This is a genomic window from Pseudomonas sp. HC1(2025) (genome assembly GCF_058742075.1).
The window spans coordinates 5,465,486-5,576,408 of the sequence record NZ_CP196017.1 but is presented as its reverse complement, the minus strand read 5'-3'; the positions used below and the strand labels follow the sequence as shown (position 1 = coordinate 5,576,408).

The following is a 110,923-nucleotide window of genomic DNA, read 5'->3' as shown; positions in this document are numbered from 1 at the left end:
ATCGCATGTTCGAGGTTGTTGACCTCGTAGGCCGCCTGGGCGGTATTCACCACCTGGAAGAAGCACACCGCGTCGATCTGCACCGTGGCGTTATCGGCCGTGATCACCTCCTGGGGCGGAATATCCAGCACGCTTTCCATCACGTTGATCTTGCGCCCGATGCGGTCCATCACCGGAATGATGATATTCAGGCCAGGCTTGAGCGTGTTGGTGTAGCGGCCGAAGCGCTCCACCGTCCATTGGTAGCCCTGGGGCACGACTTTGAAGCCCATGAACAGGATGGCAATGGCCAAGCCTACGAAGAGGAGAAGCACTGTTCCGATCTGCATAACGATTCCTTGTCTGGTGGTGGCGGTACGCGAAGTCTGTCGATTGTAACGGGCTTGTCGCAGATAAGAACGGTTTACTCGTTGGAGGGGGTGACCCGTAAGACTTCTTCCAGGGTGGTCAGCCCCGCCGCAACCTTGTGGGCGCCCGACAATCGCAGGCTGTGCATGCCGTCCTTGAGCGCCTGGCGGCGCAATGCCTGCAGGTCAGTTTCGGCGCAGACCAGGTTCCTGGCAGCGTCATTCATCAGCATGATCTCGTAAACCCCGATGCGTCCGCGATAGCCACTGTCCCGGCATTCTGCACAGCCATTGGCCCGGTAGACGCTGGCGGGGGGCGGCGTGCAGGACTGGGTGGCGCTGCGCCAATCGTCCTGGTTCAGTGCCTCCGGGCTTTTACAGTGCGGGCACAACCGCCGCACCAGACGCTGGGCCATGACCCCAATTAATGTGGCCTTGATCAAGTAGTGGGGGATGCCCAGTTCCAGCAGGCGACTGATCGCGCTGGGGGCATCGTTGGTATGTAGGGTCGAGAGCACCAGGTGGCCGGTCAAGGCCGCCTGAATCGCCATTTCAGCGGTTTCCAGGTCGCGGATCTCGCCGATCATGATGATGTCCGGGTCCTGGCGCATCAGCGCGCGGATGCCGCTGGCGAAGGTCAGGTCGATATTGTGCTGGACCTGCATCTGGTTGAAGGCCGGTTCCACCATCTCGATTGGATCTTCCACCGTGCACAGGTTGACCGTGCGGGTCGCCAGCTGTCGCAGGGTGCTGTAGAGGGTGCTGGTCTTGCCTGACCCGGTGGGGCCGGTGACCAGGATGATGCCGTTGGCCTGACCGGTCATTTGCCGCCAGCGCAGCAAGTCATCGGCCGAAAGCCCCAGTTGCTGGAAGTCCTGGAGCAGCACCTGTGGATCAAAAATCCGCATCACCAGCTTCTCGCCGAAGGCCGTGGGCAGGGTCGAAAGGCGCAGTTCCACTTCGATCCCCGCGGGCGTCTTGGTCTTGATCCGGCCATCCTGGGGTTTGCGCTTTTCGGCGACATTCATCCGCCCAAGGCTTTTCAGGCGGCTGACCACGGCGGTGGTGACCTGGGACGGAAACTGATAGGCATCGTGCAGCAGTCCATCGATACGCAAACGCACGCGGCCCTGGTCGGCGCCCGGTTCGATGTGGATATCGCTGGCGCGCTGGCCAAAGGCAAATTGCAGCAGCCAGTCGACAATATTGACGATGTGCGCGTCGTTGGCGTCTGGTTCCTGCTCACCGGCACCGAGCCTGAGCAGTTGCTCGGCAGCGGTCGCCATGGGGTTGGTCTGGTCGGCCCCGTTGACCGACCTGGCCAGGCGGAAGAACTCCTGGGTGCAACTGCGGATCGCCTCGGGGTTGGCTACCACGCGCTTGATCGGGCGCTTCAACACATGGGCCAGGCCTGTTTCCCACTCACGCAGGTACGGTTCGGCACTGGCTACCGTCACGCTGTCGCGGTCAACGGCGACGGCAAGGATATGGTGGCGTTGGGCGAAGGCGTGGGACATCAGCGGCACCACGCTCGCGACATCGATTTTCAGCGGGTCGATGCGTAGGTAGGGCTGCCCCACCTGACGGGCGAGCCACTCCGTCAGCCGTTCCAGGCACAGCAATAGGCCGGGCCTGGCGGGATCAGGCAGTGACTGGCCGGCGAGAAACTCCAGCGGATGCAAGCCATTGGCCGATGTGCGCCGCAAGCGCTCGGCCAGGGCGGTGTCGAGCAAACCGTGGGTGGTAAGGGCGGGCAGCAGATCGTCGAGGCAAAGCCTGCGATCCTGGTGTTCTGGCACAGCGGACATGGCGGTTTCCTGGGCGGTTTGAAGCAGCAGCGCCAAGGCTAGTCCGATCCTGGTCGCTGTCGCCCAGCGGGTTATTGCCGGTTTTTACTGAGCCACCGCCTGCACGGTTTGTAGCCTTGTGGATTCAACGGGTTGTAGTTCCAGCGAGCACACGCTGATCAGGTTACGAAGTTTTTCGCCGATCACCTGGGCGCGGTGCCAGCTCAGGCCATCCATCACTACGTCGATGTTCAGCAGGTCATCGTCGCGCATCACGGTCACCTGCTGCGGCACCAAAAACTGCAAGGCGAAGAAATTGAGGATCCGGCACAGCACATCGGGCTCGGCTTCGGCGAGGATCTGGTAGCGCGCCTGGCAATGGCTGTTGCTGACGGCCCAGGCATCGACGCGGGTGGTGGGGCTGGATGGAATTGAATGCATGGCCGTTCTCCAAATTTGACTGGAGAAATTTTTACATGGGGTGTGGGGTATTTCTTATCTATGTTGGAGTGATATGCCGTATATATGAATAAGGTAATTCGCAGAAACTAGATTAATAGGTATTTTTATGCACAGTGAGTTGGACGTCTACGACCGCCGGATCCTGGCACTGCTCCAGGAAGACGCGTCGCTCTCCAGCGCGCAGATTGCCGAACAGGTCGGCCTGTCGCAGTCGCCCTGCTGGCGGCGGATTCAGCGGCTCAAGGAGGAGGGGGTGATTCGCGCCCAGGTAACGCTGCTCGACCGCAAGAAAATCGGCCTTAATACGCAGATCTTTGCCGAGGTCAAACTCAACGCCCACGGGCGCTCCAACTTCACGGAATTCACCGAGGCGATCCGCGGGTTCCCGCAAGTGCTGGAGTGTTATGTGCTGATGGGGTCGGTGGATTTTCTACTGCGCATTGTCACCTCGGATATCGAGGCATATGAGCGTTTCTTCTTCGAGAAACTGTCGATGGTGCCGGGGATTCAGGAGGTCAATTCGATTGTGGCGCTGTCGGAGATCAAGTCCACCACCAGCCTGCCAGTGTTGCGGTGATAGAGCGGGCTGCTCCCATATTCAAACCGGTCTTCTCTGGAGAACTCGGTCAAATGTGGGAGCGGGCTTGCCCGCGATAGCAATCTTACATGCGCAACAAAGTCTTCCAGGCACGGTTCTGATACACCGCAATCACCTGATGCATCCGCGCATCCAGCGACTCATCGGTGATCGGCTGGTTGGCCAGGGCCGCCAACTTGTTCAACTCGCCGTACAAACGATCCAGCTCCGGGATCTCCAGCAGGTGGCGGGCGTGATGCAGCCAGGCCTGCAGACGCTCGATGCGCGGCAGTTGCTCGGCCAGGTCTTCGGGCTGTTGCTGGTAGCGCGGCAGGCGCAGGGCGACGGCTTCGTCGGCCAGCAGGCGCGGCAGCCAGTTGGCGACCTGGGCGGCACCCTGGCGGTTGCCACGCACATTGCGGTCCAGGGTCCAGGAGCGGGCCAGCAGCCAGCGCGAAGTGTTCAGTGAGAACAGGCCCCAGCGCACGTCGGTCAATTCTTCGAGGAACTGTTCCGGCGCGGCCTTGCGCACGTCTTCATCGTCTTCACCGGCCTGGACCAGCGGGCGCCAGTCTTCCAAAAGGGCGTCGAGGGCGCTGCGCAGTTCGCTGGTGGATTGGCGCGGCGCGGCCTGGCCAAGGCTGCCGATCAGGGCGCGCATTTCGGCGAGGTTGTCTACCCAGTCCTGCAACAGGCGCCAGTGACCGTTGAAACGGTACTGCTCGGCCAGGCGCTGGCTGCTGCCCAGCAAATGCCAGGTCAGCGCGGCGAAGGCGTCGTCCAGGGGCATTTGTGGTTGCAGTTGCGGGGCCGGCAGGCTCAGGGAGTAGCTGTTGGCGTCGAACAGGCGATAGCCGCGCTCGGCCTTGCTGATATCACACGGCATCAGCGCCAGGGTTTGCGCCAGTTCGGCTGCCAGTTCCAGGAGGGCGGCGGGCTCGCCTTCGCGCAGTTCCAGTTCCAGCTCGCAGATTTCTTCCTTCTGCTTGCCGACAATCACCTGGCCCAGGTCCAGGGCGGCTTCGATCACCACCTTGGCCTTGCCACGGCCCCAGGCGATCTCGGCACGTTCGCGTACGAAGTCGGTGGTGAAGATCGGCTTGAGGGTCTTTTTGTCCAACTCGGCCAGTTGCTCGGGCCAGCATTCGCCGTCGAGTTTCTTCACATCGAGCTTGGCCTTGGCCAGTTTCCAGTCGTATTCATTGCGCTCCGACAAGCCGGCAACGCTGTGGCCACGGGTCTTGAGGGTCTGGATCACTTCGTCGCCATCCTTGCGCAGGCGCAGGGCAACCTTGGCCTGGGCCAGGTCGCGCTCGGGGGTGTCGAAGTACTGGTTCATCAACTCACGGCGTTCCCAGCCACTTTTGTTGCGTTTTTTCAGGAGCGGGTGCTCACGCAGCGCGGCGAGGGTCTCGCGGCTGACGCGGAGCTTGATTTCGGTTTCTTTTTGCATGGCCGGAACATCCAGGATCGGGAGTGCAGCCGGGAGAATAGGTGGCTGCCAAGGCCGTGCAGTGTACAGGACTGAGCCGGGCAACGTGCCGTAACGGGTTTATTGTGCAGCGCGGATGGTTCTATGATGGGTTTCATCTGTGGAAGTTGAGAGACAGCGCATGCCTTTACCGTCCATGAAAGAACAATTTGCCGCACTGATTGCCGCGCCCTCTGTCAGTTGTACCCAAGCGTCTCTCGACCAGACCAACCGCCCGGTGATCGATTTGCTCGCCACCTGGCTCGGCGATTTGGGTTTTGCCTGCGATATCCAGCAGGTCAGCCCCGGCAAGTTCAACCTGTTGGCCAGCTTCGGCAGCGGCCCCGGTGGCCTGGTGCTGGCGGGGCATAGCGATACTGTGCCGTACGATGAAGCGCTGTGGCAGACCGATCCTTTGAAGTTGACGGAAGTGGACGGGCGCTGGGTAGGATTGGGTAGCTGCGACATGAAGGGTTTTTTCGCGCTGGCCATCGAAGCCGTCTTGCCGCTGCTCGACCAACCGTTCAAGCAGCCGCTGCTGATCCTCGCCACCTGCGATGAAGAAAGCTCCATGGCCGGCGCCCGCGCCCTGGCTGCGGCCGGTCGCCCGCTGGGGCGTGCCGCGGTGATTGGCGAGCCCACGGGCCTCAAGCCGATCCGCCTGCACAAAGGCGTGATGATGGAGCGCATCGATATTCTCGGACGCAGTGGCCATTCGTCGGACCCAAGCCTGGGCCACAGCGCCCTCGAAGCCATGCATGACGCCATGGGCGAGCTGCGCGGCCTGCGCCTGGCCTGGCAGCGGGAGTACCGCAACCCCCAGTTCAGCGTGCCCCAGCCGACCTTGAATTTTGGCTGCATCCACGGCGGCGATAACCCCAACCGCATTTGCGGCCAGTGCTCCCTGGAGTTCGACCTGCGGCCCTTGCCCGGCATGGATCCCCAGGTGTTGCGCGACGCCATCCGCCAGAAGCTGACGCCCATCGCCGAGCGCCATCAGGTGCAGATCGACTACGCGCCACTGTTCCCCGAAGTGCCGCCCTTCGAGCAGCCGGAAGATGCGGAGCTGGTGCGGGTCGCGGAACGTTTGACCGGTCATCGTGCCGAAGCAGTAGCGTTCGGCACTGAAGCGCCTTATCTTCAGCGCCTTGGTTGTGAAACCCTGGTGCTCGGCCCTGGGGATATCGCCTGCGCCCACCAGCCGGGCGAGTACCTTGAAATGTCACGCTTGACGCCTACAGTGCGTCTATTGCGGGAATTGATTGAACACTACTGCCTCAAACCTGCATAAATTAACTCCATTGCACACCGTACATAGAAGGAGAGCGAGCGTGTCGCCAAGCCTGTTCCGACGATAACCATCAGCCCGCTGTGCGTTTAGCGATTCATCCTTTTTTGGCTGCTTTTTATTACAGGCCCAGGTTTTATGCCCGAATACGTCAATTGGCTTCGTCACGCTTCGCCCTACATCAATGCCCACCGTGACTGCACCTTTGTGGTCATGCTGCCGGGCGACGGTGTGGATCACCCCAACTTCGGCAATATCGTCCACGACCTGGTGCTGCTGCACAGCCTCGGCGTGCGCCTGGTGCTGGTGCATGGTTCGCGCCCGCAAATCGAAACCCGCCTTGCCGCTCGCGGCCTGACCCCGCATTACCACGACGGCATGCGCATCACCGATGCGGCAACCCTTGAGTGCGTGATCGACGCGGTCGGCCACCTGCGCATTGCCATTGAAGCGCGGCTGTCCATGGACATGGCGTCTTCGCCGATGCAGGGCTCGCGCTTGCGGGTGGCCAGTGGCAACCTGGTGACCGCGCGGCCGATCGGTGTGCTGGACGGCATCGACTACCACCACACTGGCGAAGTGCGCCGGGTCGACCGCAAGGGCATCAATCGCCTGTTGGACGAGCGCTCCATCGTCGTGCTGTCGCCGTTGGGCTATTCGCCGACCGGGGAGATTTTCAACCTCGCTTGTGAAGACGTCGCCACCCGCGCCGCCATCGACCTGGGCGCCGACAAGCTGCTGCTGTTCGGCGCAGACCTGGGCCTGATCGACGAAAATGGCCGGCTGGTGCGCGAACTGCGCCCGCAACAAGTGCCGGCGCACCTGCAACGCCTGGGCAACAATTACCAGGCCGAACTGCTGGATGCGGCGGCCGAGGCCTGTCGTGGGGGCGTGGGGCGCAGCCATATCGTCAGTTATGTCGAGGACGGTGCGCTGTTGACCGAACTTTTCACCCGCGACGGCGGCGGTACCCTGGTGGCTCAGGAGCAGTTCGAGCTGGTGCGTGAGGCGGCGATTGAAGACGTCGGCGGCTTGCTGGACTTGATCAGCCCGCTGGAAGAGCAGGGGATCCTGGTGCGCCGCTCGCGGGAAGTGCTGGAGCGGGAAATCGAGCAGTTCAGCGTGGTGGAACGCGAAGGCATGATCATCGCCTGCGCCGCGCTATACCCGATTGCCGACTCGGATGCTGGCGAACTGGCGTGCCTGGCGGTCAATCCGGAGTATCGCCATGGCGGCCGTGGCGATGAGCTATTGGAGCGCATCGAAACCCGCGCCCGCACCCAAGGCTTGAAGACCTTGTTCGTGCTGACGACCCGCACCGCCCACTGGTTCCGCGAGCGCGGATTCGTGCCGAGCAGTGTCGATCGCCTGCCATCGGCGCGGGCTTCGCTGTACAACTTCCAGCGTAATTCGAAGATCTTCGAAAAGACCTTATAAGCGCCACCCATCCAATGTAGGAGCGGGCTTGCCCGCGATGGCGGTGTATCAGTCGACATCTTTGTTAACTGGCCCACCGCCATCGCCACCGCCATCGCCGGCAAGCCGGCTCCTACAGGGGGAGGGTTTATTCTTTGATGAATTTTCCGGTGACGTAGGCCGAATAATCCGGTAACACGGTCTCTACTTTCCCTTGTTCCTTAAGAAATTTCGCCGTCTCCCCAATGGCCTTGGCTGTCCCACCATTGAGCAAGGCGTCGGTTCGCTGCGCCTGTGCATCGGGGAAGGTGCTGCCTTCCAGCAGTTCGGGGATGTCTGCGGCGTTTGCGCCGGTCAACCGGGCGATCTTCTGCACGGGTACTGAATCCGCCGTCCACTCGGATTTGTGCGCTGCGTACTCGGCAAACGAATCCAGGGTGACCTTGGCAAACTTGGCCACGACCTCCGGATGTTTCTCGGCAAAGTCCTTGCGCGCCACCCACACCTCGAACGTCGGCGCGCCCCATTGGCCCACCTCGGCGGCGTCGGTCAACGTCTTGCCGGTCTTGCGGATTTCCCCCAGGGCGGGCGACCAGACAAAGGCACCATCGATATCCCCGCGTTTCCAGGCTGCGGCAATTTCGCCTGGTTGCAGGTTCACCACTTTCACCTGGGTGGTGTCCAGGCCCCAGTGTTTCAAGGCCCCGAGCAGGCTGTAGTGAGATGTGGAGACAAAAGGTGTGGCAATGGTTTTGCCGATCAGGTCCTTGGGTGCGTCAATTTGGCTGCCGTTACGCACTACCAAAGCTTCAGAACTATTGATCTGAGCCGATACGATGAAGGCTACGATGGGTAGATTGCGGGATGCGGCGGCGGCCAACGGGCTGGAGCCGAGGTTGCCGATCTGCACATCGCCGGAGGCAATCGCGGTGACCACTTCTGGGCCGCTGTTGAAGCGGCGCCAGTCGATTTTCTCGCCGATGGCCTGCTCATAAACACCGTCGGCCTGGGGCACTTTGCTCGGATCGATGCCGGTCTGATAACCGATGGTTAGGTTGGCGGCCTGCACCCCAAAAGAAAGTGTAAGCGATAGTAAAACTGTAACAAATTGACTAGAGGATGCGCGTTTGGCCATGATGGCGTCGCCTTTTTGATCGTGAGTGACGTGTGCGAGATTCTGCTCACACTAAACGATCTAAAAAATGGCCAATAAATACCCTTTAGGAATTAGCTTATGGAGCGATACCCCGCTGCGGGATTGTCGCGCCATGGAAAGTGTTATTCCTGAATAGTATGAAAAAGGATGAAATAATTCTTTTTGGGTGTATGAAAAACTCATTACCCTGCAGGGACCAAATCAACTGCGATTAGACGAAGGTAGTAGACACACAAGGTTACGATTGACTTGTCAGTCACGATCTGGCGCTAATCGCGCATCTGTGGATCGAGGGCGTCAGACCCGAGACCAAAGAACTACAAAAATTAGAAACGAGAGGAGCGGTACATGAAGAAGTCCACATTGGCGTTCGCCGTCGCAGCTGGGGTTTTGGCCCAGCAAGCTGGCGCCGCTGGTTTTGTTGAAGACAGCAAGGCAAGCGTTACTGCACGTAATTTCTACATCAATACCGACAACCGTGATGGCACGGCCAAGCCTTCCAAGCAGGAAGAGTGGGGCCAGGGCTTCATTTTCAACTTTGCTTCGGGCTACACCCAAGGCACCGTTGGTTTTGGTGTTGATGCAATCGGCCTGTACGGCGTCAAGCTGGACTCCGGTAAAGGCACTGCCTACAACGGCAACAACTCCAAGGGCGGCACCGTGTTCCCTAGCGACCACGACGGTCGTGCGGTAGACGACTTCGCCAGCCTGGGCCTGACCGGTAAGGTCAAGATCTCCAAGACCGAACTGAAGCTGGGTACCTTGCTGCCGAAACTGCCGGTAGTGACGTCCAACGACGGTCGTATGCTGCCGCAGACCTTTGAAGGCGGTCAGATCACCTCCAACGACATCGACAACCTGACTCTGGTTGGCGGTAAGCTGGAACACGCCAAAGGCCGTAACTCCACCAACAACGACTCGCTGACCATCGCTGGCTCCAACGGTGCAACCCGCACCGCTACCGCCAACGCCCGCAGCAACGAGTTCTACTTTGCTGGTGGTGACTACAAGATCACCAAGGACCTGACTGCCCAGTACTACTACGGCAACCTGTCTGACTTCTATAAGCAGCACTTCCTGGGCCTGACCCACAACTGGGCGCTGCCAGTCGGTAGCATCAAGTCCGACCTGCGTTACTTCAACAGCGACTCCGACGGCAAGAACTCGAGCCAGGAAGGTCGTATTGCCGGCTACCGTGCTTCGGGCTACCAGAATGGCGGCGAAGTCGACAACCGCACCTGGAGCGCCAAGTTCACGTACAGCCTGCAAGGCCACGCCATCAGCGCCGGCTACCAGCGTGTCAATGGCACCAGCGACTTCCCGTTCCTCAACCAGGGTGATGGCGCTTCGGCTTACATCATCACCGACATGCAGATCGGCAAGTTCCAACGCGCCGGCGAGCGTACCTGGTTGGCCCAGTACGCCTATGACTTCGCAACCATCGGCTTGCCAGGCCTGACCACTTCTGTGGTCTACCTCAAGGGCGACAACATTGCCGCCGTGAATGGTGACAAAAGCGAGTGGGAACGTGACTTCAACCTCGGCTACGTAATCCCTGAAGGCACCTTCAAGGGCCTGGGCCTGGCCTGGAAAAACGCCTCGCTGCGTTCCCAGGTTACTACCCAGCGTGACCAGGACGAAAACCGTCTGATCGTCAGCTACACCCTGCCGATCCTGTAAGACCAGCAGTAAAACCTTGCCCGGCGCAATGCCGGGCAAGGTGCTGTTGCTTTCAAGTCGGGCTCAACCCCCGCAAGCCCTTCCTGAACCCCTCTTTCTACAGCGTCTCAAGGCCTTCTCGAACCTTGGGTGCATGTTGGCCTGCACCTTGGTTGCGGTCCAGTGAACAGATTTTAATATTCCTTTATCGTCTAAATAAATCGATATTTATTCTTTTTAAAATATCATCGGCACAGGCACAGTGGGTTCCATAAGCACTCATCAGGAGCCACACCATGAGCCTCAGACTGGGCGATATCGCCCCCGACTTTGAACAGGATTCCAGCGCCGGCAAGATTCGCTTCCACGAGTGGCTGGGCGATAGCTGGGGCGTGTTGTTTTCCCACCCGGCTGACTTCACCCCGGTGTGCACCACCGAGCTGGGTTTCACCGCCAAGCTCAAGGATGAGTTCGCCAAGCGCGGGGTCAAGGCCATTGCCCTGTCGGTAGACCCGGTGGACTCCCACCACAAGTGGATCGAAGACATCAACGAAACCCAGAACACCATCGTCAACTTCCCGATCCTGGCCGATGCCGACCGCAAGGTCTCGGACCTGTACGACCTGATCCACCCCAATGCCAACGATACCCTTACCGTGCGTTCGCTGTTCGTGATCGACCCGAACAAAAAGATTCGCCTGACCATCACCTACCCGGCCAGCACCGGGCGCAACTTCCACGAAATCCTGCGGGTCATCGACTCGTTGCAGCTGACCGACAACTACAAAGTCGCCACCCCGGCCAACTGGCAGGACGGTGACGAAGTGGTGATCGTGCCTTCGCTCAAGGATGAGGAAGAGATCAAGAAGCGCTTTCCCAAGGGCTATCGGGCGGTGAAGCCGTATCTGCGGCTGACCCCACAGCCCAACCGCTAACCCGAATCCAATGTGGGAGCGGGCTTGCTCGCGAATGCGGTGGTTCAGCAAGAAATGTGCTGACTGATACGCCGCAATCGCGAGCAAGCCCGCTCCCACAAGTTAATCGCATTTCAGTACTCACATAGCAGGGGTTTTCAGGCCGTTTCGACGGCCTTTTTTTTCGCCTGGCGAATGATCTTTCTTATATGCAATTTAAGAATAAACAAATGAAAAAATAAGATTTATAGATATATAAATCTGCTGATAAGGTCTGTCCCATCTTGGCGCCATCGCCGCACCGCGAACCGCCGACACTTGCTCAAGGAAACTCCAGATGCTGGTCGTAACACTTGGTGGCAGTCCCAGTCAGCGTTCCCGCTCCGGGGTCTTGCTGGATCATTCCCGGCGCTGGTTGCAGCAGCAAGGCGTGGAAGTGGTGAGTTATCAGGTACGGGACTTCCCGGCCGAAGATTTGTTGTATGCCCGCTTCGACAGCCCGAAGGTCCTCGACCTGCTGGCCCAGGTGGCCAATGCCGATGGTTTGCTGATTGCCACGCCGGTGTACAAGGCTTCGTTTTCCGGTGCATTGAAAACCGTCCTCGACCTGCTGCCGGAACGCGCCCTGGCCCACAAAGTGGTGTTGCCCATGGCCACCGGCGGCAGCATTGCCCACATGCTGGCGGTGGACTACGCCCTGAAACCCGTGCTGTCGGCGCTGAAAGCCCAGGAGCTGCTGCACGGGATTTTCGCCGAAGACAGCCAGATCGCCTACGGCGAAGGCAGTGCCCAGGCGCAGTTGGTGCCGATCCTTGAACAACGCTTGAGCGAAGCCCTGGAGCAGTTCTACAGCGCCATGGCCCGCCGCCCGCAACCGCTGGACCCCCATGTGTTGAATGAACGTTTGTTGAGCGCTCGCTGGAGCATTTAAGCCGAACCCTAATGTAAGAAACCCTCACCTTACTCAGCCGCCAACGGCCAAGCAGGTGCAGCCACAACCCTCATCGTCAATTTGGAGAGCGCCATGCGCACTGTCATCTTGCGTCGGGGCCTGGTCGCACTGTTTGCTGCGGCTGTGTCCTTCGGCGCCATTGTTCAAGCCCAAGCCGCAGAAACCCTGCGGATCGGTTATCAGAAGTACGGCACCCTGGTGCTGCTCAAGGCCAAGGGCTCCCTGGAAAAACGCCTGGCGGACCAGGGTGTGAACGTGCAGTGGACCGAATTTCCCGGCGGCCCGCAGTTGCTTGAAGGGCTGAATGTCGGCTCCATCGACTTTGGCGTCACCGGCGAGACCCCTCCAGTGTTCGCCCAGGCCGCAGGCGCCGACCTGCTCTACGTCGCCTACGAACCGCCAGCGCCGACCAGCGAAGCCATCCTGGTACCCAAGGACTCGCCGATCAAATCGGTGGCCGAGCTCAAGGGCAAGAAAGTCGTGCTCAACAAAGGCTCCAACGTGCATTACCTGCTGGTGCGCGCCCTGGAAGACGCGGGCCTGAAATACACCGACGTACAGACCGTGTTCCTGCCGCCCGCCGACGCCCGTGCCGCCTTCGAGCGTGGCAGTGTCGATGCGTGGGTCATCTGGGACCCGTACCAGGCGGCTGCCGAGAAGCAACTGCAAGCCCGCACCCTGCGTGACGCCACCGGCATTGCCGATAACCACCAGTTCTACCTGGCCACCAAGCCTTACACCGAAAAACACCCGGACGTGATCAAGGCGTTGGTGGAAGAAGTGCGCGCCGTGGGCGAATGGTCCAAGGCCAACCCCCAGCAAGTCACCGAACAAGTCGCACCATTGCTCGGCCTGCCGGCTGACATCACCCTGACCTCGGTGAAACGCCAAGGCTACGGCGCGCTGTTCCTGACCCCGGAAGTGGTCGCCGCCCAGCAGAAAATCGCCGACACCTTCTACCAGCTCAAATTGATTCCCAAGCCCTTGAGCATCAAGGACGTGATCTGGACGCCACCTGCGACCGTTGCCAAAGCGCCGTAATCCGACTTCTTCAGGAGACAACTCCATGAGCCTCAATATTTTCTGGTTCCTGCCTACCCACGGCGACGGCCATTACCTTGGCACCGCCGAAGGCGCTCGCGCCGTGGATCACGGTTATTTGCAGCAGGTCGCCCAGGCCGCTGATCGCCTGGGCTTTGGCGGGGTGCTGATCCCTACCGGGCGCTCCTGCGAGGACTCGTGGCTGGTGGCCGCCTCGCTGATCCCGGTGACCCAGCGTCTGAAGTTCCTGGTTGCGCTGCGCCCCGGGATCATTTCCCCGACGGTGGCGGCGCGCCAGGCAGCGACCCTGGACCGGCTGTCCGGTGGCCGCGCACTGTTCAACCTGGTGACCGGTGGCGATCCAGAAGAGCTGGCCGGTGACGGCCTGTTCCTCAGCCATGAAGAGCGCTACCAGGCCTCGGTGGAGTTCACCCGCATCTGGCGGCGCGTGCTGGAAGGCGAAACCGTGGACTACGACGGCCAGCACATCAGCGTCAAAGGCGCCAAGCTGCTGTACCCCCCGATCCAGCAACCTCGGCCGCCGTTGTATTTCGGCGGTTCTTCCGAAGCGGCCCAGGACCTGGCAGCCGAACAAGTGGAAATGGTCCTGACCTGGGGCGAACCACCTTCGGCGGTGGCGGAAAAAATCGAGCAGGTGCGGGCCAAAGCGGCGAAGCTCGGGCGCACCGTGCGCTTCGGTATTCGCTTGCATGTGATCGTGCGTGAAACCAATGACGAGGCGTGGAAAGCCGCCGACAAACTGATCTCCCATCTGGACGACGACACCATCGCGCGCGCCCAGGCGTCGCTGTCGCGCTTTGATTCGGTGGGCCAGCAACGCATGGCCGCCCTGCATGGCGGCAGCCGCGACAACCTCGAAGTCAGCCCTAACCTGTGGGCCGGCGTCGGCCTGGTACGCGGTGGTGCCGGCACGGCACTGGTGGGTGACGGGCCGACCGTGGCGGCGCGGGTCAAGGAGTACGCGGACCTGGGCATCGACACCTTTATCTTCTCCGGTTATCCACACTTGGAAGAGTCGTACCGGGTCGCGGAATTATTGTTCCCGCACCTGGATATCGAACGTCCCGAGCTGCCGAAAAGCGCCGGTTACGTCAGCCCGTTTGGCGAGATGGTGGCCAACGACATTCTTCCCAAAGCCGCGTCGCAGAGCTGAGGCGCCGTCATGAATAGTCAACGGATTCTGCATCGGCTGGCGCCGTGGGCGCTGCCGGTCCTGTTGCTGGCGGTGTGGCAGTTGTCGGTGTCGGCGGGCTGGTTGTCGACGCGTATTCTGCCGGCCCCCAGCGCAGTGATTGCGGCTGGGGTACATCTGGTCAGCAGCGGTGAAATCTGGACCCACCTGGCCATCAGTGGCTGGCGCGCGGGCCTGGGTTTTGTGATCGGCGGCGGCATCGGCCTGGCCCTGGGCTTTATCACCGGCCTGTCGAAATGGGGCGAACGCCTGCTGGACAGCTCGGTGCAGATGATTCGCAACGTGCCGCACCTGGCGTTGATCCCGCTGGTGATCCTGTGGTTTGGCATCGATGAGACGGCGAAGATTTTCCTGGTGGCCCTTGGCACGCTGTTCCCGATCTACCTCAACACCTATCACGGCATCCGCAACGTCGACCCGGCGCTGGTGGAGATGGCTCGCAGTTACGGTTTGTCGGGTTTGAGCCTGTTTCGCCAGGTGATCCTGCCCGGCGCCTTGCCCTCGATCCTGGTGGGGGTGCGCTTTGCCCTGGGCTTTATGTGGCTGACGCTGATCGTTGCGGAAACCATTTCGGCCAGTTCCGGCATTGGCTACCTGGCTATGAATGCCCGCGAGTTCCTGCAAACCGACGTTGTAGTGCTGGCGATCGTGCTGTACGCGGTGCTCGGCAAGCTGGCGGACCTGGCGGCGCGGGGCCTGGAGCGGGTCTGGCTGCGCTGGCATCCGGCCTATCAAGTACATAAAGGAGGTGCGGCATGACCGCTCAACAACCTCCACGCCTGCTGCGGGGTATCCCGTTGGCGGTGCGCAAGCTACGCAAGGCCTTTGGCGCGCGGGAAGTCCTGCGCGAGATCGATCTGCACATCCCGGCGGGCCAGTTCGTCGCCGTGGTCGGGCGCAGTGGCTGCGGCAAAAGTACCTTGCTGCGCTTGCTGGCCGGCCTTGATAGCGCCACCAGTGGCGAGTTGCTTGCAGGCTCCGCACCGTTGAGCGAAGCGCTCGAAGACACGCGGCTGATGTTTCAGGAAGCGCGCCTGCTGCCCTGGAAAAAGATCATCGATAACGTCGGCCTGGGCCTTAAAGGCAACTGGCGGCCCCAGGCCCTTGAAGCGCTGGAAGCGGTCGGCCTGGCCGAGCGTGCCGATGAGTGGCCGGCAGCGTTGTCTGGTGGCCAGAAACAACGGGTGGCCCTGGCCCGCGCCCTGATTCACCAGCCGCGCCTGTTGCTGCTGGACGAACCTTTGGGGGCGCTGGATGCCCTGACCCGCATCGAGATGCAGCAACTGATCGAAAACCTGTGGCGCAAGCATGGTTTTACCGTGTTGCTGGTGACCCATGACGTCAGCGAAGCCGTGGCCATTGCCGACCGCGTGATCCTGATCGAGGACGGCGAAATCGGCCTCGACCTGCATGTGGAACTGCCACGCCCGCGGGTCCGCGGCTCCCATCGCCTGGCGGCCCTGGAAACCGAAGTGCTCAACCGTGTGCTGTCACTGCCCGGCACGCCGCCTGAGCCGGAACCTGTTTCACCGTTGCCTACGCAATTGCGTTGGGCGCAATAACTCACTTGTCCCTTAAGGAATAACACCATGACTATCAAAGCGATCAACGTGCGTAACCAGTTCAAAGGCACCATCAAGGAAATCGTCGAAGGCGACGTACTGTCGGAAATCGACGTGCAGACGGCGTCCGGCATCGTCACGTCAGTGATCACCACCCGCTCGGTCAAAGAGCTGGAGCTGGTGATTGGCAGTGAAGTGATTGCGTTTGTGAAGTCCACCGAGGTGTCGATCGCCAAGCTGTGATCGGCTTCAGGCCGCTATCGCAGGCAAGCCTGCTGCCACATTCGAACATGGGAATGCGGTCGAATGTGGGAGCGGGCTTGCTCGCGAAGAGGCCGGCCCAGTCACCGTAAAACTTATCGCTTAGGCAAAAACACCGGCAAATAAAGCCCCACATACGCATCGAATACCCGCATCCCTTCCTCCGCCATGCGCGGGGTGATCTGCCCATGCTGATGCACCGAGCGCGCATACACGCGGTCGCTCAGTTCCAGTGCCAGGGCAAACACGTCCACATCCGCCGGCAGCGTCGGCACCTCAAAGTGGCGGTTGAACACTTGCAGCATCAAGTCCCCCAACTCCAGGTCGTGCTGGCGGTCGGCCTGGGTTACTTCGGTGAGGCCGTGCTGGGCGAGGATCAATTGGCGGGCGGCGGCGTCCTTGCTGTAGATCGCCAGCATGCGCAGCTCGACCAGGCGCGACAGGTCGCGCCAAGTGTGCAGTTGGTCGTGGTCGATGGGTGCTTGCAGCGCTGCGCGGAAGGCGGCGTGCACGTCTGCCGTCAGGGCTTCGAGCAAGGCCGGTACGCTGGCGAAAAAGTGATACACCGAGGACGGCGGAATCTGCGCCCGTTCGGCCACGCTGTAGATCGACAGGCTGGCCACACCTTCGGCGGCCAGCAAGGTGCGGGCGGCGTCGAGGATCGCGTCGATCCGGGCCTGGCTGCGGGCGCGGGGTTTGCGAGGGGCGGCGGGGCGGGTCATGGATGTCTCCTACAGGGCAGCGGGCATTGTATGAGCAGGAAGGTGTGTTGTCTGCCAAACCGCTATCGCTGTAGGCGCGGGCTTGCCAGCGATCCGCCGCAGGCGGCCATAAAAAAACGCCACAGGCCATAAGCCTGCAGCGTTCATTTATTGCAGCCACCGCTTACACGGTATGCAGATACCAGTTGTATTCAAGGTCGGAGATGGAGTGTTCGAACTCCTCCAGCTCACTTTCCTTACAGGCGACGAAGATATCGATGTATTTCGGATCGATGTACTTGGCCATCACCTCGCTGTCGTCCAACTCGCGCAGGGCGTCGCGCAGGTTGTTCGGCAGGCTTTGCTCGTTCTGCTCGTAACTGTTGCCTTCCACCGGTGCGCCAGGCTCGATCTTGTTGGTCAGGCCGTGGTGTACGCCTGCCAGGACCGAAGCCATCAGCAGGTAAGGGTTGGCATCGGCGCCGGCCACACGGTGTTCGATACGTACGGCGTCGGACGAGCCGGTCGGTACGCGAATCGCCACGGTGCGGTTGTCCAGGCCCCAGCACGGCGAGTTCGGCACGTAGAACTGTGCGCCGAAACGACGGTAGGAGTTGACGTTGGGGCACAGGAAAGCCATTTGTGCAGGCAGGGTCTCCAGCACACCGCCGATCGCGTGACGCAATGCGGCGTTCTGCTCGGGATCCTCGCTGGCAAAGATGTTCTTGCCGTCTTTGTCCAGGATCGAAATATGCACGTGCAACCCATTGCCGGCCTGGCCTGGGTAAGGCTTGGCCATGAAGGTGGTATCCATCTCATGGTCGTAGGCAATGTTCTTGATCAAACGCTTGAGCAGTACCGCGTAGTCGCATGCCTTGATCGGATCGGCGACGTGGTGCAGGTTCACTTCGAACTGCGCCGGGGCACTTTCCTTGACGATGGCGTCAGCTGGGATGCCTTGCTCTTTGGCACCTTCCAGAATGTCCTGGAGGCAGTCGACGTATTCGTCGAGGTCGTCGATCAGGTAGACCTGTGTCGAGTGCGGGCGTTTGCCGGAAATCGGCGAGCGGGGAGGTTGTGGCCGGCCGTTCACGTTCTCCTGGTCGATCAGGTAGAACTCAAGCTCGAAGGCGGCGCAGATGGTCAGGCCCATATCGTCAAACTTGGTTACAACTTGGCGGAGCACTTCGCGCGGATCGGCGAAGAAAGGTTCACCTTCAAGTTCGTGCATGGTCATCAGCAGTTGCGCGGTAGGGCGCTTTTGCCAGGGTTCATTGCACAGGGTGTCGGGGATTGGATAACAGATTCGGTCAGCATCACCGATGTCCAGACCCAGGCCGGTGCTTTCCACCGTCGAGCCATTGATATCCAGGGCAAATAAAGAGGCCGGCAAGTTGATGCCTTTCTCGTAAACCTTGTGGAGGCTGGTGCGTTCGATGCGCTTACCGCGCACCACACCATTCATATCCGCAATTAGAAGGTCTACGTACAGAACCTCAGGATGATCCTTAAGGAACGCGTTCGCTTCGTTAAGCTGAACGGCACGCGGGGGTACCGACATGATGCAACACCTTTGTTGTTAAAAATATCAATCATTGATCTTTTCTGGTTTCAGTCAACCCGAACGGCTTGCCGAAGTCAAGCGAGGCCTTTTTTGCCCTAAAAAAGCGCCCAGGGGGCTTTTTTGCGGCTTTTTTGGGCAGTTTTGCCAGTTTGACCGGCTTGGGACTAGCAGGCTTGAGCGGGCCGTGTTGTATTTTTTACGGGGGTGTTGTGTAAAAAAATGAACAAGGCTAAGCTCGATTCAAACCCATAACAGCAATAATACCGGGGTGCTTCATGTCTGGCCTGCCGTTAATCGGCGTCACCGCCTGCTCCAAACAGGTTGGTCTGCATGCTTATCACATCAGTGGCGACAAATACGTCCGCGCCGTGGCAGTCGCTGCCAAGGGCCTGCCATTGATTATTCCGTCCTTGGCGGAGCTGTTCGAACCGGCCAATATTCTTGACGGTCTGGATGGCATTCTCTTTACCGGCTCACCTTCCAATATCGAACCCTTCCATTACGACGGTCCGGCCAGTGCGCCCGGGACTGCCCATGATCCTGCACGGGACCAGAGCACCCTGCCGCTGATTCGCGCCGCGATTGCCGCAGGGGTGCCGGTGCTGGGGATTTGCCGGGGCTTCCAGGAAATGAACGTGGCCCTGGGCGGCAGCCTGCACCAGAAGGTTCATGAGTTGCCGGGTATGCTCGATCACCGCGAAGACGATACCCAGCCGCTGGAAGTCCAGTACGGCCCGGCGCACGCCGTGGCGATTGCCCCGGGCGGGGTGTTGGCGGGCCTGGGCTTGCCGGACACGATCCAGGTCAACTCGATCCACAGCCAGGGCGTCGACCGCCTGGCGCCGGGCCTGCAGGTCGAGGCGACCGCGCCGGACGGCCTGGTCGAGGCTTTTTCGCTCAAACAGGGCAAGGCTTTTGCAGACGCTTTTGCATTAGGAGTGCAATGGCACCCTGAATGGCAGGTAAGCTCCAACCCGTACTACCTCGCGATCTTCCAGGCATTTGGCGATGCCTGCCGAACGCGGGCGAAACAAAGAGACGCGCACGCGTCAAACAACGCCTGACCTTTAATGGATGTCAGGAAACCCAGCCCAGAGGCATTTATGAGTAACAACCTCGACCAGCTCACCGATTGGTTGAAAGACCACAAGATCACAGAAGTCGAATGCATGATTGGCGACCTCACGGGGATCACCCGGGGCAAGATCTCGCCGACCAACAAGTTCATTGCCGAAAAAGGCATGCGCCTGCCCGAGAGCGTTCTGTTGCAGACCGTGACCGGCGACTATGTCGAAGACGACATCTATTACGAATTGCTCGACCCGGCCGACATCGACATGATCTGCCGCCCGGACCAAAACGCTGTGTTCCTGGTGCCCTGGGCCATCGAGCCCACCGCCCAGGTGATCCACGACACCTACGACAAGCAAGGCAACCCCATCGAGCTGTCGCCGCGCAACGTGCTCAAGAAAGTCCTCAAGCTCTATGCCGACAAAGGCTGGCAGCCCATCGTGGCGCCGGAGATGGAGTTCTACCTGACCAAGCGCTGCGAAGACCCGGACTTCCCGCTGCAACCGCCGATTGGCCGCTCTGGCCGTCCGGAAACCGGTCGCCAGTCCTTCTCTATAGAAGCGGCCAACGAATTCGACCCACTGTTCGAAGATGTCTACGACTGGTGCGAGCTGCAGGAGCTGGACCTCGACACCCTGATCCACGAGGACGGCACGGCGCAGATGGAAATCAATTTCCGTCACGGCGATGCCCTGTCCCTGGCCGACCAGATCCTGGTGTTCAAGCGCACCATGCGTGAAGCCGCGCTCAAGCACGACGTGGCCGCCACCTTCATGGCCAAGCCGATGACCGGCGAGCCCGGCAGTGCCATGCACCTGCACCAGAGCATCATTGATATCGCCACCGGCAAGAACGTGTTCTCCAATGAGGACGGCTCCAAGAGCGAGCTGTTCCTGCACCACATCGGTGGCCTGCAGAAGTTCATCCCCGAGCTGTTGCCGCTGTTTGCGCCTAACGTCAACTCGTTCCGCCGCTTCCTGCCCGACACCTCGGCGCCGGTGAACGTGGAGTGGGGCGAAGAGAACCGCACCGTGGGCCTGCGCGTGCCGGATGCCGGCCCGCAGAACCGCCGCGTGGAAAACCGCCTGCCGGGCGCCGATGCCAACCCGTACCTGGCCATCGCCGCCAGCCTGCTGTGCGGCTATATCGGCATGGTCGAAGGCATCAGCCCGAGCGCCCCGGTGGTCGGTCGTGGTTACGAGCGACGCAACCTGCGCCTGCCGTTGACTATCGAAGATGCGCTGGAGCGCATGGAAAACAGCAAGACCATCGAGAAATACCTGGGTCAAAAATTCATCACTGGCTACGTCGCGGTCAAGCGGGCCGAGCATGAAAACTTCAAGCGCGTGATCAGTTCGTGGGAGCGGGAATTCCTGCTCTTCGCCGTCTGATGCGCCGGGTGCGGCCAGGATGGGTCGCACCTTCACCTACTTTTTGGAGATTGGTATGTCCAGCAACAACCCGCAAACCCGTGAATGGCAAGCCCTGAGCAACGATCATCACCTGGCGCCGTTCAGCGACTTCAAGCAGTTGAAAGAGAAAGGCCCGCGCATTATCACCAACGCCAAGGGCGTTTATCTGTGGGACAGCGAAGGCAACAAGATCCTCGACGGCATGGCCGGCCTGTGGTGCGTGGCCATCGGTTATGGCCGCGATGAGCTGGCTGACGCCGCCGCCAAGCAGATGAAACAACTGCCTTACTACAACCTGTTCTTCCAGACCGCCCACCCGCCAGTGCTGGAACTGGCCAAGGCGATCGCCGATATCGCCCCGGCCGGCATGAACCACGTGTTCTTCACCGGCTCCGGCTCCGAAGGCAACGACACCATGTTGCGCATGGTCCGCCACTATTGGGCGATCAAGGGCCAGCCGAACAAGAAAACCATCATCAGCCGCAAGAATGGCTACCACGGTTCCACCGTGGCCGGCGCCAGCCTGGGCGGCATGACTTATATGCACGAGCAGGGCGACTTGCCGATCCCGGGCATCGTGCACATCGCCCAGCCGTACTGGTTTGGCGAAGGCGGCGACATGAGTCCTGAAGAGTTCGGGGTGTGGGCCGCCAATCAACTGGAAGAGAAGATTCTGGAAGTCGGCGTGGACAACGTCGGTGCCTTTATCGCCGAGCCGATCCAGGGCGCCGGCGGTGTGATCGTGCCGCCAGAGACCTACTGGCCGCGCATCAAGGAAATCCTCGCCAAGTACGACATCCTGTTTGTCGCCGACGAAGTGATCTGTGGCTTTGGCCGCACCGGTGAGTGGTTCGGTAGCGATTTCTATGGTCTCAAGCCGGACATGATGACCATCGCCAAGGGCCTGACCTCGGGCTACATCCCCATGGGCGGCCTGATCGTGCGCGACGAAGTGGTGGCAGTGCTCAACGAAGGCGGCGATTTCAACCACGGCTTCACCTATTCCGGGCACCCGGTGGCTGCTGCGGTGGCCCTGGAAAACATCCGCATCATGCGCGATGAAAAAATTGTCAGCCGCGTCCATGACGAAACGGCACCGTATTTGCAAAAGCGTCTACGCGAGCTCGCGGATCATCCGCTGGTGGGCGAAGTACGTGGTGTCGGCATGTTGGGTGCGATCGAGCTGGTACAGGACAAGGCCACGCGCAAGCGTTATGAAGGCAAGGGCGTGGGCATGATCTGCCGCACCTTCTGTTTCGAAAATGGCCTGATCATGCGCGCCGTGGGCGACACAATGATCATTTCGCCGCCGCTGGTGATCAGCAAGGCCGAGATTGACGAGCTGGTCACCAAGGCTCGCCAGTGCCTGGACCTGACTTTGGCGGCATTGCAGGGCTAAGTGCTAGGCTCAGAATGCAGCGGCTAGCGGCTGTTGCATTCGGGCAATGATAAATGCGGGGCTTTGGTTGAAAGCCGGCCCCTGAACTTGCCAGACTGTCGCCCTGTTTTGTTGCCCTTCGACGGGCCATGAAACGTAGAAAAATGTGGCCCAAAAAAGAAAAATTGGAGCATGACCGAATGAAGGCATTAGGTTTGAAGAACGCTGGCAAGACCCTCCTGGCCTTGTCCCTGATGGGCGTGATGGCGGGCGCGGCCCAGGCAGACAGTAAAGTACTGCATGTCTACAACTGGTCCGACTATATTGCACCGGACACCATCGCCAACTTCGAGAAAGAGTCTGGCATCAAAGTGGTGTACGACGTTTTCGACAGCAACGAAACCCTCGAGGCCAAGCTGCTGGCGGGCAAGTCCGGCTACGATGTGGTTGTGCCGTCGAACAACTTCCTGGCCAAGCAGATCAAGGCCGGTGTGTACCAGGAGCTGGACAAGTCCAAGCTGCCTAACTGGAAGAACCTCGATACCGACCTGCTCAAGGCCGTCGGTGACGCCAGCGACAAAGGCAACCTGCACGCATTCCCGTACATGTGGGGCACCATCGGCATCGGCTACAACCCCGACAAGGTCAAGGCTGCGCTGGGCGTGGACAAGATCGACTCGTGGGATGTGCTGTTCAAGCCCGAGAACATCGAAAAACTCAAAAGCTGTGGCGTGAGCTTCCTCGATTCGCCAACCGAAATGATCCCGGTGGCCCTGCACTACCTGGGCTACCCGACCGACAGCCAGGACAAGAAGCAACTGGCTGAAGCCGAGGCACTGTTCCTCAAGATCCGTCCTTCGATAGGCTACTTCCATTCCTCCAAGTACATCTCGGACCTGGCCAACGGCAACATCTGCGTGGCCGTGGGTTACTCGGGCGACCTGGAACAATCCAAGTCCCGCGCGGCTGAAGCCGGTGGCAAGGTCAAGGTTTCCTACGCCATTCCCAAGGAAGGCGCAGGCAGCTTCTACGACATGGTCGCCATCCCTAAAGATGCCGAGAACCTGGACGCCGCCTACCAGTTCATGAACTACCTGCTCAAGCCTGAAGTCATGGCTGCCATCACCAACAGCGTACGTTTCCCGAACGGTAACAAGGCCGCTACGCCGCTGGTGAACAAGGATATTTCGGGTGACCCGAGCATCTATCCCTCGGATGCAGTGAAAGCCAAGCTGTATGCAATCAGCGACCTGCCGGCCGCTACCCAGCGCCTGCTGACACGCAGCTGGACCAAGATCAAGTCGGGTAAATAAGCCTTGATAAGTGTGGGAGAGGGTTTGGGTGGGAGCGGGCTTGCTCGCGAAAGCGGCGTGTCAGTAGAGACATATGCAGGCTGACACGCCGCCTTCGCGAGCAAGCCCGCTCCCACACAAGCCCGCTCTCACAAATTAAATGACAGAAAGTTTTGCCGGATCGGTTTATCGAGGGTAAGTTGCGCGCCGGTTTTGTTGTCGGGCAACAACTTTGGGCCCAACTATTTAAGAGGACCTCCACTTGCCAATTTCTTTATTTCGCAAAGCCTTGCTGGTAGGGGCGGGTCTCACGTTGGCAGTCAGCGTGCAGGCGGCTTCGACTGTGCATGTTTATAACTGGTCGGACTACATCGGCCCCGACACCCTGGCCAACTTTGAAAAGGCCACCGGCATCAAGCCGGTCTATGACGTGTTCGATTCCAACGAAACCCTGGAAGGCAAGTTGCTGGCCGGGCGCACCGGGTATGACGTGGTGGTGCCGTCCAACCACTTCCTGGGCAAGCAGATCAAGGCGGGCGCGTTCCAGAAAATCGACAAGGCGCAGTTGAGCAACTACGCCAACCTCGACCCGGCGCTGCTCAAGCGCCTGGAAAAGAACGACCCGGGTAACCAATACGCGGTGCCTTACCTGTGGGGCACCAACGGCATTGGCTACAACGTCGACAAAGTGAAGGAAGTGCTGGGTGTCGACAAGATCGACTCCTGGGCCGTGCTGTTCGAGCCGGAAAACATGAAGAAGCTGGCCAGTTGCGGCGTGTCCTTCATGGACTCGGCCGATGAAATGCTACCGGCGGTGCTCAACTACATGGGCCTGGACCCTAATAGCACCAACCCGGCCGACTATAAAAAGGCCGAGGAAAAACTCCTGAAAGTACGTCCCTACGTGACCTACTTCCACTCATCCAAATACATCTCGGACCTGGCCAACGGCAATATCTGCGTGGCTGCCGGCTTCTCCGGCGATGTGTTCCAGGCCAAGGCCCGGGCGGCCGAGGCAGGCAAGGGCGTGAACATCGCCTACGCGATTCCGAAAGAAGGCGGCAACCTGTGGTTTGACGTGCTGGCGATCCCCAAGGACGCGACCAACGTCAAGGAAGCCCACGCCTTCATCAACTATTTACTGCAACCTGAAGTGATCGCTCAGGTCAGTGATTACGTCGGCTACGCCAACCCTAACCCAGGGGCGGACACGCTGATGGAGCAATCGATACGCACCGACGAAGCGGTTTATCCACCGCAGGCGGTTCTCGACCGGACGTTTGTCAACTTCGAGCTACCCCCGAAAGTGCAACGCTTGATGACCCGTAGTTGGACCAAGGTCAAGACGGGCAAGTAAGGCTCACACTATCTAAGGTTCGTCCGTATTGGACGTTCTGCACTCTTTTTTTCTGGGAGTTTCGTAAATGGCAGTTGCCTCCGGCGCCTATAAGAAAGCCCTCGAGGGCGACCAGACACCGAAAAAGGTGTTGGTCAAAATCGACCGGGTCACGAAGAAGTTCGACGAGACGATTGCCGTGGACGATGTGTCCCTGGAAATCAAGAAAGGCGAGATCTTCGCCTTGCTCGGCGGTTCTGGTTCGGGCAAGTCCACCTTGCTGCGCATGCTCGCAGGTTTCGAGCGACCGACCGAAGGGCGGATTTTCCTCGACGGTGTGGATATCACCGACATGCCGCCCTACGAGCGGCCGATCAACATGATGTTCCAGTCCTACGCCTTGTTCCCACACATGACCGTGGCGCAGAACATCGCCTTCGGCCTGCAACAGGACAAGATCCCCAAGGCCGAAGTCGAGGCCCGCGTGGCCGAGATGCTCAAGCTGGTACAGATGAGCCAGTACGCCAAGCGCAAGCCGCACCAGTTGTCTGGCGGCCAGCGTCAGCGGGTGGCCCTGGCCCGGTCCCTGGCCAAGCGCCCGAAACTGCTGCTGCTCGATGAGCCAATGGGCGCGCTGGACAAGAAGCTGCGCTCGCAGATGCAGCTTGAACTCGTCGAAATCATCGAGCGCGTCGGCGTGACCTGCGTGATGGTGACCCACGACCAGGAAGAGGCCATGACCATGGCCGAGCGCATCGCGATCATGCACCTGGGCTGGATCGCGCAGATCGGCAGCCCGATCGATATCTACGAAACCCCCACCAGCCGCCTGGTGTGCGAGTTCATCGGCAACGTCAACATCTTCGACACCGTGGTGGTGGATGATGCCGAAGGCCACGCGGTACTCAAGTGCGCCGACCTGGACCGCGATATCTACGTGGGTTATGGCATCGCCACGTCGGTGGAAGACAAGTCGGTGACCTACGCCATCCGCCCGGAAAAGCTGCTGGTCACCACCGAAATGCCGACCTGCGAGCACAACTGGTCCAGCGGCAAGGTGCATGACATTGCCTACCTGGGCGGCCACTCGGTGTTCTACGTCGAGCTGCCGAGCGGCAAGCTGGTGCAGTCCTTCGTCGCCAACGCCGAACGCCGTGGCGCGCGGCCGACCTGGGGTGACCAGGTCTACGTATGGTGGGAAGACGACAGCGGCGTGGTACTTCGCTCATGAACATGAAGAAATTCAAACGGCGATTACACCGAATAATTCCCAGCGGCAAGCAGGTGGTCATCGGGATTCCATTCCTGTGGCTGTTCCTGTTCTTCATGCTGCCGTTCTTCATCGTCCTGAAGATCAGCTTTGCCGAAGCCGACGTGGCGATCCCGCCCTACACCGAGATCTACACCTACATCGAGCAGAAGCTGGAGGTGGTGCTCAACCTGGCCAACTACAGCCTGCTGGCCGGCGACGAACTGTACATTGCCGCCTACCTCGGCTCGCTGAAGATGGCGTTTTTCAGCACGGCCTTGTGCCTGCTGATCGGCTACCCGATGGCCTACGCCATCGCCAGTGCGCGCAAAGAGATGCAGACCGTGCTGGTGCTGCTGATCATGATGCCGACCTGGACCGCGATCCTGATCCGCGTGTATGCGTGGATGGGCATCCTTAGCAACAACGGCTTGCTCAATGGCTTCCTGATGTCCATGGGCCTGATCAACGAACCGTTGCAGATCCTCAACACCAATATCGCGGTGTATATCGGCGTGGTCTATTCGTACCTGCCGTTCATGATCCTGCCGCTGTATGCCAACCTGGTCAAACATGACCAGAGCCTGCTGGAAGCCGCGTCGGACCTGGGTTCGAGCACCTTCAACAGCTTCTGGAAAATCACCGTGCCGCTGTCCAAGAACGGCATCATTGCCGGCTGCATGCTGGTATTCATCCCGGTGGTGGGCGAGTTCGTGATCCCGGAACTGCTGGGCGGCCCGGAAACCCTGATGATCGGTAAAGTGTTGTGGCAAGAATTCTTCAACAACCGCGACTGGCCGGTGGCCTCTGCGCTGGCGGTGGTGATGCTGGCGATCCTGATCGTGCCGATCATTCTGTTTAACCGCAGCCAAGCCAAAGAGATGGAGGGCAAGGTATGAAGCGCTTCAGTTTCTCCAGCTTCATGCTGGTCGTAGGGCTGCTGTTCATCTACCTGCCGATGCTGATCCTGGTGATCTATTCGTTCAACGAATCGAAACTGGTGACGGTGTGGGGCGGCTGGTCGATCAAGTGGTACGTGGGCCTGTTGGACAACACCCAGTTGATGGGCTCGGTGGCGCGCTCCCTGGAAATCGCCTGCTACACGGCGGTGGCCGCGGTGGCGCTGGGTACGTTGGCAGCGTTCGTGCTGACCCGTATCAGCCAGTTCAAGGGCCGCACGCTGTTTGGCGGCCTGGTGACCGCGCCGCTGGTGATGCCGGAAGTGATCACCGGTCTGTCGCTGTTGCTGCTGTTCGTGGCCATGGCGCAGATGATCGGCTGGCCCCAGGAGCGTGGCATCGTCACCATCTGGATCGCCCACACCACGTTCTGTGCGGCGTATGTGGCGGTGGTGGTGTCGGCACGCTTGCGTGAGCTGGACCTGTCGATCGAAGAGGCGGCCATGGACCTGGGGGCGCGGCCGTGGAAGGTGTTCTTCCTGATCACCATCCCGATGATCGCACCCTCGCTGGCGGCGGGCGGCATGATGTCGTTCGCGTTGTCCCTGGATGACCTGGTACTGGCCAGCTTCGTGTCGGGCCCGGGTTCGACCACCTTGCCGATGGAAGTGTTCTCGGCGGTGCGCCTTGGGGTCAAGCCCGAGATCAACGCCGTGGCCAGCCTGATTCTGTTGGCGGTGTCGCTGGTGACCTTTTTGGTGTGGTTCTTCAGCCGCCGTGCCGAAGAGCGTCGCAAGAAGGCGATCCAGCAAGCGATCGAAGAAGCCGCGGCGGATGGCTGGAAACAGCCGGATGTACGGCGCGCGCCCGCACCGGTCTAACGGCCGGAACAGGCTCAAAATGTGGGAGCTGGCTTGCCTGCGATAGCAGAGTGTCAGTCACAGAAGATGTGACTGAACCACCGCTATCGCAGGCAAGCCAGCTCTCACATTTGATTGCATTTCAAGTTGATTAAGCCGTCCACGGCGACTGGCGAATCACCTCGACAAAGTTCATCGGCTTGAACCCCGGCTCCTGATCCACCAGCACATCGGTCTTCACGTTGCCAAACGTGGTCTGCGGGCGATGGCGCAACCCGTCGGCAAACGCGCAGATGATGCACTCCTTGAACCCTTCACCCCGTGGATGCGCATGCACCACCGCCTCGCGCTGCACGTGGGTAAACGCGGCGTAGTCCATGCCCAGCACATCCATCTCCACGCCAGCGGTCACCAGGGCGACGGTAGGGCGCAGGTGCTTGGGCACGCCCGGCGTGGTGTGCAGGGCGATGGACAGCCACACCTGCTCGATATCGTCGTCGCTCAAGCCATAAGGCTTCAGAAAGGCGGCAGCAGCGTTGGCGCCGTCCACTTCAAAACGCTCATCATCGCTGCGGTGGCCGGCCACCAGGCCCAAGTCATGGAACATTGCGCCGACGTACAGCAGCTCCGGGTTGTAGGCCAATTGCTGGCGCTCGCCGCTCAAGGCGCCAAACAGAAACACCCGGCGGGAGTGGTGGTAGAGCAGGTCGGATTCAATGTCGCGGATGTATTCGGTGGTAGCCTTGGCCAGGGCACTGTCGGGGATTTTGATGCCGGCGATGGTGGTGCTCATGGTCATGATCCTCAAGAAAGCGCCGGTTGGCGCTGATCAGTCCAGTCTGGTCGCCCAGCTGCCAGGCAACCACCGCCGCAGGGGCGCGATCCCGGCCAATGTGCCTTCATATCGCGCCATGGTTGTACACGATGCAATGTGGGAGCTGGCTTGCCTGCGATAGCATCGCCTCGGTACATCAGGTATACCCAGGTGATGCCATCGCAGCGATGCGGCGATCCGACAAGCCAGCTCCCACAGGGTTTTGCGACAGTCCAGAGGAAGGTTTACCCATGCACAAGACCGTCGCGATCCTGATCTTCCCCGGCGTCCAGTCACTGGACGTGACCGGCCCCATGGATGTGTTCTGCGAGGCCAATCGCTTCCTGGCGCCTGCGGATCATTACCGGCTCGAAGTCATCGGCCAGGTCCAGGGCCAGATCGCCTGTTCCAACGGTCTGTCCTTGCAGGCTCATATCCATTACAGCAATGCGCTACAAGCCTATGACCTGTTGTTGGTCGCCGGCGGCCCGCAGTTGCCCTTCGAAGATTTCGGCGCGCCGTTCCATCAATGGCTGCGTGACGCGAGCGCCAGGGCCCGGCGCTTCGGTTCGATCTGTAATGGCGCCTTCATGCTGGCCCGGGCCGGATTGCTGGATGGCAAAACCGTCACCACCCACTGGAGCGACGCGGCTGATCTGGCGCGCCTGTGCCCCTCGACCCAGGTCGACGCCGACCGCCTCTACGTGCAAGACGCCAACCTCTACACCTCGGCCGGGGTCACGGCGGGCATCGACCTGTCGCTGTACCTGTTGGCCCAGGACCACGGGCCGGAAGTGGCCTTGAGCGTGGCCAAGCGCCTGGTGGTGTTTACCCAGCGCAGCGGCGGGCAATCGCAGTTCAGCCCGTTTCTCACGCCCCACGCCGAAGCCACCTCGGCGGTGGCGCAAGTGCAGTTGTACGTGCTGGCGAACCTGACGGGTGACCTGGGCATCGCCGACCTGGCCCGCGCGGCCAATATGAGTGCGCGCAACTTTTCGCGGGTGTTTGCCCGCGAAGCGCGGATCACCCCGGCAGAGTTTGTCGAGCGCGCGCGGGTGGATGCGGCGCGGGTGATGCTCGAAAGCAGCACCGCACCGCTGAAGACCGTGGCCTACCAATGCGGGTTTCGCGACGCCCAGCACCTGCGCAGCGTGTTCAATCGCCGGCTGGGGGTGACGCCGCAGCAGTTCCGGCTGAACTTTGCGGCGCTGGTTTGAGTGTGTCGTAGGCTTCCAGTGCGCGCAGCGAGTAGATGTAGGCGGCGCCGGCATTCAGCGAGATCGCGGTGGCAAGCGTCGCGGCGATTTCTTCGCGGGTGGCGCCGGCCTTGATCGCGGCGTCGGCATGTACGCCGATGCAGCCGTCGCAGCGGGTGGTGATGGCCACGGCAATCGCGATCAGTTCGCGGGTCTTGGCATCCAGGACGTTGTTTTCCTCGGCAGCCTCGCCCAGCGCCATGTAGGCTTTGACCATCTTCGGGTTGCTCTTGCCCAGTGCGCCAAAGGCGTTCTTCACGGTGGGCAGCAAGTCGGGCCAGTTATTGAACATTGCGTTGACTCCTGAACGGGTTGGGTGTGAAGCCAGTGTGTGCCGTTCGGATTTGGCGGTATTGTTCGATCCGCTCATCTTTTTGACCGATATTCGCAAATGAACGCTATCGACACGCTGATCACATTGGCCAACCTGCGCGGCCGCCTTGACGTGCGCTGCCAGTTCCAGGGCGACTGGGCCCTGGACCATGCGCCCGAATCGCTGGGGGTGGCGCCGTATCATATTGTCGTGCGGGGGACCTGCCACGCCGAGCTTTCGGGTGGGCAGCAGGTGACGCTGGCAGAAGGCGATATCCTGTTGATGCCCGGTGGTGCGACCCATCTGCTGCGCAGCCAGGGCGCGCAGACCCCGCCGAGGCTGCCCACGGTGATCGACAGCGGGGTACTGAAGGTGCATCGCTTGGGCGGTGATCAGCCGGAGGTTGAGATGCTCTGTGGCGCCTTTCACTACAACCGCCAGTCGTTGCTGTTTGCGGCCTTGCCCGAGTACCTGGTGGTGTCCAGCCGACAATGGCCGGCCGATGGGCAACTGGCGGCACTGATTGCGCTGATGCGCAGTGAGGCTGACGGTGAGCGGCTGGGCGCGCGGTCGTTTATTGATGCCCTGTCGGTGGCGCTGTTCACCTTGCTGGTGCGCACCTGGTTGGCGCAACAGGCGCCGCTGGCCGGCACCTTTGCCTTGCTCACCGACAAACGCCTGGGCCGCGCCTGGCAGGCGATGCTGGCCGAGCCCGGGCATGACTGGACCATCGACAGCCTGGCGGGGGCTGCATCGATGTCCCGGGCCACGTTCATGCGCGCATTTGTCAAAGTGGCCGGCGTGTCGCCGTGGGTGCTGCTGACCCAGTTGCGCATGGAGCTGGCGTTCAATCTGCTGCAGCAGTCACGGCTGAGCCTGACGGATATTGCGGCCCGGGTGGGTTACCAGTCCCAGGCGGCGTTCAGCAAGAAATTCAAGGAGGCATATGGCCAAGCGCCCGGTCGAATGCGCAACGCAGATTAAAACTGTGGGAGCGGGCTTGCCCGCGATGGCGGTGTATCAGTCAACTAATGTATCGACTGACACTCAGCCATCGCGAGCAAGCCCGCTCCCACCGTTTTGAGGGTGTTTCTTCAGGGCTGTTGTGGGCGGGCCGGCAACAACTTGAGGGTGCCGCGAGTATTGGCCTGGACCTCTTCTTCATCAAAATGCGCCTGCTCGTACCCGCCCTCGATATAGGTCTCGGCCTGGTCGGCATAGTGCTTGTCGAACGGCACACCGCTTTGGCCCACCGGGTTGATGGTCAGCGCGTGAGCGGCGTCGGCAAAGTCCACCAGGCGTCGGGTGGACGGGCCGTACGTCACCGGCCATGGCGCAGGGCCGATGATTGCCGACAGGTTGTTCGGCACTTCGTGGCTGCCCGGTGAGGCGAACGGCCCGACATTGACGATCTGGTCCAGTGGCTTCTTGATGCCCAGCGGATGGCCGTGGGTCAGGGTATGGGCCTTGCCCCACTGCCATTGTGCCGGGTCGTCACCGAAGGTGGTTCTCAGGTGCGCCAGGCTGTTGTCCCAGGCGTGCTTGACGGTCGCGGCACGCTGGCCGTTCCACCACGGCGAATCGGCAGCAGCGGCCAGGCGTGGCAAGGCGGCGTCGATCACACGGGTGGTGATCAGGGTCTTGAACATCTCGTCACCCAGTTTGGGGCGAAAGGCCGCGTCGGTCAGGTCGTACAGCAGTTGGTTGAACAGCGTGGCCGGGATCGACTCCACCGGGTAGTCACCTTTCCACGCGGCCAGTTGCTCCAGCAGCTTGAGTTCGGCCGGGTCCTTGACCACCTCGCGCAGCACCGGCAACAGCGGCGCCAGCAGGCGTGGCCCGTAGGCGGTGGTGGTGCCCAGTTGCAAGGCCTGGCTGTTGTCCAGGTCCCATTTGACCTGGTTGTCGCTCAATTGCGCGTTCAACTGTTGGCCACGGTCCGCCAGGTTGTAATAGCCGGGGATCTGCATGCCAGTAGGTGACACCGGCTGGGCATTGGCCGAGACCACGTAGCCACGGGCCGGGTTTTCTTCCTGGGGGTTGGCGCTGGACGGGTAGAAGCCCAGCTTGTCGGCCTGGGCTGTGCTGCCATCGAGGATAAACCCGGCGTTGACCCCGGCCGGGCGGATCGGCAACTGCGCTGCGGCCCACCAGCCAATATCGCCCTTGGCATTGGCCCACACGATATTCAGCCCCGGTGCATGCACCTTGGCCACCGCCTGGCGGGCCTTGGCCAGGGTGTCGGCGCGGTTGAGTTGGTAGAAGCCATCGAGGATCGGGTTTTCGGTATCGAGGAAGGCCCACCACATGGCAATCGGCGTGGTGCCGGCATTGGCGCCGAGCACGTCGTTGATGATCGGGCCGTGGGGCGACTGGCGCAGGGTCAGCGTCACCGGGGCCTGGCCCTTGACCGCGATCTGTTGCTCGCTGCTGGTCATGTCGACCCACTGGTCGTGGTAGCGCACCTGGTTGGGGTTGTCCGGGTTGACCTGCTCGGCGATCAGGTCGAGGTCGTCGTTCTGGAACATCGTCAGGCTCCAGCCAAACGCTTTGTTATGGCCCAGGAACGCCACCGGCACCAGGGCGTTGTGATAACCGTAGAGTTCAAAGCCGGGCGCCGACAGGTGCGCCTCGTACCATACAGACGGCACCGAAAAGCGGATATGCGGGTCGCCCGCCAGCAACGGCTTGCCGCTCTTGGTGCGGTTGCCGCTGATGGCCCAGGCGTTGCTGCCTTCGAACTGCGGCAGGCCATTGTCGGCCAGGGCCTGCTCGCTGAGGCGGGCGATGGCGCTCAGGCCTTGCCAGTCGGCGGCGGCCAGGCCGAGGTCGCCCTTGGGTTTCCAGTCGAGGTCGAACACCTTCAGGTAATCGCTGCCCAGTTGGTCGCGCACGTAAGTCAGCAAGGGCTCTGTACGAAAGGCTGCGGCAAAGCTGTAGGCCAGGTAGCCGGCAATGCTGATGGTGTCCTCGGCGGTGAACGGCCGCTTGGGGATGCCCAGCACGTCAAACTCCATGGGGCTGGCGTGGCTGTCCTGATATTGGTTGATCCCGTCCAGATAGGCTTGCAGGGCCTTCCAGTGCGGGGACTGGCGGTCCATCTGGGCCGCGTAGGTGGTGGCGCGCTCGCGGATACGCAGGCTGCGGAACAGTTTATCGGTGTCCAGCAACTTGACGCCGAGCACCTCGGCCAGCTCACCGCGCGCCAGGCGGCGCATGATTTCCATCTGGAACAGGCGGTCCTGGGCGTGCACGTAACCCAGGGCGCGATACAGGTCGGCCTCGTTTTCCGCGCGGATATGCGGCACGCCCCGGTCGTCATAGCGCACCGTGACCGAGCCTTGCAGGTTGGCCAGCTCCACCGTGCCCTGGCGGGTGGGTTGCTTGCTGTAGACGTACCAGCCAGCCCCGAGGGCGATCAACACCAGCAGGGCTACAAGACCCGACAAAACGCGCTTCATAAACAATCCTTATTATTAGAAGTGGGGCTACCTTGAAAATCTACGAACCTTGCGGCCAGGAACAATAGCAGCCCACTGCCAGGGTGTGGGTTGCGTTCACCGCCCGCCCGCCGTTGAGCGCCTGCAGGATCGGTTCGATAAAGCTGTTGCTCGAATTACAGGTCAGGCCCTCGCTGTACGGGCCGAAATACGCCAGCTTGCCGCTGCGATCCCAGATACCCACCGCCGGGCTGGCGGGCACCTGGTCGGCGCCGGGCAGGGCGGTGATGATTTTCATCGCGCCAAGGGTCGCGGGCAATTGGCCGTGGCTGCCGGCTTTTTGCAGGGCATAGAACTCCACGCCCTGGGGCGCGTATTGCTCGATCAGTTCGCTCAGGTGCTGCTGGTTGCCGACATTGCACGGGCAGGCCGGGTCCCAGAAGTGCACCAGGCGGATCGGGCCGGGGCCTGCGAGGTCGTCGGGCAGGCGTAGCAGGTCGCCGGAAAACACCGCCGTATGTTCGCTGAATGCCCGCAGGTAGCGGCCCTGGAACCAGTCATACGCGACCCACAGCACCACGGCGCAGATCAGCAGGATCAGGCTGGCGAGCAGGGCGTTGCGGTAGGGCTTTGGCATTCAGAACAATCCTCGACGGTGGCGTAGCTTGCCATGCTTGCCCTGACAGATGAATATCGCGACTCAATATTCATCTGTTCACTGCTGTGAAGCCCTAGTCTGGAAGTTCTTATGCCCGTTACCTTTGACCCCGATCATCTGCGCGAAAGCCTGCGGCCCCTGGTGGACGCGCAGCCGCTTTCGGCCGAGGCCAGGGTCTACCAGCGCTTCTATGGGCTGGACCTGGCCGCGCGCAAAACCCCGGTGGCCAGCCGTCTGGGGCGCATGGAGGTGGATGGGTTCGAGGTGGTCAGCCAGGTCTGGTGGCCGGCGCAACCTGTGGCCACACTGTTTATGTTCCACGGTTTCTACGATCACATGGGGCTGTATCGCAGCGTGGTGGAGTGGGGGCTGGACCAGGGTTTTGTGGTGATTGCCTGCGATTTGCCGGGCCATGGCCTGTCCAGTGGCGAACGTGCCAGCATCGATGATTTTGCGGTGTACCAGCACGTGGTGAACGGCTTGTTCGACCAGGCCGACGCGCTGCAACTGCCCAAGCCCTGGCACCTGTTCGGGCAAAGCACCGGCGGGGCGATTGTGGTGGACCATCTGCTCAACCATGGCTCCAGCAGCCCGGCGCAAGGCCAGACCTTCCTGTTGTCGCCGCTGGTGCGGCCGCGTGCCTGGGGTTGGTCGCAACTGAGCTATTACCTGCTCAAGCCGTTCGTCAAAGGTATCGCCCGGCGCTTCAGCGATAACAGCAACGACCCGGCGTTCCGTCCGTTCCTCGAGGCCGACCCGTTGCAGCCCCGGCAACTGCCGACCGCCTGGGTGGGCGCGCTGGCGCGCTGGATCAAGCGCATCGAGGCCGCGCCGCGCAGTACGCGGCGACCACTGATCGTGCAGGGCGAGGAAGATATGACGGTGGATTGGCAGCACAACTTGCAGGTGCTGCGCGGCAAGTTTGATCAGCCGCAGATCCTGATGGTGCCGCGTGGGCGGCATCACATGGCCAATGAGCTGCCTGAAATCCGCGAGCAATACTTCAAGTTCCTCGCCGACCACCTGAAATAACCCTCCCCCCTGTAGGCGCGAGCTTGCTCGCGAAGAACGTCAACGATAACGCGTGCTGCCTGGTTAGACGCGGCGTCCTTGAGTTCTTCGCGAGCAAGCTCGCTCCTACAGGGGGAGGGGCGTCAGGGGGCCAGGCTGGAGGTGCTTTGGCCGACCGCCAGGCCGGCGCGGATCGCCGCCAGCGCTGCCTGGTAGTAAGCCTTGCCTTGCGGCGACTCGGCAAAGGTGGCGAATTCTTCCAGCTCCGGGTCCGACAAATCCCGATAGACGTACAACAAGGTGTTGTTCAGGTCATTGCCGATCTGCTGCATCAACCGCTCGCGCTGGCCATTGAGCATGCTCTGCGCCTGACCGCCGCCCAACAGGCCGGGGATCATCTGGCTCAGGCTGTCTGCGGCCACGCCGGCAATCGCCAGGCTGACTTCGGCCCCGGCTTCGCGGGCAGGCAGGGCCTGGGCCAGATGGCCGATGATCAGGCTGCGGGTGGCGTCGGCCTGGATCTGCGGCAAGCCCTGGGCGTTCTTGGCCAACTGGTCGCGACGGGTCGCCAGCAACTCGGCGGCGACAATCTTGCGCCCCAGCGGCGACTGGAAAAACGCCAGCGCCGGTTTTGGGTCCGCCAGGTTCTGGCGCAACTGGGCTTCGGCGCGCTGATCCATGGCCTTGGGGGCGAAGCGTTTATTGCTGTTGTCCACCAGCGCCTGGTACACCGCCGGCGGCAAGCTGTTGCGGTAGCGCTGCTGGGCGGCACTCAAGGCGTCATTAAAATGCGCGCGTTGTTCCGGCCAGCCGGCGACCGCGTACAACTGGTCATGGCTGTCTGCCCAGGCGGGCAACACGCAGAACATCAGCAAGGATAAAAACAAACGACGCATAGGGACTCCTGTCAGTCGGCCACTATTGTCCGTGTCGGGCGTAGGATTTGTCGAGAAGTCCTATCAATCGCCTGACTAAAGTGTATTTAGGCGCTCGGCGGCGCTGTCGGTTTGCCAGGCGTATGGATACTATGCGCGCCATGCAAATATCCCCTGATGACCCGCTGCTGCTAAGCATCGTCGACGACCTGGCCGTGAAGGGCTGGTCGCAGCAGAACATCTTCCTGCCAGAGGCTCTGACCCTGGAACTGGCGGCTGAGTGCCATAAACGCGCAATTGAAGGCGAATTGGCCCCGGCCGCTGTCGGACGCGGCCCGGCCCAAGAGATTCGCGAGGGGATCCGTGGCGACCATATCCAATGGCTGGAGCCCGGCCAGGCGGCGATCTGCGACCGCTATCTGGCGTTGATGGACAACCTGCGGCTGGCGATGAACCGCGGGCTGTTCCTCGGCCTGGAAGAGTTCGAATGCCACTTCGCCATGTACCCGCCGGGGGCGTTCTACCTCAAGCACCTCGACCGTTTTCGCGATGATGACCGGCGCATGGTCTCGGCGGTGGTCTACCTGAACCAGGACTGGCTGCCCGAGCACGGCGGCCAGTTGCGCATGTACCTCAAGGACGGCGTTGAATACGACGTGGACCCCACCGGCGGTTGCCTGGTGGTGTTCCTGTCGGGGGAAGTGCCCCACGAAGTCCTGCCCGCCCACCGCGAACGCCTGTCCCTGACAGGCTGGTTTCGCCGGCGGGGCAACGAGCCGTTTTGAGCATGCAAAAGATTCTGGTCAGCCGCTGCCTGCTGGGGCATCGCGTACGTTACGACGGTGGGGCCAGCGGGCCGTTTGACCAACTGGCCGCCTGGCAGGCCGAAGGCCGGGTGGTTGCGGTATGCCCGGAGGTAGCCGGTGGCCTGCCTACCCCACGGCCATCTGCCGAGATTCCGGGCGGGCAGGGGATGGCGGTGTGGGAAGGCCGCGCCCAAGTGTTGACCGCCGATGGCGAGGACTTCAGTGACGCCTTTGTCGAGGGTGCGCGCCAGGCTCTGGCCCTGGTGCAGCGCCATGGCATCCGCATCGCCGTGCTCAAGGCCAACAGCCCGTCTTGCGGCAACCTGCTGACGTATGACGGCACCTTCAGTGGGGTCAAAGTCACGGGCGAAGGCGTGACGGCGGCGTTGCTCAAGCGCCATGGGGTACAGGTGTTCAGCGAGCTGGAGCTGGCCGAGGCGGCGGTAGCCCTGGACGAGCTCTCAAACCCCGCTTAAATCCCATGTAGGACCATCCTTTTGTGGGAGCGGGCTTGCTCGCGAATGCGGTTTATCAGTGCCAGATTTGTTGACTGACACACCGCTTTCGCGAGCAAGCCCGCTCCCACACAAGCCCACTCACACACACAAACCTGGCCCCACATTGGTTATTTGGCAGGTTTGCTGGTGTCAGCCTCAAACCACTTTTCCGACAGCGCCGTCAGCCGTCCATCGGCCTTGATCCGCTCCAGTGCCTTGTCCAGGCTCGATTTGAATGCCGGGTTGCCCTTCTGGAAGGGGATGGCCAGGGTCAACGTGGCCTTGGCATCGACCCGGCTGCGCAAATCCACGCCTGCGGTGGGCTTGGCGGCAAATTGACTGCTGGTGAGTGTATTCAGGCCGCTCAACAGGGGTTTTTGCTGCTTGTTGGCAAGCATCTGGGCATTGGCATAGCTATAAGGCGCGCTGAAATCGAAACGATCCCGCAGTTCAGGAGTCACAGCGATGTGGTTGATCGCCACGTCGTACTTGCCGCTTTCCACACCGGGCAGCAAGTCGCTGTCGTCGGTGGTGATAAAGGAGGCGCGTACGTCCATTTCCCGAGCCAGCAACTCACCCAGGTCCACTTCAAAGCCGGTGAGTTTGTCGCCTTCCTTGAAGTTGAAGGGCGGCGTGTCCGCTTCCAGGGCAATGCGCAGTTCGCCACGGTCAAACACCTCGTCGAACAGTTCGGCGTGAGCCAAGGGGCTCAGCAAAGGCAGCACAAGTAACAGGCCAGGCAAAAAACGCATGGTCACTCCTAAAGAATTCGAAGGTGCGAGACGCGGTTAAGGCTCGCTTTGCTATGGTGTTGAGTGCCTTGGACAACGTTTCGTCACTAAGTTGTCTTAACCCTACAGATTTCATAGAAAAACTGGAGAAGTTAATGAAAGCCATTTTGTCTCGTGCAACCCTGGCCAGCCTGCTGCTGGGGGCTTCAATGCTGGCGTCTGCGGCGGATATCCCGCGCACACCGGCACCCAAAGGGGCTGAAGTGTTCATTGTTTCGCCCAAGGATGGCGCCACCGTCGACAAGACCTTCACCGTCGAGTTTGGCATCAAGGGCATGGACCTGGAGCCCATCGACAAACAAGTCCCGGGTGCAGGCCATCACCACCTGCTGGTCGACCAGGCGCAACTGCCAGATCCAAGCCAGCCGATTCCGGCCACCGACACTGTGATCCACTTCGGCAAGGCGCAAACCAAGACCGAACTGACCCTGGCCCCAGGCAAGCACACGCTGCAACTGGTGGCGGGCGATAACCTGCATCGTCAGTTCGAACCTACTGTAGCCTCAAAAGTGATCACTGTTACCGTGAAGTAAGATTTGTTCAGACGAAAAAAAGGGAGCCCCGCGGGGCTCCCTTTTTCGTGGTGCGCTTGAAACCTTAGAACAACACGCGGCTACGAATAGTACCGCTGATGTGCTGCAGCTTCTCTTGCGCCAGGTCCGAGTACTCGGCGTCTACGTCGATCACCACGTAGCCGACCTTCTCGTTGGTCTGTAGGAACTGACCGGAGATGTTGATGCCGTTTTCCGCGAAGACCTTGTTGATCTCCATCATCACGCCAGGAATGTTCTGGTGGATGTGCAGCAGGCGGTGCTTGCCAGGGTGAGCCGGCAGGGCCACTTCCGGGAAGTTGACCGAGGACACCGACGTACCGTTGTCGCTGTACTTGACCAGCTTCTCTGCCACTTCCAGGCCGATGTTGGCCTGGGCTTCAGCGGTGGAGCCGCCGATATGCGGGGTCAGGATCACGTTGTCCAGGCCACGCAGCGGGCTTTCGAAGATGTCGTCGTTGGAGCGTGGCTCCACCGGGAACACGTCGATGGCAGCGCCGATCAGGTGCTTGTCCTTGATCGCGTCGGCCAAGGCATCCAGCTCGACCACGGTGCCGCGTGCGGCGTTGATCAGGATCCCGCCCTTCTTGATGGCGCGGATTTCCTTCTCGCCGATCATCCACTGGGTCTCAGCGGTTTCCGGCACGTGCAGGGTGACGATGTCGGACATGCCCAGCAGTTCGGTCAGGCTCGACACCTGGGTGGCGTTGCCCAACGGCAGCTTGGTCAGGGTGTCGTAGAAGAACACCTGCATGCCTAAGCCTTCAGCCAATACCGACAGCTGGGTACCAATGGAGCCGTAACCGACGATACCCAGCTTTTTACCGCGGATTTCGAAGGAATTGGCCGCGCTCTTGATCCAGCCGCCACGGTGGCAGGAAGCGTTCTTCTCAGGGATACCGCGCAACAGCAGGATGGCTTCCGCCAACACCAGCTCCGCCACGGAACGGGTGTTGGAGTACGGGGCGTTGAACACCGCGATACCGCGCTCGCGCGCTGCATTGAGGTCGACCTGGTTGGTGCCGATGCAGAAACAACCGACCGCCACCAACTTCTTGGCGTGGTCGAAGATCTCTTCGGTCAGCTGGGTGCGGGAGCGAATGCCGATAAAGTGCGCGTCGGCGATCTTTTCCTTGAGCTGGGATTCCGGCAGAGAACTGGTGATGTACTCAATGCTGGTGTACCCGGCGGCCTTTAGGACGTCGACGGCCGATGGGTGGACGCCTTCCAGAAGAAGGAACTTGATCTTGCTCTTATCGAGAGAAGTCTTGCTCATCTGCGTAAACCTGTATCCCGGAGAAAAATGGCAGGGAATCGAGCAGCGCAAGCTGACCCGGACGGCAGGAAAGCCGTCACCGCAGAAACGCCCTTGGGCTCTGTCCTGCGGGGGCGGTATGCTAGCATACGCGCCCCGCTAAACACTCATTCCTGCGACGTGAAGCGTTCTCAGGATGACCATGAATTGTTCGAGAGTTCTGTCGATGACCCATCCTGCCCTGATTGATGAGCTAAAGACCCTGGTTGAGCCCGGCAAAGTGCTGACCGATGCAGACTCCCTGGAGGCTTACGGCAAGGATTGGACCAAGCACTTCGCCCCCGCGCCGACCGCTATCGTCTTCCCCAAGACCATTGAGCAGGTGCAGGCCATTGTTCGCTGGGCCAACACGCACAAGGTGGCGCTGGTGCCGTCCGGCGGGCGTACCGGCCTGTCGGCGGCTGCCGTGGCGGCCAATGGCGAAGTGGTGGTGTCGTTCGACTACATGAACCAGATCCTCGATGTGAACCTCACCGATCGCACCGCCGTGTGCCAGCCGGGCGTGGTCACCAAGCAATTGCAGAACGTCGCCGAAGAAAACGGCCTGTACTACCCGGTGGACTTCGCGTCGTCCGGTTCCAGCCAGATTGGCGGCAATATCGGCACCAATGCCGGCGGGATCAAGGTGATTCGCTACGGCATGACCCGTAACTGGGTAGCGGGCATGAAGGTCGTCACCGGCAAAGGCGATGTGCTGGAACTGAACCGCGACCTGATCAAGAACGCCACCGGCTACGACATGCGCCAGCTGTTTATCGGCGCTGAAGGCACCCTGGGTTTTGTGGTCGAAGCCACCATGCGCCTGGACCGGGCGCCGAAAAACCTCACCGCAATGGTGTTGGGCACCACCGACTTCGACTCGATCATGCCGGTGCTGCACGCGTTCCAAAGCAAACTGGACCTGACGGCGTTCGAGTTTTTCTCTGACAAGGCCCTGGCCAAAGTCCTCGGCCGTGGCGATGTGCCGGCGCCGTTTGAGACCGATTGCCCGTTCTACGCCCTGCTGGAATTCGAAGCCACCACCGAAGAAGTCGCCAACCACGCCCTGGAAACCTTCGAGCACTGTGTCGAACAGGGCTGGGTGCTCGATGGCGTGATGAGCCAGAGCGAAACCCAGTTGCACAACCTGTGGAAGCTGCGCGAGTACATCTCCGAGACCATCTCCCACTGGACGCCCTACAAGAACGACATTTCGGTCACCGTGTCGAAAGTGCCGGCATTCCTCAAGGAAATCGACGCGATCGTCGGCGAACACTATCCAGACTTCGAAATTGTCTGGTTCGGCCACATCGGCGATGGCAACCTGCACTTGAACATTCTCAAGCCGCAAAACCTGTCCAAGGACGAGTTCTTCGCCAAGTGCGCCACCGTCAACAAGTGGGTGTTCGAGACGGTCGAGAAGTACAACGGCTCGATCTCCGCCGAACACGGCGTGGGCATGACCAAGCGCGATTACCTGACTTACAGCCGCTCTCCGGTTGAAATCGAATATATGAAGGCAGTGAAAGCCGTGTTCGACCCGAACGGGATCATGAACCCGGGCAAGATCTTCGCTGTTTAACCATCACGAAAGAGGAAGCGGTCCATGAGCTATCAGCACAAGTACGTCGACGGCACCAACATCCACTTTCCACTGGGCAAAGTGGTCTGCATCGGGCGCAACTACGCCGAACACGCGAAGGAACTGGACAACCCGGTACCGACCGAGCCCCTGCTGTTTATCAAGCCGGGCAGTTGCGTGGTGCCGTTGGAAGGCGGCTTTGCCATTCCAGCCGAGCGCGGTTCGGTGCATTACGAAGCGGAAATCGCGGTGCTGATCGGCAAACCCTTGTCGAAAACCCCGAGCCGTGAAGAAGTGCTGGACGCCATCTCCGGCTTCGCCCCGGCCCTGGACCTGACCTTGCGCGACAAGCAGTCCGAGCTCAAGGCCAAGGGCCTGCCGTGGGAAATCGCCAAGTCCTTCGACGGTGCGGCAGTCATTGCGCCGTTCGTGGTGGGCAGCACCTTTCCCGACCTGACCGATATCGGCATTCGCCTGACCATCAATGGCCAGGTGCGCCAGGACGGCAACAGCGCGCAAATGCTCAACCCGATCGTGCCGATGATCCAGCACATGGCGGGCTGCTTCTCGCTGCAGGCCGGGGATGTGATCCTGACCGGCACGCCTGTGGGCGTGGGCCCGCTGGAAGTGGGTGACGAACTGGTGCTGGAACTGCCGGGTGTCAGCCGCTTCGAAAGCGCCGTACGCTAACCCCATCTCTCTGTAGGAGCCGGCTTCTGTGGGAGCTGGCTTGCCTGCGATAGCATCACCGCGGTGTGCCTGATGCACCACGGTGCTTGCATCGCGGGCAAGCCCGGCTCCCACACAAGCTTGTACACAGATTATTTGTGCGTACTGCGCACATCGGGGCTTTGCATTTTTTTCACACTCCATCCGGATAATCCTCGGTCATATGGCACGCAGGCGCTCTGAGCCTGGGCCATCACCTACAGCCGATTATCTGGAATGCCTCCATGGCCGTGCCCCTCCCTTCTGTGAAACCCACTCTTCGTTCGCGCTTGAACATGCGCTGGTATTCCTGGCTGTTCCTGGCCGGGGCGATCATGTACGGGATTTCCTGGTTGATGCACTGGGATGACCGGGGCGCGTTGTGGGTGTTGGAGCGGTTTGAAAGCCCGATGGAGCGTCGCGAGAGCATCTGGCTTCCGGATTACCAGGCGGTGATCGACGCCAAGCCGTTGCCTGGCATGGAAAAGGACGAAGCTTCGGATCTGGCCTACGACCCCAGGACCAAGACCCTGTTCGCCGTCATGGGCAGAAACCCGTTCCTGGTGGAGCTGAGCCTGCAGGGTGATGTGTTGCGCAAGATTCCGATGGTGGGTTGGAGCAACCCGGAAGGTGTGACGGTCATGGAAAACGGCGTGCTGGCCATCGTGGATGAGCGCAGGCACAACGTGACCCTGGTCAAGGTCGATGCCGACACGCGGCAACTGGCCTTCGCCGACTACCCGAGCTACGACCTGGGCCCCTCCAAGAACCAGAACAAGGCGTTCGAGGCCATCACCTGGGACAAACGCAATCAACAGCTGGTGCTGGGTATCGAGCGCCCAGCGCAGCTGTTTACCTGGGCCAGCGACGGCAGCCAGGTCCTGGCGGGCGACAAGCAGAAATTGCCCAGCTCCGAGCTGGATATCCGCAACCTTTCGGCCCTGAGTGTCGATCCGCGTACCGGCCACCTGTTGGTACTGTCCGCCGACTCCCATCTGCTGCTGGAACTGGACGAGAAGGGCGAGCAAGTCAGCTTCATGACCGTGCTGGGCGGCTTCAACGGCTTGAAAAACACCATCCCCCGCGCCGAAGGCGTGACCATGGACGAAAACGGCACCCTGTACATGGTCAGCGAGCCCAATTTGTTCTACCGCTTCGAGAAGCAGAAATAGCCGATTGATTACGTCGGATTCTTCTCTATGAGCGGCATTCCCCAGACACTGAGCTGCGTTTAAGTTTAAATTCAGATGGCTGTGATATTCATTTGCCAGTTTTGACTTTGAGCCAGCCCCCATGCGCCGATTTGCCCGCCCCAAACCTGCCCTTCTTATCCTAGTGTTGATCGCCCTGGTTGCTGTGGGCGTGGTCGCCCAGCAGTTTCGTTTATTCGAGCGCGCCTGGTTCAACTGGCAGACCTGGCGCCAGCCGCTGGATGAACGCTCCATTGGCCTGGCGGACTATGAGGTGGTGCTGGAAGCCCAGGTGATTGAAGGCCTGGATGATGATGTCTCGGCGCTGACCTACGACCCGGTGCGCAAGAGCCTGTTTACCGTGACCAACCAAAACGCCGAACTGGTGGAACTGTCCCTGGACGGCAAGATCCTGCGGCGCATCAATCTGGTGGGGTTTGGCGATGCCGAGGCGGTGGAGTTCATCAGCGAAAACACCTACGTGGTCAGCGATGAACGCCAGCAGCGGCTGATCAAGATTCACCTGGAGGACGACACGCAGTTTCTCGACGCTGCCGACGCCGAGCAGATGACCCTGGGTGTGCACCTGAAGGGCAATAAAGGCTTTGAAGGGCTGGCCTATGACTCAGTGGGCAAGCGCCTGTTTGTCGCCAAGGAACGGGACCCGATGCTGATCTACGAAGTGCACGGCTTTCCCCATTTCAAACCGGAAAAAACCTACTCGGTCCACGTGGTCAACAACCCCCGGCGCGATGCCGGGCTGTTTGTACGCGACCTGTCCAGCCTGCAATACGATGAGCGCAGTGGCCACTTGCTGGCGCTGTCCGATGAGTCGTACCTGGTGCTGGAGCTGGATATCGACGGTCGCCCCTTGAGCAGCTTGTCGCTGCTCAAGGGGCGCAATGGCCTGAAGAAACGCGTGCCCCAGGCCGAGGGTATTGCCATGGATGACGATGGCACGTTGTACCTGGTGAGTGAGCCGAACCTGTTCTATGTCTTCAAGAAAAAGCCCGAGCAGCGCTAAGCGCGGATCAGAACATCCACTGCACACCCAACGAATAGCCGGTCTGGCTGCCTTCGGCATGGCCCAGGCGGCCGTTCACCTCTGCGTACACCCCAAGCTGCGGGGTGATCGCCAATTGGCTGCCGACCTGTGCGCGACCAAAGCTCTTGTCCACTGAGCCCAGGCGTGCGGTACGGGCCTGGCCGTCGGCGCGGGCGGTCAGGTCGAGGTCGTCGAGGCGGCCGTCGGCCAATTCCTTGACCCAGGCGATGTCGCCGTAGGGCATCAGGCTCAGGCCATAAGGCAGGGCCACGGCACCGCGCACGCGCCAGCCGAGGCTGGCTTCCAGGGAATCGAAGGACTGTTCTTCATATTCAAGGGCGGTGCGCAGGTTCTGCTTCTCGTGGAACTTGTCGATGCGCGAGTGGCTGTAATCGAGCCCGGCAAACGGCCCGGTCTTGATCGCGCCCAGGTCGAAGTCATAACCGCCGAGCACTCGGGCGCCCAGGGACAGGGCGTCGGTCTCGCCAGTCAACTGCTGGTTAAGTAGCACGGGGCCACCGTTGGCCTGGATCAGCAGGTTGCGCTTGGAGTCGAAGCTGCTGTGGCCCACGCTCAGGTCTCCGGCCAGCCAGGTCGGGCCGCCATCGTTCAACAAGGCGTAGACCGCGGCTTGCCAGGTGTCGCTTTGCAGCTTGCCACGGTGTTCCAGCTTGTCGCGGCCGTTGAGGTAGCTCAGGCTGGCGCCGATGTTCAGGCTGCTGCTCAGTTGATAGTCGCCCAGGGCATGCAGGCCCAGGCGCCGGGCCTCTGGGTTGGGGGCGGTGTCGAAGCCGCTGTCCGGGTTGTATTCGCCGTCCACGCCGATCTCGCCATCGAAGCTGCCGACTTCACGGCTGGCCGCTTGCAAAGTCAGCCAGCGACGGTCGTGCAGGCGCACCATGGCCTGGTGCTGGCGCTGCAGGTTGTCCTGCATATTGCGCGCAACCGCGCCGCCCGAGGTGGTCGACGCCATCAAGTCGGCATTGGTCAGCTCCAGCACCAGGCGACTGAGCAGGCGCGAATAGTCGCGCAGGCGCTGGTCGATGCGTTCCTGGCCGAAGGCGTTGGTCAGGACCGTCTTGTTGTCTTCATTGGGGTCGTGCCACGTCGAGCCGCCGGGGATTGCCGGGTTGTTGGTCTGGGTGTAGCCGTCCAGGGCGCCCAGTTCCCAGTTGGTGGCTTCGATATACAGGATCGGGATGTTCAGCGCCTCGAAGGCCTCGCCGTCACTGCAACAGCCGGTGCCGGCGGGGTATTGCGCGTCCAGGCCGGGGTTGGTGAACAGGTTGATGTTCAACTCCTTGGCGATCTGGAACGTGTGTTCGCGCAACGACGCCAGGGCCGGATTGGCGGTGCTGTTCTGGCCGGCGTGGGCGTACATCATGTCGCCGGTGATCAGGCTGTCGAGGTTGATCATGGCCAGCATATTGGCGCGTTGGCTGGCGCTCAATGAGTCGACAAACGCCCGGGAGCCGCGCAGGCCTTCCTCTTCGGCGCCGAAGCCGACGATCTGCAGGCCGTTTTCCAGTTGCAGGCCACCGAGGTTCTTCGCCACTTCGGTCAGCACGCTGGCGCCGGAGCCGTTGTCGTCCAGGCCTTGCAGGGTCGGGCGGCCGAAGTAGGTGTCGAAGTGCGCGCCAATCACCACGTATTGCGGTTTGGTACCGGCGGCGTAGGCCACCACGTTCTGCGAGGCGCGGCTGCCGCCATTCCAGGTGAAGTCCTGGCGGCTGATGTTGTAGGCGCTGCCCATCTGGCTCTGCATCCAGTCGGCGGCCCCGGCAAAGTTGGCCGTGCCGCGATAGCGACCTGGGTAGTCGGTGATCAGCTTTTCCAGGGTGACATTGGCGTGCTCGCCGTAGTCGTAGGCATGGGATTGAGTCGACAGCAGGGCACAGGCAACGCTGACAGCGAGGGCTAGGGGCTTGATCACAAGGTCTTCCTTGAGGTGGTTGAGGGAGTGGCTCGGCGGGACCGATTGCACAATGCGCGCCTCATTCCATGGGGCGGTCGCGAATTGGCGCGTTGTTGGAAGTGGGGGTCGCCTGGCTATAAGTTGTAACGGATTTGATACCAGATATGGCAGAGGATGCCGTGAGCTGGCGCACAAATTGGGGCAGGCGGGGGAGGGGATGCTGCGAAAAGTAGCGTTTTTGTTACATGTACATCGGGTACAACTCGGTCAAATGTGGGAGCTGGCTTGCCTGCGATAGCATCAACTCGGTCTTGCTCAAAGACCGAGTCGCCTGCATCGCAGGCAAGCCAGCTCCCACATACAGCATCAGGCCTTGAGGGTTTTCACGCCTTCACTGGTCCCCAGCAGCAGTACATCGGCAGGCCGCGCTGCAAACAACCCGTTGGTGACCACGCCGACGATGGCATTGATCCGGGTCTCCAACTCCACCGGGTTGGTGATCTGCATGTTGAACACATCGAGGATGATGTTGCCGTTATCGGTCAGCACGCCTTCGCGGTACACCGGGTCGCCGCCCAGTTTCACCAGCTCGCGGGCCACGTGGCTGCGGGCCATGGGGATCACTTCGACGGGCAGCGGGAAGTTGCCCAGCACTGGCACCAGCTTGCTGGCGTCGGCGATGCAGATAAAGGTCTTGGCCACGGCTGCGACGATCTTCTCGCGGGTCAGGGCTGCGCCGCCGCCCTTGATCAGGTTTAGGTGCTCGTCGCTTTCATCGGCGCCGTCGACGTAGAACTCCAGGTCGCTCACGGTATTGAGCTCGTACACCGGGATGCCATGGCCCTTGAGGCGCGCAGCGGTGGCTTCGGAACTGGCCACGGCGCCGTCGAACGCGCCCTTGTGCAGGGCCAGCGCATCGATAAAGCAATTGGCGGTGGAGCCGGTGCCGACGCCGACGATGCTTTTATCGTCGAGTTTAGGAAGGATTAAATCGACGGCGGCCTGGGCCACTGCCTGTTTGAGTTGATCCTGGGTCATGCGGGCTCCGGAACGGGCGGGGAGTAAAGAGGGGCGCGAGTATAACCCAACAAAACCTCTGGATTCGTGTGGTCGTCCGGCCAACAGGCGGGTTAGACTCCTCGGCCCTGCCCAACCCGCCCAGTGATGCTTTCCGATGCTCGAACAGTACGTCAAGAAGATCCTCACCTCGCGCGTTTACGACGTTGCCGTGGAAACCCCGTTGCAGACCGCCCGCCAGCTCTCCGAGCGCCTGGGCAACAAGGTCTGGCTTAAGCGTGAAGACTTGCAGCCGGTGTTCTCCTTCAAGATTCGCGGCGCCTACAACAAGCTGACCCAACTGAGCGCCGAAGAACGTGCCCGTGGCGTGGTCACCGCCTCGGCGGGCAACCATGCCCAGGGCCTGGCTCTGGCGGCCAAGGTGCTGGGGGTCAAGGCCACCATCGTGATGCCCAAGACCACCCCGGAGATCAAAGTCGAAGGCGTGCGTTCCCGTGGCGGCAAAGTGGTGCTGCACGGTGACTCCTTCCCGGAAGCGCTGGCGTACTCGCTGAAACTGGTCGACGAAAAAGGCTACGTCTACATTCACCCCTACGATGATCCACACACCATTGCCGGGCAGGGCACCGTGGCGATGGAAATCCTGCGCCAGCACCCAGGGCCGCTGGATGCGATTTTCGTCCCGGTGGGCGGCGGCGGCCTGATTGCCGGCATCGCGGCGTACGTGAAGTACCTGCGCCCGGAGATCAAGATCATCGGTGTCGAGCCGGACGACTCCAACTGCCTGCAAGCCGCCATGGCCGCGGGCGAACGCGTGGTACTGCCGGCCGTGGGGATCTTTGCCGATGGCGTGGCGGTGGCGCAGATCGGCCAGCACACCTTCGATATCTGCAAGGACTATGTGGATGAAGTGATCACCGTCAGCACCGATGAAATCTGCGCGGCGATCAAGGATATCTACGACGACACCCGCTCCATCACCGAGCCTGCAGGGGCATTGGGCGTGGCCGGGATCAAGAAGTATGTGGAGACCCGTGGCGTCAGCGGCCAGACCTTTGTCGCCATTGATTCCGGGGCCAACGTCAACTTCGACCGCCTGCGCCATGTGGCCGAGCGCGCCGAGCTGGGCGAAGGTCGCGAGGCGATCATTGCCGTGACCATCCCCGAGCGCCCGGGCAGCTTCAAGGCCTTCTGCGAGGCCGTGGGCAAGCGCCAGATCACCGAATTCAACTACCGCTACCACTCCGGCAGCGAAGCGCACATTTTTGTCGGGGTGCAGACCCACCCGGAAACCGACCCGCGCAGCGCGTTGATTGCCAGCCTGAGCGAGCAGGGTTTCCCGGTGCTGGACCTGACCGAGAACGAACTGGCCAAGCTGCACATCCGCCATATGGTCGGCGGGCATGCGGCGCATGTCAGCAATGAAGTGGTGTTCCGCTTCGAGTTCCCGGAGCGTCCTGGGGCTTTGTTCAACTTTCTGAATAAGTTGGGCGGGCGCTGGAACATTTCGATGTTCCACTATCGCAACCACGGCGCGGCCGATGGCCGTGTGGTGGCTGGGCTGCAAGTGCCGGCCAACGAGCGCCACCTGGTGCCAGCGGCATTGGAAGCGATTGGCTACCCGTATTGGGATGAAAGTGACAACCCGGCCTATCAGCTGTTCCTCGGTTGAGCGACTACGCTGACTGGGCGGCCTTTAAGGAATCGAGAGCATGGAATATCTGACGACCCTCAAGACGATCCACATGGTGGCAACAGTGCTGCTGTTGGCCAGTGGCCTGGCGCTGGCCGTACTGAGCTGGCGCAAGCGCGCCGCCGGCCCGGCGGTTACGTTGCACCGGCCATGGCTGTTTGTCTGGTTGTTGATGGGCGTAAGCCTGGTAAGCATGCCGTTTACCGGCTGGTGGCTGGTGCACCTGATCGGCTGGCCATTGGGGCAGACATGGATCCTGGGCTCCAGCGTGATCTACACCGTGGCGGCGCTTGCCTGGTTCTGGCTGGTGGTGCGCCTCAATCGCCTGCGGCTGGGCGGTACGGGCAGTGCGAAATTCACCCTGGCCCTGGCGGTTGTCAGCCTGGTGGGGTTTGTGGCGATTGCCGGGTTGATGGGTGCCAAACCCGTTTAAGGCTTGAAACCGGGTCGCCTTCATTCGCGAGCAAGCCCGCTCCCACATTTGATCGGGTTCCACCTTTGGAATGCAGTCGAATGTGGGAGCGGGCTTGCTCGCGAAAGCTTTATCAGCCGCGCAGGCTAATCACCGGCCAGCCACGCTTCTGGGCCTCGGCCCGCAGATTCGGGTCCGGATCCACCGCCACCGGGTGGGTCACCTGCTCCAGCAGCGGCAGGTCATTCATCGAGTCGCTATAGAAATAGCTGTCTTGCAGGCTATACCCGGTCTCTTCCAGCCAACGATTCAAGCGCGTGACCTTGCCCTCGCGAAAGCACGGTACATCGGTGCTGCGCCCGGTGTAGCGGCCATCGGCCATCTCGCATTCGGTGGCGATCAGGGTTTCAACCCCCAAACGTGCGGCAATCGGCGCGGTGACAAAGCGGTTGGTGGCGGTGATGATCACCAGCGTGTCACCGGCGGCGCGGTGCTTGGCCAGCAGTTCAGCCGCCTTGGGCAGCATCAGCGGCTCGATGCAGTCGCGCATGAAGTCGCGGTGCCATTCGTCGAGCTGGGCCATCTCGGTGCTGCCGAGGATCTCCAGGCTGAAGTTCAGGTACGCGGCGTTGTCCAGCTTGCCGGCCAGGTAATCCTGGTAGAACTCGTCGTTGCGGGTCTTGTAGGCAACGGCATCGAGGATGCCGCGCTCACACAGGTAATCACCCCAGGCGTGGTCACTGTCGCCGCCCAAAAGCGTGTTGTCCAAGTCGAATAAAGCCAGGCGCATTGCGGTTACTCGCTGAAAAGTCTGTAAAAAGGCGTCCAGAATACGGTCTTTTCACAAGAGTGCACATAAGGTAAGCAGCCTCGTTGCCGCTGCAACAAGCTTTGTGGAACAATGCGGCGACATGCGTTTGCGAGGTTGTTGCCGTGATCGACCCCGATGGTTTCCGTCCAAATGTCGGGATTATTCTTACGAATGATGCCGGACAGGTGCTATGGGCTCGCCGAATCAACCAAGATGCCTGGCAGTTTCCCCAGGGTGGGATCAACCCCGATGAAACCCCTGAAGACGCCCTGTACCGTGAGTTGAACGAAGAAGTCGGCCTGGAGCGCGAAGATGTGCAAATTCTGGCCTGTACCCGAGGCTGGTTGCGCTATCGTTTGCCGCAACGCCTGGTGCGTACCCACAGCCAACCGCTGTGCATCGGCCAGAAGCAAAAGTGGTTTCTGCTGCGCCTTGTCTCCAACGAGCAGCGGGTGCGTATGGATTTGACCGGTAAACCGGAGTTCGATGGCTGGCGCTGGGTCAGTTATTGGTATCCGTTGGGTCAGGTGGTGACATTCAAGCGCGAGGTTTATCGTCGCGCTCTCAAAGAGCTTGCCCCGCGCCTTTTAGCGCGCGACTGACGACGGAGTTCGACCCCGAGCCATGCTCAATACGCTGCGCAAGATCGTCCAGGAAGTTAACTCCGCCAAGGATCTCAAGGCGGCGTTGGGGATTATTGTGTTGCGCGTCAAGGAAGCCATGGGCAGCCAGGTCTGCTCGGTTTACCTGCTGGACCCCGAGACCAACCGTTTTGTGCTGATGGCCACGGAGGGCTTGAACAAGCGCTCCATCGGCAAGGTCAGCATGGCGCCCAATGAAGGTCTGGTGGGCCTGGTGGGGACGCGTGAAGAACCCCTGAACCTTGAAAACGCGGCCGATCACCCGCGTTATCGCTACTTTGCCGAAACCGGTGAAGAGCGCTATGCCTCATTCCTCGGCGCACCGATCATCCACCACCGCCGCGTTGTCGGCGTATTGGTCATCCAGCAGAAAGAACGCCGCCAGTTCGATGAAGGTGAAGAAGCCTTCCTCGTGACCATGAGCGCGCAGTTGGCCGGGGTGATCGCCCACGCCGAAGCCACCGGCTCGATTCGCGGCCTGGGGCGCCAGGGCAAGGGTATCCAGGAAGCCAAGTTCGTCGGCGTACCGGGTTCGCCGGGTGCGGCGGTCGGTACTGCGGTGGTCATGCTGCCGCCGGCCGACCTCGATGTGGTGCCGGACAAGTCCGTCGACGACATCGACGCGGAAATCAAACTGTTCAAGACCGCCCTGGAAGGCGTGCGCGCCGATATGCGCAACCTGTCGACCAAGCTGGCCACCCAGTTGCGCCCCGAAGAACGGGCGCTGTTCGACGTGTACCAGATGATGCTCGACGACGCGTCCCTGGGTAACGAAGTCAAGACCGTGATCAAGACCGGCCAGTGGGCCCAGGGCGCGCTGCGCCAGGTGGTCACCGATCACGTCAACCGCTTTGAATTGATGGACGACGCCTACCTGCGCGAGCGCGCCTCGGATGTGCGCGACCTCGGTCGGCGCCTGCTGGCCTACCTGCAGGAAGACCGCACCACCAACCTGGTCTACCCCGACAACACCATCCTGATCAGTGAAGAACTGACCGCCACCATGCTCGGCGAAGTGCCGGAAGGCAAACTGGTGGGCCTGGTCTCGGTATTGGGTTCGGGCAACTCCCACGTGGCGATCCTGGCCCGTGCCATGGGCATCCCGACAGTGATGGGCCTGGTGGACCTGCCGTATTCCAAGGTCGACGGCATTTCGATGATCGTCGACGGGCACCGTGGCGAGGTGTTCACCAACCCCAGCGAGGTGCTGCGCAAGCAGTACGCCGAAGTTGTCGAGGAGGAGCGCCAGCTGTCCCAGGGGCTCGATGCCCTGCGCGAACTGCCCTGCGTGACCCTCGACGGCCACCGTGTACCGCTGCTGGTCAATACTGGCCTGCTGGCGGACGTGGCGCGTGCGCAACAACGTGGCGCTGAAGGGGTGGGCCTGTACCGCACCGAAGTGCCGTTCATGATCAACCAACGTTTCCCGAGCGAGAAGGAGCAGCTGGCGATTTATCGCGAGCAACTGTCCGCCTTCCATCCGTTACCGGTGACGATGCGCAGCCTGGACATCGGCGGCGACAAGTCACTGTCTTATTTCCCCATCAAGGAAGACAACCCCTTCCTTGGCTGGCGCGGTATCCGCGTTACCCTCGACCACCCCGAAATCTTCCTCGTCCAGACCCGCGCCATGCTCAAGGCCAGCGAAGGCCTGAACAACCTGCGCATTCTCCTTCCGATGATCTCCGGCACCCATGAGCTGGAAGAAGCCCTGCACCTGATCCACCGGGCCTGGGGCGAAGTGCGCGACGAAGGCGCCGACGTGCCGATGCCGCCGATTGGCGTGATGATCGAAATCCCGGCCGCGGTGTACCAGGCCAAGGAACTGGCGCGGCAGGTGGACTTCCTGTCGGTGGGCTCCAACGACCTGACCCAATACCTGCTGGCCGTGGACCGCAACAACCCACGGGTGGCCGACCTCTACGACTACCTGCACCCGGCGGTGCTGCAAGCCTTGCAGAACGTGGTGCGCGATGCCCATGCCGAAGGCAAGCCGGTGAGTATCTGTGGGGAAATGGCCGGTGATCCGGCGGCGGCGGTGCTGTTGATGGCCATGGGCTTTGACAGCCTGTCGATGAACGCCACCAACTTGCCCAAGGTCAAGTGGATGCTGCGCCAGATCAACCTGAGCAAGGCCAAGGACTTGCTGGCGGAACTGATGACCATCGACAACCCGCAAGTTATCCACAGCTCGCTGCAATTGGCCCTGAAAAGCCTGGGGTTGGCGCGGATGATCAATCCGACCGCGACGAAAACCCTCTAAAAAATGTGGGAGCGGGCTTGCCCGCGATTGCGGTAGGTCAGTCAACTAAGATGCCGACTGATCCAATGCTACCGCGGGCAAGCCCGCTCCCACAGTTGACCTGCGGCGCTGTTAGATCTTGAGTTCCACCTCGCCCAACCGCCCCCCATGGGGCCCAAAGCTGCGTTCGAGCATATGTCGCAGCCCATCGGCATGCACAATCAGCGCGGTACTCGCCCGCGTCCCATAACTGGGGCTGGCGATAAACACACTCGACAACAAACTCTCCGTAGCCAACCCCACCCCGGTATCCGGCAACTCGGCAAAAGGAGCGGTCTGCGGGTCGCTCAAAATTCCCAGCAAGGCATCCGGCTGCGGATCACTCAGCACTTGGGCCAGTGCCGTCTTGGCCTTGAGCAGCTTTGGCCAGGGCGTATCCAGCCCGGCGTTGGATAAACCATAGATCCCGGCCGACAGTTGGGTGGGGGCCGATTCATTGGCGTTGTAGTGCCACAGCTCGTGCGGCGTGCCAAGCAACAGGTTGAATCCGGCATATTCAATCGATCTGCCGTTAACCTCGGCCAAGTAGTCGGCAACCGGCAGAGAACCGCCGAGAAAGCGCGCTACCAACTCGCCGCGGGACTTGCGCGCCGGTGGCTGGTGCGGGTCGCGGATATTGGTCAGCGCGGCAAACCGTCCATCGGCGCCGACCCCCAGCCAAGTGCCCCCCGCTTCCTGGTCGCGACCGGCATACACCTGCGGTGCATCCGGCCACTGGGCCAAGGGCAGGCTGGGCCGGGCGTAGAATTCGTCACGGTTGGCCGCGACGATCAGCGGCTGGGCATGGCCCGGCCGCCAGGCGAAAACAATCAGGCACATAAGGCGATCCTTTGTGTTTTTCTCACTCTACCCATAGAACCGCCGGCTATCCATCGTATCGAAGTTGGGCCAGATGCCTCCCATCCGTTAACATGCCAGGCTGCTTGGCGCGGGTGCGAACTTCTTCATTTGATTGAGCTGCTGTAACGCAGGCTTAATCGTCCACCGGCAAGGTCCGTGCGCAATAACGAATGTTTTAACGAGGAGTCGCAATGCTGCCTTACCCGCAGATCGACCCGGTGGCCCTGGCCATCGGTCCGCTGAAAATCCACTGGTACGGGTTGATGTACCTGATCGGCATCGGCGGCGCCTGGCTGTTGGCTTCCCGACGCCTGAACCGCTTCGACCCGACCTGGACCAAGGAGAAGCTCTCCGACATGGTGTTCTGGATGTCGATGGGCGTGATCGTCGGCGGGCGCCTGGGCTATGTGCTGTTCTACGACCTGAGCGCGTACCTGGCCAACCCGACCCTGATTTTCGAGGTATGGAAGGGCGGCATGGCGTTCCACGGCGGCTTTATCGGCGTGATGCTCGCGGCCTGGTGGTTTGGCCGGCGCAACGGTAAGTCGTTCTTCCAACTGATGGATTTTGTCGCGCCGATGGTGCCGATCGGCCTGGGTGCCGGGCGGATCGGTAACTTCATCAACGCCGAGCTGTGGGGCAAGCCGACCGATGTGCCGTGGGCCATGGTGTTCCCGCCGTTCAGCGACCCGGCGCAGTTGGCGCGCCATCCGTCGCAGTTGTACCAGTTCGCCCTTGAAGGCGTGGCGCTGTTCCTGATCCTCTATATCTACTCGCGCAAACCGCGGCCGACCATGGCGGTTTCGGGGATGTTCGCCCTGTTCTACGGGATTTTCCGTTTCATCGTCGAGTTCGTGCGGGTGCCGGATGCGCAGTTGGGCTACCTGGCGTTCGGCTGGCTGACCATGGGTCAGGTACTGAGCATTCCGATGATTCTTGTTGGCCTGGGCCTGCTCTGGTGGGCTTACAACCGCCCACAGGCGATCAAGACCACTGCGCTATAAATTCGAACGCCGAGGCCCGAGGGCCTCGGCTTCACCGATACAGGTAATGTCATGAAGCAATATCTCGAGCTGGTTTCCCACGTCATCAACAACGGTACCAAGCAGGCCAACCGCACTGGCGTGAACACCATCAGCTTCCCCGGTGCGATGTTGCGCTTTGACCTGCAGGAAGGCTTCCCGGCCATCACCACCCGCAAAATGGCCTTCAAATCGGCGATTGGCGAGATGTGCGGCTTTTTGCGTGGGGTGAATAACGCCGCCGAATTCCGCGCCCTGGGCTGCAAGGTCTGGGACCAGAACGCCAACGAAAACGCGCAGTGGCTGGCCAACCCGTTCCGCCAGGGCGAGGACGACCTGGGCGAGATCTACGGCGTGCAATGGCGCAAATGGCCGGCGTACAAGCAGATCCCGCTAAGCAACCAGGCCGCTATCGAGCAGACCCTGGCCCAGGGCTATCGCCAGATCGCCGAAGGCGAGGAAGACGGCCAGGCCTACGTGGTGCTGTACAAGGCCATCGACCAGATCCGCCAGTGTGTCGACACCATCATCAAGGACCCGGGCAGCCGGCGCATCCTGTTCCACGGCTGGAACTGCGCCCAGCTCGATGAAATGGCCTTGCCGCCGTGCCACCTGCTGTACCAGTTCCACCCGAATGTCGAGACCAGGGAAATCTCCCTGACCCTCTACATCCGTTCCAACGACCTGGGCCTGGGCACGCCGTTCAACCTCACCGAAGGCGCCGCGCTGCTGAGCCTGATCGGGCGCCTGACCGGCTACACGCCGCGCTGGTTCACCTATTTCATCGGTGATGCGCACGTCTACGAGAACCACCTGGACATGCTCAGCGAACAGCTCAAGCGCGAGCCATTTGCCGCGCCGAAGCTGGTGATCAGCGAGCGCGTGCCGGAGTTTGCCAAGACCGGGGTGTACCAGCCGGAGTGGCTGGAGCTGATCGAGCCTGGCGACTTCTCGCTGGAAGGCTATGAGCACCATGCGCCGATGACGGCGCCGATGGCGGTTTGATCTAAACGCGGTCAAAAAATGTGGGAGCGGGCTTGCTCGCGATAGCGGGGTATCAGTCGACATCTTAATCGACTGGCCCACCGCTATCGCGAGCAAGCCCGCTCCCACATTTAGTTGGTGTTCACATGAGTTAGTGGCCGTGGCTTCTGCCCACATGTGAGTGCTCCGCCTCACTGGCCGCCACACTCCCACTGACCTCCAGCCGCTGCAAAATCCCACACTGGTCGATCTCCGGCCCTTCGCCACAGCGCTGGCGCAGGTCGAGCAGTTGTGTCTGCAAGGCCAGCAACCCGTCAATCCGCGCCTTGACGTGATGGATATGCTCGTCGATCAGTGCATTCACGCTCTCGCACTGGTCCTGGGGGCTGTCACGCAGGCCGAGCAGGCTGCGGATTTCCTCCAGGGTCATGTCCAGGCTGCGGCAGTTGCGGATAAAGGTCAGGCGCTCGGTGTGCGCCTGGGTGTACAGCCGGTAGTTGCCCTCACTGCGCGCCGGTGGTGGCAGCAGGCCTTCTTTCTCGTAATAACGGATGGTTTCCACCGGGCAGTCGGTCAGTTTTGCCAGTTCGCCGATCTTCATCGCAGCAATCTCCAAAAGGGTGCTTGACCCTATAGTGGCTACAGGGTCTTTACTTGGCAACAGGCACCTTCATGGACGCGACACAATGAGCGATTCCCTGCGCACCCCGCACAAGCACGACCACAGCCACGATCATGATCACGACCATGATCACAGCCATCACGACCACGGCCATGATCATAGCCATCATGATCACGCGCAAAAGCTTGCGCCTGTGAAAAAGCATGATCACGGTGGCGGCTCCTGCTGTTCCGGCGCCGCAGCCCCGTCGCTGGTGACGTTGACGCAAGCAACCAGCGCCAACGCGCGCCTGAGTACCTTCCGCATCGAGGCCATGGACTGCCCCACTGAGCAGACGCTGATCCAGAACAAACTGGGCAAGATGGCCGGTGTGCAGCAACTGGAATTCAACCTGATCAACCGTATCCTCGGCGTGACCCACGACCTGCCGAGCACCGCGCCGATCGTCGAGGCCATCAAGTCCCTGGGCATGCAGGCCGATCCGATCGAGGAGGGCGTGCCGGCCGCCGCACCACCGGCCAAGAAGCACTGGTGGCCGCTGGCCCTGTCTGGTTTTTGCGCCCTGGCAGCAGAGGTGATCCATTTCACCGACGCGGCCCCGACCTGGGTGGTGGCGCTGGTAGCGCTGGTGTCGATCCTCAGTGGCGGCCTCACCACCTACAAAAAGGGCTGGATTGCCCTGAAAAACCTCAACCTGAACATCAACGCGCTGATGAGCATCGCCGTGACCGGTGCGATCCTGATCGGCCAGTGGCCGGAAGCGGCGATGGTGATGTTCCTGTTTACCGTGGCCGAGTTGATCGAGGCCAAGTCCCTGGACCGTGCGCGCAATGCCATCAGTGGCTTGATGCAGATGACCCCGGAGCGGGCCACGGTGCGTCAGGCTGACGGTAGCTGGGTCGAACAAGAGGTCAAGACCATTGAACTGGGCGCTGTCGTGCGGGTACGTCCCGGCGAGCGCATTGGCCTGGACGGCGAAGTCACTGCCGGCCAGTCCACCATCGACCAGGCGCCGATCACCGGCGAGAGCCTGCCGATCGAGAAGACCGTGGGCGATAAAGTCTTCGCCGGCACCATCAACCAGGCCGGTTCCCTGGAATACCGGGTGACCGCTGCCGCCAACAACTCGACCCTGGCGCGCATCATCCACGCAGTGGAACAGGCCCAGGGCTCGCGGGCGCCGACCCAGCGTTTTGTGGACAGCTTCTCGAAAATCTACACCCCGGCGGTGTTCCTGTTTGCCCTCGGCGTGGCCGTGATCCCGCCGCTGTTCATGGGCGCGGTGTGGTTTGACTGGATCTACCGCGCCCTGGTGCTGTTGGTGGTCGCGTGCCCTTGTGCCCTGGTGATTTCCACCCCGGTGACCATCGTCAGCGGCCTGGCTGCCGCTGCGCGCAAAGGCATCCTGATCAAGGGCGGCGTGTACCTGGAGGCCGGCTACAAGCTCGACTACCTGGCCCTGGACAAGACCGGCACCATCACCCACGGCAAGCCGGTGCAGACCGACTACCTGGCGTTGTTCCCCAACTTGGAGGACCGCGCGCCGGCCTTGGCCGCCAGCCTGGCCGCGCGTTCCGACCACCCGGTGTCGCTGGCGATCGCCAATGCCGCTGTGGATAAAAAACTCCCGCTACAGGCTGTGGATAACTTCGAAGCCCTGGCCGGGCGCGGGGTGCGCGGCGAGATCAATGGCCAGGTCTATCACCTGGGCAACCATCGCCTGGTGGAAGAACTGGGCCTGTGCTCGCCGGCCCTCGAAGAGAAACTCTTCGCCCTGGAAAAACAAGGCAAGTCGGTGGTGCTGCTGCTCGACACATCTGGCCCGCTGGCGCTGTTCGCCGTGGCCGATACGGTCAAGGACAGCAGCCGCGAAGCCATCCAGCAGTTGCACGAGCTGGGTATCAAGACCCTGATGCTCACCGGCGACAACACCCACACCGCCCAGGCAATTGCCGCCCAGGTGGGCATCGACCAGGCCCAGGGCGACCTGCTGCCCACCGACAAGCTCAAGGCTATCGAGGACCTGTACGGGAAAAACCACCGGGTCGGCATGGTCGGCGACGGCATCAACGACGCCCCGGCCCTGGCCCGCGCCGAGATTGGCTTTGCCATGGCTGCAGCGGGCACCGACACGGCCATCGAGACCGCCGACGTGGCACTGATGGACGATGATTTGCGCAAGATTCCGGCATTCATACGCTTGTCGCGACAAACGTCGAGTATCCTCAAGCAGAACATTGCCCTGGCGCTGGTGATCAAGGCGATCTTCCTGGCGGTCACCTTCATGGGCATGGCCACTATGTGGATGGCGGTGTTCGCCGACATGGGCGTGAGCCTGCTGGTGGTGTTCAATGGTCTGCGCCTGCTGCGCAAATAGTCGATGAGAGGGTGGTGTGCTGAGTGCCGAGTTGAAGGCGTTTTACATGGTTGCCCGCCTGGGCAGTATTACCCAGGCGGCGAAAAAACTCGGCCTGAGCCAACCCACGGTGACCACCCAGATCCGCCATCTGGAAAGCCAGTACGCAGTTGAGCTGTTCTACCGCGGTGGCCGCCGCCTCACCGTCAGCGACGAAGGCGCGCGGTTGATGCCGATGGTCAAGGCGCTGTTGCAACAGGAAGCGGATATCGAGTTTTTCCTGCGCAACAGTGGCCAGGTCCAGGGCACGTTGCGGATCGCCGCGACCGCGCCCTATTACATCCTCGACCTGGTGAAAACCTTTCGTGAGCGCTTGCCCCACGTGGAAGTGGCGGTGGAAATCGGCAATTCCCAGCAGGTCCTCGAAGCCCTGGATGATTACCGGGTGGACGTCGCCGCCTCCTCGCAACTGCTGGACGACCCGCGCCTGATCCGCCGGGTGCTGGGCACCGATCCACTGGTACTGGCGGTGCATCGCAATCACCCGTTGGCCGTGCTGGAGCATGTGCCGCTCAGTGCGCTGGCGGGGCATACCCTGTTGATGCGCGAGGCAGGGTCCACCACCCGGCGCCTGACTGAAGAGATGCTCAAGGGCGCTGGCGTGAGTTATGGGCCGCTGCTGGAAATCGGCAGCCGCGAATCGATTCGCGAGGCGGTGCTGCGCAACATCGGCATCAGTATCATCGCCCGCCAGGAAGTGCCCCATGACCCGCAACTGCGAGTGCTGACCATCGAGAATGCGCCGCAGATTCCCGAGTACCTGTACTGCCTTAAAGAGCGCAAAGGTGCGCGGTTGCCGGCGGCTTTTCTGGGGTTGGCGCAGGAAATGTCGCCACTCTGAAAGATTTTTGATGGTTTTGAAATCGCCGTCGCAGGCAAGCCAGCTCCCACATTTTGATCTGTGAATACATTCAAATGTGGGAGCTGGCTTGCCTGCGATAGCGGTAGACCAAACACCCCAAGGCTATACCTCTACCCAAATCCACCAATACCACTATCACCCGCTTTTGCCTTCCTGCCACACCAGGGACGCATTTGCTGCCTAGCATGGCCTTCATCAGTTTGATGAGGTGCCACCATGAACACAGCCCAGCTCAACCCCGGCGCGCCGATGAAGGTGCGTGGTATCCAGAAGCGCTTTGGCGCCTTTACTGCCCTGGACCATGTGTCCCTGGACGTCGCCGCCGGTGAACTGGTGTGCCTGCTCGGCCCTTCGGGCTGCGGCAAGACCACCTTGCTGCGCTGCATCGCCGGCCTGGAACGCCAGGACAGCGGCGAGTTGTACCTGGGTGATCGCGACGTTTCCCTACTGGCACCCCAGGCGCGGGACTACGGCATTCTGTTCCAGTCCTACGCGCTGTTTCCCAATCTCAGCGTCGAGGCCAACATCGGCTACGGCCTGACCGGCAGCGGTCGCGATGAAGTGCGCAAGCGCGTGGCGCAGATGCTGGAACTGGTGGGCCTGACCGGCAGCGAAAAAAAATACCCCGGCCAACTGTCCGGCGGCCAGCAACAGCGCGTCGCCCTGGCCCGTGCCCTGGCGCCGGCCCCGTCGTTGTTGCTGCTGGACGAACCGATGTCGGCCCTCGATGCCCGGGTGCGCGAGCACCTGTGTACCGAGCTGCGCCAACTGCAACGCCGCCTGGGCATCACCACCCTGATGGTCACGCACAACCAGGACGAGGCCATGCTGATGGCCGACCGCATCGCCGTGATGAACAACGGCAAGGTCGAGCAGTACGCCACCCCGCAAGAAATCTACGACCGCCCGGCCACGCCGTTCGTGGCCGAGTTTGTCGGTCAGGGCAACTGGCTGCCGTTCAGCCGCAACAGCGCCAGCCACGCCCAGGTCGGCGGGATGAACGTGCGCCTGGCCGATGACTGCGGCAAAGCCGCGTCGGGCCGCCTGTTCTGCCGGCCGGAGGCGATCAGCGTCAACCCGCCGGTACACGAAGAAAACCTGTTCCCGGCCAAGGTCCGCGAGATCACCTTCCTCGGCAACCGTTGCCGCATGAGCTTTGAACTGGACCAGTTGCCCGGCCATCCGCTGCTGGCCGAACTGGCGCCGGAAGCCATGCCGCGCCTGGGCGCCCAGGACATCTGGGTGGCACTGCCACCGCGCAGCCTGCAGGTGTTTGCCTGAGATGGCCGTTGATATGAGCCTGCCGGTACCCGGCCGCGTGGCCCGCCAGGCTTCCCGTGCGCAAATCGGCGACCGCATCTTTGTTCTGGGCGGCAAGCTGCTGTTGCTGTGCCTGTTGGGCGTCGCCGTGCTGCTGCCGTTGCTGGCGATCTTCTGGCGCGGTTTCAGCGCCGAAGACGGCCAGGGCGGCGGCCTGGTGGCCGCGCGCGAGTTGCTGACCAGCGCCAACTTCCATTGGTTGCTGGGCAATAGCCTGAAGGTTTCCCTGAGCGTCGCGATCATTGTCGTACCCCTGGCCTACCTGTTTGCCTACGCCCTGCAACGCACGCTGATTCCCGGCAAGACCCTCTGGCGCGGCCTGTCGTTGCTGCCGCTGATGGCGCCGTCGATGTTGCCGGGCATCGCCCTGGTGTACCTGTTCGGCAACCAGGGCATGTTGCGCGGGTTGCTGTCAGACAACATCTACGGCTTCTGGGGGATTGTCCTCGGTGAAGTGATCTACACCTTTCCCCACGCGCTGATGATCCTGCTGTCGGCGTTGTCCCTGGCGGACGCGCGGCTGTTCGATGCCGCCTCAAGCATGGGCGCCAGCCCGGCCCGGGCGTTTCGCAGCATCACCTGGCCGGCGACACGCCAGGCGGTGTTCGCCGCGTTCTGCCTGGTGTTCACCCTGACCATCACCGACTTCGGCGTGCCGGTGGTGGTGGGCGGCGACTATCAAGTGCTGGCGCTGGAAGCCTACAAGGCCGTGGTCGGCCAGCAGCAATTCGGTCGTGGTGCCCTGATCGGCATGGTGCTGCTGTTGCCGGCGCTGCTCAGTTTTGCGGTGGATACCTGGCTGCGCCGGCGCCACGGCGACTCCATGAGCGGCCGCGCCCAGGTGTTCCAGCCGGCGCCATCGCGCCTGCGTGATGGCTGCTACCTGGCGATTGTGCTGCTGATCTGCGCGGTGCTGCTGTTGGTGTTCGGCATGGCGGTGTATTCGTCGCTGGTGAAGTTCTGGCCGTACAACCTGTCGCTGTCGCTCAACCACTACCAGTTCAATGACACCGCCGGCGGCGGCTGGCTGGCCTATCGCAACAGCCTGACCATGGCGATCTGCACCGCACTGATCGGCAGCGTACTGATCTTCACCGGCGCTTATCTGATGGAAAAGACCAAGGGGCAAAAAGGCCTCAACCTGGCGCTGCGCATGCTCAGCTTTGTGCCGATGGCGGTGCCGGGCCTGGTGCTGGGCCTGGGCTACGTGTTCTTTTTCAACCTCAACGGCAACCCGCTGCATGTGCTCTACGGGACCATGACGCTGCTGGTGGTGTGCACCATTGCTCACTATTTGACCACCGCGCAAATGACCGCCACCACGGCCCTGCGCCAACTCGACGCCGAGTTCGAAGCCGCCGCGCTGTCGCTCAAGGCGCCGCTGTACCGCCACTTTTTGCGGGTGACCGTACCGATCTGCCTGCCGGCGCTGTTGGACATCCTGCGCTACCTGTTTGTCTCGGCGATGACCACCGTATCAGCCGCGATCTTTCTCTACAGCCCCGACACCATCCTCGCCGCAGTGGCCGTGCTGAACATGGACGACGCCGGCAACGTAGGCGGCGCGGCGGCCATGTCGACCCTGATTCTGTTCACCTCAGCCAGCGTCTCGCTGCTGCTGGCGTGGGCCTCACGCGGTTTGTTGCGCCGCTCCCAGGCCTGGCGCCAAACCGCGCCCGGTCAATAACTCTGCCCCCCACAAGGAAACGCACCATGTTCAAGCCCCTGGCCCTCGCCGCTGCTGTGCTCACCGCGTTCAGCCTGAATGCCTTTGCTGCCAAGACCGAGTTGACCGTGTACACGGCCCTTGAAGCCGAGCAGTTGAAGACCTACAAAAAAGCCTTCGAGGCGGCCAACCCGGACGTCGAGATCAAGTGGGTGCGCGACTCCACCGGGATCATCACCGCCAAGCTGCTGGCAGAAAAAGCCCGCCCGCAAGCCGATGCGGTGTGGGGCCTGGCGGCTTCCAGCCTGGCGATCCTCGATCAGCAAGGCATGCTGCAAAGCTATGCGCCAAAGGATCTGGACAAGATTGGCAAGAACTACCGCGATGCCGCCAACCCACCGGCCTGGGTCGGCATGGACGTGTGGGCCGCGACGATCTGCTTCAACACCGTCGAAGCCGAGAAACAGGGCCTGAGCAAACCCATCAGCTGGCAGGACCTGACCAAGCCCGAGTACAAGGGCAAGATCGTCATGCCTAACCCGGCGTCGTCCGGCACCGGTTTTCTCGACGTCAGCGCCTGGTTGCAGACTTTCGGTGAGAAGCAGGGCTGGCAGTACATGGATGACCTGCACCAGAACATCGGCCAGTACGTGCACTCCGGTTCCAAGCCGTGCAAGCTGGCGGCTTCGGGTGAGTTCCCGATCGGCATTTCCTTCGAATACCCGGCGGTGCAGTTGAAACGCCAGGGCGCGCCGCTGGACATCGTCTTGCCCAAGGAAGGCCTGGGCTGGGATATCGAAGCCACTGCGGTGATCAAGGGTACGGCCCACCCGGAAGCAGCGCAGAAACTCGCCGACTTCTCCGCCAGCCCCGCAGCGATGGAGCTGTACAAGGAAAACTTCGCGGTGCTGGCCCAGCCGGGCATTGCCAAGCCGCAGACCGAATTGCCGGCGGACTATGAGCAGCGCCTGATCAAGAACGACTTTGCCTGGGCCTCGAAGAACCGTGACAACATCCTGGCTGAATGGCGCAAGCGCTATGACGGCAAGTCGGAGAAAGTGGCAGGTCAATAATATTCGTTGGGGCTGATGGCCTTATCGCCGGCAAGCCAGCTCCCACATTTGAAGGTGTTCACAATTCACCCTGTAGGAGCTGGCTTGCCGGCGATAGCGGTCTGCAATTCGCTACATCACTTAATTCTGGGGAGAGGCCTAATGAAAGCTGAGCAGGTAGTCGCCGAGGTCTTTGCTCTGTATGAACAGCATGGCGCTGCCGATTATATCGGCGAGCCGGTGTCGCAGATCGAGCATATGTCCCAGGCCGCGCAACTGGCCATGGCCGAAGGCTTCGACGATGAAGTGGTGCTGGCGGCGTTCTTTCACGACATCGGACATATCTGCGGCCAGGGTGGCGCGAACATGGGTGGCTACGGCGTGGTCAGCCACGAACGCCTGGGCGCCGATTACTTGCGGCGCGCCGGGTTCAGCGAGCGCCTGGCGAAACTGGTGGAGTATCACGTGCAGGCCAAGCGTTACCTGACCTTCAGCCGGCCGGACTATTACGCACGCTTGAGCGAGGCCAGCCGCCGCACCCTGGGTTACCAGGGCGGGGTGATGACGGCCGACGAGGCCCGCGCGTTCGAGCAGGACCCGCTGTGCGCGGTGAGCCTGCGCATGCGCCACTGGGATGAACAGGCCAAGGAAATGCACGTGCCGCTGCTCGACCTTGAGGTGTTGAAGGCCAAGGCCCGGCAACTGCTGGCGGCCTAGGCCTCGTCCAGGCGTTGGGCCAGGGCCTCGATCTGTTCCTGGCGCTCGGCCTGGCTCAACCTTGGGTGAGGGTTGAGCGATGACCATTGCGGATGGGCGCGCGCCTTGTGCAAGGCGTCGGGCAGTTTGCCTTCGCGCCAGCTCTTGTCCTGCGGGGTGTCGACCTTGATGCTGTGCAGCGCCGCATGCCCGCGCAGGTTCAGGGCCTTGAGCAACTGGCGCTGGCGCAGGGCCAACAGGCGCAACACGCTGTCATCCACGGTCAGTTCGCGCTGGCCCTTGATCTTGCCCAGCAGACGGCTGCCGTAGCTGCGCGCGGTTTGCAGCGCGCCGCCGGCAATCGCCCCGGCCAGGGCGGCTGCGCCCAGGGTCAGGCCGCCCACCAGCAAATCCACACCGGCCCCGGCTGCGGCCCCCGCGGCAATCCCGCCGCCGACCCGCACCCCCAGTTGCTTGAGGGTTTCGGGGTTGAACAAATCATCACCCCAACGCCCGTCCAGCAACGGCAGGTCGCTGGCTGCAGCGTCTTGCGGGCGGAAGCCGTAGAGTTTGAGCAGGGCCTCGACGCAACGTTGTTCGCGCTGGCGCACGGCCTTGCGCAGATCGCTGATGGCTTGCTGTTCATCCTCGGTGACCACGCTGCGCCGGCACGCGGCGCAGTCGATCAGCAGCTCGGCGATCAGGCGCGCGGCGCTTAGCTGGCGCGCCTGGCGCTGGGCTTCCTGGTCGAGGATCAGCCGTTCCAACTGTGGTCGCGAGCTTTCCAGCAACAGGGCGAGGCTTTCATACAACCGCCGCTCGCCATCCTCGGGGGGCGCCACGCTGTCAAAGCGCACCAGCGCGTGCAGGCCCAGGCGGGCCAGGGCTTCACGCCAGTCCGGCTCGCGGTGTTCGGCGCTGCTGACAAAGTTGAGCACCGGCAGCAGCGGTTTGCCGCAACTGGCTAGCACTTGCAGCTCGTCGCGGTACTTGGCCAGCACCGGCTCCCGGGCGTCAATCACGTACAGGCCGGCGTCGGACGCCAGCAACTGACGCAAGACCTTGGCCTCCTGCTCAAAGCGCTGGCGGGCTTCGCTGCCTTCGAGGAAACGCGCCAGGCGCGCCGGGCCATCCAGGCGTTCACCGGGGCGGTCGAGGCGTTCGAGGTAGTCGAGCAGGGCGATGGCATCTTCCAGGCCTGGGGTGTCGTACAACTCCAGCAAGGCTTCGCCGTCGACCGACAAGCGTGCACCTTCGACATGCCGGGTGGTGCTGGGGCGGTGGGACACTTCGCCAAAGCCCACGTCTCGGGTCAGGGTGCGCAGCAGCGAGGTCTTGCCGACGTTGGTGTGGCCGACCACCGCCAGTTTCAGGGGTTTAGTCATGACCGGTCTCCAGCCAGGTGAGCGGCGCGCAATCGGCGAAGGGCAAGTCCAGTTGCTGCAACGCGCTGTGCCAATCGCCGAGGCGCTCGGCATCCAGCGCCTGGCCCGGTGGTGCTTGCAGCAGCCAGACGCGGGTAGCGCTGGCGCTGCGGGCCAGCTCGCCGATCAGCGCGAGGCTGCCGCGATCCGGCGAGCGGCGTGGGTCGCAGGCGATCAGCAGGCGTGCCGGCGGGAAGCGGGTCAGTTGCTCCAGTAGTTTGTGGCGCGATTCGCGGCTATCGAGGATGCCGGCGTCCTTGACCGTGGCCGGCAACTTGGGCGGCCAGGGGCGCTGGTCGTCCAGTTCGATGGCCACCAGCAGGGCGCCATCGCTGTGCAGGTCGCTGGCACCGCCGCTGACGTGGTGCAACTGCGGCGGCGCGGCATCGTTGACGCCAAGGCGTTCGCTGCTGGGCATCAAGGCTTCGCGCAAGTGGCTGTAGCCGGGCAGGTTGAGGTCCAGGCCCAGGGCTGCGCGCCCGCGTTTCCAGCGCCATAGGCACAGTACGGCGAGGATCAGCCTTGGCAGCAAGCCATAAACCAGCAACACCCCTACCAGCCACGCAGCCCAGGCCTGGCGGGCGCTCTCGATATTCAGCGCCGAATCGCCGCTGGCGCGGATCATCTCCACGCTGGGTACGCTGAAACCGAGCAGCGCGGGCAGGCTGCCCAGGGCCTGGGTCACGCTGACAAAGGTGTCGGCGCCAAGGATGGTGGTTTCCCAGACAAACCCGTAGCGCCGGGTGGCCATCAGCGTCAGCAGGATCACCAGCGCGCTGCACAGTGCCAGCAGCCACAGGCCATTGACCAGCACACCCACCGCCCAGCGGTTGAGCTTATGGCGTTGCAGCAGCAACAACAGCGCTGGCGCCAGTTGCGCGGCCTTGGCATCGCGGGCGAGTTTTTCGCTGAGCCACAACCACAGGCGGCCGAGGCTGGCGCTGTGTTCGCCGGCAAACAGCAGGCCCAGGGCCCAGCTCAGCAGCAGGATCAGGTTCAAGCCCAGCAGGCTGCCCAGGGCCCAGAACACATTGACCGGGGCCAGGCCGTTGCCCAGGGCGGCGAAGGCCAGGCCAGCGCCGCTGACGATGGCCAGCACCATCAGCACGATCAGCGCCAGGCGTGCGCCTTGCAGCCAGTGGAGCAGGGCGGCGTGCAGGCCGTCACGCTCGGCCAGCCACAACGCGCGGTTTTGAATGCGCGTCGGCAGGTCGCCGCCGTGGCTGCGGGCCAGGCGATTGGCTTCCTGGTCTTCCAGGGGGCCAGCGTGTTCTTCACGCAGGCGCACGGTTTCCGTCAGCCAGAGTGTGTGCAGGGGGTTCAGAGCAGTCACGCGCCGTCCTGTTGTGTCAGTGAGCCTGGAGCATAACCGCTGGCCCGCGCCTCTGGTATTCTCGTCGCCATGAAAAAAACTCTCCCTTTAAGCCTGATCGCAGCCCTCGGTGAAAACCGCGTGATCGGCGTCGACAACAGCATGCCCTGGCATTTGCCGGGGGATTTCAAATATTTCAAGGCCACCACCCTGGGCAAGCCGATCATTATGGGGCGCAAGACCTGGGACTCCCTGGGTCGACCGTTGCCGGGTCGCTTGAACATAGTGGTCAGCCGTCAGACCGATCTGGTGCTCGAAGGTGCGGAAGTTTTTCCGTCCCTCGATGCGGCAATTGAGCGAGCCGAGGCCTGGGCGCTGGAGCAGGGCGTGGACGAGCTGATGCTGATCGGCGGCGCGCAACTGTATGCGCAGGGGCTGGAGCAGGCGGATCGCCTGTATCTGACGCGGGTTGCGTTGAGCCCGCAGGGGGATGCGTGGTTTCCGGAGTTTGACTTGAACCGGTGGACGCTGGTGTCGAATGTGCAGAATCCGGCAGAAGGCGACAAGCCGGCGTACAACTTCGAAGTCTGGGAAAAGGCCTAAAAGCATCGCCGGCAAGCCGGCTCCTACAGGACCGTGTAGGAGCCGGCTTGCCGGCGATAGCGCTCTATCAGGCCTGCGCCAACTCAGCATGCTCATCGGCATTGAGCAGCTCTTTATCGGTCTGCTGCATGATCTGGCTGGTAATCGCCCCGGCGGTCATCGAACCATTCACGTTCAACGCCGTGCGGCCCATGTCGATCAGCGGCTCCACGGAAATCAGCAACGCCACCAACGCCACCGGCAAGCCCATGGCCGGTAGCACGATCAGCGCGGCAAACGTCGCACCGCCGCCCACACCGGCCACGCCGGCTGAACTCAAGGTCACAATCGCCACCAATGTTGCGATCCACAGTGGGTCCAGCGGGTTGATGCCCACGGTCGGCGCCACCATCACGGCCAGCATCGCCGGATACAGGCCGGCACAGCCGTTCTGGCCAATCGTCGCGCCGAACGAGGCGGCGAAGCTGGCGATGGACTGCGGGATGCCCAGGCGGCGGGTCTGCGCCTCGATGCTCAGCGGGATGCTCGCCGCGCTGGAGCGGCTGGTGAAGGCAAAAGTCAGCACCGGCCATACTTTGCGAAAGAAGCGCAGCGGGTTGATCCCGGCCAGCGACAGCAGCAGGCCGTGGACCACAAACATCAGCCCCAGCGCCAGGTAGGACACCAGCACAAAGCTGCCGAGCTTGATGATGTCTTGCAGGTTGGAACTGGCGACCACTTTGGTCATCAGCGCCAGCACCCCGTAAGGAGTCAGCTTCATCACCAGGCGCACCAGGCGCATCACCCAGGCTTGCAGGGTGTCGATGGCGTTCAGCACCTTCTGGCCTTTTTCCACGTCGTCCTTGAGCAGTTGCAGCGCGGCAACCCCCAGGAACGCAGCGAAGATCACCACACTGATAATCGACGTCGGCTTGGCCCGGGCCAGGTCGGCAAACGGGTTCTGCGGGATGAACGACAGCAGCAACTGCGGGATATTCAGGTCGGCGACCTTGCCTGCGTAGTCACTCTGGATCACCTGCAGGCGTGCCAGTTCCTGGGTGCCGGCCACCAGGCCTTCGGCGGTGAGGCCGAACAGGTTGGTCAGGCCGATACCGATCAGCGCCGCAATGGCGGTGGTGAACAGCAGCGTGCCGATGGTCAGGAAGCTGATCTTGCCCAGGGACGCGGCGTTATGCAGGCGGGCCACGGCGCTGAGGATCGAGGCGAACACCAGCGGGATCACGATCATTTGCAACAGCTGCACATAACCATTGCCCACCAGGTCGAACCAACTGATCGAGGCCTTGAGCACCGGATGGCCGGCGCCGTAGATGGTGTGCAGGACCACACCAAACACCACCCCGAGCACCAGGGCCAGCAGGACCTTCTTGGCCAGGCTCCAGTGGGTGCGACGGGTTTGGGCCAGGCCTAGCAATAAGGCCAGGAACACCAGCAGATTGAGAATCAGCGGCAGATTCATTGAAGCTCCAAGTAAATGGCTGCCAGTCGCCTGAGCGTGCGACTGCGAACCGGAAAGCCTAACAGCTTGAAATATATTGATTTAATACCTTTATGGAATGGCTACTGTCGTTTTTGGAATAAGGGCCTGGCGCCCTGACATATGCCGGTGGCGGTTTCAGGACGCAGACGGTCGTGCTGGTGCCGGGAACGGTCACACGGATTTGTTAGCGTCGATGTCTTTCACTCAGGGAGAAAACGCACATGAAGCTCACGTCGAGACTGTTTGCCGCCGCGCTATGCCTGGGGCTTGCCAGCCAGGTCATGGCCGCCACCGAGTTGAAGCACTGGCCGGCACCCGCCGCCAAGCAACTCAATGAAATGATTGCGGCCAACGCCAACAAGGGCAATTACGCGGTGTTCGACATGGACAACACCAGCTACCGCTTCGACCTCGAAGAGTCGCTGTTGCCGTACATGGAAAACAAGGGCCTGATCACCCGCGACAGTCTCGATCCATCGCTCAAGCTTATGCCGTTCAAAGACACCGCCGAGCACAAGGAAAGTCTGTTCAGTTACTACTATCGCCTGTGCGAAGTGGACGACATGGTCTGCTACCCGTGGGTCGCCCAGGTGTTTTCAGGCTTTACCCTCAAGGAACTCAAGGGTTACGTGGATGAGTTGATGGCCTCCGGCAAGCCGGTGCCGGTCACCTACTTTGAAGGCGATGTGGTGAAGAACATGGAGGTGCAACCGCCGAAAATCTTCACCGGCCAGACCGAGCTGTACAACAAACTGATGGAAAACGGCATCGACGTGTACGTGATGACCGCCGCCTCTGAAGAGCTGGTGCGCATGGTCGCCTCCGATCCGAAGTACGGCTACAACGTCAAGCCGCAGAATGTCATCGGGGTCAGCCTGTTGCTCAAGGACCGCAAGACTGGCGAGCTGACCACTGCCCGCAAGCAGATCAGCGCCGGCAAATACGATGAAAAGGCCAACCTCAGCCTGGAACTGACCCCCTACCTGTGGACCCCGGCGACCTGGATGGCCGGCAAGCATGCGGCGATCCTCACCTACATCGACGAGTGGAAAAAACCGCTACTGGTCGGCGGCGACACCCCTACCAGCGACGGCTACATGCTGTTTCACGATGTGGACGTGGCCAAAGGCGGCATCCACTTGTGGATCAACCGCAAGGACAAGTACATGACCCAGCTCAACGGCATGATGGCCAAGCATGCTGCGGCCCAGGCCAAGGAAGGGCTGGCGGTGACGGCGGACAAGAACTGGGTGATCGTCAAGCCCGATGAAATCCAGTAACCCTGTGGGAACTGGCTTGCCTGCGATAGCATCACTGCGGTGTGGCAGGTAGACCGGGTCGCCTGGATCGCCGGCAAGCCAGCTCCTACATTTGATCTCCTGTGGTTTGGCAATTCAGGCAGGCAAAAAAATGCCCCGCACGTGGCGGGGCATTTTTATGGGCGGGGCTTACAGGCCGTCGAGCATGGCCTTGTTACGCACCGCACCCTTGTCGGCACTGGTGGCCAGCAGGGCGTAGGCCTTGAGGGCGGTGGTGACTTTGCGCGGACGCTTCTCCACCGGTTTCCAGCCTTTCTTGTCCTGCTCGACCCGGCGTGCGGCCAGTTCTTCGTCGCTGATCAACAGGTTGATCGAGCGGTTCGGAATGTCGATCAGCACCTTGTCGCCATCCTGCACCAGGCCAATCGCGCCACCGGCAGCGGCTTCTGGCGAAGCATGGCCGATGGACAGGCCCGAAGTGCCGCCCGAGAAGCGCCCGTCGGTCAGCAGCGCACAGGCTTTGCCCAGGCCCTTGGATTTCAGGTACGAGGTCGGGTAGAGCATTTCCTGCATACCCGGGCCGCCTTTCGGGCCTTCGTAGCGGATGATCACGATGTCGCCTTCTTTCACTTCGTCGGCGAGGATGCCGCGCACCGAGCTGTCCTGGCTTTCGTAGATCTTGGCGCGACCCTCGAACACGTGGATCGACTCATCCACGCCAGCGGTCTTCACCACACAGCCGTCGAGGGCGATGTTGCCGTAGAGCACGGCCAGGCCGCCTTCTTGCGAGTACGCGTGTTCGACACTGCGGATGCAGCCGTTTTCACGGTCGTCGTCCAGGGTGTCCCAACGGGTCGACTGGCTGAAGGCCGTCTGGGTCGGGATGCCGGCCGGGCCGGCCTTGAAGAAGGTGTGCACGGCTTCGTCGTCAGTCTGGGTGATATCCCACTTGGCGATGCCCTCGGCCATGGACGTGCTGTGCACGGTCGGCAGGTCGGTGTGCAGCAGGCCGCCACGGGCCAGGGAGCCTAGGATCGAGAAGATCCCGCCGGCGCGGTGCACGTCTTCCATGTGGTACTTCTGGATGTTCGGCGCGACCTTGCACAACTGCGGCACATGCCGGGACAGGCGGTCGATGTCGCGCAGGTCGAAGTCGATCTCGGCTTCTTGCGCTGCGGCCAGCAAGTGCAGGATGGTGTTGGTGGAACCGCCCATGGCGATATCCAGGGTCATGGCGTTTTCGAACGCCTTGAAGTTGGCGATATTGCGTGGCAATACCGACTCGTCGTTGTCGGTGTAGTAACGCTTGCACAGTTCGACGATGTTGCGGCCGGCCTGCAGGAACAGCTGCTCGCGGTCGCTGTGGGTGGCCAGTGTCGAACCGTTGCCCGGCAAGGCCAGGCCCAGGGCTTCCACCAGGCAGTTCATCGAGTTGGCGGTGAACATGCCGGAGCACGAACCGCAGGTCGGGCAGGCGCTACGCTCGTATTCCGCGACTTTCTCGTCAGAAGCGCTGGAATCGGCGGCGATGACCATGGCGTCCACCAGGTCCAGGCCGTGGGAGGCGAGTTTGGTCTTGCCGGCTTCCATCGGACCGCCGGAGACGAAGATCACCGGGATGTTCAGGCGCAGGGATGCCATCAGCATGCCGGGGGTGATCTTGTCGCAGTTGGAGATGCAGACGATGGCGTCGGCGCAGTGGGCGTTGACCATGTACTCCACGGAGTCGGCGATGATCTCGCGGCTCGGCAGGGAATACAGCATGCCGTCATGGCCCATGGCGATGCCATCATCCACGGCAATGGTGTTGAATTCTTTTGCTACGCCGCCAGCACGTTCGATCTCGCGGGCGACCAGTTGGCCCAGGTCCTTGAGGTGGACGTGGCCCGGTACGAACTGGGTGAACGAGTTGGCAATCGCGATGATCGGCTTCTTGAAGTCGTCATCTTTCATCCCCGTGGCACGCCACAGTGCGCGGGCGCCGGCCATGTTGCGGCCATGGGTGGATGTTTTCGAGCGGTAATCTGGCATGGAGCACTCCGGGCGGCTAATCAGGTACTAAATAGGGGAGTGAGCTTCTATTGACGTCTGGAGCACCCGAAAAATGGCCGTGTGTCCGGAAGTTGCCGCAAACGTTACGGGATCGCCGTGCGCATTGGCCTTGAGCTCATAAACCCGCCGGGGGATGACTGGCGATGAATAGGGTCGATTCTACACCGCTGGCGTCGGGAGGGAATGGCGAGAAGCATGTCCCGGGGCTTTATCGCCCGACCCTCGTATTTGTCAGCCAGCCCCAGAGGCTGAAGACGATAAAGCTTGCGGCAATGGTCATCAGCAAATGCGTTCCGGTTTGCGCAAGGGCTGCGCTGCTGATGGCGGCCGTCAGGAACATGATGCTGTTGCCCGCCGAGGCGGCCGTGCCCGCGCTGCTTGAGAACAGCAGCATCGCCGCCGAAATGGCCGCCGGGCGCACCAGGGTCACGGCCAGGGCGCTGATCAGCATCGGGATCAGCAGGGTTATGGTGGTGATGGCGTCAAGGCTGACAATCAGCATCAGTAGCACACCGGCCACCAGCAGTAACCCCAGGCCGATATTGATTTGCCGGGCCAGCGAGATGCGTTTTTGCAGAAACGAGGCCGCCACGCCGCCCAGCAGATAGGCCACGCCGTAGACCATCAGCACCAGGGCGTACTGGTATTCGGACAGTTTCAGCCCATCCATGAACATCAGGGGTGTGACGCTGATCAAGGCAAAGTAGCAGGCGAACACCAGTGCGGCGATCCACCAGTAGCGCAGGAAGTCCCGGTTGCCGGCCACGGCTTTCAAGGTGGCGATGATCGACACCGATGCGCGATGGGGGCTGGCGGACTTGGTGGGCAGGATGCACAGCGCATGGATCAGCATGCCCAATGCCATCACCGCGAACCCGTAGAAGCTGCCTTGCCAGTCAAAGGTGGTTTGCAGCCAGGAGCCGATCAGCGGCGAAAGGGCGACGAACGAGCCGCTCAGGGTCATGTAATACAGGCGCACGCGAGCCCGGTCCTGTTCGTCGAACAGGTCTTCCACCAGGGCGTGGCCCAGCACGAAGAAGCCACAGCCCATGGCCTGCACGCTGCGAAACAGCAGGAAGGTCAGGTAATCCTGTGCCAGCGTGCAGCCTATCGCCCCCAGGATCGACAGTGTGATGCAGCCAAGCAGGACTTCCTTGCGCCCCCATTTATCCGAGAGTGGGCCGGCGATCAGTTGGGAGACCGAAAAGACCAGGGTAAACAGGCTGATAGACAGCGCGACATTGGCGCTGGGCGTGTCGAACCTGGCGGCGAGGGCCGGAAATGAAGGCAGCAGGATATTGATCGGGAAGAAACTGATCAGGGAAATGCAGGTGATGAGGATGAAGCGGGAAAGATACTGGCGTTTGGCTGGGCCATCGAGGACGGGCGAGCAGGTGGAATCAGACATTGTTTTTGTTTTCCGCAGTGAAGCCAGAAACCGATACTAGTCTGCAAAAAGTGGAATTCAATCAAAATCGTCGAGGGAAATTTCCTGAGGGCGTATGGCTTGCGACGGTAGGAAAATCTTTCTGACACTGCACAAAAAAAGGTGGGAGCTGGCTTGCCTGCGATAGCGGTGTAACAGATTAAAAATCTGTAACTGATACACCGCTATCGCGAGCAAGCCCACTCCCACCTTTGATCTGCGTGTTACTTAGCTATTGGGCAGCAACCGGCACGTGATGCTCTTGATGTAGCGCGTCTCGGCAATCGCCGGGTGCACCGGGTGGTCCGGGCCCTGGCCGCCACGTTCGAGCATCTGGATATTGCGGTCCAGATGGCGGGCGCTGGTCAGCAGGATGTTTTGCAGGTCGTCTTCAGGCAGGTGCATGGAGCACGAGGCGCTGACCAGGATGCCGTCCTTGCTGAGCAGGCGCATGGCTTGCTCGTTCAGGCGGCGGTAGGCGCCCTCGCCATTCTTCATGTCTTTTTTGCGTTTGATGAAGGCCGGTGGGTCGGCGACGATCACGTCGAAGCGTTCTTCGCTGGCTTTCAATTCTTTGAGGGCTTCGAACACGTCGCCTTCGATGCAGGTCATTTTCTCGGCAACACCGTTCAACGCGGCGTTGCGCTCTACGCCATCAAGGGCGAAAGCCGAGGCGTCGACGCAGAACACTTCACTGGCGCCGAACGCGGCAGCTTGCACGCCCCAGCCGCCGATGTAGCTGTACAGGTCGAGAACGCGCTTGCCTTTGGCATACGGGGCCAGGCGTGCACGGTTCATGCGGTGGTCGTAGAACCAGCCGGTCTTCTGGCCCTGGATCACCGGGGCTTCGAATTGCACGCCGTTTTCTTCCAGGGCAACCCACTCTGGCACCAGGCCGAACACGGTTTCGACGTAGCGGTTGAGGCCTTCGGCGTCGCGCGCGGCGGAATCGTTCTTGAACAGGATGCCGCTGGGCTTGAGCACTTGGGTCAGTGCGGCGATCACGTCTTCTTTATGGGTTTCCATGGTCGCCGAGGCGATCTGCACCACCAGGATATCGCCGAAACGGTCGACCACCAGGCCCGGCAACAGGTCGGAGTCGCCGTAGACCAGGCGGTAGAACGGCTTGTCGAACAAGCGGTCGCGCAGGGACAGGGCGACGTTGAGGCGGTGCACCAGCAGCGACTTGTCCAATGGCAACTTGATGTCGCGCGACAGCAGGCGCGCGCAGATCAGGTTGTTTGGGCTCATGGCCACGATGCCCAGGGTCTTGCCACCGGCCGCTTCGAGGATGGCCTGGTCGCCTGCCTGGAAGCCGTGGAGTGGGGTGGCGGCCACATCGATTTCGTTGCTGTAGACCCACAGGTGGCCGTTGCGCAAACGACGATCGGCGTTGGCTTTGAGACGCAGGCTTGGCAGGGACATGACGTCGCTCCGGAAAAAAGAGCGGGAGTATACCGTGTTGTGTCGTTGTTGGCCGCGCCGCCGGACATGTGGGAGCTGGCTTGCCTGCGATCCAGGCGACTCGGTCTGTCTGTCGCACCGCAGCGATGCCATCGCAGGCAAGCCAGCTCCCACATTTTGCTCCGGTTTCCAATCCGGCTTTTGAGGTGTCGGTCAGGTTCCCATCGGGGTTAGAATCGCCCCCTAGCCTAGAGTGTGTATTTATGTCCCAAGAGCTTTCCGCCGAACAGATCCAACAGGCCCTGCAAGGCATCAGCGTGCCGCCCCAACCGCAAATCATGGTGGATTTGCAGATGGAGCAATACATGCCCGATCCGGACCTGGAGGTGATTGCGCGGCTGATCTCCCAGGACCCCGGCCTGTCCGGCTCGCTGCTGAAAATCGTCAACTCGCCGTATTACGGCCTGAGCAACAAGATTGCCTCGATCCAGCGCGCGGTGAACCTGTTGGGCAGCCGCTCGATCGTCAACCTGATCAACGCCCAGTCGATCAAGGGCGAGATGAGCGACGACACCATCGTCACCCTCAACCGGTTTTGGGACACCGCCCAGGATGTGGCGATGACCTGCCTGACCCTGGCCAAGCGCACCGGCTCCCAGGCGGTGGACGAAGCTTATGCCCTGGGGCTGTTCCACGATTGTGGTGTGCCGCTGATGCTCAAGCGTTTCCCGGACTACATGAGCGTGCTGGAAGACTCCTACGCCAAGGCAGGGCCCTATTGCCGGGTGGTCGACACCGAGAACCGTGCGTTCCACACCAACCACGCGGTGGTGGGCTACTACACCGCCAAGTCCTGGCGCCTGCCGGAGCATGTGACCAACGCCATCGCCAACCACCACAACGCCCTGGCGATTTTCAGCGATGAGTCGGCGCGCAACAGCCCGCTGAAAAACCTGCTGGCGATCCTGAAGATGGCCGAGCACATTTGTGCGTCCTATCGGGTGCTGGGCAACCAGACGGTGGACCATGAATGGGACAGCATCGGCCACCTGGTGCTGGATTACGTGGGCCTGTCGGACTACGACTTCGAGAGCCTGAAGTTGTCGATCCGCGAGCTGGGCGCGCACTAACCTTTCTATCGCGAGACGAATATGCCTGAGCTGCCAGAAGTCGAAACCACCCGGCGCGGAATTGCGCCGCACCTGGAAGGCCAGCGGGTCAGCCGCGTGGTGGTGCGTGAACGGCGCCTGCGCTGGCCGATCCCCGAAGACCTCGATGTGCGGCTGTCCGGGCAGCGCATCGTGCTGGTGGAGCGGCGGGCCAAGTACCTGCTGATCAACGCCGAAGTCGGCACCTTGATCAGCCACTTGGGCATGTCGGGCAACCTGCGCCTGGTGGAAGTCGGCCTGCCGGCGGCCAAGCACGAGCATGTGGATATCGAGCTGGAGTCGGGCCTGGCCTTGCGCTACACCGACCCCCGGCGCTTTGGCGCGATGCTCTGGAGCCAGGACCCGCACAACCACGAACTGCTGTTGCGCCTGGGGCCGGAGCCGTTGACTGACCTGTTCGACGGTGAGCGCCTGTTTCAGCTGTCCCGTGGGCGCTCGATGGCGGTCAAGCCGTTCATCATGGACAACGCGGTGGTGGTGGGGGTGGGCAATATCTACGCGACCGAGGCGCTGTTTGCCGCCGGGATCGACCCGCGCCGGGAGGCCAAGGGCATTTCCCGTGGGCGTTACCTGAAGCTGGCGATCGAGATCAAACGCATCCTCGCGGCCGCCATCGAGCGCGGCGGTACGACATTGCGCGACTTTATCGGTGGCGATGGGCAGCCGGGGTATTTCCAGCAGGAACTGTTTGTCTACGGGCGTGGGGGCGAGGCGTGCAAGGTCTGCGGCAGTGAGTTGCGCAATGTGATGCTGGGGCAGCGGGCGAGTGTGTTTTGCCCCAAGTGCCAGAGCTGAGGTTCGCGGGTGCTGCGAATGGCCTCATCGCAGGCAAGCTAGCTCCCACATTTGAAGGTGTTCACAAGTCAAAATGTGGGAGCGGGCTTGCCCGCGATGAGGCCCTCCCAGCCACCACAAGGTCTCAGGCCTTGCCGGTAATCAACCGGTACTTCTCCATCAACTGCTCTTCAGTCTCAGGGTGCGCCTCATCCAGCGGGATGCAATCGACCGGGCATACTTGCTGGCACTGGGGTTCGTCGTAGTGGCCGACACACTGGGTGCACAGGTTGGGGTCGATCACGTAGATCTCTTCACCCTGGGAAATGGCAGCGTTCGGGCACTCGGGTTCGCAGACGTCGCAGTTGATGCAATCGTCGGTGATGATCAGGGACATGGAAACTCCTGCCAGGGCGCTCTGCCAAGGCATCTGAAAAACTAATGCGCGCAATTGTGCCGCATTGGCGCCCGCAGTGCGAGCGGGCGCCGGTCGAGCGGTCTTACTTCTTGAAGCGCAGCGTCAGCGCATCGGCGACCGCAGGGTGCACAAACTTGGTGATATCCCCACCCAATGCAGCGATTTCCCGCACCAGGGTCGAGGAAATGAACGAGTAACGCTCCGACGGCGTAAGAAACAGGCTCTCTACGTCCGGCGCCAGTTGGCGGTTCATATTGGCCAGCTGGAATTCATATTCGAAGTCCGACACCGCCCGCAGGCCACGCAGGAACACATTGGCGTTCTGTTCCTTGGCAAAGTGCGCCAGCAGCGTCGAAAAGCCCACCACTTCAACGTTGGGCAGGTGCTTGGTGACCTCGCGGGCCAGCTCCACGCGCTGTTCCAGGGGAAACAGCGGGTTTTTCTTGGGGCTGGCCGCGACCGCGATGATCACATGGTCGAACAAGCGCGAGGCGCGTTCGACCAGATCGCCATGGCCTTTGGTAATCGGGTCGAAGGTACCTGGGTACAACACTCGGTTCATCGCGTCGTCCTGGCGGAGTCCGTTGGGGAACCGGATGGTATCGCAGCCATCCCGGTCGGCCAAGTCAACTTATTCAGAAGAAAGCACTATAGACACCGCGAATACCTGGTTTTTTCATGCTGTTTTCAGACGTTCAGCCAGCGCCGTCGCCAGTTGCGCAGTCAGGCCGTACACCGAAAGCTGGGGGTTGGCGCCGATGCTGGTGGGGAACAGCGAGCCGTCGTGGATCGACAGGTTACGCAGTTGGTGATGCCGCCCAAGGCTGTCGGCCACGGCGTTTTTCGGCTCTTCGCCCATGGCGCAACCGCCCATCACATGGGCGCTGCCCAGGCAGGTGCGATGCAGTTCCAGGTTCAGGCCGTCAATCAGGCTGCGAGCCTGCGCCAGTGTGTTGACGTAGCGCGCGTCGTGGTGCAGCGGCTTGACCGACTTGGCGCCGGCGGCAAACTGGATCTCGGCCATGCTGTGGAAAGCCCGGCGCAGGCCGTCCCAGGCGTAGGGCGAGACCTCGTAGTCGAGCACCGGCGTGCCATCGCCGCGCAGGCCGACGCTGCCGCCCTGGCTGTCGGGGTGGAAACCGTCGCGCAGCAGCGCCAGCATGGCGTGGGTCTTGGGCAACTGGCTCATGTCCAGGGCGTTCTGCGTGCCATAACCCCCGAACAATGTGCTGGCCAGCGCCGGGTGCAACGGCGGCGCTTCGAGCTTGTAGGACATTTTGCCGGTGGTGCCGTCCTGCCATTGGAAGTGGTCGGAGTAAATCGACTGCGGCGCGCCGTAGAACGGGTTGATCACCTCGTCGAACAGCCCCGCAGAAAAATTCACCAGATGCAGGAACGTGCGCTTGCCCAGGCGCGAATGCGGGTCGGGTGCGTCCGAGCGCATCAGCAGCGCCGGGCTGTTGATACCGCCGCCGGCCAGTACGTAATGCTTGGCTTTGACCGTGATCTTGCGGCCGGTAGGCGCTACGCAGCGTGCATCCATGGCCACGCATTCGAGGCTGGTGATGGTGTCGCCGCTGAACTTCAGGCGCTCGGCGCGAGCCAGGTACAGCAACTCGCCGCCTTGCTCCAGGGTCGAGGGAATGGTGGTCACCAGCATCGATTGCTTGGCGTTGACCGGGCAGCCCATGCCGCAATAGCCCAGGTTGAAGCAGCCGCGCACGTTGCGCGGGATCACGTGCCAGCTGTAGCCGAGCTTTTCGCAGCCTTTGCGGATCACATCGTTGTTGGGGTTGGGCGGCACGGCCCAGGGAGCGATGCCCAGGCGCTGTTCCATCTTTTCAAACCACGGTGCCATCTCGGCGCTGCTGTGGCCCTTGACCGCGTACTCGCTGGCCCAGTGGGACAGCGTCGGGTCGGGGGTGCGAAAGCTCGAGGTCCAGTTGATCAGCGTGGTGCCGCCCACGGCGCGGCCTTGCAGGATGGTGATGGCGCCGTCCTTGCTCATGCGGCCGATGCCTTCCTGATACAGGCTGGCGTAGGCCTCGTCTTCCAGTAGCTTGAAGTCGCTGCTGGTCTTGAGCGGGCCTTCTTCGATCAGCAGCACCTTGTAGCCGGCGGCGCTGAGAATCTCTGCGGTAGTGCCGCCGCCTGCGCCGCTGCCGATGATCGCGACATCGGCTTCCAGCACCAGGTCCTGGTCGAGGGCGGCGCCGTTATGGGTTTTCCAGCCGCGGGCCATGCCATCGCGGAACACATCAGGTACGGGCATTAGCTTGTTCTCTTATTGTTTTGGCTACGGAGTGGCTATCAAAGTGGGTTGCCAAGGTCAGATCTTCGGTGGCCCGGGGTACCCGCAATGGGCCCAGGACTCGGGCCGAAAGTACCAGGCCATGATCACCAGCTTGAGCAGCGAGCCCTGGCCCATGCGCAGTAGGTTGAGGAAGCTGTTCTCCCAGCGATGCAGGAAGTTGCGGATCTGCTCGCTGCTGGCATTTTCCCAACTGCCCCAGATGCCGGTCAGCGGGCCACGGGTGACGGCCATGCCCAGTACGTCGAACAATTGCTGGGTCAGCTTGAACATCTCCGGCGACAGGTGCAGCAGGCTGTAATCGAGTTTTTTCAGGGTGTCTTCAATGCCTGCCGCCACCACCTCGGCGCTGGCCGCGCCTTCGAGTAACACCGGGATCACTGCGCGCAAAAACGGCAGGTCGCTGTTGCGCAGCATGGCAAAGCCGCTGGCGGGGGTGCTGCTGGAGCAACCGCTGAGGCTGGCGCCAAGGCCTGCGGTGGCCAGGAAGGCGCTGGCGCACAGGCCGATTTTCAAGACGCCGCGCCGTGACAGCGCGGGTGATTCAGTCAGGCTAGGGTTCATTTTTATTGTGGTCCCGGTGGTAACGGTTTTAGCGCACGAACAGCTTCTGGATCAGTTTCTGGATGGCTTTGCCATACGGTGGGTAAATCAGCTTGGCCGCATTCAGGCGTTGCTTGATCAGCACCCCCTTGGCCTTGCTGAACGTGAGGAACCCTTCATGGCCGTGGTAGTGGCCCATGCCCGACGGGCCGATGCCGCCAAAAGGCATATCGTCCTGGGCCACGTGCAGCAGGGTGTCGTTCAAGCACACGCCGCCGGAATGGGTCTCGTGGAGTACGCGATTCTGTTCGGCCTTGTTGTAGCCGAAGTAATACAGCGCCAGTGGGCGAGGGCGTTGGTTGATGTAGGCAAACGCCTGGTCGATCCCGCGATAGGGCACGATGGGCAACACCGGGCCGAAAATCTCGTCCTGCATCACGGTCATTTCATCGCTGACATTCAGCAGCAGGCTATGGGCCATGCGCCGTGCCTGGCCCTGGTCATAGAGCGGCACCAGGGTCGCGCCCTTGTCGGTTGCGTCCTTGACGTAGGCATTGAGCCGGGCGAGTTGTCGCTCGTTGATGATGGCGGTGTAGTCCGGGTTGTCGGCCAGGGTCGGATAAAACCCACGTACCGCCTGGGTGTAGGCCTCGACGAAGCCGTCCACACGGTCTTCGGGAACCAGCACGTAGTCCGGCGCCACACAGGTTTGCCCGGCATTCAGCGCCTTGCCGAATGCGATCCGTTCAGCGGCATCCTTGAGCGGCACATCGGCCGAGACAATCGCCGGGGATTTACCGCCCAGCTCCAGGGTGACCGGGGTCAGGTGCTCGGCGGCGGCGCGCATCACATGCTTGCCGATGCTGGTGGCACCGGTGAACAGCAGGTGATCGAACGGCAGCTTGGAGAACGCCATGCCCACTTCTGCTTCGCCGAGCACCACGCACACCAGGTCTTCGGGGAAGATTTGCGCCAGCAGGGTCTTGAGCAACTGGCCAGTGGCAGGGGTGGATTCGCTGAGCTTGAGCATCACCCGGTTGCCCGCCGCCAACGCGCCGACCAGCGGGCCGATGGCCAGGTACAACGGGTAGTTCCAGGGCACGATCACCCCGATGACGCCCAGGGGTTGATAGATCACTTTGGCAGATGCCGGCTGGAAGGCTATACCTACAGCGCGGCGCGACGGTTTCATCCAGCCCTTGAGGTGTTTGCTGGCGTAGTGAATGCCATGCAGGCTGGGCATCAGTTCGGCGAACAGGGTTTCGTCGGCACTGCGATGACTGAAATCGCTGCTGATGGCCTCGATCAGCGCCTGGCGCTCATCGCTGAGCAGGTCGCGCAAGGCCTTGAGCCACTGCTGGCGCTGCGCCGCCGTTGGCATCGGGTTGGCCGCGTAGGCGCGGCGCTGAGCAGCGAACAGGTCCTGGAGTTGGTCCAGCGCCTGGGAATCTTGCAGGTAGGCAACGTTGGCAGACATGGCGCAGTTCCCGATTGTTATTGGAATACCTGCGTTTTTAGAGTTATTGCTCTATTTTGTCAAATGACTTCGCGGCAACATGCAGTTTTATCCTGGCAAGGATAGACCGTAAGATGTTTGCATCAGGATTCCAGAAGCCGATACCCCATGGCACCACGAGTAAAGACCAGCGAACGCATTGTGCAAACCAGCCTGGAGCTGTTCAACCAGCAGGGCGAGCGCAGCATCAGCACCAACCATATTGCCGCCCACATGGAAATATCCCCCGGCAACCTGTACTACCACTTCCCGAACAAGCAGGCGATTATCGCCGTGCTGTTTCGCGAGTACGAGGCCCTGGTAGACAGCTTCCTGCGCCCGCCCCAGGGGCGGGCCATGGTGGTCGAGGACAAGCGCTTCTACCTGCAGGCGGTGCTGGCCGGCATGTGGCGCTACCGCTTTTTGCACCGCGACCTTGAGCATTTGCTGGAAAGCGACCCGGAACTGGCCACCGGGTACCGGCGCTTTTCCCAGCGCTGCCTGATCCAGGGCGGCGCGATTTACCGGGGGTTTGTCGAGGCCGGGATCCTGAACATGGACCCGGTGCAGACCGAAGCCTTGACCCTCAACGCCTGGATTATCCTCACCTCCTGGGTGCGCTTTTTGTGCACCACCAACGAGAACTCCGCACACCTGAGTGCCGAGGCGATCAAGCGCGGGGTGTATCAGGTGCTGGTGCTGGAGGCGGGGTTTATCACGCCCCAGGCCAAAGAAGCCGTGGACGCGTTGTTCAAGGAATTTTACGTGCCTCTAAGTCAGGCACTGGAAGAAGTGAAGTAGGCCCTTTCCCGAACGTATTTCCAGGAGTCCGTCATGCCGCTTGCGCAACTGATCAGCCCGCAACAACTGGCCGAACGCCAGCAGCACGCAGGCTTAGTCATCCTCGATTGCCGTTTTGCCCTGGAAGACCCGGATTACGGGCGTTGCAGCTATGCCGAAGGGCATATCGAGGGGGCGCAGTATGCGGACCTGGAGCGCCATCTCAGTGGGCCAGTGACCAAGGGCGTGACTGGTCGCCATCCGCTGCCGGCGCCCCAGGTGCTGGTCCAGCAGTTACAGGCCTGGGGCGTCAATGCCGACAGCGAAATCGTGCTGTATGACGACGGCCCTGGCGCGTTTGCCGCCCGTGCCTGGTGGCTGCTGGTGTGGCTGGGCAAGCGTGACGGTGTGTCGATCCTCGATGGTGGCCTGAAGGCCTGGCACAGCGCCGGTTTCCCCTTGAGCCTGGATGCGCCGAGCACCGAGCCTGGCACCTTTGCCGGCAGCCCGGACAACCATCTTCTGCTGGACACCGAGCACCTGCAAAAACGCCTGGGCCAGCCGGGCCTGACCTTGATCGACGCCCGTGCCTTGCCGCGCTTTCGCGGTGAAGTGGAACCCATTGACCCGATTGCCGGGCATATTCCCGGCGCGCAATGTGCGGCGTTCAGCGAGAACCTGGGCAGTGACGGGCGCTTCTTGCCGGTGTCGCAGCTCAAGCAACGGTTTGCGGAAAAGCTGCAAGGCCGCTCGCCCCAGGAATTGGTGGCGTATTGTGGCTCGGGTGTGACGGCGTGCCACAACCTGTTTGCCTTGAGCCTGGCGGGGTATCCGTTGGGCAAGTTGTATGCGGGGTCGTGGAGTGAGTGGATCAATGATCCGCAGCGCGAAATTGCTACCGGCGATTAAGTGGGTAATCCCCGATCAAATGTAGGAGCGGGCTTGCCCGCGAATGCGGTGTGCCAGCCACCGAATTTATTAGCTGAAACGCCGCATTCGCGAGCAAGCCCGCTCCCACATGATTAACCGTGTTTTGCCCGTAACCAATGCGGGATCCGCCGCTCCAGGTAGTACCCAGGCGTCTTCAGCGAACCCTCGACAAACCCCACATGCCCACCCTTGGCCTGCAGTTCAAACTCGATGCAGTCCGACAGTTCGCTGGCCTGGGGCAAGCTGTGGGCAAACACAAAAGGATCATCCGCCGCCTGGATGATCAGCGTTGGCGTGCGAATCTCCCCCAGGAAGTAACGACTCGACGCCCGCCGGTAATAGTCCTCGGCGCTCAGGTAGCCATGCAGCGGTGCGGTGACGCGCCCATCAAAATCCCAGAATGTGCGCATCTTCTCCAGCGAGCCCAGCTCGGCCAGGGTCTTCAGTGCGTCTTCGCGCCCGTCCTGGGTGAATTGGCGCTGCTTGACCCGGATATAGCTGAGCATCTCGCGCATGAAGTGCTTCTGATAGACCCGTGAGAAGCCCAGGCCGATGCGGTCGGCGCACTGATCCAGGCGAAACGGCACCGATACCGCCGCCGCGCCTTGCAGGCCGCAGTGGTCGCCGGTTTCGCCCAGGTGCTTGAGCAGCACATTGCCGCCCAGGGAGTAACCCACGGCATACAGCGGCGCCAACGGCCGCTTGGCCCGCAGGTGCGCGATGGCGGCGGCCAGGTCTTCACTGGCGCCGGAGTGGTAACTGCGGGCCAACAGGTTGGGTTCGCCGGAGCAGCCACGCCAATTCAGCGCGACACTGGCCCAGCCCTGGCTGGCCAGGGCTTTTTGCAGGCCGGCAACGTAGGGCGAGTTGGACGAACCGGTCAGCCCATGCAGCACCAGCACCAAGGGCGCATGCGGGTCGTGGGGGCCGTGCCAGTCGAGGTCGAGAAAATCGCCATCTTCCAGCCACAGGCGCTCGCGCTGGCGCTCGAGGTGGGTGGTGGGGCGCCAGAGTGGGCCCCACAGCGTTTGCAGATGTGGGTTGCCGAGGCCGAAGGCGGGGGTGAAGCGGTTTGCTGGCGGTGTCATGAATACCTGTCCTGTAGGCGCGGGCCTGCCCGCAGACAAACTCGCGCCTACAGCGTTTTCAGTGGGTCAGAGCCGTACGTTGCCACAACGCGTAATACACCCGCCCGGACTTTTGCTCGCGGTGCAGGCGCCAGTTGCCCGGCAGGCCCAGGGTTGATGGCGCGGTTTCGCTTTCGGTGTAGACCCAGGCGTCATCGGCCAGCCATTGGCGCTCTTCCAGCAGGGTGCAGACGGTCGGCAGCAGGTTCTGGTTGAACGGCGGGTCGAGGAACACCACGTCGAATGCACTGGCCGGCTGGGTTTCCAGGTAGCGCAGGGCATCGGCGGTTTGGACGTGACCGGTGGTGCAGCGCAGGGTGCCCAGGTGTTCGCGCAGGCTGGAAACCGCCACGTTGCTCGCGTCCAGGGCCTGGCCCAGGGCGGCGCCACGGGACAGCGACTCGAGGAACAGCGCGCCGCTGCCGGCGAACGGGTCAAGCACCTTGGCCCCTTCGATGTACGGCGCGAGCCAGTTGAACAGGGTCTCGCGGACCCGGTCCGGGGTCGGGCGCAGGCCCACGACATCGGGGAAGCTCAGCTTGCGGCTGCGCCATTGGCCGCCAATGATGCGCAGTTGGCCCACACCGTTATGAACGTTGTGGACAGGTTTTTTAGGGCGCGATGGACTAGCCATTAATGCTCCGGAACCCCGAGCGGCTGCTCGGCAGGTTTATCAGTGGGGGGCGGTAGTGGCTTTTGCGCGGTGGTGGGACCAGCGGTCACGATCACCATTTTATCGCTGCTCAAGTGCTTGTTCAGTGCAGCCTTGACCTGTTCGGTGGTCAGGGCCTGGGATTGCTTCATGAAGTCTTCCAGGTAATTGAGCGGCAGGTTGTAAAAACCTATGGCGCCCAGTTGCCCGACGATATCGGCGTTGCTCGCGGTAGACAGCGGGAAGCTGCCGGCCAGTTCACGTTTGGCGTCATCCAATTCTTTTTGCGTCGGCCCGGTCTTGAGGTAGTCGGCCAGCACTTGCTCCACCAGGCGCAAGGTGCCGCCGCTCATTTCGGCGCGGGTCTGCAGGTTGATCATGAAGGGGCCACGTACCTGCATCGGCGAGAAGCCGGAGTACACGCCATAGGTCAGGCCGCGCTTCTCGCGCACCTCGCTCATCAAGCGAGTGCCAAAGCCACCGCCGCCAAGGATCTGGTTGCCCAGGGACAGGGCGGCGTAGTCCGGGTCGGCACGGTCGATGCCCAGTTGCGCGAACAGCAAGTGCGTCTGCTTGGAGGGAAACTCGATGTGCCCCAGGCCGGCCTTGGGCTCGGTCGGCTCGGCGATTTTCGCCAGTGCCGGGCCCTTGGGCAGGGACGCGGACACCTTGGCTGCCATGGCTTCGGCGTCGGCACGGGACAGGTCGCCGACCATCGCGATCACCGCGTTGCCGGCGGCGTAGGCCTTGGCGTGGAATGCCTTCAACTGTGCCTGGGTAATGGCCGGCACGCTCTCTGGTGTGCCTTCGCTCGGGTGCGCATAGGGATGATCGCCGTACAGGCGCTTGAACAGCTCGATGCTCGCCAGCTTGCTCGGGTTCTGTTTCTGGTACTCGAAGCCTGCCAGCAACTGGTTCTTGATCCGCGCCAGGGAGTCGGCGGGGAAGGTCGGCTGGCCGATCACCTGGTCAAACAGCGTGAGAGCGGCCTCGCGCTTGTCGGCGGCACTGAGGCTGCGCAGCGACACCAGCGCCATGTCGCGGTAGGCACCGTTGCTGAAATCCGCGCCCAGGCCTTCAAAACCGGCGGCAATCTGCCCCACATCCTTGCCCGGCACGCCTTCGTTGAGCATGGCGTTGGTCAGCAGCGCCAGGCCCGGCGTGTTGCCGTCTTGGCTGCTGCCGGCGGCGAACAGGATGCGCATGTCGAACATTGGCAGCTCATGGGCCTCGACGAACAGCACCTTGGCGCCCTCGGCGGTGTTCCAGGTCTGCACGTTGAGCTGGCGATTGGTCGGGTTCTTGCCGTCCAGTTCCGCCAGGGATTGCAGGGTCTTGCTGGACTTGGCCTGCTCCAGCGCCGGGCTGGCCACGGAGTCGTCCGGGCGACCGATATACACCGCGACCGCTGCCACCAGGGTCACGACGATCAGGCCAGGCAGCACCAGGCGGTTGTTTTTGCGATCACTCATGAGTGGTCTCCTCGGGCATGACATGGGCGACACTCAGGCGTTCGCGGGTGAAATACGTACGCGCGGCTTTCTGGATGTCTTCGGGCGTCACGCTTTGCAGCTCGGCAAGCTCGGTGTCCATGAGTTTCCATGACAGGCCGACCGTTTCCAGGGAGCCAATGGCCGTGGCCTGGCTGGTGATGGAGTCGCGCTCGTAGACCACGCCGGCAATGACCTGGGCGCGAATACGCTCCAGTTCCTCGGCGGTCGGTGGCTTGGCCTTGAGTTCGTCCAGCAGGCGCCAGAGCCCGGCTTCGGCCTGGGCCACGGTTTTCTGCTTCTGCTGGTTGGGTGTGGCGCTCAAGGTGAACAGGCTGTCGCCGCGGGTGTAGGCGTCGTAGTTGGTCGAGGCGGCGGACACCAGTTCTTCACCGCGCTCCAGCTGGCTCGGGATGCGCGCGCTGTAGCCGCCATCGAGCAGTGCCGAGATCAGGCGCAGGGCGTTGACCGAACGCTTGTCTTCGGCAGTGGCCAGGCCCGGTACGTTGAAGCCCAGGATGACGCTCGGCAATTGGGTCTGCACGTGCATGGTCAGCAGGCGTTCGCCCGGCTCGGCCAGTTCCAGGGGCTTTTTCGCCGGTGGCACGTCACGCTTGGGGATCGGGCCGAAGTAACGCTGGGCCAGGGTTTTCACCTCGTCCGGGGTCACGTCGCCGACCACTACCAGGGTGGCGTTGTTCGGCACGTACCAGGATTGGTACCAGTGGCGCAGTTCCTCGACCTTCATGCGGTCCAGGTCGGCCATCCAGCCGATGGTCGGCGTGTGATAGCCGCTGGCCGGGTAGGCCATGGCCTTGAAGCGTTCGAAGGCCTTGGACATCGGGTTGTCATCGGTGCGCAGGCGGCGCTCCTCCTTGATGACTTCGATCTCGCGGCTGAATTCGTCGGCCGGCAGGCGCAGGGTAGCCATGCGGTCGGCTTCCAGTTCCAGGGCCACGCCCAGGCGGTCGCGGGCCAGCACTTGGTAATAGGCGGTGTAGTCGTCGCTGGTGAAGGCGTTTTCTTCGGCGCCCAGGTCGCGCAGGATCAACGAAGCTTCGCCTGGACCAGTCTTGGAGCTGCCCTTGAACATCATGTGTTCCAAGGCATGGGACAAACCGGTCTGGCCAGGGGTTTCATAGCTGGAGCCGACCTTGTACCAGACCTGCGAGACCACCACCGGAGCGCGATGGTCTTCGCGTACGACGACCTTGAGGCCGTTGTCCAGGGTGAATTCATGGGTGGGTTGAGGGTCGGCAGCCAAGGCTGAAAGGGGCAGACAAACTGTGCTGAGCAGCAGGCCTGCGGCGCGGCGGGCTAGAGCATTCATTCGTTTTTAAACCTGTTGGGCTGCCCGCTTGGTCTTAGCGTCGGCGGGCGAGGAGGTGCTAGGATACTGATCCGTATTAGCGGCGGCCACTGCGGCTGTCATATCGTTTCGGATCCAGTCGTCGTGAAGATGGAGTTATCCGTGGGTTTCCCCGGTTTTAATCCGCTTTTCGCCGATTTTATCGCTTCAGTCCTATATTGAATCGATTTGTTGAGGCTGTATTCACGCCTCACAAAATACTGCGCATGAACAAGCTGGCTAAAAAACAGTCTGTTGCGCATCGAATATTATTTACCGAGGCGCCACCTTGGCGCGTCGCTACCGTGAGATAGCCGTCCTCCATGTTTGGTTCCAACGACGACAAGAAGAGCCCAGCTGCGGCTGGCGAGAAAAAAGGCCTGTTCGGATGGCTGCGCAAAAAGCCGCAGGAAACCGTCGTCGAACAGCCGCAAGTCCAACCTGAGCCCGTATCCGAGCCTGTTTTGCAGGCGCAACCTGCGATTGAACCGGTGGCCGAGCCTGTCGTCGAGGCGCCGGCGCCTGTGGTGCTGCCTATCGCCGAGCCGGTCTTGCAGCCGGTGGTGGAGGCTGCGCCAGAGCCAGAGCCAGAGCCAGAGCACAAGCCGTGGCCGCCATTGCCGGTGGCTGAAGAGCCTGTCGCGCTGGTCGAGGATGTGCAGGCCGAACATGTGGCACCACCGATTCCTGTGGTTGTGGAGCCGGTCGAAGTGGTCGCCGAGCCCCTGCCCGTTGTGGTCGAACCGGTGATTGTCGAGCCCGTAGCCGTAGTTGCCGAGCCTGCCACCGCACCTGCCGAAACCAGCAAGACCGGCTTCTTCGCCCGACTCAAGCAAGGCCTGAGCAAGACCAGCGCAAGCATCGGCGAAGGCATGGCCAGCCTGTTCCTCGGCAAAAAGATCATCGATGACGAGCTGCTCGAAGATATCGAGACCCGCCTGCTGACCGCTGACGTGGGCGTCGAAGCCACCGCCGTGATCATCCAGAGCCTGACCCAGAAGGTCGCGCGCAAGCAGCTCACCGACGCCGACGCGCTCTATAAGTCATTGCAGGCCGAACTGGCCGCCATGCTCAAGCCAGTGGAAGCGCCGCTGGTGATTACCGAGAAAAAACCCTTTGTGATCCTGGTGGTTGGCGTCAACGGCGCCGGCAAGACCACCACCATCGGCAAGCTGGCGAAGAAGCTGCAACTGGAAGGCAAGAAAGTCATGCTCGCCGCCGGTGATACCTTCCGCGCCGCTGCCGTGGAGCAATTGCAGGTGTGGGGCGAGCGCAACAAGATCCCGGTGATCGCCCAGCACACCGGCGCCGACTCCGCCTCGGTGATCTTCGATGCCGTGCAGGCCGCCAAGGCCCGTAACATCGATGTGCTGATCGCCGATACCGCCGGTCGCCTGCATACCAAAGACAACTTGATGGAAGAGTTGAAGAAAGTCCGCCGGGTGATAGGCAAGCTCGACGCCGACGCGCCCCACGAGGTGCTGTTGGTGCTGGACGCCGGGACCGGGCAGAACGCGATCAGCCAGGCCAAGCAATTCAACCAGACAGTCCAGCTGACTGGCCTGGCGTTGACTAAGCTCGATGGCACGGCCAAGGGTGGGGTTATTTTCGCCCTGGCTAAACAATTCGGGCTGCCGATTCGCTATATCGGTGTCGGCGAAGGTATTGATGACCTGCGCACGTTTGAGGCCGAACCCTTTGTCCAGGCACTGTTTGCCGAGCGGGAGCGTTCATGATTCGTTTTGAACAGGTGGGCAAGCGTTACGCCAACGGGCATGTAGGCTTGCATGAGCTGAGTTTCCGGGTGCGTCGTGGCGAGTTTTTGTTTGTCACCGGTCACTCCGGCGCCGGCAAAAGTACCTTGCTGCGCCTGTTGCTGGCCATGGAGCGTCCGACCACCGGCAAATTGCTGCTGGCGGGCCAGGACCTGGCCACCATCAGCAATGCACAGATCCCGTTCCTGCGCCGGCAGATCGGCGTGGTGTTCCAGAACCACCAGTTGCTGTTCGATCGCACGGTGTTCAATAACATCGCCCTGCCATTGCAGATCCTCGGGCTGTCCAAGGCAGAAATCGTCAAGCGTGTGGATTCGGCCCTGGAGCGGGTGGCGCTGTCGGACAAGACCGACCTGTACCCCGGCGACCTGTCCACCGGCCAGCAACAGCGCGTCGGCATTGCCCGCGCCATCGTCCATCGCCCGGCCTTGCTGCTGGCGGACGAACCCACCGGTAACCTCGACCCGCGCCTGGCTGCAGAAATCATGGGTGTTTTTGAAGACATCAACCGCCTGGGCACCAGCGTGCTGATTGCCAGTCACGACCTGGCATTGATCGCGCGCATGCGCCATCGCATGTTGACCCTGCAGCGCGGCCGCCTGATTGGTGACGGGGAGGCCGGCGTATGAGTGCCACACGCAGCCCTAAAGTTTCCGAGCGTGTAGCGCCGAAAGCGGCCGACCCGCAACCGCAGAAAAAGAAACGCGACGATGATGACGGCCCTGACTTCAGTACCTTGCTGCACGCCTGGATCGAAAGCCATCGCGCCAGCCTGGTAGACAGCCTGCGCCGCCTGGGCAAGCAGCCGATTGGCAGCTTCTTCACCTGCCTGGTGATGGCCGTGGCGTTGAGCCTGCCGATGGGCTTGTCGTTGCTGCTTAATAATGTCGAGCGCCTGGGCGGTTCCTGGCAGCGCGCGGCGCAAATTTCCCTGTACCTGCAACTGGATGCCAGCGCCACTGAAGGCGAGGCCCTGCGCGAGCAGATCAAGAACCTGCCGGGCGTGGCGGATGCCGAGTACATCAGCCGCGACCAGGCGCTGGAAGAGTTCCAGCAACAGTCCGGCCTGGGTGAGGCGCTCAAGGAGCTGCCGCAGAACCCGCTGCCGGGGGTTGTGTTGGTCACGCCCAATGAAATCGACAAGACGGCCCTTGAAGCATTAAGACAAAAATTGGCTGAATTGCCCAAGGTACAGCAGGCGCAGCTTGATCTGGTGTGGGTCGAGCGTCTGGCGGCGATTCTCAAGCTGGGCGACCGGTTTGTCTTTGGTCTGACGGTGTTGCTGGTTTCTGCATTACTTTTGGTGATAGGCAATACCATTCGTCTTCATATTGAAAACCGCCGCACCGAGATAGAAGTGATTAAACTGGTCGGCGGCACAGACAGCTATGTGCGTCGTCCTTTTCTGTACATGGGCGCGCTTTATGGCTTTGGTGCGGGGATTCTGTCCTGGGGCGTATTGGCGTTTGGCCTGGATTGGCTGAACGACGCGGTAGTCGGCCTGGCCGGTTTGTATGGCAGTGATTTTGCCCTGGCTGGCGTACCCGCTGCCGATGGTCTATCACTGTTGCTTGGCGCGGTGTTGTTGGGGTATATCGGTGCTTGGATTGCGGTTGCACGGCATTTACGCGAGCTGGCGCCGAAGTAGTTAATGTCAGATTAATGTGGTTTCGTTTGTATTGACCGTATCAGTGGTTTAGGGAACTTGTCCTACGGTTTCCGGTCAATTTTCGCAGTGCTGAACTGCACGAGTTATGTGAGTCGGAGGTTTTTTCGTATGACCACTTCTTTGCAACCTGCTTATGCTCTGGTCCCGGGTGCGAACCTGGAAGCCTATGTGCACACGGTCAACAGCATTCCATTGCTGACGCCCGAGCAGGAGCGTGAACTGGCCGAGAGTCTCTACTATGAGCAGGATTTGGGGGCGGCTCGGCAGATGGTGCTCGCCCACCTGCGTTTTGTCGTACATATCGCCCGTAGCTATAGCGGCTACGGCCTGGCCCAGGCTGACCTGATCCAGGAAGGCAACGTCGGCCTGATGAAGGCTGTGAAACGCTTCAACCCGGAAATGGGTGTGCGCCTGGTGTCGTTCGCCGTGCACTGGATCAAGGCGGAAATCCACGAGTTCATCCTACGCAACTGGCGCATTGTGAAAGTGGCGACCACCAAGGCCCAGCGCAAGCTGTTCTTCAACCTGCGCAGCCAGAAAAAACGCCTGGCGTGGCTGAACAACGAGGAAGTCCATCGTGTGGCCGAAAGCCTCGGCGTGGAGCCTCGGGAAGTGCGCGAGATGGAAAGTCGCCTGACCGGCCATGACATGGCCTTTGACCCGGCCGCTGAAGCGGACGACGACAGTGCTTTCCAATCGCCGGCCAACTATCTGGAAGACCACCGGTATGACCCGGCGCGTCAACTGGAAGATGCCGATTGGAGCGACAACTCCAATCACAATCTGCACGAAGCACTGGAAGTGCTGGACGACCGCAGCCGTGACATCCTCTACCAGCGCTGGCTGGCAGAAGAAAAAGCCACGCTGCACGACCTGGCGCAAAAGTACAATGTGTCGGCCGAGCGTATTCGTCAGCTTGAGAAGAGCGCGATGAATAAGCTGAAACTGTCGATCGCCGCCTAACACGCAACGAACGAGCAAAAAAATGCCCCGATCGAAAGCTCGGGGCATTTTTGTTCGTGCCGCGCCCCTGTAGGAGCCGGCTTGCCGGCGATGGCGATCTACCGGCTCTCAATGATTGGCTGATACAGCGCCATCGCGAGCAAGCCGGCTCCTACAGGTTTTATGTTGCGTCAGTTGGCCCACGGCGCCTTTCGCGTACTGTTCAGCTCATTCAAATAGCCAGTACCACCCAACTGCCCCATCTGCTGGCGAATCCACGCCGCCCGCCGCGCCACATACGCCGTCGGATGGCTGGCACTCCACACCCTTGGATTGGGCAGTACCGCTGCCAGATAACTGGCCTGCTGCCGCGAAAGCCCCTTGGCACCCACGCCAAAATGATGCCGCGCTGCCGCCTCTGCGCCAAACACACCTTCGTCCCATTCCACGCTGTTGAGGTACACCTCAAGGATCCGCTGCTTGGGCCAGAGGATTTCGATCAGCCCGGTAAACCAGGCTTCCAGGCCCTTGCGCACATAACTGCGGCCGGCCCACAGGAACAGGTTTTTCGATACCTGCTGGCTCAGCGTACTGGCGCCGCGAATCGAGCCGCCGCGCTCGTTATGCAGCAGCGCAGCCTGGATCGCCCCGAAGTCAAAACCCCAATGCTGCGGGAAGCGCTGGTCCTCGCCGGCCATCACCGCGACTTTCAGGTCATCGGAGATCTCATCCCACGGCACCCAGGTACGTTGCAGGTCAATGGGCTCGCCATCGACCCAGGACTCGATCTTGCGCTCGACCATCAGTGCGGTAAACGGCGGCGGGACGACACGAAACAGCAGCACCAGCAAAACACTGCCGATGACAAACCATTTCACGACTTTGAGAAAACGACTGAAGAGGACACGCAGCATAGAGATGGCTTGGCCGAACCCGTTGAGCGGGCCATTATACAGACCCGGCCCTTTGAGTCTGACTGGAGTTCCTCATGCTGCGTGGCTTTCTGATGTTGGCGGCCTTTTTCGGCTTTACCGGTGTTGCCCTCGGCGCGTTCGCCGCCCATGGCCTGAAAAAAAGCCTGACGGCTGAATACCTGGCGATATTCCACACCGGCGTGACCTACCAACTGGTGCACGCCCTGGCGTTGTTTGGCGTGGCCTTGCTGGCCGCGCATGTGCCCGGGCGCCTGGTGCTCTGGGCCGGTGTGTCGTTCAGCATCGGCATCTTGCTGTTCTCCGGCAGCCTGTACCTGCTGACCACCATCGGCATTGGCAAGCTGGGGATCATCACGCCGTTTGGCGGCCTGGCGTTCCTGATTGGCTGGCTGTGCCTGGGGCTCGCCGCCTGGCGCCTGCAACTGACCGCCTGACGCTTGTAGCTGACCTTCAGGTCACGATCAGGCTAGAATGCTGGCCCCTAAAAACGATGGCGGCCCGTGGCATGCGCATTCAATTGAACGGCGAATCCTATGAACTGCCCGACGGTGAAACCGTCGCGGCCCTGCTGACCCGTCTGGAACTGACCGGACGTCGCGTCGCAGTGGAGCTCAACCAGGATATCGTCCCGCGTAGCCAGCACACCGAAACCGCCCTCACCGAAGGCGATCAGGTTGAAGTGGTCCACGCCATCGGCGGCGGCTAGCCCTGCGGCAACTACCCGGATTCTGCAGAACCTCACCCCAACTCGAGGATTTCCCATGAGCATCGTTCGTAGCGACAAGCCCTTCGTCCTGGCCGGTCGTACCTACCAGTCGCGTTTGCTGGTAGGCACCGGCAAGTACCGCGACATGGAAGAAACCCGCCTGGCTATCGAAGCCTCGGGCGCCGAAATCGTGACGGTGGCTGTGCGCCGCACCAATATCGGCCAGAACCCGGGCGAACCGAACTTGCTGGATATCCTGCCGCCCGATCGCTACACCATCCTGCCCAACACTGCCGGTTGCTACGACGCCATCGAAGCTGTGCGCACCTGCCGCCTGGCCCGTGAGCTGCTCGACGGCCACAACCTGGTGAAGCTGGAAGTGCTGGCGGACCAGAAAACCCTGTTCCCCAACGTGATCGAAACCCTCAAGGCCGCCGAAACCCTGGTCAAGGAAGGTTTCGACGTGATGGTCTACACCAGCGATGACCCGATCATCGCCCGCCAACTGGCCGAGATCGGCTGCATCGCGGTCATGCCGCTGGCCGGCCTGATCGGTACTGGCCTGGGGATCTGCAACCCGTACAACCTGCAGATCATCCTCGAAGAAGCCAAGATCCCGGTGCTGGTGGATGCCGGCGTCGGTACCGCGTCCGATGCCACCATCGCCATGGAACTGGGCTGCGAAGCGGTGCTGATGAACTCGGCCATCGCCAATGCGCAACAGCCGATCATGATGGCCGAAGCCATGAAACACGCGATTGTCGCCGGCCGCCTGGCGTACCTCGCCGGGCGTATGCCAAAAAAACTTTACGCCAGCGCCTCCTCGCCGCTGGATGGTCTGATCAAGTAAGAGCCATTGATGACTGAATCAAACGAAACGCCGAACCCCGTGGAAGAAGGCGACGAGTCCAAGCACCGCCGCATCAAGAGTTTTGTGATGCGTGCCGGGCGCATGACCGAAGGCCAGCAAAAGGGCCTGGACCAGGGCACGCCGCTGTTCGTCCTGCCCCTGGCCGATGCGCCGGTGGACTTCGACCAGGTGTTTGGCCGTTCGGCCCCGCGCTCCCTGGAAATTGGCTTCGGCATGGGCCATTCCCTGCTGGAAATGGCTGCAGCGTCGCCCGAGCAAGACTTTATCGGCGTGGAAGTGCACCGTCCGGGCGTGGGCGCGCTGCTTAACGGCGTGCTGACCCAGGGCCTGAAAAACCTGCGGGTCTATGACTGCGATGCGATCGAAGTGCTTAACCGCTGCATCGCCGACAACAGCCTCGACCGCCTGATGCTGTTTTTCCCGGATCCATGGCACAAGAGTCGTCACCACAAGCGCCGTATCGTCCAGGCGTCCTTCGCGGAACTGGTGCGCAGCAAGCTCAAGGTGGGCGGCATCCTGCACATGGCCACCGATTGGGAACCGTATGCGCAGTACATGCTGGAAGTGATGAACGTCGCCCCTGGCTACCGCAACCTGGCCGAAGATGGTCAGTGCGTACCACGCCCGGCCGAACGTCCGATCACCAAGTTCGAACGCCGTGGCGAGCGGTTGGGGCATGGGGTTTGGGATTTGAAGTTCGAAAAGCTGGCTTGATCAGCCAGAAAACTGGAATGCGACCAACTGTAGGAGCTGGCTTGCCTGCGATAGCGTCACTTGGGTATCACTGATACACCGAGGTGACGCTATCGCAGGCAAGCCAGCTCCTACAGTTGTTTTGTGGTGGGCTTTGAGTCAGCGGCGGTCGGCAACCACGCCAATCAACACCAGCACCACCAACAGCACCGGTGCCAGGCTGTAGTTATTGAACTGGCTCAACCCCCGCACAATCCACGGCGTGGCGTAGATCAGCGCGGCGCCGCTGCCGATCATGCACAGCAGGGCCATCAACGGTACGCGCAAGGCGCCGGCGATGCTGCCCAGGCGCGCTTCGACCCAGCCCTTGATGTCGGCGCCGAATAGCACCAACAGGCAGCCTACCAGCGCCAGGGATATTTCCGACAGGTTGCTACGGCTCCAGCGGGATACGGTGGCGAGCAGGTCGAGTACCAGATCCATTCGATTTCCTTAGAGCGATCAGCTCAAAAACTTCTGCAGCAGGTCATTGAGAAAGAGTTGCCCACGGTCCGTGGCCGCCAGGCGTGACGGTTCGACCTGCAATAAGCCACTTTGTTCGGCATCCCTGCGGGCTTGATCCAGGCTGGCCAGGTCCAGGCCGGTGCGCTCGGCATACAGCTTGGCTTCCACGCCCTCGGTCAGGCGCAGGGCGTTCATCAGGAACTCGAAGGGCAGTTCCTCGTTGGTCAGCTCTTTCATGCCTGCCTGGAAGCTTTTTGCCGGGTTGAGGTAGTCCTTCGGTGCGCGGGTCTTCCAGGTGCGCACGATGCGCCCGTCTGGATGGCTGAGCTTGCCGTGGGCGCCGGCGCCGATGCCGATAAAGTCGCCAAAACTCCAGTAATTGAGGTTATGCCGCGCGGGCCGGCCCGGCTGGGCGTAGGCCGAGACTTCATATTGCGCGTAGCCGTGTTCGGCGAGCAGGGCCTGGCCGGCTTCCTGGATATCCCACAGGGTGTCGTCTTCCGGCAGCGTCGGCGGCTGGTTCCAAAATACGGTGTTGGGTTCCAGGGTCAGTTGGTACCACGACAGATGGGTCGGCTTGAGCGCAATCGCCTGGCGCAGGTCGCCCAAGGCGTCGTCCAGGGATTGATCGGGCAAACCGTGCATCAGGTCCAGGTTGAAGTTATCGAACCCGGCCTGGCGTGCCATGCCGGCGGCGCGTACGGCTTCGTCGCCGTTGTGGATGCGGCCCAAGGCCTTGAGCTTTTCCTGCTGGAAGCTCTGGATGCCAATCGACAGGCGATTGATCCCCAGCTTGCGGTAGGCGACGAACTTCTCTTGCTCGAAGGTGCCGGGGTTGGCTTCCAGGGTGATTTCGATATCGCTGGCAAACCGGATACGTTGCTCCACGCCCTCCAGCAACCGGCCCAGCGCCGCCGCACTGAACAGGCTTGGCGTGCCGCCGCCAAAGAAGATCGAACTCAACTCGCGGCCATACACCGCGTGCAGGTCCTGATCCAGGTCCGCCAGCAGCGCGTCGACATACTCTTCTTCCGGCAGCAGCTTGCTGGCGGTGTGGGAGTTGAAGTCGCAATAGGGGCATTTACGCACGCACCACGGGATGTGGATGTACAGCGCCAGGGGCGGCAGCACTGGCAAGGCCGCCCGAGGTGTTTGCGCGCCACCGAGGATCAGGGGCTGCGCGGAGGTGTTGTGGGTCATTTCAAGCCCAGGCGCTGGCGCAGCAAATCCATTGCGCGGGCGCGGTGGCTGATCTGGTTTTTGTCGGCGGGGCTCAGTTCGGCGCTGGACACATTGCGCTCCGGCACCCAGAACAGCGGGTCATAGCCAAACCCGTGCTCGCCGCTGGCCGTATGCAGGATGCGCCCGTGCCACAAGCCTTCGCAGAGGATCGGCAGCGGGTCGTCGGCATGCCGCACCAGCGCCAGCACGCAGACAAACTGCGCGCCGCGCATCGCGTCCGGCACGTCCTTGAGGGCGTCCAGCAGCTTGGCGTTGTTCGCCGCGTCGCCTTTGCCGTCGGCATAGCGCGCCGAGTAGATGCCAGGAGCGCCGCCGAGGAAGTCCACCGCCAGGCCCGAATCGTCGGCCAGTGCCGGCAGGCCGGAAATGCGCGAGGCATTGCGGGCCTTGAGGATGGCGTTTTCGACGAATGACAGGCCGGTCTCTTCCGGCTCCACCTGGCTGAACTCGCCAATCGAGCGCAATTGCACCGATTCGCCGAGCATGGCCTGGAGTTCCTTGAGTTTGCCGGCGTTATGGCTGGCCAGTACGAGTTGTGTCAGGTTCATTATTCGGCCGGGAACAGTTCTTGGGTGAAACTGAAACCGTGGGCCTTGCCGCCGGTTTCAACATTGATGGTAAAGGTGCGGAATTCCTGCTGCGGCACCGAGTAGGGGGCGAGGTAGTAGATCGCGCCTTTTTCGGTGATTTGCTTGAAGGTCAGCATTTCACTTTTGCCGGTCAGGTCCTTGATCGTGCCGGTCACTTGCGCCGCCACGGGCTCCACGCCCTTGATCACCGAAACGTTGATCATGCCCTTGTTCTTGCTGCGCACTACGCCCACGGCCTGGGCTGTCTCGGGTTGCAGGAAGCTGGAGGTGAAGGTGCTGTAGTGCACGGTGATATCACCAAATGCCTTCTGCCGATTGCTGTCGATAGGGCCGGCGGCCATGGCACTGGCGCCCAGGCAGGCGGTGAGTAGAAAAATAGCCAGGCGACTCATGATCGTCCTCCTCGAAAATGGTTAGACGGCAATCTGGTGGTCGGTCAGGCCAGGACTGCTGACCCGATAAATCCCGATTTCACCCAAAAGATTAGGCCATAGCTTACTCGCCCAGCCGTGGCGATGCTGTTGATCGACGGCAAGGCGGTTGATCACCTTGGCTTCGCGCCCGCTGCACAGTGCTTCGAAGTCCTCGAAGGTGCAGAAGTGAATGTTGGGCGTGTTGTACCAGGTGTACGGCAAGAAGTCCGATACCGGCATCCGGCCCTTGGTGGCCAGGTACCAGCGGCAGCGCCAGTGGCCGAAGTTGGGGAAGGTGATGATGCACTGGCGGCCGACGCGCAACATCTCGTCGAGGATCCGGTCCGGATAGTGCACGGCCTGCAGGGCCTGGGTCATCACCACGATATCGAAGCTGTTGCTGGCAAAGTTGCCCAGGCCCTTGTCCAGGTCCTGCTCGATCACGTTGATGCCCTTGGCCACGCACTGGGCGATGTTGTCCGGGTCGTTTTCCAGGCCATAGCCGGTGACTTGCTTGTTGTCGCGCAGCCAGCTCAGCAGTTCGCCATCGCCGCAACCCAGGTCGAGCACGCGGCTGCCGGCGGGGATCCAGTCTTGGATGATTTCCAGGTCGGCTCTCATGGCTTTCTCACAATGTAATGCGGTTCATGTAGTTGCTGAACGCCTGCAGGTAGCGCGGGATCGGGATCAGGAAGGCGTCGTGGCCTTGCGGTGCATCGATCTCCAGGTAGCACACGTCTTTGCGCGCAGCCATCAGCGCATCCACCAGTTCCCGCGAGCGGGCCGGCGAAAAGCGCCAGTCGGTGGTGAACGACATCACGCAGAACTTGGCGCTGGCACCCTCGAAGGTCTTCGCCAGGTCGTCGTCAAAGTTTGCCGCCGGGTCGAAGTAGTCCAAAGCCTTGGTCATCAGCAGGTAGGTGTTGGCGTCAAAACGCCCGGAAAACTCCTCGCCCTGGTAACGCAAGTAGCTTTCGACCTGGAATTCGACGCTGTGGAAGTCGTAGTTGAGCTTCTCGCTCTTGAGCCCACGGCCGAATTTCTCGCCCATGGAGTCATCCGACAGGTAGGTGATATGCCCAACCATCCGCGCCAGCATCAAGCCGCGCTTGGGAATCACCCCGGCTTCCTGGAACGAACCACCGTGGAACTCGGGGTCGGTGAGGATCGCCTGGCGCGCCACTTCGTTGAAGGCGATGTTCTGCGCCGACAACTTGGGGGCCGAGGCGATGGCCAGGCAATGGCGCACGCGGTCGGGGTAGGTGATGGTCCATTGCAGGGCCTGCATACCGCCCAGGCTGCCGCCGATCACCGCGGCCCATTGCTGGATGCCCAGCAGGTCGGCCAGGCGTGCCTGGCTGTGCACCCAGTCTTCGACGGTCAGTACCGGGAAGTCGGCGCCAAACGGCTTGCCGGTTTCCGGGTTGAGGCTGCTGGGGCCGGTGGAGCCATTGCAGCCGCCAAGGTTGTTCAGGCTGACCACAAAGAATTTGTTGGTGTCGATGGGCTTGCCGGGGCCGATGCAGCTGTCCCACCAGCCGGGCTTGCGCTCGTCGGCGCTGTGGTAGCCAGCGGCGTGGTGATGGCCGGACAGGGCGTGGCAGATCAGCACGGCATTGCTGGCCGTGGCGTTCAACTCGCCGTAGGTTTCATAGATCAGGTCATAGGCCGGCAGCGATCGACCGCAGGCCAGGGCCAGGGGTTCGCTGAAGTGCGCCACTTGGGGCACGACCAGTCCAACAGAATCGGGGGGGAAGGCAGCTGGCATCGACCCTGCTCTCGTTTAAATGAGGCGTAAGTCTAAAGAGCGGGGGGGCCAGCGGCAAGCGAACCTTGTCCTGGCTGATGACGGCTTGTTTCTGTGGGAGCCGGCTTGCCGGCGATGGCGTTTTCGCCGGTGCCATCGCCGGCAAGCCGGCTCCTCCAAAGGTCAGATCAGCAAGCGCAGGATGTCCGGCATCATGGTCATTGCCGCCAGGTTGTTGATCACCAGCATGTCCAGGAGCTTGAGCACCATGAACGCAAGGATCGGCGAGATATCCAGGCCACCCAGGTTCGGCAGGATCTTGCGGAATGGCGCCAGGGCCGGCTCGCAGATCTGGTTGACCAGTTCGGCGCCCGGGTTATGGCTGCCCGGTGCGACCCACGACAGGATCACGCTGATGATCAGGGCGAAGAAGAAAATCTTCAGGAACAGCGCGGTCACGCCGATCAGGGCCCAGACCAGCAGTTGCAGGAAATTGCCCATGGTGCCGTAGGTCAGCAGCAGCGTCAGGGCCATCAGCGCCAGTTGGACCAGGATCGCCAGGACCAGCGACGACATGTCCAGGCCGAACAGACTCGGGATCACCCGGCGCAGCGGCTTGAGCAGTGGCTGGGTGGCCTTCACGGCGAATTGGCAGAGCGGGTTGTAGAAGTTGGCGCGTACCAGTTGCAGGACAAAACGCAACAGCACGATCAGCAGGTAAAGGCTGCCGAGGGTTTGCAGTACATAGACGGCGGCGGTGTTCAAACCAATCATATTGGCTCCTTATTGACCCAGTTGTTCGGCAAGTTCAGCCGAGCGGTGCGCGGCGGCACCCAGTGCTTTTTCGACCAGGGCTTCAAAGCCCCCGGCCTGGAACGATTCGATGGCCGCCTGTGTGGTGCCATTGGGCGAGGTCACGCGCCGGCGCAACTCGGCCGCGTCCACATCGCTGGACACCACCATATGCGCGGCGCCGAGGGCGGTTTGTTGGGTCAGTTGCTCAGCGATTTCCCGTGGCAGGCCCAGTTTCACACCGGCGGCGGTCATGGCTTCGACCAGCAGGAAGAAATACGCCGGGCCACTGCCGGACACGGCAGTGACGGCATCCAGTTGCTGTTCTTCTTCCAGCCACAGGGCCACGCCCACGGCCGACAACAGCTCCTGGGCCTGCTCACGCTGGGCGGCGCTCACTTGGGCGGTGGCGTACAGGCCGCTGACGCCTTGGCGCAGCAATGATGGCGTGTTGGGCATGCAACGCACGATCGGCTGGGCGCCGAGCCAGTTGTTCATGCTGGCGCAGTTGATACCGGCGGCAATCGACACCACCAGTTGCTGCGGCGCCAGGCTTGGGCGCAGGGCTTCGCACACGGCCTTCATGGCCTGTGGCTTGACTGCCAGCACGATGACGTCGACGCCCTGGATGGCCTCGGCGTTGTCGGCGAAGGTTTCGATACCGTGTTCTGCGCTCACCCGGGCACGGGTCTCGGCGCCCGGATCGCTGGCGCGAATCTGCGAGGCTTGCAGGCCCTTGGCCCGCAGGCCGCCGATCAGGCTGGCCGCCATGTTACCGGCGCCGATAAAGGCTATACGCGTGCTGCTCATGACAGGTCCTTACTCAGTTGGAAGTCAGCCATTTCATGGCTGGCCGTAGTCGCGGGCACCAAACAGGGCGGTACCGATCCGCACCCAGGTGGCCCCTTGGGCAATGGCCGACTCAAGGTCATGGCTCATGCCCATGGAAAGTGTGTCGAGCCCCAGGTCCAGGCTCGCTTGCAAGTCTCGTACGGCGGCAAACGCCGCATCTTGCTGCGCGCGGTCGTCGGTGGGCTCGGGGATCGCCATCAGGCCGCGCAGCTTCAAGCGGGGCAGGGCTTGGATCGCCTCGGCCAATGCTGGCAAATCGGCGGGTGTACAGCCGGATTTGCTGGCTTCGCCACTGACATTGACCTGGATGCAGATATTGAGCGGGGGCAGGTCGGCCGGGCGTTGTTCGGACAGGCGTTGGGCGATTTTCAGGCGGTCCACGGAGTGCACCCAAGCGAAGTTCTCGGCGATAGCGCGCGTCTTGTTCGATTGAATGGGGCCGATGAAGTGCCAACTCAAGGGCAGGTCGGTTAATTCGGCCTGTTTGCCGAGGGCTTCCTGCAAGTAGTTCTCGCCGAAGTCGCGTATCCCTGCGGCATGGGCCTGGCGCACGGCTTGCGCGGGTTTGGTCTTGCTCACGGCCAGCAAGTGGACGCTGCTTTCATCGCGCTGCACGGCCCGGGCCGCGGCACGGATGCGCTCACTAACCAGGCCGATATTGTCTGCTATGGTCGACATTCAAGTTGCGCCCGTGGATATGGAGTCCGCGGCATTCTACTGGAAATGGATAGCCCTATGGACATCACTGAACTGCTGGCCGCAAGTGTCAGCCGGGGCGCCTCCGACCTGCATCTGTCGGCAGGGCTGGCGCCGAGGGTGCGCGTTGATGGTGAGGTTCTGCCGCTGGATTGGCCGGTGCTGAGTGCTGCCCAACTGGCCGACCTGCTCAGCCCGATCCTCAATAAACACCAACAAAAGGATTTCGAAACATCTCTTGAAACGGATTTTTCCTTTGAAGTGCCGGGTGTCGCGCGCTTTCGCGCCAATGTGTTCCGCCAGCACCGGGGGATGGGCGCGGTGTTTCGCGCGATCCCCTCGCGGGTCCAAAGCCTGGAAGCCTTGGGGCTTGGCGATGTATTCCGGCGCATCGCCGAGCTGCCCAGGGGGCTGGTGCTGGTGACAGGTGCCACGGGCTCGGGCAAGTCCACCACCCTGGCGGCGATGGTCGATTACCTCAACAACACTTGCCAGCAGCACATCCTGACCCTTGAGGATCCCATCGAGTTTGTCCACGAACCGCGCAAGGCGTTGATCAGCCAGCGCCAGGTGCATCGCGACACCCACAGCTTTTCGGCGGCCCTGCGTTCTGCTCTGCGCGAAGATCCGGATGTGATCCTGGTGGGGGAGTTGCGCGACCTGGAAACTATCCGCCTGGCCCTGACAGCGGCTGAAACCGGGCACCTGGTGTTTGGCACCCTGCACACCAGTTCGGCGGCAAAGACCGTGGACCGGCTGGTGGATGTGTTCCCGGTTGGGGAAAAGGCCATGGTCCGCTCGATGCTCTCGGAGTCGCTGCAGGCGGTGGTGAGTCAGGTGTTATTGAGCAAAGTCGGCGGCGGGCGCGTGGCGGCCCATGAAATCATGCTCGGCACGCCGGCGGTCCGTAACCTGATCCGCGAGGACAAGGTGGCGCAGTTGTACTCGGCGATCCAGACAGGTGGGGCGTTGGGGATGAAAACGTTGGATATGAGCTTGAAGGGGTTGGTCGGTCAGGGGCTGATTAGTCGCGAAGAGGCGCGGGGGCAGGCGCGGGTGCCAGCAGATATATAGGATGTGGGAGCTGGCTTGCCTGGGATGCAGGCAAGCCAGCTCCCACACAAGCCAGCATTCACATTTGCATTTACTGTCAGCGCTGCACAATCCGCAGGTTGTTCTGCTCTTTGGGCAGCACGCGCTTGGCAATCACGTAGTTCTTGTTCCAGAACGGTTTTTTCAGGGTGTCGATACTGACCGACTTGCCACGGCGCGGTGCGTGGATAAAACGGTCGTTGCCCAGGTAAATGGCTACATGGTTGACCTGGCGGCTCTTGAGCTTGAAGAACAACAGGTCGCCGGGCTTCAAATCCTTGCGATCAACCTTCTGCCCGTGGCCGCTGGCCATGGCATTGGAGGTGCGTGGCAAGTCCACCGCAGCTACATCATTGAAGGCGTATTTCACCAAACCACTGCAATCAAAGCCTTTACTTGGGCTGCTGCCGCCCCAACGATAAGGGGTACCGAGCACGTTGACCGCACGGCTCAAGACTTTGCTGCTTTTCTGGTTATTGCTCACGACCAGGCCGGGAACTGCTTTAACGTTGGCCTTGCTCAGTTGAGCCGGGCGCTTGACGCTGAGCTTTACCGATTTGGCGGAGCTGGTAGTGGCGTGAACTTTAGGGGTGAAACCATTAACGTTCGGAAGTCGTTGCTCACGATTGGTGGCGTGGGCGGCCAGTGGCATCAATAGGCAAATGGTTAGCCATGTCTTTAAAAATGGTCGCATAAGGCAGGCTCTTGTTGGTTTGCGCGCAACTTTATAACAGCTTTTAGTGTCTTTCTCAGGCCGTTTGTCGACTGAACCTTGACGTCAAAATCAGGAAAACCGCGACGAACTGTCGCAATTGTCCTACACAAGTCAGACGGCATAAGGCTTTGAGGGAAGCGACGATAGCATTTGCCGTACGTCGGGTGCCTGTAAAAAAGTCACAAAGAAACCAGAAATATTTATCTATCGAGGCAAAAGAGGTCATTCATGAACACCTATCGACAGGATGTTTCGCAACAGGACACTCACAGCAAGATGATCGGTTATCTGCTCTGGATCTTCGGTTTTACCGGGGCACACCGCTTCTACTACGGCAAGCCGGTGACAGGGACGATCTGGTTCTTCACCTTTGGTTTGCTGGGGATTGGCTGGTTGATCGACCTGTTTCTGATCCCGGCAATGGACCGTGAAGCCGACCTGCGTTTTACCGCCGGGCCCATTGAATACAACGTGGCGTGGATTCTGTTGGCGTTTCTTGGGGTATTTGGCTTGCACCGCATGTATCAGGGCAAATGGCTCACCGGCCTGTTGTACCTGGTGACCGGCGGCTTGTTCCTGATTGGCGTGCTGTATGACTTCTGGACACTGAACACGCAGATTTCGGTGCGCAATGCCGAGCGCCTGGGCGGGCGGTAAGCGTCGCTGGGCGCATGTGGGAGCTGGCTTGCCTGCGATGCGGGCACCTCGGTATGTCAGTGACACTGAGGTGATGCAATCGCAGGCAAGCCAGCTCCCACACTTTAGCGGATCAGGCCTGGTAGCTGATCCGTCCATCCACCAGGGTGTAACGCACAGTCGCCGGCAAGCTATGGCCGATGAACGGGCAGTTTTCACCGCGGGACAGCCACTGCTCGCCGGCGACAGTAGAACTGGCCGGGTCAAACAGCACCAGGTCCGCCGCCGCACCCACCGCCAGCTTGCCCGCCGGCAGGCGCAGCGCTTGCGCCGGGCCTGAGCTCAGGCGTGCCAGCAACGTTGGCAAGTCCAGCAACCCATCTTCCACCAGGGTCATTGCCAGTGGCAGCAGCAGCTCGACGCTACTGATCCCAGGCTCTGTCGCGCCAAACGGTGCCAGCTTGGCATCCCGTTCGTGGGGCTGGTGGTGGCTGGAGATCGCCGACACCACCCCGGACTTCACCGCCGCACGCAAACCGTCACGGTCGGCGCGGGTGCGCAGTGGCGGTTGCACGTGGTACAGGCTGGAGAAGTCGATCAACGCCTCATCGGTCAGGATCAACTGGTACAGCGCCACATCGGCGGTCACCGGCAGGCCACGGGCCTGGGCCTGGGCGATCAAGGCTACGCCGCGGGCGCTGGTCAGTTGGCTGAAGTGCGCGCGTACGCCGCTTTGTTCCACCAGCAGCAGATCACGGGCCAGGGCCACGGTTTCTGCGGTTTCCGGGATGCCTGCCAGGCCGAGGAAGCTGGCGGTAGGGCCTTCATGGGCCAGGCCGCCTTCGGCCAGGTCGTGGTCCTGGGAGTGGAAGATCACCGTCAGGTCGAAGGTGGCCGCGTACTCCAGGGCACGGCACAGGGTGCGGGTGCTGCGGAAACTCTCCAGGCCGTTGCCGAAGGCCACGCAACCCGCGTCGCGCAGGGCAATCAGCTCGGCCAGTTGCTCGCCATCCAGGCCTTTGCTCAGGGCGCCGATGGGGAACACTTTGCAATTGCCGGCCTCGCGGGCGCGGTCGAGGATCAGCTCGGCCACGGCCGAGGTGTCCAGCACCGGTTTGGTCTGCGGCGGGCAGCACAGGCTGGTGACACCGCCTGCAGCGGCGGCGCGGGTTTCGCTGGCGATGCTGCCTTTGCGGCTGTAGCCCGGCTCGCGCAGGGCCACGTTCAGGTCTACCAGGCCGGGCGCGGCCACCAGGCCTTTGGCGTCGATGCTCTGAACCGGGCTGAAACCACTGGGGGCGGCGCCGATGGCGATGATCTTGCCGGCTTCCAGGTGCAGATCAGTGACTTGATCCAGGCCGCTGGCGGGATCGATGACTCGGGCGCCGAGAATGCTGAGCTTCACTGGGCGTTCTCCTGCTCGAATTGACGTTGGGCAGTTTGCCCGCTCATGGCCATGGACAGCACGGCCATGCGCACCGCGATGCCGTAGGTGACCTGGTTGAGAATCACTGAGTGCGGACCGTCGGCCACCGCCGACTCAATCTCCACCCCCCGGTTGATCGGGCCTGGGTGCATGACAATGGCATCCGGCTTGGCGCCGGCCAGGCGTGCGGTGGTCAGGCCGAACAGACGGTAGAACTCGCCTTCGCTGGGCAGCAGGCCACCGGCCATGCGCTCGCGTTGCAGGCGCAGCATGATCACCACGTCGACATCCTTCAGGCCTTCGGCCATGTCGGTGTAGACCTTCACCCCGTATTGCTCGATGCCTACCGGCAGCAGGGTTTTCGGCGCGATCACGCGGATATCCGGGCAGCCCAGGGTTTTCAGGGCCAACATGTTCGAGCGTGCCACCCGCGAGTGCAGGATATCGCCGACGATGGCCACCGAGAGGTTTTCAAAGCCGCCCTTGTGCCGACGGATGGTGAGCATGTCGAGCATGCCCTGGGTCGGGTGGGCGTGGCGGCCATCGCCACCGTTGATGATCGCTACCTGTGGGCACACGTGCTCGGCGATAAAGTGCGCCGCGCCCGAGTCGCCATGACGCACCACGAACATGTCGGCCGCCATGGCCTCCAGGTTGCGCAGGGTGTCGAGCAGGGTTTCGCCCTTGCTCGCCGACGAGGTGGAGACGTTCAGGGTGATCACGTCGGCTGACAGGCGCTGGGCCGCCAGTTCGAAGGTGGTGCGGGTGCGCGTCGAGTTCTCGAAGAACACGTTGCAAATGGTTTTGCCGCGCAGCAGCGGGACTTTCTTCACCGCCCGGCCGCCGACTTCAAGGAACGAGTCGGCAGTGTCGAGGATTTCGGTGAGCAATTCGCGGGGCAGGCCGTCGAGGGACAGGAAGTGTTGCAGCTGGCCCTGAGCGTTGAGCTGCAGCGGGCGCTTGGCATCTAGAGGCGTCATCGCGGGGACTCTTTACAAGGCGGTTTAAAGGGCGAGGTCTTGCAGTTCGAGTTCGAGCGGCGTGGGACCGGACAATTTTACCCGCTGCTGGGCCGAAAGCGACAGGGTCGCGCCCACCACATCCGGGCTGATCGGCAGTTCGCCAGCCTCGAGGTCGAGCAGGCAGACCAGGGTGATGCTGGCCGGGCGGCCGTAGTCGAACAGCTCGTTCATGGCGGCGCGGATCGTGCGCCCGCTCATCAGCACGTCATCGATCAGTACCAGGTGCTGGCCTTCGATTTCAAAGGGCAGCGCTGACGGGCGCACTTGCGGGTGCAGGCCGTTCTGGCTGAAGTCATCGCGGTAGAAGGACACATCCAGGGTGCCCAGGGGCGCATCACTGCCCAGCTCTTGCAGCAACGCCTGGGCGACCCACACGCCACCGGTACGGATACCGATGAAACGCGGCTCGCTGATGGCGCGGTGTTGCAGGTGGGTCGTGAGGCTCGTCGCCATCTGACGGATCAGTTCGGCGGGATTGGGCAGGCTCATGGTGGCTCCTTCAAGGGCTTGGGCAGCGTGACGCTGGCAAAGTCCGGGCTCAAACGTAAGAAGACGCGGCAAGCCGCGTCAGTCAGGATTCAAATAAAGCAGTGTTTTCATCCAGCCACCCCTGCAGCAGCAAGGCGGCGGCAATGGCGTCGACCGGGTTGTCGCGGTAGCTGCCTTTCTGCCCGCCACGGTCGCGACGCTCACCCTTGGCCTCGAAGGTCGTCAGGCGTTCATCGTGGGTATAGAAGGGCAGGTTGTAGCGGCCGTTGAGGCGGCGGGCGAACTTTTCGGCGCGCAGGCACATGTCGCTGGGGGTGCCGTCCATGTTCAGCGGCAGGCCGACCACCACTGCGTCGGGCTTCCATTCCTTGATCAGGGCTTCGACCTGATTCCAGTCCGGTATGCCGTTCTGCGCCTTCAAGGTACACAGCTCGCGGGCCTGGCCGGTGATGACCTGGCCCACGGCCACGCCAATCTGCTTGGTGCCGTAATCAAACCCGAGGATCAGTCGCAAGGCCATCAGGCGTGCCCCACCTGGCTGGTCAGCAGGTTGAGGTTGACCCCCAACTGCTTGGCCGCGGCATTCAGGCGCAGTTCGCTGGCGGTGTTGAACAGAATGTCGGCATCGAAGGGGCAGGTCAGCCAGGCATTGTTGGCCAGCTCTTCTTCCAGTTGCCCGGCCTCCCAGCCCGCGTAACCCAGGGTGATCAGGCTCTGCTGCGGGCCGGCGCCATCAGCGATGGCAAACAGCACGTCCTGGGAAGTGGACAACGACACGCCCTCCAGGTCGACGGTTGCCTGGAACGTCGGGCCGCTGGGATGCAGCACGAAGCCGCGGTCAGTCTGCACCGGGCCACCGAAGTAGATCGGCACCGCCTGGCAACTGGCGGGTGGGTCGATCTCCGGGCGCAGTTGCTCAAGGATATCCGCCAGGTTCAGGTCTTGCGGTCGGTTGACCACCAGCCCCATGGCGCCATTGGCCGTGTGCTCGACGATATAGGTCAAGGTGTGCGCAAAGTTCGGGTCGGCCATATGGGGCATGGCGATCAGGAATTGGTGCTTGAGGTAAGTCGGGCTGACATTTTTCATGTCCGCTAGTGTGGCGTTGGAGGGGCGAACTGACAAGCTGGGGATGTGTAGGAATACGGTTAGCGGATTTGTTGCCCGTGTAGGAGCGAGCGTGGGGTAGTCAATTGCTGGAAAGCCGGTCGCCCTTGGCAAAGCGCCAGGTGCGGATGATTTCCAGGCGGTCGATATCGTTCAGGTCGCCGGTAAACGGGGCGAACGGTGCGGCCAGGCGCACGATGCGTTGTGCCGCCTGGTCCAGTAATGGCTGGCCGGACGACTCCAGCACCAGCACTTCATATAAGGAACCGTCGCGGTTGATTGATACGAGCAGGCGCAGGTTGCCGTAGATCTGCTGGCGCCGGGCCTCGTCCGGGTAGTTCAGGTTGCCGATGCGCTCGACCTTCTTGCGCCATTCGTCCTTATACCAGGCGCCTTTGTCGCGCATGGTAGAGGCGGCATTGAGCCGATAGATGCGCGGGCGCTTGGCATACAACTGTTGTTCGTTGGCCAGTTCGGCCTCCAGGCTGGAGATTTCGCTGGAAAGTTGCGAGCTGTCGAATGTCGGTGCGGGCTTGCTCGGCACAGGCTCGGTCTTCACGGCTTCGCGCTGGGTCACGGCCTTCTGGGGTTTTGGCGCAATGGTGGCGACGGCGGCCTTGGGCGCGGCCTGCTTGACCTCGGGCTTGGCCGCTGGAGGCGGGGTGACCTTATTGATCTTGTTGTCCTGGAAGGGCGCCACTTCGGTGGTCTTGGGCACTGCCTTTTTATCCAGGGTGCCGCTGCCCTGCTGGTTGTCCTGCGCCAGAAAGTCAGCCTTCTCGGGCTTTTTCTCACTTTTGAAGGTGGCGAGGGTGATTTCCAGGGTTTTGCTGATTTGCTGGGGTTCGACGAACGTGAAGCCCAGGCCGAGGATCAACGCCAAATGAATCAGCGCTGCCAGGAATAGGGTAAATCCGAGCCGATCAGCCGGGCGTACGCCGCTGTGGCTGAGTTCGGGGGGCAGGTCGGACGGAAGCGTCATAACAGGAAAACCAACATCGCGCGTCTCACGGGTGGCGCATGATAGCGCAATGTTGGTTTA

At 61.7% G+C, this 110,923-nt stretch carries 108 protein-coding genes (1 of these 108 only partly in view); 57 read left to right on the top strand and 51 right to left on the bottom strand.

Features of this window, described 5'->3' with window-relative positions; all coding sequences use genetic code 11:
* From ACSSVH_RS25145 to ACSSVH_RS25135, 3 genes are all read right to left on the bottom strand, one after another.
* Positions 1-329, bottom strand: the 5' end (the start) of a protein-coding gene (locus ACSSVH_RS25145; protein WP_027608388.1) for an SPFH domain-containing protein. 592 nt of this gene lie to the left of the window's left edge; only the first 329 of its 921 coding nucleotides appear in the window; the start codon lies at positions 327-329; its stop codon lies off the left edge, out of view.
* Between the two features lie 74 nt (positions 330-403).
* Entirely contained in the window at positions 404-2,155 is a 1,752-nt protein-coding gene (tfpB, locus tag ACSSVH_RS25140) for a type IV pilus assembly ATPase TfpB (protein WP_172313705.1), read from the bottom strand.
* Positions 2,156-2,239: 84 nt separating this feature from the next.
* On the bottom strand, positions 2,240-2,575 hold the full coding sequence (locus ACSSVH_RS25135; protein ID WP_170057565.1) for an ACT-like domain-containing protein: 336 nt from the start codon (positions 2,573-2,575) through the stop codon (positions 2,240-2,242).
* Positions 2,576-2,702: 127 nt separating this feature from the next.
* Between ACSSVH_RS25135 and ACSSVH_RS25130 the strand changes: the two genes are divergently transcribed.
* Positions 2,703-3,173 carry an Lrp/AsnC family transcriptional regulator gene (locus tag ACSSVH_RS25130; RefSeq protein ID WP_076963642.1) on the top strand — a complete coding sequence of 157 codons (471 nt, stop codon included), beginning with the start codon at positions 2,703-2,705 and terminating at the stop codon, positions 3,171-3,173.
* A gap of 85 nt (positions 3,174-3,258) precedes the next feature.
* On the opposite strand, the gene ACSSVH_RS25125 is transcribed toward ACSSVH_RS25130, so the two are convergent.
* The gene (locus tag ACSSVH_RS25125; RefSeq protein ID WP_492633859.1) at positions 3,259-4,626 is read right to left on the bottom strand and encodes a CYTH domain-containing protein; all 1,368 of its coding nucleotides are present in this window, start codon (positions 4,624-4,626) and stop codon (positions 3,259-3,261) included.
* 160 nt (positions 4,627-4,786) lie between these two features.
* On the opposite strand from ACSSVH_RS25125, the gene argE reads away from it, so the two are divergent.
* Entirely contained in the window at positions 4,787-5,935 is a 1,149-nt protein-coding gene (argE, locus tag ACSSVH_RS25120; RefSeq protein ID WP_169954995.1) for an acetylornithine deacetylase, read from the top strand.
* Positions 5,936-6,070: 135 nt separating this feature from the next.
* Positions 6,071-7,369 (top strand): amino-acid N-acetyltransferase, encoded by a 1,299-nt coding sequence (gene argA, locus ACSSVH_RS25115; protein WP_032858930.1) that lies wholly within the window; start codon positions 6,071-6,073, stop codon positions 7,367-7,369.
* Positions 7,370-7,496: 127 nt separating this feature from the next.
* Here argA and tauA read toward each other — a convergent pair whose 3' ends face one another.
* Positions 7,497-8,483, bottom strand: coding sequence for a taurine ABC transporter substrate-binding protein (gene tauA / locus ACSSVH_RS25110; protein WP_492633858.1), 987 nt, complete (start codon positions 8,481-8,483; stop codon positions 7,497-7,499).
* Between the two features lie 369 nt (positions 8,484-8,852).
* Here tauA and ACSSVH_RS25105 point away from each other — a divergent pair, with 369 nt between their 5' ends.
* From ACSSVH_RS25105 to ACSSVH_RS25070, 8 genes are all read left to right on the top strand, one after another.
* Entirely contained in the window at positions 8,853-10,184 is a 1,332-nt protein-coding gene (locus ACSSVH_RS25105; protein WP_169954993.1) for an OprD family porin, read from the top strand.
* A 275-nt stretch (positions 10,185-10,459) separates the two neighbouring features.
* Positions 10,460-11,098: a peroxiredoxin gene (locus ACSSVH_RS25100; RefSeq protein WP_169954992.1), complete on the top strand. Its 639-nt coding sequence runs from the start codon at positions 10,460-10,462 to the stop codon at positions 11,096-11,098.
* 316 nt (positions 11,099-11,414) lie between these two features.
* Entirely contained in the window at positions 11,415-12,008 is a 594-nt protein-coding gene (gene ssuE, locus ACSSVH_RS25095; protein ID WP_038444301.1) for an NADPH-dependent FMN reductase, read from the top strand.
* A gap of 93 nt (positions 12,009-12,101) precedes the next feature.
* Positions 12,102-13,070, top strand: coding sequence for a sulfonate ABC transporter substrate-binding protein (locus ACSSVH_RS25090; protein ID WP_170042121.1), 969 nt, complete (start codon positions 12,102-12,104; stop codon positions 13,068-13,070).
* 25 nt (positions 13,071-13,095) lie between these two features.
* Positions 13,096-14,244: an FMNH2-dependent alkanesulfonate monooxygenase gene (gene ssuD, locus ACSSVH_RS25085; protein ID WP_169954990.1), complete on the top strand. Its 1,149-nt coding sequence runs from the start codon at positions 13,096-13,098 to the stop codon at positions 14,242-14,244.
* A 9-nt stretch (positions 14,245-14,253) separates the two neighbouring features.
* Positions 14,254-15,042 (top strand): aliphatic sulfonate ABC transporter permease SsuC, encoded by a 789-nt coding sequence (ssuC, locus tag ACSSVH_RS25080; RefSeq protein ID WP_169954989.1) that lies wholly within the window; start codon positions 14,254-14,256, stop codon positions 15,040-15,042.
* Positions 15,039-15,845, top strand: coding sequence for an aliphatic sulfonates ABC transporter ATP-binding protein (gene ssuB / locus ACSSVH_RS25075; RefSeq protein WP_169954988.1), 807 nt, complete (start codon positions 15,039-15,041; stop codon positions 15,843-15,845). The genes ssuC and ssuB overlap by 4 nt, the downstream gene beginning before the upstream one ends.
* A gap of 27 nt (positions 15,846-15,872) precedes the next feature.
* Positions 15,873-16,088, top strand: a complete 216-nt coding sequence (locus ACSSVH_RS25070; RefSeq protein ID WP_003213899.1) for a TOBE domain-containing protein — start codon at positions 15,873-15,875, stop codon at positions 16,086-16,088.
* A 113-nt stretch (positions 16,089-16,201) separates the two neighbouring features.
* Here the strand turns inward: ACSSVH_RS25070 and ACSSVH_RS25065 are convergent, their stop codons facing one another.
* Both ACSSVH_RS25065 and ACSSVH_RS25060 read right to left on the bottom strand, forming a co-directional pair.
* A complete protein-coding gene (locus ACSSVH_RS25065; RefSeq protein ID WP_169954987.1) occupies positions 16,202-16,828 on the bottom strand; it encodes a TetR/AcrR family transcriptional regulator in 627 nt (208 codons plus the stop codon).
* Between the two features lie 163 nt (positions 16,829-16,991).
* The gene (locus ACSSVH_RS25060; protein WP_057440427.1) at positions 16,992-18,368 is read right to left on the bottom strand and encodes a glutamine synthetase family protein; all 1,377 of its coding nucleotides are present in this window, start codon (positions 18,366-18,368) and stop codon (positions 16,992-16,994) included.
* 278 nt (positions 18,369-18,646) lie between these two features.
* Here ACSSVH_RS25060 and ACSSVH_RS25055 point away from each other — a divergent pair, with 278 nt between their 5' ends.
* From ACSSVH_RS25055 to ACSSVH_RS25020, 8 genes are all read left to right on the top strand, one after another.
* Positions 18,647-19,435: a gamma-glutamyl-gamma-aminobutyrate hydrolase family protein gene (locus tag ACSSVH_RS25055; protein ID WP_169954986.1), complete on the top strand. Its 789-nt coding sequence runs from the start codon at positions 18,647-18,649 to the stop codon at positions 19,433-19,435.
* A gap of 39 nt (positions 19,436-19,474) precedes the next feature.
* On the top strand, positions 19,475-20,833 hold the full coding sequence (locus ACSSVH_RS25050; protein ID WP_169954985.1) for a glutamine synthetase family protein: 1,359 nt from the start codon (positions 19,475-19,477) through the stop codon (positions 20,831-20,833).
* A gap of 55 nt (positions 20,834-20,888) precedes the next feature.
* Positions 20,889-22,253, top strand: coding sequence for an aspartate aminotransferase family protein (locus tag ACSSVH_RS25045; RefSeq protein ID WP_169954984.1), 1,365 nt, complete (start codon positions 20,889-20,891; stop codon positions 22,251-22,253).
* Between the two features lie 194 nt (positions 22,254-22,447).
* On the top strand, positions 22,448-23,545 hold the full coding sequence (locus ACSSVH_RS25040; protein WP_038448089.1) for a polyamine ABC transporter substrate-binding protein: 1,098 nt from the start codon (positions 22,448-22,450) through the stop codon (positions 23,543-23,545).
* Between the two features lie 241 nt (positions 23,546-23,786).
* Positions 23,787-24,881 carry a polyamine ABC transporter substrate-binding protein gene (locus tag ACSSVH_RS25035; protein WP_170042124.1) on the top strand — a complete coding sequence of 365 codons (1,095 nt, stop codon included), beginning with the start codon at positions 23,787-23,789 and terminating at the stop codon, positions 24,879-24,881.
* Between the two features lie 67 nt (positions 24,882-24,948).
* On the top strand, positions 24,949-26,091 hold the full coding sequence (locus ACSSVH_RS25030) for an ABC transporter ATP-binding protein (RefSeq protein ID WP_029289449.1): 1,143 nt from the start codon (positions 24,949-24,951) through the stop codon (positions 26,089-26,091).
* Positions 26,088-27,008, top strand: a complete 921-nt coding sequence (locus ACSSVH_RS25025; protein ID WP_029289447.1) for an ABC transporter permease subunit — start codon at positions 26,088-26,090, stop codon at positions 27,006-27,008. Before ACSSVH_RS25030 ends, ACSSVH_RS25025 begins: the two co-directional genes overlap by 4 nt.
* Positions 27,005-27,889 carry an ABC transporter permease subunit gene (locus tag ACSSVH_RS25020; protein WP_057440425.1) on the top strand — a complete coding sequence of 295 codons (885 nt, stop codon included), beginning with the start codon at positions 27,005-27,007 and terminating at the stop codon, positions 27,887-27,889. The genes ACSSVH_RS25025 and ACSSVH_RS25020 overlap by 4 nt, the downstream gene beginning before the upstream one ends.
* Positions 27,890-28,019: 130 nt before the next feature.
* Here the strand turns inward: ACSSVH_RS25020 and ACSSVH_RS25015 are convergent, their stop codons facing one another.
* Complete coding sequence (locus tag ACSSVH_RS25015) at positions 28,020-28,661, bottom strand: HD domain-containing protein (RefSeq protein ID WP_169954982.1); 642 nt, start codon at positions 28,659-28,661, stop codon at positions 28,020-28,022.
* 272 nt (positions 28,662-28,933) lie between these two features.
* Here ACSSVH_RS25015 and ACSSVH_RS25010 point away from each other — a divergent pair, with 272 nt between their 5' ends.
* Positions 28,934-29,899 carry a GlxA family transcriptional regulator gene (locus ACSSVH_RS25010; RefSeq protein WP_170042125.1) on the top strand — a complete coding sequence of 322 codons (966 nt, stop codon included), beginning with the start codon at positions 28,934-28,936 and terminating at the stop codon, positions 29,897-29,899.
* Here the strand turns inward: ACSSVH_RS25010 and ACSSVH_RS25005 are convergent.
* Positions 29,838-30,230 (bottom strand): carboxymuconolactone decarboxylase family protein, encoded by a 393-nt coding sequence (locus tag ACSSVH_RS25005; protein WP_169954980.1) that lies wholly within the window; start codon positions 30,228-30,230, stop codon positions 29,838-29,840. The two genes, ACSSVH_RS25010 and ACSSVH_RS25005, sit on opposite strands and share 62 nt — an antisense overlap.
* 99 nt (positions 30,231-30,329) lie before the next feature.
* Here ACSSVH_RS25005 and ACSSVH_RS25000 point away from each other — a divergent pair, with 99 nt between their 5' ends.
* A complete protein-coding gene (locus ACSSVH_RS25000; RefSeq protein WP_076963658.1) occupies positions 30,330-31,235 on the top strand; it encodes an AraC family transcriptional regulator in 906 nt (301 codons plus the stop codon).
* 110 nt (positions 31,236-31,345) lie between these two features.
* Here the strand turns inward: ACSSVH_RS25000 and ACSSVH_RS24995 are convergent, their stop codons facing one another.
* Positions 31,346-33,712, bottom strand: coding sequence for a penicillin acylase family protein (locus ACSSVH_RS24995; protein WP_492633857.1), 2,367 nt, complete (start codon positions 33,710-33,712; stop codon positions 31,346-31,348).
* 40 nt (positions 33,713-33,752) lie between these two features.
* The gene (locus ACSSVH_RS24990) at positions 33,753-34,328 is read right to left on the bottom strand and encodes a DUF6436 domain-containing protein (RefSeq protein WP_170042128.1); all 576 of its coding nucleotides are present in this window, start codon (positions 34,326-34,328) and stop codon (positions 33,753-33,755) included.
* Between the two features lie 111 nt (positions 34,329-34,439).
* On the opposite strand from ACSSVH_RS24990, the gene bipL reads away from it, so the two are divergent.
* Positions 34,440-35,381, top strand: coding sequence for a phospholipase BipL (bipL, locus tag ACSSVH_RS24985; protein WP_492633856.1), 942 nt, complete (start codon positions 34,440-34,442; stop codon positions 35,379-35,381).
* Between the two features lie 122 nt (positions 35,382-35,503).
* Here bipL and ACSSVH_RS24980 read toward each other — a convergent pair whose 3' ends face one another.
* Positions 35,504-36,256: a DUF2059 domain-containing protein gene (locus ACSSVH_RS24980; RefSeq protein ID WP_169954976.1), complete on the bottom strand. Its 753-nt coding sequence runs from the start codon at positions 36,254-36,256 to the stop codon at positions 35,504-35,506.
* Between the two features lie 131 nt (positions 36,257-36,387).
* On the opposite strand from ACSSVH_RS24980, the gene ACSSVH_RS24975 reads away from it, so the two are divergent.
* Both ACSSVH_RS24975 and ACSSVH_RS24970 read left to right on the top strand, forming a co-directional pair.
* The gene (locus ACSSVH_RS24975) at positions 36,388-37,020 is read left to right on the top strand and encodes a 2OG-Fe(II) oxygenase (RefSeq protein WP_169955048.1); all 633 of its coding nucleotides are present in this window, start codon (positions 36,388-36,390) and stop codon (positions 37,018-37,020) included.
* A gap of 2 nt (positions 37,021-37,022) precedes the next feature.
* Positions 37,023-37,517: a 2-thiouracil desulfurase family protein gene (locus tag ACSSVH_RS24970; RefSeq protein WP_170042131.1), complete on the top strand. Its 495-nt coding sequence runs from the start codon at positions 37,023-37,025 to the stop codon at positions 37,515-37,517.
* Positions 37,518-37,666: 149 nt separating this feature from the next.
* Here ACSSVH_RS24970 and ACSSVH_RS24965 read toward each other — a convergent pair whose 3' ends face one another.
* Positions 37,667-38,290: a transporter substrate-binding domain-containing protein gene (locus tag ACSSVH_RS24965; protein ID WP_169954974.1), complete on the bottom strand. Its 624-nt coding sequence runs from the start codon at positions 38,288-38,290 to the stop codon at positions 37,667-37,669.
* Between the two features lie 134 nt (positions 38,291-38,424).
* On the opposite strand from ACSSVH_RS24965, the gene ACSSVH_RS24960 reads away from it, so the two are divergent.
* Positions 38,425-38,862 (top strand): DUF4399 domain-containing protein, encoded by a 438-nt coding sequence (locus tag ACSSVH_RS24960; protein WP_169954973.1) that lies wholly within the window; start codon positions 38,425-38,427, stop codon positions 38,860-38,862.
* A gap of 64 nt (positions 38,863-38,926) precedes the next feature.
* Here ACSSVH_RS24960 and serA read toward each other — a convergent pair whose 3' ends face one another.
* Positions 38,927-40,156, bottom strand: a complete 1,230-nt coding sequence (gene serA / locus ACSSVH_RS24955) for a phosphoglycerate dehydrogenase (RefSeq protein ID WP_029289418.1) — start codon at positions 40,154-40,156, stop codon at positions 38,927-38,929.
* 205 nt (positions 40,157-40,361) lie between these two features.
* On the opposite strand from serA, the gene ACSSVH_RS24950 reads away from it, so the two are divergent.
* The 4 genes from ACSSVH_RS24950 to ACSSVH_RS24935 all read left to right on the top strand — a co-directional run bounded on the left by ACSSVH_RS24950 (position 40,362) and on the right by ACSSVH_RS24935 (position 44,678).
* Positions 40,362-41,756: an FAD-binding oxidoreductase gene (locus ACSSVH_RS24950; RefSeq protein WP_169954972.1), complete on the top strand. Its 1,395-nt coding sequence runs from the start codon at positions 40,362-40,364 to the stop codon at positions 41,754-41,756.
* A 24-nt stretch (positions 41,757-41,780) separates the two neighbouring features.
* The gene (locus tag ACSSVH_RS24945) at positions 41,781-42,446 is read left to right on the top strand and encodes a fumarylacetoacetate hydrolase family protein (protein WP_170042132.1); all 666 of its coding nucleotides are present in this window, start codon (positions 41,781-41,783) and stop codon (positions 42,444-42,446) included.
* Between the two features lie 263 nt (positions 42,447-42,709).
* On the top strand, positions 42,710-43,636 hold the full coding sequence (locus ACSSVH_RS24940; RefSeq protein ID WP_169954970.1) for an SdiA-regulated domain-containing protein: 927 nt from the start codon (positions 42,710-42,712) through the stop codon (positions 43,634-43,636).
* A 121-nt stretch (positions 43,637-43,757) separates the two neighbouring features.
* On the top strand, positions 43,758-44,678 hold the full coding sequence (locus ACSSVH_RS24935; protein ID WP_492633855.1) for an SdiA-regulated domain-containing protein: 921 nt from the start codon (positions 43,758-43,760) through the stop codon (positions 44,676-44,678).
* A gap of 7 nt (positions 44,679-44,685) precedes the next feature.
* On the opposite strand, the gene ACSSVH_RS24930 is transcribed toward ACSSVH_RS24935, so the two are convergent.
* Both ACSSVH_RS24930 and rpiA read right to left on the bottom strand, forming a co-directional pair.
* A complete protein-coding gene (locus tag ACSSVH_RS24930) occupies positions 44,686-46,632 on the bottom strand; it encodes an autotransporter domain-containing protein (RefSeq protein WP_492633854.1) in 1,947 nt (648 codons plus the stop codon).
* A 348-nt stretch (positions 46,633-46,980) separates the two neighbouring features.
* A complete protein-coding gene (gene rpiA / locus ACSSVH_RS24925) occupies positions 46,981-47,652 on the bottom strand; it encodes a ribose-5-phosphate isomerase RpiA (protein ID WP_492633853.1) in 672 nt (223 codons plus the stop codon).
* Positions 47,653-47,788: 136 nt separating this feature from the next.
* Here rpiA and ilvA point away from each other — a divergent pair, with 136 nt between their 5' ends.
* Both ilvA and ACSSVH_RS24915 read left to right on the top strand, forming a co-directional pair.
* A complete protein-coding gene (ilvA, locus tag ACSSVH_RS24920; RefSeq protein ID WP_169954967.1) occupies positions 47,789-49,303 on the top strand; it encodes a threonine ammonia-lyase, biosynthetic in 1,515 nt (504 codons plus the stop codon).
* 40 nt (positions 49,304-49,343) lie between these two features.
* A complete protein-coding gene (locus tag ACSSVH_RS24915) occupies positions 49,344-49,757 on the top strand; it encodes a DUF2269 family protein (protein ID WP_170042135.1) in 414 nt (137 codons plus the stop codon).
* 112 nt (positions 49,758-49,869) lie between these two features.
* Here the strand turns inward: ACSSVH_RS24915 and ACSSVH_RS24910 are convergent, their stop codons facing one another.
* Positions 49,870-50,526, bottom strand: a complete 657-nt coding sequence (locus ACSSVH_RS24910; protein WP_169954965.1) for a histidinol-phosphatase — start codon at positions 50,524-50,526, stop codon at positions 49,870-49,872.
* 143 nt (positions 50,527-50,669) lie between these two features.
* Here ACSSVH_RS24910 and ACSSVH_RS24905 point away from each other — a divergent pair, with 143 nt between their 5' ends.
* Complete coding sequence (locus ACSSVH_RS24905; RefSeq protein WP_032858866.1) at positions 50,670-51,149, top strand: RNA pyrophosphohydrolase; 480 nt, start codon at positions 50,670-50,672, stop codon at positions 51,147-51,149.
* A 22-nt stretch (positions 51,150-51,171) separates the two neighbouring features.
* Positions 51,172-53,451 (top strand): phosphoenolpyruvate--protein phosphotransferase, encoded by a 2,280-nt coding sequence (gene ptsP, locus ACSSVH_RS24900; RefSeq protein ID WP_169954964.1) that lies wholly within the window; start codon positions 51,172-51,174, stop codon positions 53,449-53,451.
* A 111-nt stretch (positions 53,452-53,562) separates the two neighbouring features.
* Here the strand turns inward: ptsP and ACSSVH_RS24895 are convergent, their stop codons facing one another.
* A complete protein-coding gene (locus ACSSVH_RS24895) occupies positions 53,563-54,309 on the bottom strand; it encodes an NRDE family protein (protein ID WP_492633852.1) in 747 nt (248 codons plus the stop codon).
* Between the two features lie 212 nt (positions 54,310-54,521).
* Here ACSSVH_RS24895 and lgt point away from each other — a divergent pair, with 212 nt between their 5' ends.
* Together lgt and ACSSVH_RS24885 are read left to right on the top strand one after the other, a co-directional pair.
* Positions 54,522-55,334 (top strand): prolipoprotein diacylglyceryl transferase, encoded by an 813-nt coding sequence (gene lgt, locus ACSSVH_RS24890; RefSeq protein ID WP_169954962.1) that lies wholly within the window; start codon positions 54,522-54,524, stop codon positions 55,332-55,334.
* A gap of 51 nt (positions 55,335-55,385) precedes the next feature.
* The gene (locus tag ACSSVH_RS24885; protein WP_170042137.1) at positions 55,386-56,357 is read left to right on the top strand and encodes a thymidylate synthase; all 972 of its coding nucleotides are present in this window, start codon (positions 55,386-55,388) and stop codon (positions 56,355-56,357) included.
* Positions 56,358-56,487: 130 nt separating this feature from the next.
* On the opposite strand, the gene cadR is transcribed toward ACSSVH_RS24885, so the two are convergent.
* A complete protein-coding gene (gene cadR, locus ACSSVH_RS24880) occupies positions 56,488-56,937 on the bottom strand; it encodes a Cd(II)/Pb(II)-responsive transcriptional regulator (RefSeq protein ID WP_169954961.1) in 450 nt (149 codons plus the stop codon).
* Positions 56,938-57,022: 85 nt separating this feature from the next.
* Between cadR and ACSSVH_RS24875 the strand changes: the two genes are divergently transcribed.
* The 6 genes from ACSSVH_RS24875 to ACSSVH_RS24850 all read left to right on the top strand — a co-directional run bounded on the left by ACSSVH_RS24875 (position 57,023) and on the right by ACSSVH_RS24850 (position 64,991).
* A complete protein-coding gene (locus tag ACSSVH_RS24875; RefSeq protein WP_170042138.1) occupies positions 57,023-59,335 on the top strand; it encodes a heavy metal translocating P-type ATPase in 2,313 nt (770 codons plus the stop codon).
* Positions 59,336-59,351: 16 nt separating this feature from the next.
* Entirely contained in the window at positions 59,352-60,215 is an 864-nt protein-coding gene (locus ACSSVH_RS24870; protein WP_169954959.1) for a LysR substrate-binding domain-containing protein, read from the top strand.
* Between the two features lie 237 nt (positions 60,216-60,452).
* Positions 60,453-61,517, top strand: coding sequence for a putative 2-aminoethylphosphonate ABC transporter ATP-binding protein (locus tag ACSSVH_RS24865; protein WP_492633851.1), 1,065 nt, complete (start codon positions 60,453-60,455; stop codon positions 61,515-61,517).
* Position 61,518: 1 nt separating this feature from the next.
* A complete protein-coding gene (locus ACSSVH_RS24860; protein ID WP_170057574.1) occupies positions 61,519-63,243 on the top strand; it encodes a putative 2-aminoethylphosphonate ABC transporter permease subunit in 1,725 nt (574 codons plus the stop codon).
* Positions 63,244-63,269: 26 nt separating this feature from the next.
* Entirely contained in the window at positions 63,270-64,295 is a 1,026-nt protein-coding gene (locus ACSSVH_RS24855; protein WP_057440401.1) for a putative 2-aminoethylphosphonate ABC transporter substrate-binding protein, read from the top strand.
* A 141-nt stretch (positions 64,296-64,436) separates the two neighbouring features.
* Positions 64,437-64,991: a phosphonate degradation HD-domain oxygenase gene (locus tag ACSSVH_RS24850; protein ID WP_492633850.1), complete on the top strand. Its 555-nt coding sequence runs from the start codon at positions 64,437-64,439 to the stop codon at positions 64,989-64,991.
* On the opposite strand, the gene ACSSVH_RS24845 is transcribed toward ACSSVH_RS24850, so the two are convergent.
* Together ACSSVH_RS24845 and ACSSVH_RS24840 are read right to left on the bottom strand one after the other, a co-directional pair.
* Complete coding sequence (locus tag ACSSVH_RS24845) at positions 64,988-66,355, bottom strand: DUF3482 domain-containing protein (RefSeq protein ID WP_169954954.1); 1,368 nt, start codon at positions 66,353-66,355, stop codon at positions 64,988-64,990. The two genes, ACSSVH_RS24850 and ACSSVH_RS24845, sit on opposite strands and share 4 nt — an antisense overlap.
* Complete coding sequence (locus tag ACSSVH_RS24840) at positions 66,348-67,727, bottom strand: DUF2868 domain-containing protein (RefSeq protein WP_432754746.1); 1,380 nt, start codon at positions 67,725-67,727, stop codon at positions 66,348-66,350. The genes ACSSVH_RS24845 and ACSSVH_RS24840 overlap by 8 nt, the downstream gene beginning before the upstream one ends.
* Positions 67,728-67,796: 69 nt before the next feature.
* Here ACSSVH_RS24840 and ACSSVH_RS24835 point away from each other — a divergent pair, with 69 nt between their 5' ends.
* Positions 67,797-68,309: a dihydrofolate reductase gene (locus tag ACSSVH_RS24835; protein WP_169954952.1), complete on the top strand. Its 513-nt coding sequence runs from the start codon at positions 67,797-67,799 to the stop codon at positions 68,307-68,309.
* 67 nt (positions 68,310-68,376) lie between these two features.
* On the opposite strand, the gene ACSSVH_RS24830 is transcribed toward ACSSVH_RS24835, so the two are convergent.
* Positions 68,377-69,768: an L-cystine transporter gene (locus tag ACSSVH_RS24830; protein ID WP_169954951.1), complete on the bottom strand. Its 1,392-nt coding sequence runs from the start codon at positions 69,766-69,768 to the stop codon at positions 68,377-68,379.
* Between the two features lie 242 nt (positions 69,769-70,010).
* Here ACSSVH_RS24830 and ACSSVH_RS24825 point away from each other — a divergent pair, with 242 nt between their 5' ends.
* Complete coding sequence (locus ACSSVH_RS24825) at positions 70,011-71,069, top strand: HAD family hydrolase (RefSeq protein WP_492633849.1); 1,059 nt, start codon at positions 70,011-70,013, stop codon at positions 71,067-71,069.
* A 168-nt stretch (positions 71,070-71,237) separates the two neighbouring features.
* On the opposite strand, the gene ilvD is transcribed toward ACSSVH_RS24825, so the two are convergent.
* From ilvD to ACSSVH_RS24810, 3 genes are all read right to left on the bottom strand, one after another.
* Complete coding sequence (gene ilvD / locus ACSSVH_RS24820) at positions 71,238-73,079, bottom strand: dihydroxy-acid dehydratase (RefSeq protein ID WP_492633848.1); 1,842 nt, start codon at positions 73,077-73,079, stop codon at positions 71,238-71,240.
* Between the two features lie 229 nt (positions 73,080-73,308).
* Positions 73,309-74,508 (bottom strand): MFS transporter, encoded by a 1,200-nt coding sequence (locus tag ACSSVH_RS24815; RefSeq protein ID WP_492633847.1) that lies wholly within the window; start codon positions 74,506-74,508, stop codon positions 73,309-73,311.
* A gap of 246 nt (positions 74,509-74,754) precedes the next feature.
* A complete protein-coding gene (locus ACSSVH_RS24810) occupies positions 74,755-75,951 on the bottom strand; it encodes a class I SAM-dependent rRNA methyltransferase (RefSeq protein WP_492633846.1) in 1,197 nt (398 codons plus the stop codon).
* A 296-nt stretch (positions 75,952-76,247) separates the two neighbouring features.
* Here ACSSVH_RS24810 and ACSSVH_RS24805 point away from each other — a divergent pair, with 296 nt between their 5' ends.
* Both ACSSVH_RS24805 and mutM read left to right on the top strand, forming a co-directional pair.
* A complete protein-coding gene (locus ACSSVH_RS24805) occupies positions 76,248-77,060 on the top strand; it encodes an HDOD domain-containing protein (protein WP_492634735.1) in 813 nt (270 codons plus the stop codon).
* A 21-nt stretch (positions 77,061-77,081) separates the two neighbouring features.
* Positions 77,082-77,894, top strand: coding sequence for a bifunctional DNA-formamidopyrimidine glycosylase/DNA-(apurinic or apyrimidinic site) lyase (gene mutM, locus ACSSVH_RS24800; RefSeq protein WP_057440389.1), 813 nt, complete (start codon positions 77,082-77,084; stop codon positions 77,892-77,894).
* Positions 77,895-78,018: 124 nt separating this feature from the next.
* Here the strand turns inward: mutM and ACSSVH_RS24795 are convergent, their stop codons facing one another.
* The 5 genes from ACSSVH_RS24795 to ACSSVH_RS24775 all read right to left on the bottom strand — a co-directional run bounded on the left by ACSSVH_RS24795 (position 78,019) and on the right by ACSSVH_RS24775 (position 82,622).
* Complete coding sequence (locus tag ACSSVH_RS24795; RefSeq protein ID WP_003213796.1) at positions 78,019-78,270, bottom strand: YfhL family 4Fe-4S dicluster ferredoxin; 252 nt, start codon at positions 78,268-78,270, stop codon at positions 78,019-78,021.
* A 103-nt stretch (positions 78,271-78,373) separates the two neighbouring features.
* Positions 78,374-78,853: a pantetheine-phosphate adenylyltransferase gene (gene coaD / locus ACSSVH_RS24790; RefSeq protein WP_003176711.1), complete on the bottom strand. Its 480-nt coding sequence runs from the start codon at positions 78,851-78,853 to the stop codon at positions 78,374-78,376.
* A gap of 114 nt (positions 78,854-78,967) precedes the next feature.
* A complete protein-coding gene (locus ACSSVH_RS24785) occupies positions 78,968-80,563 on the bottom strand; it encodes a GMC family oxidoreductase (protein WP_492633845.1) in 1,596 nt (531 codons plus the stop codon).
* A gap of 57 nt (positions 80,564-80,620) precedes the next feature.
* On the bottom strand, positions 80,621-81,166 hold the full coding sequence (locus ACSSVH_RS24780) for a twin-arginine translocation pathway signal protein (protein ID WP_169954945.1): 546 nt from the start codon (positions 81,164-81,166) through the stop codon (positions 80,621-80,623).
* 28 nt (positions 81,167-81,194) lie between these two features.
* Positions 81,195-82,622 carry a coniferyl aldehyde dehydrogenase gene (locus ACSSVH_RS24775; protein ID WP_169954944.1) on the bottom strand — a complete coding sequence of 476 codons (1,428 nt, stop codon included), beginning with the start codon at positions 82,620-82,622 and terminating at the stop codon, positions 81,195-81,197.
* A gap of 147 nt (positions 82,623-82,769) precedes the next feature.
* On the opposite strand from ACSSVH_RS24775, the gene ACSSVH_RS24770 reads away from it, so the two are divergent.
* Both ACSSVH_RS24770 and ACSSVH_RS24765 read left to right on the top strand, forming a co-directional pair.
* A complete protein-coding gene (locus ACSSVH_RS24770; RefSeq protein WP_029300622.1) occupies positions 82,770-83,441 on the top strand; it encodes a TetR/AcrR family transcriptional regulator in 672 nt (223 codons plus the stop codon).
* A gap of 33 nt (positions 83,442-83,474) precedes the next feature.
* Positions 83,475-84,329, top strand: a complete 855-nt coding sequence (locus ACSSVH_RS24765) for a sulfurtransferase (protein WP_492633844.1) — start codon at positions 83,475-83,477, stop codon at positions 84,327-84,329.
* A gap of 113 nt (positions 84,330-84,442) precedes the next feature.
* Here the strand turns inward: ACSSVH_RS24765 and ACSSVH_RS24760 are convergent, their stop codons facing one another.
* The 4 genes from ACSSVH_RS24760 to ACSSVH_RS24745 are packed head-to-tail and all read right to left on the bottom strand — an operon-like array spanning position 84,443 to position 88,949.
* Positions 84,443-85,438, bottom strand: a complete 996-nt coding sequence (locus tag ACSSVH_RS24760) for a hydrolase (RefSeq protein ID WP_169954942.1) — start codon at positions 85,436-85,438, stop codon at positions 84,443-84,445.
* Positions 85,439-85,496: 58 nt separating this feature from the next.
* Positions 85,497-86,111 (bottom strand): 16S rRNA (guanine(966)-N(2))-methyltransferase RsmD, encoded by a 615-nt coding sequence (gene rsmD, locus ACSSVH_RS24755; RefSeq protein ID WP_169954941.1) that lies wholly within the window; start codon positions 86,109-86,111, stop codon positions 85,497-85,499.
* Positions 86,111-87,601, bottom strand: a complete 1,491-nt coding sequence (locus ACSSVH_RS24750) for a M16 family metallopeptidase (RefSeq protein ID WP_492633843.1) — start codon at positions 87,599-87,601, stop codon at positions 86,111-86,113. Before ACSSVH_RS24750 ends, rsmD begins: the two co-directional genes overlap by 1 nt.
* Positions 87,594-88,949 (bottom strand): M16 family metallopeptidase, encoded by a 1,356-nt coding sequence (locus ACSSVH_RS24745; protein ID WP_169954939.1) that lies wholly within the window; start codon positions 88,947-88,949, stop codon positions 87,594-87,596. Before ACSSVH_RS24745 ends, ACSSVH_RS24750 begins: the two co-directional genes overlap by 8 nt.
* A 341-nt stretch (positions 88,950-89,290) precedes the next feature.
* Between ACSSVH_RS24745 and ftsY the strand changes: the two genes are divergently transcribed.
* From ftsY to rpoH, 4 genes are all read left to right on the top strand, one after another.
* Entirely contained in the window at positions 89,291-90,703 is a 1,413-nt protein-coding gene (ftsY, locus tag ACSSVH_RS24740) for a signal recognition particle-docking protein FtsY (protein WP_492633842.1), read from the top strand.
* Positions 90,700-91,371, top strand: coding sequence for a cell division ATP-binding protein FtsE (gene ftsE / locus ACSSVH_RS24735; protein WP_003213784.1), 672 nt, complete (start codon positions 90,700-90,702; stop codon positions 91,369-91,371). The genes ftsY and ftsE overlap by 4 nt, the downstream gene beginning before the upstream one ends.
* The gene (gene ftsX, locus ACSSVH_RS24730) at positions 91,368-92,390 is read left to right on the top strand and encodes a permease-like cell division protein FtsX (RefSeq protein ID WP_057440383.1); all 1,023 of its coding nucleotides are present in this window, start codon (positions 91,368-91,370) and stop codon (positions 92,388-92,390) included. The genes ftsE and ftsX overlap by 4 nt, the downstream gene beginning before the upstream one ends.
* Positions 92,391-92,519: 129 nt before the next feature.
* A complete protein-coding gene (gene rpoH / locus ACSSVH_RS24725; RefSeq protein WP_003176698.1) occupies positions 92,520-93,374 on the top strand; it encodes an RNA polymerase sigma factor RpoH in 855 nt (284 codons plus the stop codon).
* A gap of 170 nt (positions 93,375-93,544) precedes the next feature.
* Here rpoH and mtgA read toward each other — a convergent pair whose 3' ends face one another.
* Positions 93,545-94,267, bottom strand: coding sequence for a monofunctional biosynthetic peptidoglycan transglycosylase (gene mtgA, locus ACSSVH_RS24720; protein ID WP_169954937.1), 723 nt, complete (start codon positions 94,265-94,267; stop codon positions 93,545-93,547).
* Positions 94,268-94,341: 74 nt separating this feature from the next.
* Between mtgA and ACSSVH_RS24715 the strand changes: the two genes are divergently transcribed.
* The 4 genes from ACSSVH_RS24715 (at position 94,342) to trmB (ending at position 96,579) form a co-directional block, all read left to right on the top strand.
* Positions 94,342-94,722, top strand: a complete 381-nt coding sequence (locus tag ACSSVH_RS24715; RefSeq protein WP_076963151.1) for a DUF423 domain-containing protein — start codon at positions 94,342-94,344, stop codon at positions 94,720-94,722.
* Between the two features lie 71 nt (positions 94,723-94,793).
* The gene (gene thiS, locus ACSSVH_RS24710; protein WP_162947777.1) at positions 94,794-94,994 is read left to right on the top strand and encodes a sulfur carrier protein ThiS; all 201 of its coding nucleotides are present in this window, start codon (positions 94,794-94,796) and stop codon (positions 94,992-94,994) included.
* Positions 94,995-95,049: 55 nt separating this feature from the next.
* A complete protein-coding gene (locus tag ACSSVH_RS24705) occupies positions 95,050-95,844 on the top strand; it encodes a thiazole synthase (protein ID WP_017845016.1) in 795 nt (264 codons plus the stop codon).
* A 9-nt stretch (positions 95,845-95,853) separates the two neighbouring features.
* On the top strand, positions 95,854-96,579 hold the full coding sequence (trmB, locus tag ACSSVH_RS24700) for a tRNA (guanosine(46)-N7)-methyltransferase TrmB (RefSeq protein WP_169954936.1): 726 nt from the start codon (positions 95,854-95,856) through the stop codon (positions 96,577-96,579).
* Between the two features lie 138 nt (positions 96,580-96,717).
* On the opposite strand, the gene ACSSVH_RS24695 is transcribed toward trmB, so the two are convergent.
* From ACSSVH_RS24695 to ACSSVH_RS24655, 9 genes are all read right to left on the bottom strand, one after another.
* Positions 96,718-97,041: a DUF3392 domain-containing protein gene (locus ACSSVH_RS24695; protein WP_034116244.1), complete on the bottom strand. Its 324-nt coding sequence runs from the start codon at positions 97,039-97,041 to the stop codon at positions 96,718-96,720.
* 18 nt (positions 97,042-97,059) lie between these two features.
* Positions 97,060-98,262, bottom strand: coding sequence for a radical SAM family heme chaperone HemW (gene hemW, locus ACSSVH_RS24690; protein WP_262386264.1), 1,203 nt, complete (start codon positions 98,260-98,262; stop codon positions 97,060-97,062).
* Entirely contained in the window at positions 98,259-98,855 is a 597-nt protein-coding gene (gene rdgB, locus ACSSVH_RS24685) for an RdgB/HAM1 family non-canonical purine NTP pyrophosphatase (protein ID WP_169955044.1), read from the bottom strand. The genes hemW and rdgB overlap by 4 nt, the downstream gene beginning before the upstream one ends.
* On the bottom strand, positions 98,852-99,286 hold the full coding sequence (locus tag ACSSVH_RS24680) for a DUF4426 domain-containing protein (RefSeq protein WP_029300487.1): 435 nt from the start codon (positions 99,284-99,286) through the stop codon (positions 98,852-98,854). Before ACSSVH_RS24680 ends, rdgB begins: the two co-directional genes overlap by 4 nt.
* A gap of 21 nt (positions 99,287-99,307) precedes the next feature.
* Entirely contained in the window at positions 99,308-99,928 is a 621-nt protein-coding gene (gene metW, locus ACSSVH_RS24675) for a methionine biosynthesis protein MetW (RefSeq protein WP_029300485.1), read from the bottom strand.
* 7 nt (positions 99,929-99,935) lie between these two features.
* Complete coding sequence (gene metX / locus ACSSVH_RS24670) at positions 99,936-101,075, bottom strand: homoserine O-succinyltransferase MetX (protein ID WP_169954935.1); 1,140 nt, start codon at positions 101,073-101,075, stop codon at positions 99,936-99,938.
* Between the two features lie 162 nt (positions 101,076-101,237).
* A complete protein-coding gene (locus ACSSVH_RS24665) occupies positions 101,238-101,828 on the bottom strand; it encodes a YggT family protein (RefSeq protein ID WP_057440376.1) in 591 nt (196 codons plus the stop codon).
* Between the two features lie 9 nt (positions 101,829-101,837).
* Entirely contained in the window at positions 101,838-102,656 is an 819-nt protein-coding gene (proC, locus tag ACSSVH_RS24660) for a pyrroline-5-carboxylate reductase (protein WP_057440375.1), read from the bottom strand.
* 33 nt (positions 102,657-102,689) lie between these two features.
* On the bottom strand, positions 102,690-103,376 hold the full coding sequence (locus tag ACSSVH_RS24655; protein WP_169954934.1) for a YggS family pyridoxal phosphate-dependent enzyme: 687 nt from the start codon (positions 103,374-103,376) through the stop codon (positions 102,690-102,692).
* Between the two features lie 57 nt (positions 103,377-103,433).
* Between ACSSVH_RS24655 and ACSSVH_RS24650 the strand changes: the two genes are divergently transcribed.
* Entirely contained in the window at positions 103,434-104,468 is a 1,035-nt protein-coding gene (locus tag ACSSVH_RS24650; protein WP_172313648.1) for a type IV pilus twitching motility protein PilT, read from the top strand.
* A 76-nt stretch (positions 104,469-104,544) separates the two neighbouring features.
* Here the strand turns inward: ACSSVH_RS24650 and ACSSVH_RS24645 are convergent, their stop codons facing one another.
* Entirely contained in the window at positions 104,545-105,180 is a 636-nt protein-coding gene (locus ACSSVH_RS24645) for a C40 family peptidase (RefSeq protein ID WP_492633841.1), read from the bottom strand.
* A gap of 249 nt (positions 105,181-105,429) precedes the next feature.
* Here ACSSVH_RS24645 and ACSSVH_RS24640 point away from each other — a divergent pair, with 249 nt between their 5' ends.
* Complete coding sequence (locus ACSSVH_RS24640) at positions 105,430-105,858, top strand: NINE protein (protein WP_169953555.1); 429 nt, start codon at positions 105,430-105,432, stop codon at positions 105,856-105,858.
* A 112-nt stretch (positions 105,859-105,970) separates the two neighbouring features.
* On the opposite strand, the gene ACSSVH_RS24635 is transcribed toward ACSSVH_RS24640, so the two are convergent.
* From ACSSVH_RS24635 to ACSSVH_RS24610, 6 genes are all read right to left on the bottom strand, one after another.
* Positions 105,971-107,242: a dihydroorotase gene (locus ACSSVH_RS24635; protein WP_169953557.1), complete on the bottom strand. Its 1,272-nt coding sequence runs from the start codon at positions 107,240-107,242 to the stop codon at positions 105,971-105,973.
* Positions 107,239-108,243, bottom strand: a complete 1,005-nt coding sequence (locus ACSSVH_RS24630; protein WP_038444135.1) for an aspartate carbamoyltransferase catalytic subunit — start codon at positions 108,241-108,243, stop codon at positions 107,239-107,241. Before ACSSVH_RS24630 ends, ACSSVH_RS24635 begins: the two co-directional genes overlap by 4 nt.
* A 24-nt stretch (positions 108,244-108,267) precedes the next feature.
* Positions 108,268-108,774, bottom strand: coding sequence for a bifunctional pyr operon transcriptional regulator/uracil phosphoribosyltransferase PyrR (gene pyrR, locus ACSSVH_RS24625; protein WP_169953558.1), 507 nt, complete (start codon positions 108,772-108,774; stop codon positions 108,268-108,270).
* Positions 108,775-108,856: 82 nt separating this feature from the next.
* Complete coding sequence (gene ruvX, locus ACSSVH_RS24620) at positions 108,857-109,294, bottom strand: Holliday junction resolvase RuvX (protein ID WP_005792259.1); 438 nt, start codon at positions 109,292-109,294, stop codon at positions 108,857-108,859.
* On the bottom strand, positions 109,294-109,863 hold the full coding sequence (locus tag ACSSVH_RS24615) for a YqgE/AlgH family protein (protein WP_170042156.1): 570 nt from the start codon (positions 109,861-109,863) through the stop codon (positions 109,294-109,296). Before ACSSVH_RS24615 ends, ruvX begins: the two co-directional genes overlap by 1 nt.
* Before the next feature lie 100 nt (positions 109,864-109,963).
* Positions 109,964-110,863: an energy transducer TonB gene (locus ACSSVH_RS24610; protein ID WP_169953560.1), complete on the bottom strand. Its 900-nt coding sequence runs from the start codon at positions 110,861-110,863 to the stop codon at positions 109,964-109,966.
* Positions 110,864-110,923: the final 60 nt, after the last annotated feature.

Coding starts and splice junctions, on each gene's coding strand:
- ACSSVH_RS24990 (WP_170042128.1), bottom strand. CDS start 34,328: ATGCCAAAGCCCTACCGCAACGCCCTGCTCGCCAGCCTGATCCTGCTG.
- ACSSVH_RS24940 (WP_169954970.1), top strand. CDS start 42,710: ATGGCCGTGCCCCTCCCTTCTGTGAAACCCACTCTTCGTTCGCGCTTG.
- metW (WP_029300485.1), bottom strand. CDS start 99,928: ATGAGAGCCGACCTGGAAATCATCCAAGACTGGATCCCCGCCGGCAGC.
- argE (WP_169954995.1), top strand. CDS start 4,787: ATGCCTTTACCGTCCATGAAAGAACAATTTGCCGCACTGATTGCCGCG.
- ACSSVH_RS25045 (WP_169954984.1), top strand. CDS start 20,889: ATGTCCAGCAACAACCCGCAAACCCGTGAATGGCAAGCCCTGAGCAAC.
- ACSSVH_RS24610 (WP_169953560.1), bottom strand. CDS start 110,863: ATGACGCTTCCGTCCGACCTGCCCCCCGAACTCAGCCACAGCGGCGTA.
- rpoH (WP_003176698.1), top strand. CDS start 92,520: ATGACCACTTCTTTGCAACCTGCTTATGCTCTGGTCCCGGGTGCGAAC.
- ACSSVH_RS24705 (WP_017845016.1), top strand. CDS start 95,050: ATGAGCATCGTTCGTAGCGACAAGCCCTTCGTCCTGGCCGGTCGTACC.
- ACSSVH_RS24810 (WP_492633846.1), bottom strand. CDS start 75,951: ATGTCCCTGCCAAGCCTGCGTCTCAAAGCCAACGCCGATCGTCGTTTG.
- ACSSVH_RS24780 (WP_169954945.1), bottom strand. CDS start 81,166: ATGAACCCTAGCCTGACTGAATCACCCGCGCTGTCACGGCGCGGCGTC.
- ACSSVH_RS24875 (WP_170042138.1), top strand. CDS start 57,023: ATGAGCGATTCCCTGCGCACCCCGCACAAGCACGACCACAGCCACGAT.
- ACSSVH_RS25090 (WP_170042121.1), top strand. CDS start 12,102: ATGCGCACTGTCATCTTGCGTCGGGGCCTGGTCGCACTGTTTGCTGCG.
- mtgA (WP_169954937.1), bottom strand. CDS start 94,267: ATGCTGCGTGTCCTCTTCAGTCGTTTTCTCAAAGTCGTGAAATGGTTT.
- ACSSVH_RS24760 (WP_169954942.1), bottom strand. CDS start 85,438: ATGACACCGCCAGCAAACCGCTTCACCCCCGCCTTCGGCCTCGGCAAC.
- ACSSVH_RS25130 (WP_076963642.1), top strand. CDS start 2,703: ATGCACAGTGAGTTGGACGTCTACGACCGCCGGATCCTGGCACTGCTC.
- ssuD (WP_169954990.1), top strand. CDS start 13,096: ATGAGCCTCAATATTTTCTGGTTCCTGCCTACCCACGGCGACGGCCAT.
- ACSSVH_RS24650 (WP_172313648.1), top strand. CDS start 103,434: ATGGACATCACTGAACTGCTGGCCGCAAGTGTCAGCCGGGGCGCCTCC.
- serA (WP_029289418.1), bottom strand. CDS start 40,156: ATGAGCAAGACTTCTCTCGATAAGAGCAAGATCAAGTTCCTTCTTCTG.
- ACSSVH_RS25000 (WP_076963658.1), top strand. CDS start 30,330: ATGAACGCTATCGACACGCTGATCACATTGGCCAACCTGCGCGGCCGC.
- ACSSVH_RS25135 (WP_170057565.1), bottom strand. CDS start 2,575: ATGCATTCAATTCCATCCAGCCCCACCACCCGCGTCGATGCCTGGGCC.
- trmB (WP_169954936.1), top strand. CDS start 95,854: ATGACTGAATCAAACGAAACGCCGAACCCCGTGGAAGAAGGCGACGAG.
- lgt (WP_169954962.1), top strand. CDS start 54,522: ATGCTGCCTTACCCGCAGATCGACCCGGTGGCCCTGGCCATCGGTCCG.
- ACSSVH_RS25100 (WP_169954992.1), top strand. CDS start 10,460: ATGAGCCTCAGACTGGGCGATATCGCCCCCGACTTTGAACAGGATTCC.
- ACSSVH_RS24815 (WP_492633847.1), bottom strand. CDS start 74,508: ATGTCTGATTCCACCTGCTCGCCCGTCCTCGATGGCCCAGCCAAACGC.
- ACSSVH_RS25015 (WP_169954982.1), bottom strand. CDS start 28,661: ATGAGCACCACCATCGCCGGCATCAAAATCCCCGACAGTGCCCTGGCC.
- ACSSVH_RS25060 (WP_057440427.1), bottom strand. CDS start 18,368: ATGTCGGTACCCCCGCGTGCCGTTCAGCTTAACGAAGCGAACGCGTTC.
- ACSSVH_RS25030 (WP_029289449.1), top strand. CDS start 24,949: ATGGCAGTTGCCTCCGGCGCCTATAAGAAAGCCCTCGAGGGCGACCAG.
- ACSSVH_RS25125 (WP_492633859.1), bottom strand. CDS start 4,626: ATGCAAAAAGAAACCGAAATCAAGCTCCGCGTCAGCCGCGAGACCCTC.
- proC (WP_057440375.1), bottom strand. CDS start 102,656: ATGAGCAGCACGCGTATAGCCTTTATCGGCGCCGGTAACATGGCGGCC.
- ACSSVH_RS24640 (WP_169953555.1), top strand. CDS start 105,430: ATGAACACCTATCGACAGGATGTTTCGCAACAGGACACTCACAGCAAG.
- ACSSVH_RS24630 (WP_038444135.1), bottom strand. CDS start 108,243: ATGACGCCTCTAGATGCCAAGCGCCCGCTGCAGCTCAACGCTCAGGGC.
- ACSSVH_RS25065 (WP_169954987.1), bottom strand. CDS start 16,828: ATGACCCGCCCCGCCGCCCCTCGCAAACCCCGCGCCCGCAGCCAGGCC.
- ACSSVH_RS24680 (WP_029300487.1), bottom strand. CDS start 99,286: ATGAGTCGCCTGGCTATTTTTCTACTCACCGCCTGCCTGGGCGCCAGT.
- rpiA (WP_492633853.1), bottom strand. CDS start 47,652: ATGACCCAGGATCAACTCAAACAGGCAGTGGCCCAGGCCGCCGTCGAT.
- ACSSVH_RS25105 (WP_169954993.1), top strand. CDS start 8,853: ATGAAGAAGTCCACATTGGCGTTCGCCGTCGCAGCTGGGGTTTTGGCC.
- ACSSVH_RS25010 (WP_170042125.1), top strand. CDS start 28,934: ATGCACAAGACCGTCGCGATCCTGATCTTCCCCGGCGTCCAGTCACTG.
- ACSSVH_RS24850 (WP_492633850.1), top strand. CDS start 64,437: ATGAAAGCTGAGCAGGTAGTCGCCGAGGTCTTTGCTCTGTATGAACAG.
- ACSSVH_RS24835 (WP_169954952.1), top strand. CDS start 67,797: ATGAAAAAAACTCTCCCTTTAAGCCTGATCGCAGCCCTCGGTGAAAAC.
- ACSSVH_RS24895 (WP_492633852.1), bottom strand. CDS start 54,309: ATGTGCCTGATTGTTTTCGCCTGGCGGCCGGGCCATGCCCAGCCGCTG.
- ACSSVH_RS24935 (WP_492633855.1), top strand. CDS start 43,758: ATGCGCCGATTTGCCCGCCCCAAACCTGCCCTTCTTATCCTAGTGTTG.
- metX (WP_169954935.1), bottom strand. CDS start 101,075: ATGCCAGCTGCCTTCCCCCCCGATTCTGTTGGACTGGTCGTGCCCCAA.
- ftsE (WP_003213784.1), top strand. CDS start 90,700: ATGATTCGTTTTGAACAGGTGGGCAAGCGTTACGCCAACGGGCATGTA.
- ptsP (WP_169954964.1), top strand. CDS start 51,172: ATGCTCAATACGCTGCGCAAGATCGTCCAGGAAGTTAACTCCGCCAAG.
- ACSSVH_RS24785 (WP_492633845.1), bottom strand. CDS start 80,563: ATGCCCGTACCTGATGTGTTCCGCGATGGCATGGCCCGCGGCTGGAAA.
- ACSSVH_RS24910 (WP_169954965.1), bottom strand. CDS start 50,526: ATGCGCCTGGCTTTATTCGACTTGGACAACACGCTTTTGGGCGGCGAC.
- ACSSVH_RS24825 (WP_492633849.1), top strand. CDS start 70,011: ATGAAGCTCACGTCGAGACTGTTTGCCGCCGCGCTATGCCTGGGGCTT.
- ACSSVH_RS24775 (WP_169954944.1), bottom strand. CDS start 82,622: ATGTCTGCCAACGTTGCCTACCTGCAAGATTCCCAGGCGCTGGACCAA.
- ACSSVH_RS25005 (WP_169954980.1), bottom strand. CDS start 30,230: ATGTTCAATAACTGGCCCGACTTGCTGCCCACCGTGAAGAACGCCTTT.
- ACSSVH_RS24845 (WP_169954954.1), bottom strand. CDS start 66,355: ATGACTAAACCCCTGAAACTGGCGGTGGTCGGCCACACCAACGTCGGC.
- ACSSVH_RS25020 (WP_057440425.1), top strand. CDS start 27,005: ATGAAGCGCTTCAGTTTCTCCAGCTTCATGCTGGTCGTAGGGCTGCTG.
- mutM (WP_057440389.1), top strand. CDS start 77,082: ATGCCTGAGCTGCCAGAAGTCGAAACCACCCGGCGCGGAATTGCGCCG.
- ACSSVH_RS24965 (WP_169954974.1), bottom strand. CDS start 38,290: ATGCGTTTTTTGCCTGGCCTGTTACTTGTGCTGCCTTTGCTGAGCCCC.
- ACSSVH_RS24695 (WP_034116244.1), bottom strand. CDS start 97,041: ATGGATCTGGTACTCGACCTGCTCGCCACCGTATCCCGCTGGAGCCGT.
- bipL (WP_492633856.1), top strand. CDS start 34,440: ATGCCCGTTACCTTTGACCCCGATCATCTGCGCGAAAGCCTGCGGCCC.
- ruvX (WP_005792259.1), bottom strand. CDS start 109,294: ATGGCCTTGCGACTGATCCTCGGGTTTGATTACGGCACCAAGCAGATT.
- ssuE (WP_038444301.1), top strand. CDS start 11,415: ATGCTGGTCGTAACACTTGGTGGCAGTCCCAGTCAGCGTTCCCGCTCC.
- ACSSVH_RS24995 (WP_492633857.1), bottom strand. CDS start 33,712: ATGAAGCGCGTTTTGTCGGGTCTTGTAGCCCTGCTGGTGTTGATCGCC.
- ACSSVH_RS24770 (WP_029300622.1), top strand. CDS start 82,770: ATGGCACCACGAGTAAAGACCAGCGAACGCATTGTGCAAACCAGCCTG.
- ACSSVH_RS24945 (WP_170042132.1), top strand. CDS start 41,781: ATGAGCTATCAGCACAAGTACGTCGACGGCACCAACATCCACTTTCCA.
- ACSSVH_RS24645 (WP_492633841.1), bottom strand. CDS start 105,180: ATGCGACCATTTTTAAAGACATGGCTAACCATTTGCCTATTGATGCCA.
- ssuC (WP_169954989.1), top strand. CDS start 14,254: ATGAATAGTCAACGGATTCTGCATCGGCTGGCGCCGTGGGCGCTGCCG.
- ACSSVH_RS24830 (WP_169954951.1), bottom strand. CDS start 69,768: ATGAATCTGCCGCTGATTCTCAATCTGCTGGTGTTCCTGGCCTTATTG.
- ACSSVH_RS24665 (WP_057440376.1), bottom strand. CDS start 101,828: ATGATTGGTTTGAACACCGCCGCCGTCTATGTACTGCAAACCCTCGGC.
- ACSSVH_RS24655 (WP_169954934.1), bottom strand. CDS start 103,376: ATGTCGACCATAGCAGACAATATCGGCCTGGTTAGTGAGCGCATCCGT.
- ssuB (WP_169954988.1), top strand. CDS start 15,039: ATGACCGCTCAACAACCTCCACGCCTGCTGCGGGGTATCCCGTTGGCG.
- tfpB (WP_172313705.1), bottom strand. CDS start 2,155: ATGTCCGCTGTGCCAGAACACCAGGATCGCAGGCTTTGCCTCGACGAT.
- ACSSVH_RS24915 (WP_170042135.1), top strand. CDS start 49,344: ATGGAATATCTGACGACCCTCAAGACGATCCACATGGTGGCAACAGTG.
- argA (WP_032858930.1), top strand. CDS start 6,071: ATGCCCGAATACGTCAATTGGCTTCGTCACGCTTCGCCCTACATCAAT.
- ACSSVH_RS24970 (WP_170042131.1), top strand. CDS start 37,023: ATGCAAAAGATTCTGGTCAGCCGCTGCCTGCTGGGGCATCGCGTACGT.
- ACSSVH_RS24980 (WP_169954976.1), bottom strand. CDS start 36,256: ATGCGTCGTTTGTTTTTATCCTTGCTGATGTTCTGCGTGTTGCCCGCC.
- cadR (WP_169954961.1), bottom strand. CDS start 56,937: ATGAAGATCGGCGAACTGGCAAAACTGACCGACTGCCCGGTGGAAACC.
- hemW (WP_262386264.1), bottom strand. CDS start 98,262: ATGACCCACAACACCTCCGCGCAGCCCCTGATCCTCGGTGGCGCGCAA.
- ACSSVH_RS24745 (WP_169954939.1), bottom strand. CDS start 88,949: ATGAATGCTCTAGCCCGCCGCGCCGCAGGCCTGCTGCTCAGCACAGTT.
- ACSSVH_RS24615 (WP_170042156.1), bottom strand. CDS start 109,863: ATGAAAAATGTCAGCCCGACTTACCTCAAGCACCAATTCCTGATCGCC.
- ACSSVH_RS24765 (WP_492633844.1), top strand. CDS start 83,475: ATGCCGCTTGCGCAACTGATCAGCCCGCAACAACTGGCCGAACGCCAG.
- ACSSVH_RS24975 (WP_169955048.1), top strand. CDS start 36,388: ATGCGCGCCATGCAAATATCCCCTGATGACCCGCTGCTGCTAAGCATC.
- rsmD (WP_169954941.1), bottom strand. CDS start 86,111: ATGGCTAGTCCATCGCGCCCTAAAAAACCTGTCCACAACGTTCATAAC.
- ACSSVH_RS24715 (WP_076963151.1), top strand. CDS start 94,342: ATGCTGCGTGGCTTTCTGATGTTGGCGGCCTTTTTCGGCTTTACCGGT.
- tauA (WP_492633858.1), bottom strand. CDS start 8,483: ATGGCCAAACGCGCATCCTCTAGTCAATTTGTTACAGTTTTACTATCG.
- ACSSVH_RS25050 (WP_169954985.1), top strand. CDS start 19,475: ATGAGTAACAACCTCGACCAGCTCACCGATTGGTTGAAAGACCACAAG.
- ACSSVH_RS24750 (WP_492633843.1), bottom strand. CDS start 87,601: ATGAGTGATCGCAAAAACAACCGCCTGGTGCTGCCTGGCCTGATCGTC.
- coaD (WP_003176711.1), bottom strand. CDS start 78,853: ATGAACCGAGTGTTGTACCCAGGTACCTTCGACCCGATTACCAAAGGC.
- ACSSVH_RS24855 (WP_057440401.1), top strand. CDS start 63,270: ATGTTCAAGCCCCTGGCCCTCGCCGCTGCTGTGCTCACCGCGTTCAGC.
- ftsX (WP_057440383.1), top strand. CDS start 91,368: ATGAGTGCCACACGCAGCCCTAAAGTTTCCGAGCGTGTAGCGCCGAAA.
- ACSSVH_RS24865 (WP_492633851.1), top strand. CDS start 60,453: ATGAACACAGCCCAGCTCAACCCCGGCGCGCCGATGAAGGTGCGTGGT.
- ACSSVH_RS25025 (WP_029289447.1), top strand. CDS start 26,088: ATGAACATGAAGAAATTCAAACGGCGATTACACCGAATAATTCCCAGC.
- ilvA (WP_169954967.1), top strand. CDS start 47,789: ATGCTCGAACAGTACGTCAAGAAGATCCTCACCTCGCGCGTTTACGAC.
- ACSSVH_RS25055 (WP_169954986.1), top strand. CDS start 18,647: ATGTCTGGCCTGCCGTTAATCGGCGTCACCGCCTGCTCCAAACAGGTT.
- ACSSVH_RS25070 (WP_003213899.1), top strand. CDS start 15,873: ATGACTATCAAAGCGATCAACGTGCGTAACCAGTTCAAAGGCACCATC.
- pyrR (WP_169953558.1), bottom strand. CDS start 108,774: ATGAGCCTGCCCAATCCCGCCGAACTGATCCGTCAGATGGCGACGAGC.
- ACSSVH_RS24960 (WP_169954973.1), top strand. CDS start 38,425: ATGAAAGCCATTTTGTCTCGTGCAACCCTGGCCAGCCTGCTGCTGGGG.
- ftsY (WP_492633842.1), top strand. CDS start 89,291: ATGTTTGGTTCCAACGACGACAAGAAGAGCCCAGCTGCGGCTGGCGAG.
- ilvD (WP_492633848.1), bottom strand. CDS start 73,079: ATGCCAGATTACCGCTCGAAAACATCCACCCATGGCCGCAACATGGCC.
- ACSSVH_RS24885 (WP_170042137.1), top strand. CDS start 55,386: ATGAAGCAATATCTCGAGCTGGTTTCCCACGTCATCAACAACGGTACC.
- ACSSVH_RS24950 (WP_169954972.1), top strand. CDS start 40,362: ATGACCCATCCTGCCCTGATTGATGAGCTAAAGACCCTGGTTGAGCCC.
- thiS (WP_162947777.1), top strand. CDS start 94,794: ATGCGCATTCAATTGAACGGCGAATCCTATGAACTGCCCGACGGTGAA.
- ACSSVH_RS24795 (WP_003213796.1), bottom strand. CDS start 78,270: ATGTCCCTGATCATCACCGACGATTGCATCAACTGCGACGTCTGCGAA.
- ACSSVH_RS24860 (WP_170057574.1), top strand. CDS start 61,519: ATGGCCGTTGATATGAGCCTGCCGGTACCCGGCCGCGTGGCCCGCCAG.